Origin of the sequence: Bacteroides cellulolyticus (assembly GCF_025567135.1) — a bacterium.
GTDB lineage: Bacteria > Bacteroidota > Bacteroidia > Bacteroidales > Bacteroidaceae > Phocaeicola > Phocaeicola cellulolyticus.
Genome location: NZ_JAOQJJ010000001.1, coordinates 345,319 through 460,661 on the forward strand (window position 1 = coordinate 345,319; position 115,343 = coordinate 460,661).

Below are 115,343 nucleotides of genomic sequence, written 5' to 3' on the forward strand. Positions count from 1 at the left end.
CAGGCTGCATAAGACGCATAAGGTCCGTTGAAGGACGCAACACCTGATTGGAACATACAGAGACGCACAACTGGCATCCGGTACACTGCTTGGCGAAACTGTTCTTGCTCAATGCTCCCGGAGGAAGTATAGGTGTATTTCTATGAGGAACTTTCTTGTCTATTATTTTTGCAAGTCCGCCGTCAACCTTCATTTCCTGTGCCTTCAATGCACTTCCTGCTGTAATCACTGCAGCAGTTGTAAGAAATGCTCTTCTGGAATTGTCTGTTTCCCCCTTACTATCTGTCTTCACCTCATTTCCCTTGTCCTTACGGAAGCGAGATACATAATGTATAGCATCATGCTTACATGAATCAAGACAATTCATACATGCCACACAACGTGTGTAATCTATGTTATGATTCTTGATGTCGATACATGACGATTTGCACTGTCTGGAACAAAGACGACAGTTCTTACATTTATCTTTGTCTATCTCAATTCTGAAAATAGAGAATCGTGAAATAAAGCCCAATATTGTACCTACCGGACAGATAGTATTGCAATAAGTACGTCCGTTACGCCATGCCAGAACAAATATTGTAATGAAAGTGACTATGGCTATAATAAATGTAGGAAGAGTCTTTATCCAAACCTCTGTAGAATAAAAAGCATAACTTTCTGCACGTTCTGCAAAATATGCCAGGATATTATTGCCAAACTGCCATATCGGAGCCAACAGATTTGAGGCTATCCTTCCGTATGAGCTATATGGCGACAGCAAAGCTACCACCGAGCCTGCTCCTAGAAAAAATGCGGCGATAAATATTGCCAGAACTACATATCTCAGATAAAAGAGTGCCGGCGAATAGGTGAACCTGTTTTTCTTATTCTTACGCATCCCGCCGATACGCGAAATCACATCCTGCATAATTCCTAAAGGACAAATAACGGAACAATATACACGCCCCAGAATTAATGTGAGCAGGAATAAGAATACCAATACCACTGCATTTACAGCAAATAAAGCCGGCATAAACTGAATTTTTGCCATCCAACCAAACCAGGCATGCACTGTCCCGGTAAAATCAAGGAACAATAGTGTTATACAAAGGAAAAACACCAGTGCAAGAATCTGTCTAACTTTTCTCAACATAATATAATAATGTCATTTATATACATATTCATACAAAAGTAGAAATAATAAGAATATTTTTGAAGAATTATACATGCAATGTGTAAGCGACAGGCTCTAATTAGAATGAGTATAGATAATCCGTTCCCACCACATACACTTTGAATAATCGTTTTTTTTTATCATATTTGCCTATAATATTATAATATCAACTTTATGGAAAAGAAATACATCTTTATATTCGCTCTAATATGTCTTCTCACAAGCTGTGGTTCAGTTCCACTGACAGGCAGAAAACAATTATTACTTGTTTCCGATTCTGAGGTTCTGTCGTCAAGCCTCACACAATATAATGATTATATCAAGACTGCACAAAAATCGACATCTTCATCACAAACGGCTATGGTCAAACGTGTAGGTCAGAAGATAGCCGCAGCTACAGAAGAGTATCTCAGACAAGCAGGGATGTCGGACGAGATCAAGAACTTTTCCTGGGAATTCAATCTTGTAGCCGACAAACAGGTCAATGCGTTCTGTATGCCTGGTGGAAAAATTGTGGTTTACGAAGGACTTATGAAACTAGTAGCATCAGACGATGAACTGGCTGTTGTGATAGGTCATGAGGTGGCACATGCCGTAGCTAAACACAGCAATGAAAGAATGAGCCAGCAGATTGCGGCACAATATGGGTCGCAAATACTTTCGGCTGCATTGTCTGAAAAAAGTGCTATGGTAAAAAACGTAGCTGGAACAGTTTACGGAATAGGTGCGCAGTATGGCGTGATGCTTCCTTTCTCAAGAACGCATGAGCTGGAAGCCGACTATATGGGGCTTATACTGATGACAATTGCCGGATATAATCCTGAAGTTGCCGTTAATTTCTGGCAGAAAATGTCGGCACAGTCCGGTGGCGGTGTTCCTGAATTTATGAGCACACACCCAAGTGATGCACACAGAATAAACGAAATAAACAAGATATTGCCAGAACTGAAAAAGTATAAAAAATAAGCTAATACTACCCTGAAAATCCTCAAACCACAAAACCTGATACAATGAAAAAAAGAACAATCTCATTCTTATTGTGCCTGTCGTTCCTAGCAAACTTCAATGTTACGACAGCACAAAATGTAATTCCGCACCCCCAAGAAATGACGGTGAAGGAAGGTAGATTAGAACTGTCCTCTGATTTGGCATTTAAAACAAATCTGACTGGAAAAGAGCTTGATGATATGGTGAGCTATATCAAAACTACTCCATTGAAAATAGACTATTCTGCCGACAACCGTTCGGACAGATTTATTAAAATGGAAACAGTCTCCGACAATAATTTAGGAGACGAAGGATATATTCTCAAAATATCTCCTAATGGCATAGAAATTTCAGCGCAAACATCATCAGGTCTTTTCTACGGCCTGCAGTCTGTATTACAACTGGCAGAAGAGAACGATTACAACTTCATTACTTCTATCGAAATTCTAGACAAACCGCGATTCGAATACCGTGGATTGCATCTTGACGAATCACGACACTTCAGCAGCAAGGAATTCGTAAAGAAACAACTTGATGCGCTGGCACGTTACAAGATGAACCGATTCCACTGGCACCTGACAGACGGAGCCGGATGGAGAATTGAAATAAAAAAATATCCCCGACTTACAAATTTCGCCGCATGGCGCCCATATGAGACATGGAAGGAATGGTGGAATTCTGACAGACATTACTGCAATCAGGACGACGCCAACGCTTACGGAGGCTATTACACACAAGATGATATAAAGGAGATACTTGATTATGCAGAAAAAAGGCACATCACAATAATCCCCGAAATAGAAATGCCCGGTCACTCGGAAGAGGTACTTGCAGCTTATCCCCTATTGTCATGCTCAAACGACATGTACAAGAATTCTGATTTCTGTATAGGCAAAGAAGCCACTTTCGATTTTCTGCAAGACGTACTTGACGAAGTGATTGACCTTTTCCCTTCACATTACATACATATTGGCGGTGATGAAGCAGTAAAGAGCGGATGGAAAACATGTCCTGACTGTTTAAAGAGGATGAAGGAAGAAGGTCTTGACAACATAGATGAGTTGCAAAGCTACATGATACACCGCATAGAACAGTACGTGAACAGCAAAGGACGTGACATCATAGGATGGGATGAAATACTTGAAGGAGGACTTGCTCCAAATGCCACTGTCATGTCATGGCGTGGAGAACAGGGAGGAATTACTGCCGCAAAAGCCGGTCATAAAGTAGTTATGACACCGGGAGAATTTTGCTACCTTGACGGTTATCAGGCAAATCCTTCCACCGAGCCTGAAGCCATTGGCGGTTATCTGACTCTTGAAAAGGTATATTCGTATAACCCTATACCAGCATCATTCAATAGTGAACAGGCAGAAATGATTTTAGGCGTACAGGGTAACGTGTGGAGAGAATACATGCCTACTCTTGAGCATACGGAATATATGATTTATCCGCGTATCCTTGCAATAGCAGAAGTGGGATGGACTATGCCGGAGAATAAGAACTGGAATAATTTCAAAGAACGTGTAAACAATGAAATTCCAAGACTTATAGACAAGGGATTCAACCCTTATACCCTTTCGGCAGATATAGAAACAAGAATACGCATTGATTATGACAAAAAAGAAATAAAAGTTGCCTTGACATGCGAGAAAACCGGTGTAAACATCCATTATACCACCGATGGAACAGAACCCGATGTAAACTCACCTATATATAAAGATTCGCTGACAGTGAAAGGAACAATGAAACTGTCCGCACGCGCATTTGCCAATGGCAAACCTGTAGGTAAAGTTCTCGAAAAAGACATTGATTACCATAAGGCAATAAAGAAGAAAATAACGCTCAAAACCCAATATTCTAAAAACTATCCGGCATCCGGAGAAAGCACCCTTATAGACGGATATCATGGAGGACAAGGTTATAATGACGGGAAATGGCTGGGATTTCTCAATACCGATGTTGACGCTGTTATAGATTTAGGAGAAAAGACCGGCATATCAAATATATCTATTCTTGGAATGCAGGCCAAAGGGCCGTATGTGTGGCTGCCTAAATACATTCAGGTACAGATTTCGAATGACGGTAAGAAATTTAAGGACATGGACACTTTGACACATGATATTCCAACAGACATGGAAGGCGTAATATTCCATGATTTCACATGGGAGGGAAAGGCAACAGCCAGATTTATAAGAATATACGCTAAAGCGGTAGATATAGACGGAGGATGGATTTTCCTGGATGAAATTGTCGTTAAATAAATTCATGACATCAACATAAAAATATTTAAGCCCTAAAGATCATTGCGACCTTTAGGGCTTATTATTTAGCTGCAATACATTCAAAATAAATGAACGCACGTTTTACTAAAAACGACAGTTCATTTTATATAAAACGAACGCACGTTTTTTTCGCATGTCTATAATCAAAAAAATTACAACGTGGAATTACTTGTTTTTCTTCCAAAGTCTGGTCATATCTTCCAGAGTCTTGCCTTTTGTTTCAGGAACCATCTTCCATACAAATACAGCTGCAAGAATACAAATCACTCCATAAAGTCCGTAAACGAACATGTGGCCAAACTTCACACCCATATCACCTGCACTCATATTGTACATAGGAAGGAATGTAGAAGAAACAATGAAATTGAATATCCACTGGAATGCCACTGCTATAGCTACAGCTCCACCACGAATAGTATTAGGGAATATCTCTGCAATAAGAACCCAGCAGATAGGTCCCCAGCTGAACATGAACGAAGCACTGTAAATCATAATGCTGACAACAGGAACAATAGCAGGAAGGCCAGTAACTGCGTTACTCAATGCCACACCAAGTGCTCCTATGGCCATGCCTATAGATCCACATATAAGAAGAGGCTTTCTTCCAAGACGTTCAACTGTGAAAATAGCAAGAAGAGTGAATAATATGTTCACAACACCCATAAATACTGTCTGAACCATCGGGTTACCCATACCCATGCTTTCAAATATACGAGGAGCAAAATACAATACGGCATTGATACCTACAGCCTGCTGGAATACACTAAGCATGATACCTACGAAAATAACAGTCCATCCGTAAGTAAACAGTTTTTCTGTTTTTTCTTCGGCTGTAGCCTTGATATCCTGAAGTATTGCCTTAGCCTGAGTCAGACCATTGATTCTGCTAAGTACGAACAAAGCTTTTTCATCCTTGCCAACCATAGCAAGATATCTCGGAGTTTCAGGCACAAGCAAAACAAGCAATGTGAAAAGTCCTGCAGGAACAGCCTCGCTAACGAACATCAATCTCCAACCGGTCTCGATAGTCCAAGCGGCTTCTCCAGGGTTAATAATCTGATTTACACCTTCTACTGCCTTGATAACAGGATTTATATTGTCTCCCAAAATAAGGAAATTAACGAAATACACCACTAACTGACCGAATATAATGGCAAACTGGTTCCATGAAACCAATGTTCCACGAATATTACTTGGTGCAATCTCAGCTATATACATAGGACAAATGGCAGAAGCCAGACCGACACCAACTCCCCCTAGAACACGATAAAAATTGAAAGCTATCAATAATGAGTATGTAGGTTTTCCATAATCAAAGAAAAGGAACTCAGGCCAATATGAACCTAACGCTGATAGGAAGAACATAATGCCTGCCATGAATAGTGAGTTCTTACGTCCAAATCTTGAAGCAAAGAAACCTGATATGGCACTACCAATGATACAACCTATAAGCGCACTGGAAGAAGTAATGCCATGCCATGCATCGGTATATGTAAAATCACTTGCACCCATAAAGAATGCCTGAAGTCCTTTTTCCGCTCCAGAGATAACAGCCGTGTCGTATCCAAACAACAATCCTCCTAATACAGCTACCAGGACTATGGAAAAAAGATAAGCTTTGCTGCCTTTTTCTGTATTATTCATAATATCAAGATTATAAATTATAAAAACGAAATAAGCCGGCTCACAGCTGTCATAGGTTTAATACCGCCGACAGCCGTGCGCCGACCATGCTCTGACATTCAATCAGATATTAGCAATACATATTTACAATAGCCTCGTAAAGTTCCTGCTTACCGCTAGTCTGTTTTGGTTCGCCATTAGCCTTAGCATAAGCAACAACATCTTCAAGAGTAAGTTTACCTTCTTCGAACTCTTTACCCTTACCGCTATCGAATGAAGCGTAACGGTCAGCAAGCATCTTCTTGTATGGAGATTCTTCGAGCAAACGAGCTGCATTTTCAAGAGCGCGAGCCATAGCATCCATACCTGCGATGTGAGCGATGAAGATATCTTCAAGGTCAGTAGAGTTACGACGAGTCTTAGCATCGAAGTTAGTACCACCGTTTCCAAGACCACCGCCACGGATAATCTGCATCATAGCCTGGATCAATTCGTAGTTGTCGATTGGGAACTGGTCTGTATCCCATCCGTTCTGATAGTCACCACGGTTAGCATCGATAGAACCAAGCATACCGTTGTCAACAGCTACTGCAAGTTCGTGTTCGAATGTGTGACCGGCAAGAGTAGCATGGTTTACTTCGATATTAACTTTGAAGTCCTTGTCAAGGTTGTGAGCTTTCAAGAAACCAATAACTGTTTCAGTGTCAACATCATACTGGTGTTTAGATGGCTCCATTGGTTTTGGTTCGATAAGGAATGTACCAGTAAAGCCTTTAGAACGTGCATAGTCACGAGCAAGAGTCAACATCTGAGCCAAGTGTTCTTTTTCACGTTTCTGGTCTGTGTTAAGAAGTGACATATAACCTTCACGTCCGCCCCAGAATACATAGTTAGTACCACCAAGTTCGATAGTAGCATCGATAGCATTCTTGATCTGAACAGCAGCACGAGCTACAACGTCGAAATCAGGGTTTGTAGCAGCACCGTTCATATAACGTGCGTGTCCGAATACGTTTGCAGTACCCCACAACAGTTTAACGCCAGTTTCAGCCTGTTTCTGTTTCAGGTAAGCAACAACTTCTTTCAAGTTAGCTTCATATTCTTCGATTGTTTCTGCTTCATCACAAAGGTCAACATCATGGAAGCAATAATATTCTATACCCAATTTCTGCATGATTTCAAATCCAGCATCTGCTTTATCTTTAGCAGCCTGTACTTTGTCAGCATTTCCTTTCCAAGGGAAAGACTTAGTTCCGCCACCGAACTGGTCGCCACCTTCAGCGCACAAAGTGTGCCACCAAGCCATAGAGAACTTCAACCAGTCTTTCATCTTTTTACCCAAGATTACTTTTTCAGCATCGTAGTAACGGAAAGCCATAGGGTTTTTACTTTCTACACCTTCAAATTTGATTTTTCCAATTCCAGGAAAGTACTCTTTTGTTGCCATAATATTCAAAATTTAAAAAGTTAATATTAAAGTTGACAATTAATCTATTATATTATTTTTTATTAAAGTTTTTCCAAATATTCTACCCAACGTCCGTAAGCGTCAGCATAAGCAGCGGCATCACTCAGTTTCGGTTCGATAACTTCAAGTTTTTCAAGTGTTGCAAATGCCTCGTTATTATCCTTATAGATACCTGCTCCCATACCGGCACCTTTGGCTGCACCTACAGAACCGTCAGTATCATACAATTCAATTGTAGCACCTGTCACTCCGGCCAATGTCTCACGGAATATAGGGCTGAGGAACATATTGGCATGTCCTGCATGGATTTTCTGTACATCCATACCCATGCCCTTCATAATATCTATACCATATTTGAAAGAGAACACAATTCCTTCTTGTGCTGCACGTATAATATGGTTGCGTGTATGAAGATTAAAGTTTACACCATTGATAGAGCATCCTACTTCCTTGTTCTGAAGCATACGTTCAGCGCCATTACCGAAAGGCAATATACTAACGCCACCCGAACCTATAGGAGCCTGAGCTGCCAGATTATTCATTTCAGCGTATGAAACACCTTCAGGAACAACTGTACGCTTGATCCATGAGTTCAATATACCTGTACCGTTGATACACAGCAACACACCGAGACGTGTCTGTTCTTCTGTATGGTTGACATGAGCGAAAGTATTTACTCTTGATTTAGGATCGTAGTTCACTTTACCGTTTACACCATATACAACTCCTGAAGTACCTGCTGTAGAAGCTATTTCACCAGGATTGAATACATTAAGTGACAATGCATTGTTAGGCTGGTCTCCGGCACGATATGTAACAGGAATACCTTCTTTCAGTCCCAATTCCTGTGCTGCAGCTGCAGTAACTCTACCCTGTTCTGAGAAAGTCGGTTTGATGTCTGCAATGATTGACTTGTCGAAGCCGTAATAATCCATGAGGAAGTCAGCCACACGGTTGTTCTTGAAATCCCAGAACATTCCTTCTGACAATCCTGATACTGTAGTACAGATCTCGCCTGTCAATCGCATTGCGATGTAATCGCCCGGAAGCATTATCTTATATATCTTCTCGAATATTTCCGGTTCGTTTTCTTTTATCCATGCAAGCTTTGATGCAGTAAAGTTACCCGGAGAGTTCAGCAAATGAGACAGACATTTCTCTTCGCCTATTGTTTCGAACGCCTTTTGTCCGTATGGGACAGCTCTTGAGTCGCACCATATAATAGCAGGACGAAGAACATTCTGATTTTTATCTACACATACAAGTCCGTGCATCTGATAAGAAATACCAATCGCCTTGATATCTTCAGCCTTAACTCCGGACTCTGCCATTATTGCCTTAGTGGAAAGTTTGAGGTTTTCCCACCAGTTTGCAGGTTCCTGTTCTGCCCATCCCTGTTTAACTGCTATAATAGCCGCTTCAGTTTTAGGATAAAAAGCAGAAGCTACACACTTGCCAGTAACGGCATTTACCAAACTCGCCTTAACAGACGAACTACCAATATCATATCCTAATAAATACATGTTATTATGGTTTTAGATTATCTTCTTGTCTTATTATATATCTTCTTGTCAAATCTGTAATATCTCGCAGCCCTGTGTGAGACTCCTTGCTGGAACTCGTCCATAGGAATTACGTATTCCATCATCATAATCTTCTTATGGAAGTTTCTGACGTCAATCTGTTTGCCGAACAGAACTTCATAAAGAACTCTCAACTGCAACGCTGTAAATTTTCGTGGAAGCAGATCGAACAAACAGGATGGATTGAACTCCACATACTGACGTATGAACTTCATCGCTTCCTCTATTATAAGATTATGGTCAAACGCCAAATCCTTCACCTCATCCAAAGGAACCCATTCTGCCTGAAAATTATCCAGATTCTTGTTTAATGCTCTATCTATTTTCACAAGAGAAAGATATGCTATGGTAACAATACGTTCCACCTTTGCTTTCTCTGCCCTTTCAAGCCATCTGACGTCTTTAGGATTTTTTGTTCTGTCTTTTGAACCGAAAGCTTTGAATTGCATAAGATTCACATTCTTGAATCCTGTAAGCTCGTTTAACACACGCATAGCGGCTCCATCCAAATCTTCATCCATATATATAAGACTACCCGGTAATTTCATATCGTGAAATACTTCTCCGCTATCCTCGCCTATTCGTCTAAGCAGTAGGACCCTCAGTCGTTCGCCATCGAAACCAACCACTACGCAGTCAACTGAAATATGATTGTTAGCCAAAGGCATTTTGTGTTCCATACTATTCATGTGTTTATCGTTTTCGAGTGCAAATAAAAAGCATTATTTTTAATTAAGCAAGAAATAAAAGAAAAATTTTCGCAAGCTATACACGGTTAATTATCAGATAAATACATATCATATATATTACAATATCACCTTATAGTCTTTTCATAAAACATACAATATGTAATTTACGTAATATTGCCACTTTTAATTCCTGCCGGAACAAGTATAGCAAATTCTTTATATTACAGATATTTACAAATCCATTACATAAAGACAAATGTGTATAGTTATTGTATTTTTCAAACACAAAATATCCTTACATAAATTGACATGATTTTTTATAGCGACAAACTGAAAAAGCAGTACGTTAAAAAAGTATAACGAAATAACGCCCCGCAAAACAGACAACTGTTTTACGAGGCGTTACGGAATAAACTACCAACAATATTTTTTGTTATTTTGGAGCTTTTATATACAAATATATAGCAATAAACAGGAATAATATATTAGGTATCCAGACGGCCAGTACCGGCGGCACATTACCACTTATGGCAAATGTGGAAGATATGGTCTGGAAAAGTATATATGAAGCACTCAAACCTAAACCAACTCCAAGATTGAGTCCCATACCACCTTTCACTTTCTTGGAAGAAAGCGAGGCTCCTATAAGAGTCAGAATAAATGCCGCAAAAGGAGTTGCTATACGCTTGTAATATTCCACTTCAAACTCCTTTATATTTGCAAAACCACGACGTTTCTGATTGTCTATGTAGGTTTTCAATTCAGGACTTGTCAAGGTTTCATACTGATTTCGGGTAATAAGGAAGTCCTGCGGCTCCATCTTTATTATGGTATCAAGTCTCTCTCCTTTTGTGATAACCTCCTTCATACCTTTCATTTCCCTTATCATATAATCCCTTACTATCCATCTGTGCACCTTTGTTGTATCATACGTAGCACGTCGGGCTGTGAGATGCGAAACCAACTTGTTATCCTCAAACTTGTCAAGAGAGAACCTGTAGCCTGTCAGATTATAATTCTCATATCTTTCCATATAGGCGATAGTTCCAGTATCGACTACAAGCTGGATGTTCCTTGCATAATTTACTTTCTTTTTATTCTTGTATTTGGCTTCGAAGTCTATTCGGGTAATACTGCCTTTAGGTATATATTGCGAACTTAGGATATAGCTTCCAATTGCAATAATGGCAGCAGACAAGAAATATGGCACCAACAACCTCTTGAAACTCATACCCGTGGAAAACATAGCTATGATTTCCGAATTCTCCGCCAACTTACTGGTGAAAAATATCACAGATATAAAAATAAACAGAGGACTGAAAAGATTGGCATAATAAGGAACAAAGTTCATGTAGTAATCGAATATGATAGCCTCAACAGGAGCTTTATTATTGATAAAACTATCAATATTTTCATTTATATCGAACACTACAGATATAGACAGAATAAGAGCCAGGGCAAAAAAGAATGTGCCCAGGAATTTTTTCATTATATATCTGTCTATACGTCTTAACCAAAAACGTTTCAGATATTTATCCTTTATCTTTTCAAGTTTCTCCTTCATATTTTTATAGGGGTTCAATGGATTTTACTGTCCACAAATCACAATCTGGTAGAAAGACGCTCAACCATAGCAGGCTTCCAGGTAGAGAAATCACCGGCTATTATATGTGCTCTTGCTTCCTTGACAAGCCATAAGTAAAATGCCAGATTATGTATAGAAGCTATCTGCAATGCCAACAATTCTTCGGCATGGAACAAATGACGAAGGTAGGCACGACTGTACAAGGTATCTACATACGATGCACCATCAGTCTCAATAGGAGAATAATCTTTCTCCCATTTCTTATTGCGCATGTTCATTATTCCGTTCTTAGTGAACAGCATACCGTTTCTACCGTTGCGTGTCGGCATCACACAATCGAACATATCGACTCCTCGTTCTATACCTTCAAGTATATTAACAGGAGTACCTACTCCCATAAGATATCTAGGCTTATCCTGAGGAAGTATCTCATTTACCACCTCAATCATTTCGTACATCTTCTCTGTAGGTTCGCCCACTGCAAGTCCGCCTATTGCATTACCATCAGCCCCTTTCGAAGCTATATATTCAGCAGAACGCTTACGCAAATCAGGATAAACACATCCCTGCACTATAGGGAACAATGACTGGTTGTATCCATACTTCGGTTCAGTCTCATTAAACCTTGTAATACACCTATCCAACCATCTGTGAGTGAGTTCCATTGATTTTTTTGCATATTGATAGTCGGAAGTACCTGGAGCACATTCATCGAATGCCATCATAATGTCCGCCCCTATTGTACGCTCAATATCCATAACCTTTTCAGGCGTAAACAAATGTTTCGAACCATCAATGTGTGAACGGAATTCTACACCTTCCTCACGCATTTTTCTTATGCCTGAAAGAGAAAAAACCTGAAATCCTCCACTGTCAGTCAGCATAGGACGGTCAAATCCGTTGAACTTATGCAATCCTCCCGCACCTTCAATAACATCCAGTCCAGGTCTCAGATAAAGATGATATGTATTGCCCAGTATTATCTGAGCTTTAATATCTTCTTTAAGTTCCGGTAGCTGCACACCTTTGACCGTACCCAATGTACCTACAGGCATAAATATTGGAGTTTCTATCTGTCCATGATCTGTAGTGATAAGCCCCGCTCTTGCATTTGATTTGGGATCGGTATATTGTAATTCAAATTTCATATGATTATTCTAATATGGCAGTAATTATTTATTGTCATTATCTTTATTCGTCTCAGGTATAGTAAGCTTTGGCGCATTTGTAACTACTTCATCAGTCAATGCTATATCCAGAACTTCCCTAATATCATTTACATAATGGAATTTAAGACCCTTGAGATATATTTCAGGTATATTGTCTATATCTTTCTTATTTTCCTTACATAATATGATTTCTTCTATACCGGCACGCTTGGCTGCTAGAATTTTCTCCTTAATACCTCCTACAGGCAGGACTTTTCCACGCAATGTTATTTCTCCTGTCATAGCAAGGCGATTCTTGACTTTTCTTCTTGTAAGCGCAGAAGCCAATGAAGTCACCATAGTTATACCTGCAGACGGGCCATCCTTAGGAATTGCTCCTTCTGGTACATGTATATGGATATTCCAGTTCTCGAACACTTCTTCAGGTATATCCAGCAAATCATTATGAGCCTTAAGATACTCCAGCGCAAGCATGGCAGACTCCTTCATAACATCTCCAAGATTTCCTGTCAGAGTAAGACGACTTCCTTTTCCTCTACTGAGACTGGTTTCCACAAAAAGGATTTCACCGCCAACAGCTGTCCAAGCTAGACCTGTAACTACACCGGCATAATCATTTCCCTGATATTTATCTCTTGAATACTCTACAGGACCAAGACATGCAGGTATATCCTCCGGTTTCAGTTCCTTTGAAGCCACTTCCTTACCAAGCGCTATATTATAAGCGGTACGTCTCATCACCTTGTTTATTTTCTTTTCAAGCTCGCGCACACCGCTCTCTCTGGTATAATTCTCCACGATGAATTCTATAGCAGATTTTGAGAACTTGATATTGTCTTTTGTAAGTCCGTTAGCCTCCATCGCTTTAGGTATAAGATGTCTTCTGGCTATTTCTACTTTCTCTTCTGTTATATATCCGCTGACCTCAATCAGCTCCATTCTGTCAAGAAGAGGAGCTGGTATTCCACCAAGATTGTTAGCAGTAGCGATAAACATCACATTCGACAAATCATAATCAATATCTATATAGTTGTCATGGAATGTGCCATTCTGTTCCGGATCAAGGACTTCAAGCATAGCAGATGCAGGATCACCCTGATTACTATTACCCAATTTATCAATTTCATCAAGAATTATCACCGGATTTGAAGAACCTGCCTTGATAAGGCTCTTTATGATTCTTCCCGGCATAGCGCCTATATACGTCTTCCTATGTCCTCGTATTTCAGCTTCATCATGTACACCTCCCAGCGACATTCTGACATATTTTCTCTTCAGAGCCGTTGCAATGGAACGTCCAAGCGATGTCTTACCCACCCCCGGAGGACCATAAAGACAAAGAATAGGCGATTTCATGTCACCTTTCAGTTTCAGTACAGCAAGATGTTCCAATATACGTTCTTTTACTTTTTCAAGACCATAATGATCATGATTCAAAGTTTTTTCTGCCGATTTCAGATTGAATGTTTGCGGAGTATATACATTCCATGGCAATGCCAACAAATTCTGCAGATATGAATACTGCACATTATAATCAGGCGACTGGGGATTTATACGTTCAAGTTTTGTGACTTCCTTATCGAATATTTCAGCCACTTCCTTCGACCATTGTTTTTTCTTTCCCTGTGCGCGTAAGTTATCAATCTCGCTTTCGGCACCGTTACCTAATTCATCCTGAATATTTTTCAATTGTTGCTGCAGGAAATACTCACGCTGCTGTTTGTCCAGCTCTTCGCGAGTACGCATCTGGATATTCTGTTTCAGCTTGGCAATCTCAAGCTGCTCATTCAAATAACCGATAAGGTGAATTGCCCTGTCCTTGATATTATCATGCTTCAGCAATTCATACTTGGAGCTCACCTCTAAAGGGAAATTGGAACAGATGAAATTTATTCTTACAGAATCCCCTTCCATATCCCTCAATGCCATAAGGAAATCAGGGCCAAGTTCTTCCATACTTTCGTGTAACTTTTTCATTACATCAAAGCATGTACTCATTATAGCCTTGAATTCATTGGTTTTAGGTGATTTATTGTTTTCCACTACCGGTTCGGCAGTTCCCATAAGAAACGGATCAGTAGAAGTGATTTTCTCTATCCTGACTTTCGGACCTCCTGTATGTATCAAAGCGTTTGTTGCTCCTCCCGGCAATTCTATTATACGGACTATTCTGCCTATAACGCCAAGCGGATACAAATCATCAAATACAGGATTATCTACAGAAGCATCCTTCTGTGTAGCAAGAATTATTGGACTTTTTTTCTTATAAGCAGACTTCACCAATTCAAGTGTGCTTCTTCGGCCAATGGCTACAGGCATTACTATTTCAGGGAAGATTATCATATTTCGCAACGGCAGGACCGGCATTTCCCCATTCAATTCCTCTGTAGGCATTTCAGACTGGTCAATATCTATTTTGGCTATCAAAGCTACTTCTTCTCTTTTATTTTTATCCTCAGACATATATTAATTTTTGAATTATCTGTTTAAACAAACGGCTACAAAGTTAATGATTATACACATAATAATAAAACATTTTATACCAAATGTTATGCTTCAGCATATGCAAACCGGGCTATTTGCATATCTTTGCACAAACTTAACAAGGGCAATAATGGGAAACGAATATTTCAAATTTAAGAAATTCACGATCAATCAGGACAAGTGTGCAATGAAAGTAGGAACTGACGGAGTTTTGCTTGGAGCGTGGACTAATACAGAAGAAGCATCAAAAATAGCAGATATAGGAACAGGAACAGGACTTATAGCAATAATGCTTGCACAAAAATGCAATGCCACTATCACCGGGATAGAAATTGACGAAGAAGCTGCTGCACAAGCCGAAGAAAACATGAACAATACTTTATGGAAGGACAGGCTAAATGTAGTAAAAGCTGATATAAATGAATACTTCCAGAATCACAATGCAGAATATGACTTGATAGTATCTAATCCTCCGTTTTTCAATGAAAAGACAAAAGGATTCTCAGAAAAAAGGAATATAGCAAGACATACAGACGGACTATGTTTTAGCCATTTGGCACGGACTGTCTCATTTATGCTCAAAGACAAAGGTAGATTCTGCGTTATCTTACCTGCAACATCCGCTATGGATTTCATCAGTGAGGCTATAAAAAACAATTTAAGCCTGACAAAAAAGACAGAGGTCATAACAAAGCCTGGAGCTGCTCCCAAACGAGTACTCATGGAGTTCAAAAAAGATTGCAGAAATAATATAACGATTATATCACAACTACTTCTTTCAGAAAATGGAGTCAGGAGCAAAGAATATGATGATCTGACCTCGGATTTCTATCTGTGGTAAAAAACAGAGAAGTACTGCAATGCACATATGTAGTAGTACTTCCCTGTCTGTATCGGTAAAAGAACATCATTCTTCAGGAGGATTGTTTTTCTTTACCAGTTTTTTCATTATTGTCTTGTTCATCTCCATCAATTGCCTATGTTTCTCGGCAATAGAAGCTGAAACAGGTTTGGCCTCAATAAAATCCGTTATGTGCTGCAAAATATTATGCGGTTCATAAATGCTTTTATTAGGTTTAGGTGGGCATATTACTTTTAAAGCAGACGGTATAATCTCAACCACAAGATCTTTAGGCCCCATCATCGGATCACCGTCAAAATGGAACACTCCCTCTGTCGCCCTATGAATAGTTATCTTCTTATCCTTCATGGTTTTTATCCGGCTATTCATGTCGATAGTTTTCGTAAATAGCTGGAAAGACAAAGATGGCACATCAAGCACAGTAAAAGGTTGCAATACTGTAATGTCCATCATACCGTCGGAAAGAGAGGCTTGCGGAGTAATATATGCATTGTTTCCATACTGTGAGGCATTTCCACACGCAATAAGAAAAGCTTTATACTTAACTGTACCCTCCGAATTCTCTATTTCATATGTTTCCGGTTCATAATGAAGACTCTCCATCAATGTATTTTCAAGATAAGTTACAAGGCCTCTTCGTTTCGATCCGGCAAATTTCAGGCTCACAAAAGCATCGAAACCTACTCCACATGTACAGAAAAAAGGATGACCGGCGATTTTTCCATAATCAATGGAACGCACATTAGCTTTATTGATAACCTGAAGTGCTTTCTGATAGTTCATAGGTATATGCAAATGACGTGCAAGACCGTTGCCGGAGCCACAAGGTATAATGCCCAATGCCGTATCGGAATGTACCAATGCACTTCCTATCTCGTTTATAGTTCCATCACCTCCTATTGCAACTACAAACGACACTTTATCTTCCACAGCCTTGCGGGCTATATCATAGCCATGACCGGCATATTCTGTCTTTATAATTCTAGGATTAAATATATTCCGATTAATATTGGATTCTATATATTCAAGGATGGCTGCTTTGTCTTGAGTGCCTGAAATAGGATTCACTATGAATATAATATCCTCTCTGATGTCCATATCTAGTACATGTTGGTTGTTTATGCAAATGTAATATATAATTTGAATATAAAACTTTCTAATAATACAAAATCTTATTTACAGGTATAAAAAATGTTCCGTATTGTTACCCTTTGTTGAAATTTTACTATCTTTGCAGGCTGTTAAAACAACGAAGAAAATCTATCTAATAAAATATGGGATTATTACAAGAAAAGTTAAGTAAATTCAGACTCCCGCAAATGTATATGGAGAAGGGGGTTTATCCTTATTTCCGCGAAATAGACAGTCACCAGGATACAGAGGTGATGATGGACGGCAAAAAGGTGTTAATGTTCGGATCAAACTCATATATGGGTTTGACATACGACCAAAGAATTATTGATGCAGCAATAGCCGCAACACGTAAGTACGGAACAGGATGCGCCGGATCCAGACTGCTGAACGGCACTCTAGACATCCATGTACAGTTGGAAAAAGAACTTGCTGAATTTATCGGTAAAGACGAAGCTCTTTGTTTCTCTACAGGTTTCACCGTAAACGAGGGAGTAATACCTCAGCTTGTGGGACGTGGCGATTACATCATTTGTGACGACCGTGACCACGCATCTATCGTTGATGGACGACGTCTTACTTTCGCTACACAGCTGAAATACAAGCACAACGATATGGAAGCTTTGGAAAAAGAACTTCAGAAATGCGAACCTGACGCAATTAAACTGATCGTTGTTGACAGTGTTTTCTCTATGGAAGGTGATTTGGCGAACTTGCCTGAGATAATCCGTCTGAAGAAAAAATACAATGCAACAGTTTATGTTGACGAAGCTCATGGAGTTGGAGTATTCGGACGTAACGGACGTGGTGTTTGCGACCATTTCGGATTAACTGACGAAGTTGATATCATAATGGGTACATTCAGTAAGTCATTGGCTTCAATCGGTGGATTCGTGGCTGCAGATAAAGACATCATCAACTGGTTACGCCATAACGCACGTTCATACATATTCCAGGCCAGCAGCACTCCTGCCGCAACAGCTGCAGCGATAGAGGCACTTCACATTTTGCAGACAGAACCGGAACGTCAGGAAAATCTGTGGGAAATAACCAATTATGCATTGAAACGCTTCCGTGAATGCGGTTTTGAAATAGGTGACACTGAGAGTCCTATCATACCATTGTATGTACGCGACACAGACAAGACTTTCCTTGTAACAAAAATGGCTTTCGATGAAGGAGTATTCATAAACCCTGTAATACCTCCTGCATGTGCACCTCAAGATACTCTTGTAAGATTTGCACTTATGGCAACACATACCAAGGAACAGATTGACTATGCAATTGACAAATTGCTGAAATGTTTCAAGGAGCTTGAAATCATAAAATAAGAGAGAGACAAAAAAGCAAAAGAGGCTGTCTTAAGGTAATAACCTAAAAGACAGCCTCTTTTGCTTTTTTGTTGTATTCAATAATTTCATCTTCAAAATCTCGAATGAATATCAATTCATATACGAGACCAATTCTTCGGCAGTAACATTCTTTGCCACTATCATTCCGTCACTATCAATAAGATAGTTAGCAAAACCATCTCTAAGACCAAACTCCTTAAAGATTTCAGAAGACTTGCCGTCTGTTTCAATGCAACAAAGCGCCGATTCCAATCCGTCTTGTTCTACAGCCGCACGAAAAACAGATTCGTAACGGTCCATTGAAACAGAAATCATCTTAATGCGGTCCGTATTCTGCAATGCATGGCATAATTCTACATTCTTTACTCTCGACACTGCATCATATCCCGCCCAAAAGCTCAACAATGTATATTTGCCTTCATCGGCACGCAGGTTGAGCGACTGCTTTTCAAATTCAAGAACTGGCATCGGTGTTTTGTCACCAGGTACCAATTTCTCTGTAGGGTCTTTCTTCTCAATAAATGAGAAAGAAATTAAGGAACTGAATACTAATACAACAAAAATCGGCTTTACACTTTTAATCATGTAATGTGATTTTAGTTAATACTATCCGAGCCTGTCCTTAACAGTGATTTCATCTCGGAACATTATTTTTACATCCATATATCCGTCACGGATAATAAGTTTTGGATGCATTTATTGTTTGAAATCGACGCAAATATACGTCTTTTTTTAAGTAGCAGCATAATTTTCATAAAAATTTTTATGTTATTCAACATATTTTTATGATATACATCAATAGAAAAACTCATTATTTATGAGGTTAAAATACAAAAAAAACGTGTTTATATGGCTTATAAAGCATATTTTGATTAACTTTGCAACGTATTATCCGAAGTAATACTTTCATAACGAACACATCAGCATAAAATACAATCCAAAATGGAGTTTTCAGAATTAAATTTAGACGATAGCGTTTTAAACGCACTTGACGCCATGAACTTTAAAGAATGTACCCCAGTCCAAGAACATACCATACCTGTTCTGCTGGAAGGACATGACCTTATAGGAGTGGCACAGACCGGAACAGGTAAAACTGCAGCATATCTTTTACCTGTCCTAAGCAAATTGTGCAGTGGCAATTATCCTGAAGACTCTATAAACTGCATAATAATGTCCCCTACCCGTGAGCTCGCAATACAGATAGACAGGCAGATGGAAGCATTCTCATATTTCATGCCAGTATCAGGTGTTGCAGTATATGGAGGTAACGATGGTGTACGTTTTGAACAAGAAAAAAAAGGACTCACATTGGGAGCTGATGTCGTAATAGCTACTCCTGGACGTCTCATCAGTCATATCAGCTTAGGATATGTTGATTTATCAAAAGTGTCATTCTTCATATTAGACGAGGCCGACAGAATGCTTGACATGGGATTTTATGATGATATTATCCAGATAGTAAAGCATCTGCCTAAAGAAAGACAGACAATCATGTTCTCTGCTACTATGCCGGAAAAAATCAGACAATTGGCAGAAAACATTCTAAATAATCCTACAGAGGTAAAACTCGCAGTTTCAAAACCTGCAGAAAAAATAATCCAGGCTGCATATATCTGTTATGAATCACAGAAACTCGATATAATCAAAAGCCTCTTCTCATCACAAGAGCCGGAAAGGGTCATCATTTTTGCTTCATCCAAGATGAAAGTCAAGGAAGTAACAAAAGCACTTTTACGCATGAAGCTGAAGGTTGGTGAGATGCACTCCGACCTGGAACAGAGCCAAAGAGAGGAAATACTGCATGAATTCAGAAATGGCAGAGTCAATATCCTTGTAGCTACAGACATAGTTGCAAGAGGCATTGACATTGACGATATCAGACTTGTTATCAACTACGATGTACCACACGATTGTGAAGACTATGTACACCGTATAGGTCGTACGGCACGTGCCAACAACGACGGTTGTGCCATAACATTTGTTAGTGAAAACGAACAAACCAAATTCTATCAGATAGAAAAATTTCTGGACAAGAATATATATAAGTTACAAATGCCCGAAGGAATGGAAGATGGTCCTGAATATGCTCCTAAAACAGAAAAGAAGAAATCTTCACGGAAGCCAAGAAACGGCAAAAAGAATACTAAAAGCAGAGAAAACAAAAACAAAGACACAAAGAAAAAGGATAAATAATATATAGGAAAAGAAGTTATGATTATAGCAGTTGACTTTGATGGTACAATAGTTGAGCATAAATATCCATACATAGGTAAGGAAATTCCATTTGCTATTGATACACTCAAAAAACTAAAAGAAGAAAGACACACCCTGATTCTTTGGACTGTGAGAGAGGATAAACTTTTGGAAGAGGCCGTAGAATTTTGCCGTGAACGTGGATTGGAATTTTATGCTATAAACAGTAATTATCCAGAAGAAAAAAAATCGCATGATCATTTCTCCAGAAAGCTGAAAGCTGATTTATTCATTGACGACAGAAATCTAGGAGGACTCCCGGACTGGGGAACTATATATAGAATGATTTCTGAAAAGCTCACTTATGAAGATATTTATAATGAAAATATAAATTCATACGAAAATAAAAGCAAGAAAAAGGGTGGAATATTCAGTAAAATATTCAAATAGATTATAACTCACAAAAGTCTTATGGTTTCTATCATAAGACTTTTTTTCACACTATTCCACACTTAAGTGTAGATAAATTCCACACACCATCTATAGATATCAGACAGAAGATAACTGATTTTCAAGACATTACATCTTATTCATATTTGGCATACCATTTGAATTAAATATGGTATAAACAATAAAAACAAAACAAACAAGATATGAAAAAGATTATTGCAGTATTAATGATGACTATAGGAATAAATAATTTATTTGCTAACAGTATCGAAAAAACAAACAACTATTCTGATAACACAAAGACTTACAAATCATTTACAGAAATTGATATAAACGATTTGCCATCAAATATTCGTGAGATTTTATATTTTGATTTCAAAGATTATATCGTAAAGTCAGTAGAGGTAAAAACAGTAAACGGTACAAATATCTATCAGGTTACATTACTGGATATAGAAAATTTTGAATACTGTATTTACATAACAGAAAAAGGAACAATCATCGAATAAACTAATTTCATATTTTAAATTAAATGCCTGTCTGGACAAAAATAGATGTTCAGATGGGCATATTTTTTCTCTAAATGTGTATTTTTGCAGTAAATACTTAATATCTCCACAACATGGAAATAATATATTTGCATCATAGCGGATTTGCCATACTGGCAAACCAATTCACCATTATCATTGATTTCTTTGAAGATTCCGAATCGGAATCCTGCGGAATTATCCATGATAAATTACTCAATAAGAACGGAACAATGTATGTTCTTTCAAGTCATTTCCATGCAGACCACTTTAATAGACAAGTCCTTGAATGGAAAAAACAGAAGAACGATATTAAATACATATTCTCACATGACATTTATAAAAGAAGAAGGATTGAAAAAGATGCAGCCGTATGGTTGAAAAAAGATGAAGAATATGCAGACAATAATATTAAGATAACGGCTTTCGGTTCTACAGACGTAGGAATATCATTTATGATTGAAGCAGAAGGAAAAACATTATTCCATGCCGGCGACCTGAATAACTGGCATTGGATGGACGAAAGCCCAGAAGAAGAATGGAAAAGGGATGAGCAGAAATTTTTGAATGAACTTAAAATCATCAAAGAGAAATATGATAAAGTTGATATTGCAATGTTTCCTATAGATCCACGTCTAGGAACAGAATATATGCGTGGAGGAAAACAGTTTATAGATGCAATACAGACATCTACCTTCATCCCTATGCATTTCTGGAACGACTATACTTCTGCAAACAAATTTCAGGAATATGCAAGGTCGCGAAATATCAACTCTCCCGAAATCAATCACAGGGGACAGATTTTCAGTAATTTATAATAGTATTTTATTCAACAAATAAAAAATAACAGACATGAAAGTAAAAGGACATTTTGATCATTTCAACATCAATGTTACAAATCTAGAAAGAAGTATCAAGTTCTATGAAACAGCATTAGGGCTTACTGAAGACCATAGAAAAGAAGCTGCCGACGGTTCATTTATATTAGTTTACCTTACTGACAAATGCTCAAACTTTATGCTTGAGCTGACATGGCTAAAAGACCATACAGAAGCATACGAGTTGGGAGAAAACGAAAGCCACCTGTGCTTCAGGGTTGAAGGCGATTATGACGAAGTAAGAAAATTCCATAAAGAGATGGAATGTGTATGTTTCGAAAACGAAAGCATGGGATTATATTTCATAAACGATCCTGATGACTATTGGATAGAAATACTTCCTGTAAAATAAAAACAGATATGGGCGGCATTTACCGCCCATTTATTTTTCAAGTTTCACATACCCCAAACGTGTATATCTCACCCCTCTACTCTCATAATGGGACATGACTTTTGCAGACAAAACATGTAATGTCTCTCCATTTTCAACCAGTCTTGAATGACAACTCAATTCGTTTGGAGAAAGGCTTCTGCCGGCAGCCTTAACAAGAAAGACAAACCTGTTACCATCACGATCTGCCGCCAACACATTCTGATCCACATAAAAATCAGCCTTATATCCATCAACTTGTTTTCTCACATTAAGAACTTTGAGTAACAACCCTTTAAGTTTATCACCCTTTTCTCCGACAAAATGGCTGACCGAGGATATTCTGTTTTTATGAACTGTTAGCTCGAAATGTACCTTCGAAAAAAGTCTTGCAAGATATACCAACCTGTCAAAACGGTCTGTTTCAGGTTTAAATTTATTTGCCAACCACAACACATATGACGGTTCTACATAATATATTTCAGCCAGACGTTTTCCACGATACTTTCCAAATGGAATTATATCATCAGTACGACCATAACTATTTTCAAATTCTGAGTTATCTGAACACTCCAATAGGACGTTACAATTCTGAAGTATATCCTTAGCACGCCCTAAAGCAGCCTGAAAAGTAACTGCAAGTGTTCGTACAAATAGCGGTTGTTCACCAGGGAACAGTCTCCACAAGGCATAATAAGGTCTGAAATCGGTAGCCATACTTATTGCATAAACACCATTTGCAGATGTACGGCCATAATTAAAACTATCAATAGCGCTTGTATCAAACATAAAAGACCTCCTTCCTTTTCCTTTTATGCAATATAATATAAATATTATAAATATACAAGCGTATAATAAAAAAACCGACAAACCAATTGGTCTGCCGGTATCTTATAAAAAATATATTAGTCTATTTATCTCATCTCAATCTCTCATATGCCTTTACAAGCATCTCATCCTTTCCTATGGCACGAATAGCCAACCAGTCAAGAACAATACCTATAAATGGCAAACATACAATCCATGAAGGTACAAAAGTCGCATCACCCTTCAACATAAAGACGAATGCCACAACAGCCACATAATAACCTATAGCCAAAATGATATTAAACAAAGTGAACCGTATCTGCAACATTCTTTTCTTATAGATAAATATCGTTACCAATGAAATTATTGCAGAAATTATTTGAATAGCAAACAAAGCCCACGGTTCATAATTTTCTGTTCCATCCTGAGCTATCAAAGAAAGATTTGTAAATTCCGTAATAGAATTATCTGTTCCAACAAAACTGCCAATAGGATTTGAAATTACTATAACAGAAAGAATTGCTACAATAAGCAAATATACAGATTGAATACGTTGTATCATAAATTAAAATTCAGTTTTCAGATTAACAATAAAAAAGCCGCTCCTTTACGAAACGGCTTTAATTTCTTCTAAGGAATATTACCAGCCCTCTTTTATTTAAGCTTCTCTATTTCCTTTGCAGGATTTCTATAATAAACCTTACCTTCTATATACTCCTGAGTAGCAATCAAAGTTGGTTTTGGAAGTTTTTCATAATAACGAGAAATCTCTATTTGCTCTCTGTTCTCAAAAACTTCTTCCAAGTTATCGTTATACGATGCAAACTCCTGAAGCTTCTTTGAAAGGTCATTCTTCATTTCAACCGCGATTTGATTAGCACGCTTGCCTATTATTGCAACAGTTTCATATACATTGCCTGTGTCTTCACACAGTTCCATCATGTTACGTGTTACGGTGTTGGTAGGAGCATTTGATTTTTTGTAATCCATAATTCGATATTTAATTATAAATGTTTTTAATATTCTTCTTCTACAGAGCCAACAAACTTGCTGGCTTCTTTAAATATATTCTCTACTTCCTTGGTGTACTTACTTTCAGGGAATTCATTCTTAAATGCATAATACTCATCTATAGTCTCACGCATACGATCTTCCTTCTTCTCAAGGACACTCTCACGCGCCATATCATATTTGGCACGTAGTATAAGTATTGACAAGTCTTCGCGAAGTTTTGTATAAGGATATTCTTTAAGAATGTTCTGTGCTGTTACAACAGCAGCCAGATAATTGTTACCAGAACTAGTCATTGACGAGTTACCTGTATAAGAGCCCAGATCATAATACAACTTAGCTGAAAGATACTCCTTTTCTACCAGTTTGTCCTGCAACTCAAATATCATATTTTGAGCAATCTCATGACGTTCTGTTCCAGGGAAATATTCCATATACATCTGCAATTCCTGTATTGCCTTATATGTACTGCTCTGATCAAGTCTAGGTTCAGGTGTATCCAGATACAAGGCTTTTCCTGAATTAAAACGTGCCAGTTCAGTATATGTGCCACGAGGATAAGTAGTATAATATGTATTGAAATAATGAGATGCTGTAACGTAGTCACCTTGATTGAAATATGTCATAGCCAGCATATACAATGATTCCTCGCCAAATCTTGTTCCTTTCATTATAGGAATAAGTTCTTCCAGAATAGTTGCAGCCTTACTATTCTGTCCTTTGGCAAAATATGCTTTTGCAGCTTCATATTTATATTCGTAATCCGTACTCTTTAGTACGCTATTATACTCTCCACAGGAGCTCAGCAACCCTGCAGAAAGAAGAACCATAACAATATATTTTTTCATATTAACAAAAATAGTTTTGCAAAATTACTGTTTTATTGTGAATAATACAACATCAAAATCATTTTTAATGTTATTTTTACTTACCACATAGCTTTAAAACAAATATTTATGTACTTTTACACCATAAAAAACATATTTACATGAAATTCGAATTAATATCAGAATACAAACCTACCGGGGATCAGCCGGAAGCCATCAAACAACTGACAGAGGGCATCAAAAACGGTGTCAAGGCACAAACACTGCTTGGAGTAACAGGTTCCGGAAAGACATTTACCATAGCAAATGTAATAAAGGAAATAAATAAACCAACACTTATACTGAGCCACAACAAAACTCTTGCAGCACAGTTATACGGCGAATTCAAACATTTTTTTCCTAACAATGCTGTAGAATACTACGTATCATACTATGACTATTATCAGCCGGAAGCATACCTCCCATCTACCGATACTTATATCGAAAAGGATCTTGCTATAAACGATGAGATAGACAAATTAAGACTGGCTGCCACATCGGCACTTCTTTCAGGAAGAAAAGACGTGATAGTTGTTTCATCAGTGTCATGTATATACGGTATGGGAAATCCGTCTGACTTCTACGACAATGTAATAGAAATAAAGCGTGGAAAGCTGATAGACAGAAATGTTTTTCTCCGACGCCTCGTAGATAGCCTTTATGTCAGGAATGATATAGAACTGAACCGCGGAAACTTCAGAGTAAAAGGTGATACCATAGACATTTATCTAGCATATTCCGACAATATCCTGAGAGTAATATTCTGGGACGACGAAATAGATGCAATAGAAGAAATAGATCTTGTTTCCGGACATAAAATGGCAGACTTTGATGAATACAAAATTTATCCTGCCAATCTGTTTATGACTACCAAGGAAAGCACCTTACGAGCTATTCATCAGATAGAAGACGATCTGAGCAAACAAGTGGCTTTTTTCGAAGAGTCTGGCAAATTCCTTGAAGCAAAAAGAATATATGAAAGAGTGACGTACGACATGGAGATGATCAGAGAACTTGGACACTGCTCAGGTATAGAGAATTATTCCAGATATTTCGACGGACGTGAGGCTGGTACCCGCCCCTATTGTCTGTTGGATTTTTTCCCGAAAGATTTTCTCCTTGTTATTGACGAAAGCCATGTCAGTGTACCACAAATCAGAGCAATGTACGGAGGCGACAGAGCCAGAAAGAAAAACCTTGTAGAATATGGCTTCAGACTTCCTGCAGCCATGGACAACAGACCGCTCAAATTCGAAGAGTTTGAGGAAATGGTAAATCAGGTTATATATGTCAGCGCAACACCAGCCGATTATGAACTTGTACAGAGCGAAGGTATAGTGGTCGATCAGGTAATACGCCCTACAGGGTTGCTTGACCCAATAATAGAGGTACGCCCAAGCCTGAACCAGATAGACGACCTCATGGAAGAGATTCAGCAAAGGATTGAGGCAAACGAACGTGTACTCGTCACTACACTTACCAAACGAATGGCCGAAGAACTTTCTGAGTATCTTCTGAACAACGGAATAAAATGCAGTTATATCCACAGTGATGTTGACACACTGGAACGTGTTAAAATTATGGATGAATTAAGACAGGGTATTCATGACGTGCTTATCGGTGTAAACCTTCTTCGTGAGGGCCTTGACCTGCCCGAGGTATCACTTGTAGCCATACTTGATGCTGACAAGGAAGGTTTCCTCCGTTCACATCGTTCGCTCACACAGACAGCCGGACGTGCTGCAAGAAACGTAAACGGAAAAGTGATAATGTATGCCGACAAGATTACTGAAAGCATGCAGCTTACAATTGACGAAACGAACCGTCGCCGCGAAAAGCAGCTTGCATACAACCAGGAACATGGAATAACACCTCAACAGATAAAGAAAGTTAGAACTCAAATTCTAGGAGATAAAGATAATAGTGCAGAAAATAAAGACAATGCACCGAAAGCTTATACTGAACAGGCAGAAACATCATTTGCTGCGGCAGATCCCATTGTACAGTACATGTCGAAGGAACAACTTAAGAAAAGCATCGAACGCACAAGGAAACTCATGCAGGATGCAGCAAAAAATCTCGACTTTATCGAAGCTGCCCAATATAGGGATGAACTTATCAAATTGGAAGAAATGCTTAAAGACAAATAAGACAAGCATTATCTTTTATTCCTGAATAGACAAAAACAGCCACAAAAGATGTTTACCCAATAATGGTAAATGAAATCTTTTGTGGCTGTATATTTTTATTTTTCCTGCATAAGACTTTGCAGTTTTCCGGATAGAAGGAACAGCACTACAGCTGCAGTACCACTCATAAAAACGAACAAGAGAAAGAAGTCATACAGATTTTCCACATGATATCCTAAAAAACTTTTCGCTACTCCACCTTCAGGGTAATATCCGCTCAACATTCCTGCCATTTTATTAGCAGCAGATGTACTAAGATACCAAACACCCATCAAAAGAGAAGAAAACCGTGCAGGAGAAAGTTTATACACCAATGACAGTCCTATCGGAGCAAGACACAACTCGCCCATTGTATGGATAAGATATAATCCCGTAAGCCATATCATACTCACCTTGACTCCAGGTTCAACATCTTTAACACCGAAAGCAATGAACAGATACCCCATAGCCAAAAGGAAAAGACCTATGGCTTGTTTCTTTACAGAACTAGGTTCTAGTCCATTCTTACCAAGAAAAGACCATAGACCGGCAAACACAGGAGCCAATAGCACCAACATGATAGGATTAAACGATTGAAAATATGCTGCCGGCATCTCCCATCCTCCAATGTTACGGTCTGTCTGCTCATCAGCAAAGAATGTCAATGAAGCTCCGGCCTGTTCGTATGCAGCCCAAAAGAAAATCACAAAGAATGCAATGATATAGATAATTCCAATCTTTATCTTTTCACTGCGATTAAGACTATGATCTGTTATTATCAGTATAGGCATCACTATCACAGTGGCATATATAAGAGAGCCTATCCAGTCCGCTCCTGAGAAGACACTACCTCCTGTAGAAATCTGATTACCGGTTATCCAATCCCAATTCACAGAGAAAACGAGCGTCAGTGCAATTGTCGCGACTATCGCTGCTATGCTTCTCGCAGAAAGCCATCCTTCACCTTTCTCTAATGATTGCAAATTGTCATCTTTCTTCTGAGGCGCAATTCCTACAGGATTACCATCAGGATCGCAGATATATTTGTTCTTGAATATCTGAAAAACAACAGCTCCTAGAATCATACCGATACACGCTGCAAGAAATCCCCATTTAAAATCTTCCGGATGTCCAGTATTTCCTATCAGCCCACAAATAAGCGGGGCAAGAGTAGAACCTACATTAACCCCCATATAGAAGATAGTAAAAGCAGAGTCCTTACGCTTGTCATTGTCAGAATACAGACGGCCAACCATTGTAGATATATTAGGCTTGAAAAATCCGTTACCCATTATCAGTAGTCCTAAGCCACAGAACATCAGCCATTTTGCCACATCAACCTGATGAAAATAACATGCACTTAGAAATAAAAGGAACTGTCCTACCGCCATAACCAACGCACCAACAACAATTGACCTTCGGTTTCCCCAATATTTATCGGCAATATATCCCCCAATAAGCGGAGTCAGATAAACAAGTCCTGTGTAACTGCCATAAACCTGCGAGGCAAACTCTTTATCAAAGAGCAGTGCCTGAACCATATAAAGCATAAACAAGGCACGCATGCCATAATAACTGAAACGTTCCCACATTTCAGTCACAAAAAGAAGATACAATCCTTTGGGATGCCCTTTACTATTGTTTGTCACTTCCGTACTGTTCATCTTATTTTATTCCAAGTTTCTTCTTCAGTTCTTTACTCAAAGCATCCTTGTGCATCATTACATAAACAGTCTTGGCACGCACAAAGCTTTCAGACATATTGATATATCCACCAAAACGGTTTCTCTCAGTTCCCCATGAATTCTTTGTTATATAATATTTTGTACCGTTCTGGTCTTTTGTCAACCCAGTAATATGCATCAGATGATCGTCTGTAGTAACAAACGATTCATAACCTTCTTGCCTTATTTCAGGAGTAACATTTACTTCCGGATAAGGATGCTCGAATTTATATACTTCCTCCAGTCTTTCACCGGTTTTCATATTTTCAAAGCGTGCCCTGTCTGTCTGACTGTAATCATCCATTTTTGTTACCTCAGGATTTATGGCAACACCATTTGTAAATGAAAAACCTTTCTCGCTTACATCACCGTCCCAGCATACAGTATATCCGTTCTTCAAGGCATTGTCTGTAGCATCCATCATCTCATCAAGCGGAAGATTATACATTTTAGCATGTTCCCAGTTGTCCGGAATTTCAAGTTCAAACCTCTCATAATAAGGTTTATGCGTGAAACTTGTAAGCATAACATAATCATCCATATTCAGTCCGAGACTCTCAGCAAAACTTTTCGGAGTATATTCCTTACCATTATATGTAAATGTTTCAGGAAGTTTACCCATATAAATGTCGAACAAAGTATTCAAAAGCTCGTTATATTCAGGACTACGGTGTTTCATTTTTACAGCCTGTCCTGCTATTGCAGACATATAAGCTTCAAGCTCAGTATGATTATGAGTCTTTGAATCATAATTTATTCCACTATAAACTTCTTCTGGAACAATACCAACCTGCTGAAAAGCAGTCATCCAACTTGGCGAGATACTACCCTGTCCTATATTTCCCCTTCCACGACGAAGATAGTTATCAGCCAATTGATTCATATACTTTTGTCTGACAATAAACATTTCCGACAGATCATACTCACCTTTCCCCATTCTAAGCAACTCTGACTCCATAAAAGATGTAGTTGCAAAACACCAGCATGTTCCTGTTGCTGCCTGATTCTTTACTGAAGTAGCCTTGTTTGAAACTATGTCTGTAAACTGATACCCATTACCCTCTTGTGCCATAACGGCAGATGCAGCAGCCATTAATGCTACAAATGTCAAGTTTCTTACTCTCATCTCTCTATTTTTTAATGTCAAAAAATAATATTTATTTACATAATGAAATTTCCGTTTGCAAATATACGCAAAGCCGGGAGCAGAGTCAAGCGAAAAACACAGTTTTTCAAACTAAAATGTGTAGAGACACATAATTAGGCCCTATAAGTCATCAATCTTTTCTTGTGTTTGGACTGATAAAACCAAACTCCAATGATATCGGCCAAAGCCCAACCTATAGGAACTGACCACCATATACCCGTATAACCGATGGCAGGGACAGAAGCCAGGAAATATGCCAATGCTACACGTGTTCCTAAAGAAACAACGGTCAGCACAACAGACATTGACGGCAATGCGACAGCCCTATAATAACCGTAAAGAAGGAACAAATAGCCTATACCTACATAGAAACTTCCTTCAATGCGAAGATACTCCACACCTATATTGATAATGTCAGTCTCTTCAGGCGAAACAAAGAAAGCCATAAGCCAAGGTGACAGCAAAAAGACCAGAAACGAAACAAAAATAGAAAACGCCGTAGTAATACACACAGCAATACGAATTCCTCGGCGGATACGTTCCACACGTCCTGCCCCAAAATTCTGCGCTATAAATGTGGAAAAGGCGTTTCCAAAATCCTGTACAGGCATATATGCAAAGGAATCTATCTTTACAGCAGCTGCAAAGGCTGCCATAACGGCTGTTCCGAAACTGTTTACAAGCCCTTGTACCATAAGAATACCGAAATTCATAACGGACTGTTGTACTCCAGTTAAAAATGAATATGATGTAATCTTTGCCAGTGACTGCCTGCTGACAATGCAGTCTGTACGTTTCAGACGCAATTCCGGAAAATGCTTATAGGTATATAAACAAAGTCCTAAAGAACCTACAATCTGAGAAATCACTGTGGCAAGTGCAGCTCCTTCTACACCCATATCCAGTGTAACCATCATCAATACATCAAGAACTATATTAAGAACAACCGAAACTATCAGAAAGACCAACGGGACTACAGAATTTCCTACCGCACGAAGAAGAAAAGCATAAAAGTTATATACACAGACAGGAATCATCCCTAAGAATATAATGAGAAGATAATCATGCACCATCCGCTCCACCTCGGGAGGTGTCTGCAAGATACGTATTATAGGCGAAAGGAAAACTAAGGAACAAACATTAAGAAATAATGTTACACCCCCTACAAGCACTATCGATGAAAATATACTCCGGCGCATTTCTTTGAAATCATTCGAACCATACTGCATGGAGAACACCGCACTGCACCCCATACACAGACCTATAAAAACTGAAGTAACGAAAACTATTAGGGCGTACGATGATCCTACAGCAGCCAAAGCATCGGCACCAAGGACACGTCCTACTATCAAAGTATCAGCTATATTATAACACTGTTGTAAAAGATTTCCCAGCATCAAAGGAAAAGCAAAACGCAACATTGCTCCTGTTATGTTTCCGTTTATCAGATCTTCCTTTCCAAAATTCATATTAAACCTACTTTCCTTAAATTTTACAGGAATACAAAGTAAATATATTTTTTCCGTAAGGACAACAAAAAAGTCTCCGCAACAAAACAAATGCTGCGGAGACTTCATATAGTTTTTATCGTTAATTACTTCTTTTCGATATCGATACCTTTGTTACGAAGAGTCATACCCATAAGTTTCAAGTAATCTGAGTACTGCTTTTCATTTAAAGTATTTTTCATCAACTTCAAATTGCCATAAACAGCCTTACGAACTTTTTCGTCCTGACCTTCTTTTGCTCTATTAGCCATTTTCATTTCTGCTTCAAAGAAATCGCAAATGTCAGCAACTTCTTCACTCTGATCAGAAGAAAGTTTAAGATACTTTCCTAACTGAGCCTTGTTGATTGAACCATTCCATTTTTCTGTAGTTTTAGTCTGGTTACCGTTTGCAAATACTGTTGCAGAAAGTGCCAATGCGGCGATAAATGTTAATCCTGATTTCATAATACCTAAAGTTTAATTTTTGTTGTTACCTAAAATACAATCTTTTTATGATTGCCTTAATTTAATCTCCAATTGACAAGTCTTGTCAAATTTTCCTGTCGTTTAGCTTAAGCTTTTATCTTTTTACCGATGCAAAGATAAGCACGTTTTCGATAACGGAAAAACAAATGAAAGGAAATATTCATTTATGCCGTCATTTGTTGACATGTATCAAGAAATGCGCGACATAATGAACAATAATGTCATTTTAATATTAATGCAATATACATAAAAATAAAGCCCGATACTTTAATGTACCGGGCTTTATATATGTAGTCAGATATTATCCACCGAAATTATCATACATGATAGAAGAAGATTCAACGCCAAGGCTGTCAAGCATCTTGACAACTGCATTCGACATCGGACCAGGACCACACATGTAGTATTCAATATCTTCAGGAGCTTCGTGATTCTTCAGATATGTGTCAAGCATAACCTGATGAACAAATCCCGGAGTATATTTAACACCGGCAGCATCAGCTGCTGGATCAGGACGGTCAAGCGCAAGATGGAAGTGGAAATTCGGGAAATCTTTTTCCAGTGCCAAGAAATCCTCAAGATAGAACACTTCGTTCAAAGCACGAGCACCATAGAAGTAGTGAAGTTCGCGGTCTGTAGTATGCAGAGTACGTGTCATGTGCATAATCTGTGCACGCAAAGGAGCCATACCGGCACCACCTCCTACCCAAATCATTTCTTTCTTGGAATCGAAAATCGGGTGGAAATCACCGTAAGGACCACTCATCAACACCTTGTCGCCCGGTTTCAGAGTAAAGATGTATGAAGAGGCTATACCTGGATTTACATCCATGAAACCGCTGCGGTCCGGTTTGAACGGAGGAGTAGCGATACGTACTGTCAACATGAATACATCACCTTCAGCCGGGTAGTTAGCCATAGAGTAAGCACGGATAGTCTCCTCTTCGTTCTTACATTTCAAGCCGAACAAACCGAATTTTTCCCATGCAGGAAGATATTCGTCACCGATAAGGCTCTTGTCGATATCCTTGTTGTAATCCATTTCAAATTTAGGAATCTTAATCTGCGCATATGAACCGGGGATAAAGTCCATATGGGCTCCTGCAGGAAGCTGCACTTTGAATTCCTTTATAAATGTAGCGACGTTCTTGTTGGAGATAACCGTACATTCGTATTCCTTGACACCCATTACTGATTCAGGAACCTTTATTGACATATCACCCTTGACCTTTACCTGACAGCCAAGACGCCAGTGGTCTTTCTGCTGTTTGCGGCTGAAGTGGCTTACTTCGGAAGGAAGAATTTCGCCGCCACCTTCTACAACCTGACACTTGCACTGACCGCATGAACCCTTACCTCCACATGCCGAAGGAAGGAATACGTTGTTCACTGCCAACGTATTGAGCAGCGTAGAACCTGATTCAACCTCCAACTGATTTTCACCGTTTATTGTTACCTTAACCTTACCGGAAGCAACAAGAAAATTCTTAGCAACCAGAAGGATTACTACCAACACCAGAATAGTCACAAGGAATACTCCAATGCTTGCCAAAATAAAATTCATATCCATTGTCTTATTCCTTTCTTTATTAGATGTTCAAACCAGAGAAACACATAAATGCCATAGCCATCAGACCCACAGTGATAAAAGTGATACCAAGCCCTTTCAGCGGAGCCGGCACATCAGAGTAAGCCATTTTTTCACGGATGGCAGCCAGGCCTACGATAGCCAGCATCCAGCCCAGACCTGAACCTAATGCATAAGAGATGGCATCAGCGACGCCTCCGATGTATTTCGGGTCTGAAGGAGTAAGGTTGATACGCTGCTGCATGAACAAAGAGGCTCCCATGATGGCACAGTTCACGGCTATCAATGGCAGGAAAATACCCAGCGAGGCATACAGCGAAGGGCTGAAACGCTCCACAATCATTTCTACCAATTGTGTAATCGCCGCAATAACGGCAATAAAGAGGATAAAGCTCAAGAAGCTGAGGTCGATGCCCAAGATGCCGTCGGCAGACAATACCTTAGTCTGAAGCAAATAGTTGACAGGCAAAGTCACCACCAATACAAAAGTCACGGCTATGCCCAAGCCGACAGCTGTTTTCACATTCTTCGAAACAGCTAGGTATGAACACATACCCAAGAAGAATGCGAATATCATATTGTCCACAAAGATGGAGCGGACTAATAAACTGAAAAAATGTTCCATAATGTCTTTCCTTTACTTGTTATTCCTTATCTTGTAATTCAGGATGCTTCGCACGCTGGTACCATATCAGGCAAGCCACGATAATCAACGCCATCGGCGGCATCAGCATCAATCCGTTATTCACATAGCCTGCCTCGCTAATAGCCGGATAGTTCAGTACATTGAATCCCAACAACGTGCCAGAGCCTAAAAGCTCGCGGATGAAAGCCACAATGACCAAAATCTTGGCATAGCCCAATCCGTTGCCGAGACCATCAAGACAAGATTCCCAAGGACCGTTTGCCATCGCAAACGCTTCAAGACGTCCCATCAGGATACAGTTGGTGATAATCAGGCCGACATACACTGAAAGCTGAACGCTTACATCGTATGCAAAAGCCTTAAGCATTTCGCTTACTATAGTCACTAACGCGGCAACAACCACCAACTGGACAATGATACGGATACGGTTTGGAATTGTCTTGCGGATTAACGAAATAACCACATTCGAGAATGCGGTAATAATGGTTACCGAAAGCCCCATCACGATGGCCGGCTCTAGTTTTGAAGTTACGGCAAGTGCCGAACAAATACCCAGCACCTGCACGGTGACCGGATTATTCATGCTTATCGGGTTGGAGAACACTTCCCTATTCTTGGCTGAAAATAAATTTCCCATATTAATTTCTCCTCCTATTATTCTTTAGCGGTTAAAAACTTGGTATAGTTTCCCATGCAGTTCTTCAGCATCTGTCCTACGGCAACTGAAGTAATCGTACCTCCTGAAATACCGTCCACCTGGAATTCAGGCTTATCGACCTTTCCATTCTTTACGACATCCAGCCCGATAGCATCTCCGTCCAGCACGTTTTTATCTTTGAATTCATTCTGAAAATGCTCGGTAGCGATTTCCGCGCCCAATCCTGGAGTTTCTGATGCATGTGAGAAGTAAGTGCCGTAAACCGTATCCTTGTCATCGTTCAAAGCCACATAACCCCAGATGGCACCCCACAATCCTGTTCCGTAAACAGGAATAACGTACTTCTTCTGTCCGTCTATTTCGCAGACGAAAATATGGGCTTCTCCTTTTTCCTTATATGCTTTCTCATATCCGGTAACAAAACTGCCTTCGTACGGCTTCAGCGAACCGTCTTCAGCCACCAGCATATCTTCTTTCACTACTTCGGCAAATTTGGCTTCCGCATTTTCCACTTCACGGATACCCAAAGCCGAAAGAATTTGTTTTTTCGTATCCAGCTCTACGTTCTTTCCCTGCAGGTCGCGCAAAGAAGAATTTACGAAAGCCAGCAAGAATGCTACGATAACAACCATTACCGAAGCATAAATGATAGTATAAGAGTTACTATTCGTATTCATCGTATTTTCGGTTTTTTATTTGTTAGACATAGCACGTTTTGCACGACGCGAAATATTGTTCTGCACTACCACATAGTCAATCAGCGGCGCAAAGATATTCATCAGCAGGATAGCAAGCATCATGCCCTCAGGATAACCGGGGTTGAGCACACGTATTATGATTGCCATGGCACCAATCAGGAATCCATAAATATATTTGCCGTTCTCCGTACGTGAAGAAGTGACAGGATCGGTCGCCATAAATACGGCACCAAAACAAAAACCGCCCAAACACAAATGTTCATACCAAGGCATGTGGGCTATCGCAGTATCAGGTCCCCATTGGTTGAACACCAAACCCATCACGGCACCTCCTACAAATACAGACAGCATCGTTTTCCAGCTTGCCACACCCGACCATAACAAAATCACGGCACCGATGGCAATGGCAATCACACTGGTCTCACCAATGGAACCAGGTATCAAACCAGTCACCATGTCCCAAGAGAAGTCAGGGCATTCGGCAACTTTTGCCACACCCAACGGAGTAGCGGCAGTCAACCCATCTACAGTCTTGCCTAAACCGAAAATACTGTCACTTGCCACCCATACAGTGTCACCAGACATCTTAGTAGGATAAGCGAAGAACAGGAATGCACGTGTAATCAATGCAGGGTTGAAGATGTTCATACCTGTACCACCGAATACTTCCTTAGCGAAGATTACAGAGAATGCTGTAGCTACGGCAAGCATCCACAACGGACAGTCAACAGGAACAATCATAGGAATCAACATACCAGAAACAAGGAAACCTTCCTGAATTTCTTCCTTCTTCCACTGAGCTACAACGAACTCGATTCCAAGACCTACAACGTATGAAACGATGATTTTTGGCAATACGGCAAGAAAACCGTAACCGAATTTCTGAATGAAGCTACCTTCGATGCCTGCAAAAGCATAGTGCTGGTAACCTACGTTATACATACCGAACAGCAATGCCGGTATAAGCGCAATAACCACGATAGACATGATACGTTTGCTGTCTATAGCGTCGTGGATGTGCGTACCAGTCTTAGATGTTGTATTCGGAACGAAAAGGAATGTTTCGAAACCGTCGAATACAGAACGGAAAGCCTGGTATTTGCCGCCCTCTTCAAAGTTTGGCTTTATCTTATCGATATAATTTCTTAACGCTTTCATTATTATTTATATTCTTATATACACATTATATATATTAACACATTTCACGACGGAGCATGTCAAGACCTTCGCGAACGATACGCTGAAGTTCCATCTTCGAAGAACATACGAACTCGCAGATAGCGAAATCTTCAGGAGCCACTTCGTAGATGCCAAGCTGTTCCATGCGGTCGATATCACCGGCAATGATAGCTTTGATAAGATATTCAGGAAGAATATCCATAGGAAGTACGCGGTCGTATTCGTTTGACATAATCATATGACGTTCTCCACCTTTGATACGAGCGTCAAGAGTATATTCTTTCTTGCCCATCAACCAGCTGAAATATGAGTGGCTTGTACTGAACTCGTTGAAACGAGGCATGATCCATCCCAACATTTCGTGAACATCGTTACCTTCAGGAATTACAGTTACCTGACTGTGGAATGCGCCAAGGAAACCGTTAGCAGGAATCTGTTTTCCTGTCAAAGGATTACCGCTGATGTAGCGAAGTTCCTTATCCTTATTTACATTACCTGCAAGGATGTCTGTAAGCAGAGCACCAACTTTCAGTTTGCAGTAAGCCGGTTTCTTAACTTCAGAACCTGTGATAGCTACTGTACGAGTCATATCAACACGTCCTGTGTTCATCAGACGTCCGATGAAGATTACAGCCTGTGGGTCGATAGTCCAGACAGTTTCACCTTTGTTTACAGGAGCGATGTTGTTGATCTGAACACCAACATTACCTGCAGGATGAGGTCCGTCGAAAGCTGTTACAGTAACGTTCTTAGCCTGTGTAAGAGCTGCTGACTTCTGGTTAACACTAATACTTAAATAAGTCTTGGCCAATTTAGCCAAAGCATCAAGTCCTGTCTGGAAGTTGTTTTCTTCGCCTTTCAGAGCTACTTCAAAGTCAGGAGCAAGCGGATTTGTGTCGAAAGCAGAAACGAAGATAGCTCTTGGAGCCACTGTCGGATCTGCGATTACATCGTAAGGACGCTGCCTGAAGAAAGCGAACATACCTGAATTAAGAAGAAGTTCCTTAACAGCTTCTGCACTCATGGCAGATACATTCTGCTTACCGAATTCTTCGTAATCCTGTTCGGCTGCTGCCTCTACAGTAATACTCATTACCTTACGTCTAGCTCCGCGCTCTACGCTTGTCACTACGCCACTAACTGGCGAAACAAATTTCAGTTCAGGATGATTCTTGTCAATAAACAAGGGTCCTCCGGCCATTACATACTCTTGTTCTTTAACGACTACCTTAGGAGTTACTCCTGTAAAGTCATCCGGTACTAAAGCATAGAAACCAGGTGCCTTTACAGCCACAACTTCTGCAGCTGCCTTACCTTTCAAGTTGATGTCCAGGCCTTTACGTAATTTAATTACATTTGCCATATCGGGTTATAAAAAATGGTTTTTAAATTTTGCCGCAAAATTAAAGAAAAAATAAGTAAAAAAGAACTTTTTCGACAGATAAATAAGGAATTTTTTCCTTATTTAAAAGAACAGTTATAAACAAATACTTATTTGGTCTGCAACATGTATTTATCATTGCTTTTTGCTTCTGTCTTCATTATAGTTTTTATCTATAATACAATAGATAAAGACTGTTGTAAACCAATAATAAAATTGATATATTTGCAAAAGAAAATCATCTGATAAAATAAATCATTCACACTAAAACATTAATTTGATATGAAAAGACTATTATTTTTCTTAGCATCTGCCGTTATCATAGCTCTTTCCACTAAAGCCCAATCCGTATCATCTGACAGCAACGGCAAAGTTATACATATAGGAAAGACAGAATTCGTGGAGAAAATATACGATTATGAAAAGAATCCTGATAAATGGATTTATAACGGAAAGAAACCTGCCATCGTAGATTTCTATGCTGACTGGTGCGGACCTTGCCGCATGTTGTCTCCAACATTGGAAAGCCTTGCCCACAAATATAAAGATAAGATTATTATATATAAGGTGAACACAGACAAGGAACGCGAACTTGCTGCAGCTTTTGGCATAACCAGCCTTCCTACCCTGCTGTTTATTCCGATGGACAAAATGCCTCAGGTTGCACAAGGAGCACTACCAAAAGAGGACCTGGAAAAAGCAATCAACGATTTCCTGTTGAAATGACATAAAAAACGCTTTGACGTTTTACTTAAAATGCTTTGTTATTTTGCCTAAAATGACAAAGCATTTTATTTTTTAATTATTCCGCCATTAATAACGCTCCACAATTCGCCTAAACAGTCATGACATAATGTCAGTCATCAAACGTATGGCATTTATTTTGCTGATAGAATTCACGTCGATATTTCCAAATATCATAAAATCACGATTTATTAATAAAAAACATAACAGATATGCAAAAAGGTAATATCGGGGTAACTACAGAAAACATATTCCCCATCATTAAAAAGTTCTTATACAGTGACCATGAAATTTTCTTGCGCGAACTTGTTTCAAACGCTGTTGACGCGACACAGAAGTTGAAGACTCTTGCTTCGAAAGGAGAATTCAAGGGTGAATTGGGAGACCTTACCATTAGAGTAAAAGCTGAAAACGACACTATCGTAATTTCAGACCGCGGACTTGGTCTTACTGCTGAAGAAATAGACAAATATATCAACCAGATTGCATTTTCAGGTGCAAATGACTTCCTAGCCAAATATAAAGACGATGCAAACGCAATCATAGGCCATTTCGGTTTAGGTTTCTATTCTGCTTTCATGGTAGCAAAGAAGGTGGAAATCGTAACCAAATCATATCAGGAAGGTGCACAGGCTGTAAAATGGACTTGCGACGGAAGTCCTGAGTTCACTCTTGAGGAAACTGAAAAGGCTGACCGTGGTACAGACATCATACTTTATGTAGATGATGACTGCAAGGAATTCCTTGAAGAAAACCGCCTGAAAGGATTATTGAACAAATATTGCCGCTTCCTGGCTGTGCCTGTAGCATTCGGAAAGAAAAAAGAATGGAAAGACGGCAAGCAGGTGGATACTGACGAAGACAACATCATAAACGACACATGCCCTATATGGACAAAGAAGCCAAGCGAACTTAAGGACGAGGACTACAAGAAATTCTACAGAGACCTCTACCCTATGTCAGACGAGCCTTTGTTCTGGATACACTTGAATGTTGACTATCCGTTCAATCTGACTGGTGTGCTCTACTTCCCGAAAATAAAGAGCAACATCGACTTGCAGAAAAACAAGATACAGTTATACTGCAATCAGGTTTATGTAACAGACTCGGTAGAAGGTATCGTTCCTGACTTCCTGACATTGCTTCACGGTGTAATCGATTCTCCGGATATTCCGCTTAACGTATCACGTTCGTACCTGCAGAGCGACTCTAACGTAAAGAAGATTTCTACATACATAACAAAGAAAGTAGCAGACAGACTTCAGTCAATCTTCAAGAACGACCGTAAAGAATTTGAAAACAAATGGGATGACCTGAAGATTTTCATCAACTACGGAATGTTGACTCAAGAGGACTTCTATTCTAAAGCTGACAAATTTGCACTCTTCAAAGATACAGAAGGCAAATATTACACTCAGGAAGAATACAAGACTCTTATCAGCGGAAACCAGACCGACAAAGATGGTAACCTGATTTATCTGTACGCAAACAACCGTGACGAACAGTATGCTTATATCGATGCAGCCGTAAACAAAGGCTACAACGTACTGATGATGGACGGACAGCTTGATGTTCCGATGATAAACATGCTGGAACAGAAACTGGAAAAGAGCCGTTTCACACGTGTTGACAGCGATGTTATAGACCGTCTGATTGTAAAAGACGAACAGAAAGGCGAAGAGTTGAAAGAAGACAAGCGCAGCATACTTTCTACAGTATTCAGCGGCCAGATGCCAAAACTGCAGAAGACTGAATTCCATGTAGAAACTCAGGCTATGGGCGAAAACGGTTCTCCGATAATAATCACTCAGGCCGAATATATGCGCCGTATGAAGGAAATGGCAAACATTCAGCCGGGAATGAGCTTCTATGGAGAAATGCCTGATATGTACAGCCTTGTGCTGAACAGCGACCATAAACTGATCAAACAGGTTTTGAGCGACACAGAAACAGCATGCGCCGAGAAATTGGTTCCTGTAGAATCTGAAATAGCTATACTGTCACTCAGAGAAAGCGAACTCCGTAAAGCTCACGAAGGCAAGAAAGACGAAGAAATCCCTGTTGCCGAAAAAGACGAGCTGAAAGATGTAGAAAAGAAACTTGATGAACAGAAAAATCAGAAGAACAGCATTTTGAATGAATATGCAGCCGGAAACAAAGTTGTGCATCAGCTTATTGACCTGGCATTACTGCAGAACGGAATGCTGAAAGGTGAAGCTCTTACAAACTTCGTAAAGAGAAGCATCGAAATGATTTAATCCCAACATTATTAATATTTAGGGCTATGCCGTTATACCAAAATGGCATAGCCCTATTTTTCACCTTATAGATACAAATCGAAATGCATATTATATATGCATATTTAGCAACAAAGCACAGCGACTAACAGCCTGGGGAAACACCGGTCAGAGTAAACAAATGCGATTTTATGTCAAACAATAAAAAAATACGGATATAATTCGACTTAGATTTAAAATTTGAGTATCTTTGATAATTGACAATTACGTAACACAATCATTACTTAAAGATGGTATGAAAAAAGCATTTGCACTAATATTATTTCTAATAATCCATATAAGTGGTTCAATATTCGCACAAAAAGTCGGATTGGTTCTTAGTGGTGGCGGTGCAAAGGGAATGACACATATAGGAATAATACGTGCTTTGGAAGAAAACAACATACCTATAGACTATATTACAGGAACATCTATGGGAGCCATTGTAGGCTCATTATATGCCATGGGCTATTCTCCTGATGATATGGAAAAAATGCTCAAATCGCCTGACTTCAAGAAATGGTACTCATCCGGAGGTATAGAAGAAGACTACATGTACTATTTCAAGATGAATCCTACCACACCGGAATTTATCAATATACATCTGTCTAATATGAAAATGGCAAAAAAGGTAAAACCACGTTTTTTGCCATCAAGCGTTGTCGATCCTATGCACATGAACATTGTATTCGTTGAATTATATGCTCAGGCAACAGCAAAGTGCAAAGGCAATTTCGACAATCTTTTCATTCCATTCAGATGTGTCGCTTCGGATGTGTATAACAAAAAAGCGCTCATAATGGACAAAGGAGACCTTGGAGATGCCGTAAGGGCATCAATGAGCTTTCCGGGAATGTTCAAACCTATTGAAATAGATTCTGTATTGGCATACGACGGAGGTATATATGACAATTTCCCCGTATCTACCATGATAAAAGACTTCCATCCGGATGTAATAATAGGCAGCGTAGTCAGCTCAAATCCAAGCAAGCCCAAGGAAGGCGACATCATGGGACAGCTGGAAAACATGATTATGCAAAAGACAGACTATTCCATTCCGGATTCATTAGGTATAATGATGACCTTCAAATACACCGACGTAGGTTTAATGGATTTCGACAGATACGATGAGCTACACGATATCGGTTATAACAGAACCATACAGTTAATGGATTCCATAAAACAAAGGATATCCAGAAGAACAAGCTACAGAATGCTTGAGAAAAAACGTATTGACTTCAAACGTGAGATGCCGGAATTCAAATTCAGAAAAATAATAATAAACGGCACCAACGAGCAGCAGAAAAAATATATTATACGGGGATTTCATGCAAAAGACAATGAAATCTTCAGTCTGGAAGACTTGAGAAAAGGGTATTTCAGACTTTTATCAGACAATATGATTGAAGAAATATTGCCACATGCTCAATATGACTATAATGACAGCACATTTACACTTATACTGGATGTAAAAATAGCAGAAGATATATCATTAAGGATAGGCGGTAATGTAGGTTCAAACGGAGCGAACCAAATTTATTTGGGGGCGTCATACCATAATCTTGGAAAATACTCCAAAGAGTTTGCCATCGAAGGACAGTTGGGACAGATATATAACAATCTACAGCTTACAGGAAAAATAGACCTGCAAACAGAAATTCCGACATCGTATAGAATGATAATGTCATTATCATCATTCGACTATAAGGGACAGACACAAAACTTCTTTAACCAGATAAACAGTCCTGTTTTCAATAAGAAAGACGAAAGGTTCCTGAAAGCATATATTAGTATGCCATTCCTGAGCAAGCACAAAGCTGAATTTGGAATAGGCATAGCAAGTCTTTACGACCAATATTTCCAGACCAATGTAATAGATTTCACTAACAGCGCAAGAGATAAAAGCAAATACGAGATATTGGGAGGTTCTGTAGTAATGGAAGGAAATACCCTCGACAGCAAGCTTTATGCTGTAAACGGAAAAAGGGAAAGACTTGCGGCAAATATTTACTGGGGAACGGAAAGATTTGAACAAGGTACCGGAACCGACCCATACGACGGTAATTTCAAATATACTCAGGCATGGCTGCAGATTTCATACGAACTTGAAAAATACTTCCGTCTCGGGAAGAAAATATCATTAGGTTCTTATCTGCACGCTTATTACTCTTCACGCAACTTCAGCAATAACTATCGTGCCACCATGATGCAGGCAGGAGAATTCTCTCCTACTCCACACAGCAAGATCAGTTATAACGAAGCCTTCAGAGCCAACCAGTTTGCAGGTTTAGGAGTCATACCGGTTTATAAATTCAATAATATGGTACATGCCAGATTAGGCATATACGGCTTTGTTCCTTTCTTCCCAATATATTGCAATGAAACAAATAAGGCTACTTACGGCAAAATATTCAGCAAATTTGAATATATGGGAGATTTATCATTAGTCGTAAGATTGCCGTTCGGTTCTGTAAGTGCATATTTGAACTACTACAGCTCGCCAAATAAGAATTGGAATGCCGGAATTTCCCTAGGATGGCAGATTTTTGGAGAGAGATTCATGCAATAAACAAATATTTTTTATTTTTCTTCAAAAAAATCCGCCAAAAGCTTGCACAATTAAAAATAAAGGCATACCTTTGCACCCGTTAAAAAAAGATATGGCCGCGTAGCTCAACTGAATAGAGTAGCTGACTACGGATCAGCCGGTTACAGGTTTGAATCCTGTCGCGGTCACTCTTTAATTTTAACAAAAATATAGCATTGGCCGCGTAGCTCAACTGAATAGAGTAGCTGACTACGGATCAGCCGGTTACAGGTTTGAATCCTGTCGCGGTCACTCTATAATTCTTATAAAAATATGGCTTTGGCCGCGTAGCTCAACTGAATAGAGTAGCTGACTACGGATCAGCCGGTTACAGGTTTGAATCCTGTCGCGGTCACAAAAAAGACATCTTTAATAAGATGTCTTTTTTTGTATATCTCCATTACAATAAAGGCTTATGAAAATTCAATATTAATGAATTGCTTCATAAGCCTTTATCAATTATCAGCGTTTCATAAGTCCAATCTTAAAATTCAGTTTAAAATAATATACGCCATTTTCACGTTCAAGGTAGCCGTATTTATCTTTTTCTGTAGAACCTTTTTCCAGGCGTGTGTTATAATAAAGGAAATCGGCAAACACTTGTCTGTATGCTTTCTGATAAGACAAGACCTTACCTTCAGAAGTAACAAACATAAAACCGGAAATTGCCGATTCAGTGCCATTATACATCTTGGCAGGACGCATACCCATAGCCAGCGCCAAAAGCAACTCCTTTACCTTATATTCATAGTAGCCGTGCTTGTTTATCAGTTCATCCTTTATTTTAAGCGGATTAAGTTTCTTTATTTCTTCTGTAAGCTCGGAAACTTTTGTAATACCGTCAAGCCACATTATACGTACCATCTCCGCAAACATACGGCCTGCATGCAAGTCTATCAACGAAAGATTGCTTCTGAATATCTTGTCGGCAACATCATTATATTTTAATACACCTCCAAAGCGTTCTATCATCAACATTCGTGTTGTCACGTCGTCCTCCTCGCCTTCCGCATTTATTTTATTAATTGTAGGCACTGCAAACTTGATACCAGTCTGTTCGAACTTGAAATTGGCAGAACGGCCACCATCCAACAAAGGCAACATTTTACCTCCCAGTCTGGAGCGCACACAAAATCCTACAAGAGGAGCATTTACATCATAGAAAGCCACAGAAAAATCCGTACGATCCTCTGTCTGCGCCTCAAGATTGAAAATAGCCACTTCATCAAGGAATTCCTCTACCCCATCAGGCGACATAACATCATTGCCTGAAGTATTTTTTATAGCTTCGCGGATAAGTTCAGCCACAGTTTCAAAATCCTCTCTTGGTATCTGCTTGTCGATGTTCTCGCCCTTAATTCTTATATAATCCTTCTCAATGATGTATTGACGCGTACCATCATGTTCCTCACGCTGTACCATTGCAACCGGTATCACATTCGTTTCATCAGGTTTCGCATCAGGAGTTCCCGCAGAGACATTACCATCCGCCAGAATTCTAAAAAAAGCGTATAATTCGCCCCATTCTCTTTTTGTTGCTTCAAATGCCATATTAATCATTATTAATCCGTTACAAAGATACGGATATTTATTTAACTTTGCAGACATGAAACTAATATTCTATTCAGCGGATTTAAGTACAGAACTGGATTTGCCTTTTGCCACAGAAGGCATACGTGCAGGATTTCCCAGTCCGGCTCAGGACTATATGACAGACAGCATCGACTTAAACAAGGAACTGGTGCTACATCCTGCCACAACATTTTATGCCCGTGCCGTAGGCAATTCAATGACAGGTTTTGGAATATCAGATGGCGATCTTCTGGTAATAGACAAATCCATTGAGCCTGTTGACGGAGATATAGTAGTGGCATTTATCGATGGAGAATTCACTCTCAAAAAAATAATGAAAGATGAAAACGAATGCAATCTTTGGCTTGTTCCCGGTAATGAAGACTATCCTCCGATAAAAATTACAGAAGAAAATGATTTTATTGTATGGGGAGTACTCACATATAATATAAAGAGGCAGCTGATAAGGTCGAAAAGGAAAAGAGAATAGAAACAGGATCAATCCAGATGCACCTCAATTATATCATTTATGTTTGTTGTAAAACGTTTGGACACATGTTCCCTTTTAAGTCCCCATTTCATGTCATAACCTTGTACAGCAAGTCGCACGGTATTAAATCCATTTTTACGGTTAATCTCATCAATGGCTTTTGTCAATGAAGCCCTCTTTTCACGATCTACAACATCAAACAAATCCCCCTGTACGGCATTGTCGCTGCAAGTATTCCATACCACCACTCCGGCTTTTTTATAGTAATAGCATCTACCGTCGGTTTTCCAGTTTTCCCTCAACACTTTTACTGCCGTTGAAACAAGTTCCATCATATCATTTGTAGGGACGGGGAAATACACATTAAACTGCATATAATCACTTGGTAAGTCATTCCTGAACCTGCTTGTATATGCAAACACGCTCATAGCTCCACATACAGTACCATCTTCTTTAAGTTTTCTAGAGCATTGAGATGCAAAATTGGCAACAGCTTCTTCCATCATACCAAGGTCACTAATTCCTTCGTCAGGAAAACTGCGACTTGTACATATAGACTTTTTATTAGGCAAATCCTCTATACTGATACAACTTTCTCCTCTCAGTTCCTTCCATGTGCGTACACCTGTCACAGTCAATTCTCTTCTCACCCACGCCTCGGATTTCTGCACAAAATCCCATGCCGTCTCCACTCCTATGCTTTTCAGCCTTCTGGCTATCCTGCGTCCTATTCCCCACACATCGGCAATATCAAAAAGTTTCAGTGCCTTCTCTCTTTTTTCATCAGTATCAATCATACATACAGAATGATAGCCCTTATACTTTTTGGCAAATTTACTTGCCATTTTTGCCAAAGTCCTGGTAGGCGCAATTCCAAGAGATATAGGTATTCCTGTTCCTCTGGTAATATATTTCACTATATCATGCGCATATACAGAAAGTTCTTCCGGGTTTCCCATTCCTGACATATCCATGAAAGCCTCATCTATGGAATATATGTCCAGTTTTGGCGTACATGCCGACAGTAGCGTCATAACCCTGCGGCTCATATCTCCATACAGCACATAATTACTGCTGAATACAGCAACGCCATTATCCTCAAGCAATTGTCTGACCTGATAAAAAGGCGCTCCCATCTTTATACCTAATGCCTTTGCCTCATTACTGCGGGCTATCACACAACCGTCATTGTTTGACAGTACCACACAAGGAGTGTTCCTCAAATCAGGACGGAACACTCTCTCGCACGATACAAAGAAATTATTACAATCCACAAGGGCTATCATAGGCTACTGACAGATATATTAAATTTTAAATTCAGCGGTTACCGAACTTCCGCAACGTATTCCTTCAGGAAGAGTCACTTCATACTGTTTTCCATTTATTGTTATTGTAAGACTCTTTATGGCCGGATTCATAGTAGCCTCTGTAACAGAAATTCTATATTTCCCGTCTGTTTTCTGCACCATAACTGCAGCAGGCTCTGAAACCGACATTGACAAGCCCTTACATTTCAATCCTTTATTACCCGGATAGAAGACCGCCTGCACTACTGTTTTGTCCAGTGATCTAACAGCCTGTACCAACGTGTCATTACTCATAACCTCAAACGGCAATTTCCCTTCAGGAATTCCTTTACCGGCATATACCACATATCCGTATTTGTCATCTACTGGTTTACGTCCATGCTCTGCCCAAATTCTCAGAATATTCACGTTTTTAGGCATTAACGGTGTTATCTTATTGGAAGGATTAAGTTTCTTCCAATAAGTAGGACGTGTTTCACATGATACAAATGCTTTATTGGTGAATTCAGGTAGGACAGTATAACAGAATTTTCCGGTCTGTGACAACCATACCGGATTTTTCATGTCTGACGTCAATACCACAGCTTCACCTTCGTTTACAGGACTTCTCTTACCGTTCTTTACAATACACACATCATTCTCCCATGCAGTCTGGTCAATGGTAGTGCGCAAATCACCTTCTATTTCAGGTTCCATATTGGTAAGTCCGGCACCTAAAGCCACAAAATAATCTCCCAGAATGAAATATCCTTTATAGACCTTAAAACCATAAAGCATTTCATTTTCAGCTTTACCGGCATCACCTTTGTCATTTACGCCTTTCTTTTCGGAGCCGTTCATTTTTTCAAAAATAATTCCTGCCACTCCATTCTCACCACCGTCTGTTGCTCCTGCCGCAAAGTTATGCTTACTGCAATACCCTCTCCAGTTTGTCACAGGAACAAGTCTATCCATTCCTTCTCTTGCAGTTACACCAGGCATGGCCGTCACATCCCAGCCTCCCATAACTTTGAAATACTCATCACCATCACGCTGGAACAACGTAGCTCCATCAGTAGGATAGAAATTATAATTATCCGCAAAAGCCGCACTTTCCAGACCATCCGTTCTGAATGAAGCCATATTTATATCTATATGATAATCTGAGTTTTTCTTTATAAGGTCATCGTTATTGAAAAACCATCTCACACCTTTATACATTCCGTCAGAATATCCATCCATGAAAATTCTGTTTGTCTTCACTTCCTTCTGTAATGCCAGAAGCTCTTTCTGTTCTTCTGCACTAAAAGAAGAAAGCCAGTTTTTCACTACCCCATCCAACATTTTTGCATATGGGATACTTTTTTCATCAGGATTATAAATATACGATTTTCTATCAAGTCCTGGAAGTCTGTAACCTTTATAATAATACCAACTTCCCCCTCTGAAAAAGTTCATCAGGGCATCAGTGTTTGTTTTATCCAACTGTTGTGCCCATGGAGTACCACGCAGCATTGTAAGCATATTGAGTGCATTTGAAGCACCGTCTATAGGATACCCCCAAACCAGACACTGCATACCGTGTCCCCATCCCGCGCCATCTGCTGTAAAGCCTTCAGTCCAGAATGACTCTTCGTAAGTCACCTGCGAAGTCATACTTATACTTCTCTGGCATACTTCAGCAAGCAAATCAACCATAGGAACAGAGCTATACATGGCTGCTACAGGCAACAACGAACGGTATGCCAAAGCATTGCCTCCTACCCACCACACGTGATTACGAAATCTCTCGATAGAAACCACATTATTATCTGTAGCATCATTTCTCAATGGTTGGGTCCATGCCTGAAGACCTACTACCTTCAACATATCACAGGCATCTGTCACCAAAGGACCGGCTTCTCCTTTTTCAGCCTTGTCCATCAAGTCAACCATTGCAAAATAAATATTTACAGCAGCAGTAGGAATAGCAAAACATGAAGCATGGAAACGCGGTTTGTCATTAGGACGTGAGATTTCCAGCATACCATAATGTTTTATTGCTTTCATCACCTTATCAGACAAAGCTTCTTCAGCGGGCAGGTATCCCAATCTGCAAGCGCTGCATATCTGAAAGATTCTTTCCAGCGCATCGCCTATAAAGATTCCCACCTTATCGTCCGATGTATTTGCAAAACCTTTATTATATGCATCGTTCTCCTCAAAAGCTTTTTCCGTTGCATCCATATCAGAGAATGTACCATCCCCTGTAAGCAAAGAAACATACTCGCGTGCATTCACACCATCTTTCAAAACTTTCAATCTATAAGGATTCTCATGAAAATAGCTGCGCAATCTTTTTATAGCCTCTGTTTTATCCGAACTGGCTTCAACAGATTCTACATTATAATATTTCTTATAATTCTCAAACGCCAGATTAATTTCACTTTGCTGGGCATATACCGAACATCCCCAAAAAACCGGTAATAATAAAAGATACTTTTTCATTGTATTTATTGATTTCTTGTTTGTCAAGCAAAGATATAAAAATATTATAAAAATATATCTTCAAAAAGGCATATACAGCATTTTATTTCGTCACGAGCGCATATTTGCGTATTTTTTTAACCAAAAACCTTTACAAAGCTGACAAATTACATAAAAAGACAACTAATTATTCATTTTTTTATTTTATATTTGCGCAATAAATTCAAATTATTAATATCATGGAAATTAAAAAGAATTTAGGATTGGCACTTTTGTCTGCTGCAGTACTGGCATCATGCAGCACAAAGCCTGAAAAGACTGAAAGTTTTATTGATGCCGAAATCAGCAACATGGTAGCACAGCATACCATCCAAACCGATATTATCGAAAAGAGCGGTAAAATTCTCAACCCTCGTACTCTTGACAAGAACGGAAATATTCACTATGTACCTATCGATGATTGGACAAGCGGTTTCTTCCCTGGAAGTATGTGGTTGGACTACGACCTGACAAAAGACGAAAAATGGAAAAAACTTGCTGAGAAATATACTGAAGCCCTTGATTCAGTGAAATACCTTAAATGGCATCACGATGTAGGTTTCATGATAGGATGCAGCTACCTTACAGGATATAGAGTTGCAGACAAACCAGAATATGTTGACGTAATCGTTGAAGCAGCAAAATCACTTTCCACTCGTTTCCGTCCGGGAGCAGGTGTAATCCAGTCATGGGATGCTGACCGCGGATGGCAGGGTAAACGCGGATGGGAATGCCCGGTTATCATTGACAACATGATGAACCTTGAATTGCTTTTCGAAGCTACTAAATTATCCGGCGACTCTACATTCCACAAGATTGCGGTTTCTCACGCTGACCAGACAATGAAGAACCACTTCCGTCCTGACAACAGCTGCTACCACGTAGTTGACTACGCACTGAAAGACGGAGCTGTTCGCAGCCGTCAGACAGCACAGGGATACGCACACGAATCAGCATGGGCTCGCGGTCAGGCATGGGCTATCTACGGATACACAACCTGCTACCGTTACACTCACGACAAGAAGTATCTTGACCAGGCAGAAAATACTCTTAACTTCTACCTCAATGACAAGAACCTTCCTGAGGACCTTATCCCATACTGGGACTTCGATGCTCCTAACATTCCTAACGAACCAAGAGACGCATCTGCTGCAGCATGTATAGCATCTGCATTGTACGAAATGGATGGCTATTGCCCGGGAAAGAACTATAAGGAACTTGCAGACAAGATTCTGACAAACCTTTCTTCACCTAACTACAAAGCCAAAGTTGGTGAAAACGGTAATTTCATCCTTATGCACTCTGTAGGTAGTATTCCTCACGGACAGGAAATAGATGTTCCATTGAACTACGCCGACTACTACTATCAGGAAGCAATTGTTCGCAAACGTAATCTGGAGAACAACCAGCCATTACCATTTGTAGGAAAATAAATTACAAGAGAGAATAAGTTAATAATTAAAAATCAAATCGGGAGAATCCCGTAGAAATATCTGTATTGCTTTGGGATGAAAAAGAATCTCGACATCACTATACGCAATACAGATATTTTTTTCTTGAAACCATCAATCAAAGCTATAAAAATCATGAGAAATCTAATTCTTCCTCTTACCGGTCTGTCACTCTTTTCTGCCGGATGCGCACAAAAGCAGGAGCAGAAAACACCGGAAATGCCTAACGTAGTATATGTTTTCCCGGATCAGTACAGAAACATGGCTATGGGCTTCTGGAACGAACCGGAATTCAACAAGAACGTCAACTTCAAGGCTGACCCAGTACACACTCCAAACATAAACAGATTTGCCAAAGAATCACTCGTGCTTTCAAATGCCATGAGTAACTGTCCTTTGAGTAGTCCGCACCGTGGAAGTCTTCTCACAGGAATGTATCCTAACGAAAGTGGAGTACCTTTGAACTGTAACTCCAACCGTCCTATCAGTTCATTGCGCACAGACCTTGAATGTATAAGCGACGTTTACAGCAAGAACGGATACGACTGTGCATACTTCGGAAAACTGCATGCCGATTTTCCAACCCCTAATGATCCGGAAAACCCGGGCAAATATGTAGAAGAGAGAATACCTGCATGGGATGCCTATACTCCTAAGGAAAGACGTCACGGATTCAACTACTGGTATTCTTACGGAACTTTCGACGTACACAAGAACCCGCATTACTGGGACAACGACGGAAAGAAACACGAGCCAAAAGAATGGTCGCCTATACACGAAGCGAAAGAAGTCGTTTCATATCTGAAAAATGAAAGAAACCAGCGCGACACAAGCAAACCGTTCTTCATAATGGTAGGTATGAATCCTCCTCACAGCCCATACCGTTCGCTTGACGACTGTATGGAAGAAGATTTCAATCTCTATAAGGACCAGCCTATTGACAGTCTGCTTATCCGTCCTAATGCCGACAAGAAACGTGAGAAATCCGAATCTGCAAGATATTACTTCGCATCCGTAACAGGTGTTGACCGTGCCTTCGGTATGATACTCGACTGCCTGAAAGAAATGGGATTAGACAAGAACACAATAGTAGTATTTACTTCCGACCACGGCGAGACCATGTGCAGCCAGTTTACCGATGATCCGAAGAACTCACCGTATGCAGAGTCAATGAATGTTCCTTTCATCATCAGATACCCGGGACACCTTCGCCCAAGAGTTGACAATCTGATGATTTCAACTCCTGACATCATGCCTACAATGCTGGCAATGTGTAACCTCGAAAAGTTCATCCCAGAAGGAATACACGGACATAACTACGCTCCACTCTTCAAAGAAGAAAACACAGAGACAATAGTACGTCCTGAAGGAGCACTCTACATACAGAACATGGATGGAGAAAAAGACAAAGACGGAAAAGTAATAAGCTATTTTCCACGTTCTAGAGGTATAAAGACACACAAATATACTTTGGCACTCTACATCGACAGGGAAAACAAGCTTACAAAGACATTACTTTTCGATGATGAGAAAGACCCGTATCAGCTGAACAATCTTTCACTTGACGAGAACAAACAGGCAGTAGAAGAGCTTCTGGCACTTATGGGCAAACAACTGAAAGAAATAAACGACCCATGGTATAAGGAACAGATACTTTCCGACATGGTAAAATATTAATACCTATTATGTCCGGCTGCCTTAATCATTCTGATTATAAAGCAGTCGGATATTTTTATCATTTCTCATAATAAATTTAAAATGAAACGCATATTATCAATTCTTCCATCACTGGCCTTTGCCACCTGTGTCATGGCTGAAAACATTACAGTAGGCACAACGCAAGACCTCGTAAATGCTGCGGCAACAGTAAAACCCGGCGATACTATTCTATTGACCGACGGAACATACAGAGACCTACGTCTTACGGTAACTGCAGACGGAACAGGCGACAAGATGATAACCATAAAAGCCCAGAACCCGGGCAAAGCATATATCTCCGGCAATTCAGCAATCGAACTCCGCGGAGATTACATCCACCTGTCGGGATTGTATTTCAAGGACGGCAGCAGAAATCCTAGCGAATGGAAAACTCACGGCCCTGGTATAGTAAGCATTTATGCCGACCATTGCGAAGTGTCAGACTGCCTGTTCTACGATTTCGATAACGCTAACTCATCATATATATCTACCAATCTAGACGAAACAGGCCATGTACCTCAATATTGCCATATACACCACTGTGCATTTGTAGGCAAAACAACCCAGGATCAGGTTATAAATCTTAATAACACCAAAAAGAAAACCCTGGAAGGAGAACCTGGAAAACCGATGTATCACCGCATCAGCTATTGCTATTTCTCCAATCCCCCAAAGAAAGGCAATGCCGGAGGCGGTATCAGAGTAGGCTACTGGCGCAAAGACTACGGAAGATGTCTGATAGACCACAACCTGTTTGAAAGACAAGACTCTGAAGCCGAGATTGTGACAAGCAAATCTATGGAGAATGTATATTTCGCCAACACATTCATCAACTGTCGCGGAACACTTAATTTCCGTCATGGCGACAAGCAGGTTGCCCTGAACAACATATTCATAGGATCAGACGAAATGTACGGTTATGGCGGCATGTACATCTGGGGTAGTAACCACATTATAGGCAATAACTTCTTTTATCTTCCTAAAACGATGAAAGACAGAGGATACGCAGGTATATATTTCAACTGCGGACCGAAAGCAAGCGAACACGCTCTGGCATACGATATGGTGGTAGTGAGCAATACTTTTATAGCTGTACAAGGAACAGCATTCAACCTTGCGCCTATGTATGACAGACGTCTGAAAGCCTTTGGAGATGCAGCAGAATTGCCTCACGACATAACATTTGTCAACAATTATATATCTTCCCACAACAAGACAAAGTCTATCTGGTACGAGGAAAAAGGCAACTCAGCCAATCAGAAATGGGAAGGCAATGTGTGTTCAGGCATAAATGTTACGGGCATAAAAGGCTGGGAGAACGGTACAGCACCCAAAGGCATCACCACAGAAGAGTTAACAAAAATTCTTCCATACACATCTATCGAAGGAATAGACATGGATTTCGTAAAGGTACTCTCCACTCCTCTTCAGGACAAACCTCTGAACAAAAAGATTACCGGTCCTTCATGGTGTGACGAATACCCGGGCAATTATGCCGAAACGGGCATCTTCGCACAGTAAAATACAGTTCTGGTGGACACGGTCACTCCTTTCCTGCAAAGATATAGACAGGATGGAATTTCGAAGCAATGTTCTTCAACACACCGTTGTCCACCAGAAGTTTTATATACCTCGACGATTTTGACAGATTGAATCCCGTCAGTTTCTCGAAATCCTTACGCTGCATATATTCATTTTCGGCAAAATAGCCTTGCAGTCTTTTCATCACTTCCTCATCAGTCATTTTCTCCGAGTGTCGCGACTTGTCTGTCACTCTCTGCAAGTTCGCTGTTTCAAATTTTTCCAGAAATTCCTTTTCAGGAACAAATTTTATTCCCCTCACCCATACATCAACATCAGCCTTATTTTCCGAACCGGCTTCAGAATTACATCCAAGACTCAGACTGAAATACCCCAGCCCGTCAATATGTACTGAATAGCCGTCGCTCAAAGCATTATACAGTTCGTCGCTTAGGGCTGTCAGCACCGCAACCACATCGGCAGGTGTAGCGGTACACTTCATTGTGATATACTCACGAAGATTCTTTGTTGTAATGACGTCCTTAGTCACTACCTTGGCATGCAGTTTTTGACTGACAGTTCCTTCATTGCCGGGATTCTCATATAAATCATATTCTATTTCCATAATTTAAAAACTTTGTTTTGTTTCACATTTCCAGACGTAATTATTCGTCTGTCTCCACACGTTCGTGTCAAGATCTCCACACGCCCGTGTGGAGTACTGCGCACGCTCGTGTGGAGTACTCGACACGGCCGTGTGGAGGTAAAGATGCTTAAATTTTTCGAAACAACCAAACTTACGGATATGTTATTATTTTCCCAGACTGTATTTGTCCGCATTCGGTCTATAAAACGGAGGGAGATATAGGAATTACATTAAGTTAATATTTTCAATCTTCAAACAGTTTATTATCTTTGCATCTACAAGAAATGAAGTTTAATTGTTAATGAAAAAGATATAAATAATTCAGACATGAGAAAACTGGAAAATTACATAAATAAGGATTCCAGACATAAATTATTATTTATGCCTTTTTCTTCCATTAAAGTACCATATATTGATATTGGACAAGAATTATCCAAAGCTATAGAATCTAATATAGACAACAAAAGATTATCATTAATTGCAAATGAAGCTCTTGAAAAAATAATCAGTAGCAATATTGTAAACGATAAAGATATAGGTAAATACATAGCTATAAAGAATATTGGCATTCTTTTTGAACCAGCATTACAGTTTAATTTAAGAGCTAAAATAGATTCTTGGGCAAAATCCTTTATCCTTATAATAGATTCAAATGAAGGGACTGTTATAAACAATATCTTTTATCTGGCAGGAGATTTAAAAAGTTCATACTCAATAAACCTTACTGAAATTTCGAATAAAACAATTTACAATGAAATATAATGACCTTATACAATTCGATCCTATTGACGAGATTATCAAGTTCGGACAACTTGATAACGAAGATTATCGCGAGAAACTGGTAAAGAACTTTGTTTGTTCTCAGACATTTGAAAATTATATTATTCCACAGATTTGTGGTAAATTGGATCTGAACTCAACAACAGAGACTAAAGGAATTCAGATTGTAGGTAATTATGGTACCGGTAAATCTCATTTAATGTCTTTGTTTTCCATTATAGCCGAAAATGCAGACTATCTTGACATGGTTCAAAGCGAAAAAGCAAAAGAGTGGTTAAAGACAATTGCCGGCAAGTATAAGGTATATCGTTTTGAATTAGGCAATAATCAGGAATTATGGGAAGTAATAACATTCAAAATCGATGCTGCATTAGAAGAATGGGGCATAGATTATCGCATATCGGATGATGACACTCCCCGCACCTATTCTGAGAAACTAGAGTTAATGCTGGCAGCCTTTGAGGAAGTCTATCCAGACAAAGGCTTTATGCTGGTGGTAGATGAGATGCTGGCATACCTGAAAGGAAGAAGCGAACCTGCTAAATTAAACAGAGACCTTCAAGTACTGCAAGCTCTTGGACAGATGAGCGACCGTACCCATTTCCGTATGGTTTTCGGTGTACAGGAACTGATTTACCGTTCTCCTGAATTCCAGTTTGCCAAAGATATGCTGGGACATGTAAATGAAAGATATGTCGATTTGACTATTCAAAAGGAAGATGTACAATTCATTGTACAGCAACGACTGTTGCAGAAAAACGAACACCAGAAGGCACAGATACGTAAACATCTTTCCCAGTTCACTACTATGTTTCCACACATGAACAACAATCTGGAAACATACGTAAACCTATTCCCTGTCCATCCGTCATATTTTGAAAATTTCTCACTCATTCGAATAGGTAAAAGTCAGCGCGAAGTCCTGAAAACCCTTTCAAAAAAGTTCAGTACAATCATAAACGACGAGGTTCCGACAGATAAACCAGGTCTCATTTGTTATGATTCCTATTGGCAGGATATGCTGGGAAATGTAGATTTGAATGCCGACCCCGACGTAAGCAAAGTAAGTTCTATCACAGCACTGATTAATCAAAAGATAGAAGAAAACTTCACCAAAGGACTTGCTCCAAAGAAGGTATTGGCTCACAGAATTGTTTCAGCATCAGCCATAAAAATGTTACAGGCAGATTTAAGCCATCCAAACGGAGTTTCTGCCGAGACGTTGGCAAATGATTTATGTCATGTAGATATCACATGCGAAAATTTTGACGAACTAGTAGATTTGGCGTTCACACGAGTACTTGATTCTATCGTTTCGGCAACTATCGGACAATATTTTGTTAAAGGAGAAAACAACGAATATCATATTCGTATAGAAGGTGGTGTTAACTACGAACAGAAAGTTAAAGACTATGCTGCCCAAATGGGTGATGGCCAGAAAGATGAATATTTCTACATGTTCCTTTCAGAAGTTCTTCCGGTTGAGGGTGAAACATATCGCAGAAACTTCAGAATATGGGAACATCATATAGAATGGCAATCACATAAATGTAGTAGAACAGGGTATATTTTTATGGGTAACCCCAATGAGCGTTCTACTACTCAGCCACAACAACATTTCTACATATTCTTCATGCCGATTTTTGACACGAGCAATTCTTCAAGACCTGCAGAAAAGGATAGTGTTTATTTTCTGATGAATGATTTAAGCGAAGAGCTGAAACAAAAGATTGTGTTATATGGTTCTGCCCTCTCGCAAGAAGGTAGTGCAAGCACAGATGAAAAGCCTCGTTACAAACAGTTGCGCGAGAAATATTACAAGGAAGCCAGAAATATGTTCAACAACGAGTTTTTGGCTAAAGCCATGGTAGAATATATAGGTGACAAGCATCCTATGCAAGGTATGCCTGGCGCACAAGCTGATTCCAAAATAGATGCAGTAAGTGCCGTCACATCGTATATCATGGAAAAACAATTTGAGCTAGAAAATCCTCATTATCCTAAGTTCTCTGCTTTGCAGCAACCTCTTACCAATGAAAACAGAGAAAACCTCTTACGTTCGGCCCGTGCTAAAATTGCATCACCAACCACGATAAACAGGAATGGTGAAGCTATTTTGATGGGACTTGGATTATGGGAAAACGGAAGGCTTAGTTCCGAACATTCAGAATATGCCCGAAGTATAAAGAACAAGCTTGAAGCTAAAGGAGGACAAGTTTTGAATCGGGATGAAATTCTGGAAGTTTTCTATGCTGACACGCATGAATATATCTCGATTGACTATCATATCGAAGCTGATCTTGAAATGCTTGTGCTTGCTACTATGGCAGCACTCGGCGAGATTGAAATCGTATTACAAGGTGGAAGCCGAATTAATGCCGGCAATATATCAGACATAAGTAAACTCAATCCACAGGATTGCTATACATTCTCCAATGTATGTCCACCTAAGGGAATAAACATCCCTCTTGTAAGGGAAATATGTTTAGGCTTACTGGGTGTGGACCGTACAAACGAACTTGACAATCCCAATAGCAGCATCTTTGCTGATTTACTGGCCAAAGCTTCAGAGTTGGAGAATATTATAGTGACACTTCAGCATAAAATTCAAGGTGGATATTATTTTCTCAACGATATAGAAATCATTTCAGAAGCTGATGCCCGCAATTTTGATGTAGAATTGGTTCGTCTGAAAGGTATTTGTAATCACATGCAGCGCTACAATACCAAAGCCAAGATGCGTAACATCGACTGGCAGATAGATGTTGTAAAAACAGCCATGACCGAAACCCGCAGCAAAGTGTTTGAAACTTTGAACTTGATGAAGGAACTGGATGGATTCAGAGATTTGGTTTCATATCTGCGCATTGCTCTATCAAATGTAAATGATAATGATTTGAAAACAGAAATAATCTCTTCCATTGACGGAATCAAAGAAGTAGTAAACAAAGGGAAACAGGCAAGAGATGCTTACAAACTGAAACTGGAAGCACTCAAAGACAGGTATGCAACATGGTATATGGAAGCTTATCTGAAAGCTCATATAAGCGAAATAGATCATGGAAAGAAAAGTGCGGTAATGCTAAGCACCGAGAAACAACTATGCGACATCATAAAGAATGCTTCATTCATCAATCCTTCAAGATATGACAACTGGTTGAGGAAGATGAATCTACTGAAGGTAGTAAATTCTTCAGTCAACAAGAATGCGATTCTTTCTGTGCCTACATCTGTAGATGGCTTTAATCCAGCCATGCAAAAAGATGAATTGCCGGGACTGGAAGACTTAAAAGATGAATTGAAAGAAATCTATGCGGAATATGAGCAAGGCTTTCATGATGCCTTGGAAGACCCTACCATTCTGAGAAATAAGGAAATGCTTACTCAGGAAGAGAAATCCACCATACAACAGTTCATTGACGGAAACATTTCTCTGAATCCGCAGTATGCACGCATATTGATTGATATTATCAACAAGCTCCAGAGGAGTTTTACAAAGATAGAAATCAATCATAACGAGATGCTTAAAATATTCTCCCGTCCTATGACCAAACAGCAGGCTCTTGATGCCTTAGCTGCTTATATTGATAATCAGAGCAGAGGACACTTACAGGAGGATATTCGAATAATAGTAAAATAAATAAACAGATTTAAATGAGTTCAAAAGATATAAGCCCAAGATTGTTTCTTGATGATGAAATTGAAGAGACAAAGATTGTACCAGATAAAGTTGTTTGCTTAGGAATGGAGTTCCCAAGCGAAGATGCCCGTCGTGAGTATTTTCGTGCAGAGCTTCGCAAAAAACTGCCGGAGCTGAAACAAATCGAAGGTTTCCCCATTGGAGAGGATGATGATATTATCAATCTCTCCGATCCTCCTTATTATACGGCTTGCCCCAATCCTTGGCTAAATGATTTTATTGAAGAATGGGAAAAGGAAAAAGTTCAATTAGAAAAGGAAGGGATACGTAGGAAGGACTTTGAGGTAAAAGTTCCGTATGCAAGCGATGTTAGTGAGGGTAAGAAATCTGCTATTTATTTAGCTCATTCTTATCATACTAAAGTTCCTTATACAGCAATAATGCGATACATTCTACATTACACGCAACCTGGAGATATTATTTTTGATGGATTCTGCGGAACAGGTATGACTGGAGTTGCAGCACAAATGTGTGCATCTTCAAATGAAGTTTTAAAACTAAAAGAAGATATCAAAAAAAGTGGTATAAGACATGCTATTTGTACGGACTTATCTCCCATAGCATCGCTTATATCAAGTTCTTATAATTTGTATTTCAATCCAATAGAATTTGAAAAAAAAGCTCTTAATATTTTAGATAAAGTTGAAAAAGAGTTATCTTGGATGTATACAACCTTAGACAAAAAAGGAAATGAGTTAAGAATCAATTATACTGTTTGGAGTGATGTATATGTATGTCCTCAATGTGGAAAGGAAATAATATTATGGGATAGAATGGTTGATATGGACAATAGAATCATTAAAGATTTATTTAATTGTCCACATTGTAATATGTCTTTAACAAAAAAAACAATGCAAAAACATTGGGAAAGTACATATGATACAGTGTTAAAACAAACATGTTCTAAAGTTAAAAAAGTTCCAGTATTTTTTGATGCTATAGATCATAACAATAAACATATTCAGAAGAGTGTTGATTCATATGATATGGAAATATTCTCAAAAATCGAAAATATATCCAATATTAACACATTGAGTTATAGAATGCCAGAAGGTGATGAATCTAGACGCAACGATAGAATTGGTATTAAATATATTCATCAATTTTACTCTAAACGCAATTTTGTATATTTATCTAGGATTAAAGAATTGGTAAGTGGTAACCCTGTATTAACAACATGGTTCACTTCGACACTAGTAAATTTAACTCTAATGAATAGATTCAGATTTCAAGGGTATGGAAACATATCTGGGACTTTGTATATACCATCTTTAAATAAAGAATACAATCCATATTGTTTATTAAAAAGTAAAATTAAGGATTTTAAGGAATCATACTATGCTAATAGAAATAATTCATTAATAGGTTTATCTTCTGCAACTAAAATATTTACATTACAGTCAAACTCTATAGACTATATTTTCACAGATCCTCCATTTGGCTCAAATTTAATGTATTCAGAACTAAATTATATATGGGAGGGATGGATAAATGTTTTAACAAATAACAAAGAAGAAGCAATAGTAAATAAGACTCAACAAAAGAGTATTTTTGAGTATCAAATGCTCATGAATCGTTCATTAAAAGAATACTATAGAGTTTTAAAACCTGGCAAATGGCTTACACTTGAATTCAGTAACACATCAGCTTCTGTATGGAACTCTATTCAAAATGCCTTACAAAGTGTTGGATTTGTAATCGCAAATGTTGCAGCATTAGATAAACATGAAGGATCATTCAAAGCTGTAACTACCACAACTGCAGTAAAGCAAGACTTAGTAATTACCTGCTATAAACCTTCTGATGCCATAATAGAGAAATTTGAAAAGTCTGAAGATAAAGCCAAAACAGCTATGGACTTTATCGAAGAACTGCTTGTACATTTACCTGTACATTTAAGCAAAGGAGAATCTACAACAGCTGTAATTGAACGTAGCCCTAAGATATTATTCGACAGACTGATATCCTACTATGTACAAAAAGGCTATGCCATTCCTATGGATGCCCAAGAGTTTCAAAAGCAGCTTAGAGAACGATTTATAGAAAGAGACGGTATGTTCTTCACAGCATCACAAGCAATTGAATATGAGCGTAAAAAAGAAAAATGTTCTGGCTTTGTACCTATGGCACTATTCATCAGCAGTGAAGCAGAAGGTATAGAATGGTTAAAAAGAGAACTCCAAAATCCACAAACATATTCAGACTTGCAACCTGAATGGATGAAGAATATGCTTCCTCCTAAAAAAGGAGACGTTCTTCCAGAACTAATGTCAATCCTTGAAGAAAATTTCATCAAAGATGAAGAAGGTAATTGGCGTAATCCGGACCCTGAAAAGGCAGCCGACCTTGAAATAATCCGAAATCGCAGAATGATGAAGGAATTCAACATGTATCTGGAACAGGCCCAAAAACCGAAAGCAAAGAGAATGAAAGATACCCGTCTGGAAGTATTGCGCTATGGTTTCAAAGAATGCTACAAGCAAAAGAACTATCAGGCTATAGTAACCGTAGGTGACCATATTCTGGAATCACTTCTACAGGAAGACGAAGTTCTGTTGCAGTACTATGACATTGCATCAACAAGAATATAAAATGATATTACTTCATATATGAGAAAATATACAAAGTTAAGTGTTCAATGGTTTTATAATTTGCTCGAACGCGGAGAGTGCGATATCATGGATTTCAAGGAACAACTTGAGGATAAGACATTGTTTGGCAAATCAATGAAGAACTTTGCTCCTAAGTATGATGAGACAGCAAGAGATGTGGTGGCCTTTGCGAATAACAAGGGTGGATTCCTGTTTATAGGTATAGTTGATGGAACAAAGGAAGTAAACAATAATTTCGTATATGATGACGAAAAAGTTTATGAACTTATTCATCAGGTACAAGACCGCACAGAACCTACCATAACACTTACACCTCATAAAATAAAGGTAAAAGGAAAAGATTTGCTGGTTCTGGAAATTCCTTTCTCGTCACAGTTACATCGCACAAGCCGCGGGGAGTTCTTGATACGCAGTAACAATGGTAATCGTCCTATAGAACCATACGAAATGGCAACTATTATGTCAGAAAAAGGATTGATAGTGTACGATCAAAAAGAATGGCAGATAGCCGGTGAATGGATAGACGAAACCCGTATCCAGAACTTATTGGGACTAATAGAAGCAAGAGACCCTGACAGTCCTTATCTGGATAAGACTAGGGAAGATTTTCTCGACTCTCTTGGTATGACAAAAGAAATAGGCAACGCAACATTGCCTACAACAACAGGTATTCTTTTTGTAGGGAATCAGAGTGCATTGAAAGAATTGCCGTTTTATGAAGTAAAATATATTCATTACTTTGAAGATGGAACATATAAGCCCTACGAATATAAGGGTAATATTATAGAAGTAGCAAAAGAATGCTTTGCTCAACTAAAAGCTGAAATCAGACAGAAAGAGTATGTATTTGGACTTTTTCGCGAATATGTTGAAGATTATTCAGAAATAGTAATTCGTGAATTGTTGATAAATGCACTGGCCCACAGGAGCCTAAGCAGACAACAGATTGTAGAGATTAGGAAATATGACGATGGTGGTTATCTGGAAATAGAAAGTCCGGGATTATTTCCGGAGGGTGTGACCACAGAAAACTACTTACGAAAAACCAATCCGCGTAATCCAAATGTAATGGATATTTTAAGAGAAATTGGTATGGCGGAAAAAGCCGGAAGTGGATTTGATAAAATATTTACCGATTTACTAAAAAAAGGCAAATCATTGCCTGAACCGGAAGAAACAGAAACATCTGTTATATTCCGGATAAAGGCAGATGTAGTTTCAGAAAAACTCATAGAGTTGTCTTTATTGTATGAAAGCCAGGTAGGAAAACCTATGAAGCTTGATGAATTACTAATTCTCTCCGAGATTATTAACAATAAACAAGTTAAAGTATCAGACCTTGCTCTATCACCTAATATAAGTCCTTACAGGTTACAATCAATATTAGATAAGCTTTATGATTTGGAATTTATAGAACCTACAGGCAAAACATCTGGTCTGGCATATATTCTTCATGTAAGCAAACGAGCAAATATGGGTGATAAAATTGAATATGTCAACACAAAAAAACAGGAAAAGGCTAGACAAAAGGAGGCAATCTTAAGATATTTGGATTCTATAGAGACTATAAATAATACGGAAGCTCGCATGTTACTGAAATTACAGGAAAAAGACCGCTCAAAGGTTTCCCGTTTGTTTGCAGAATTAGTAAATGAAGGAGAAATTTTGCAAACGGAGGATAGTGTAACTAACAACGTGAGATACAGAAGAATACGAGAGCTATCATAAACAATTCCGTTTGCAGGTTCGTTTGCAGAAAACATAATTTGCAAACGGAATAGCAAACGGGAAAACGTTTCCGGAAGAGTAGTGATTTAAAGATTAAACCAGAATGAAATATAAAGGTAAGAGTGTTGAAATAATAGGCAGCAAGACTTTATTTGGAAAGGATACAGTATGGATTCATATTCTTGAGGACAACACCTTTGTACAAGTTTTGCGCTCTGATCTTGAAGATGATATAACTGATGATAAGAAAATCGGTATGTCGTACCTTCGTTATGTAGCCATAGCTGCACGAATAAAAGAGGAAATGGCACAAAAAAGATTACTTGCTCCATACGAAAGTAGTCTGATACCACTTCCTCATCAGATTTTAGTATTGGAAAAGGTAATGCAGGGTGTACAGACAAGATTTCTTCTGGCTGATGAGGTGGGTATGGGAAAGACTATCGAAGCCGGCCTTATCATAAAAGAAAAGAAATTAAGAGGTGAGCTGAAACGAATCTTGCTTGTTGTTCCCAAGTCGGCAATGCTTCAATGGCAACAAGAGCTCAAAGAGCATTTCAATGAAAGCTTTTACATATATGACAGTGAATTCATTTCCGGTATGGCCCGTACATTCGCGAGTTTTGAGGCCGAAGAAGAGTTAAACTTCTGGAAACAGCATAATCAGATTATCGTCTCTACAGATGCACTAAAGCCACTGATAGCGAGACAGGGATGGACCGAGGATAAAATAGATGAATACAATAGGTACCGTCTTGAGTCTGTGGTAAATGCAGATTTTGATATGCTTATCTTGGATGAAGCCCATCGTATGGGTGGTTCTACTGCATTAGTGTCAAGATATCAAATGGCAGAAACCTTATGTAACTCTGTTCCAAATGTCCTATTACTTTCAGCAACCCCACATCGCGGTAAAAGTGATCATTTCAGAAGAGTACTTCAATTAATTGATTCGGATACTTTTACTGGGGAAGGTACACCAAGTATTCAAGAAATTGAGCCATACATAATGCGTTCTGAAAAACGTAATGCTGTGGACTATGATGGCAAAAAGTTATTCCAACCCAGAAATACAGTAAGAATAAATGTCAATCTTGATAATGACCAACATAGATTACAGATTGCTCTTTATAAGCGTGTAACTGAATACGTACGCTATTGTTTTGGAAAAGCTAAGCACGGCAACAGGAATGCAACTGGTCTTGTAATGGTCATGATGCAAAAACTGGCCAGTAGTAGTACTGCTGCCATACTATCTGCCATGCAGACCAGATTATGGCGTTTGCAGAACGGCTGTGTAGATGACATCAGTAATTATGATGAAGAAGAAACTGTAGATTTTGAGGATTTGAACACAGAAGATTATTCTGTGGAATATCCGAATGCAAACTATATAAATGAAGAAACTGCTTTAGCAGAACTTATTACAGAAGCCCAAAACTGCCTTGCAAACGAACAGGATGCAAAAACTACAGCATTGATTCAGAACATCTATTCTCTGCAAGACAAATATAATGATTCCAATCTTAAGATTCTGGTATTTACAGAATTCATAAAAACACAAGCCTATCTTACCGAACAGCTGGAAAAAGCAGGATTTACCACAGTTGGCATAAATGGCAGCATGGACTTGCAAGAACGACAGAAAGCATTAATAAAATTCAAAAACAATGCTCAGGTCATGATTGCAACTGATGCTGCAGGCGAATCTCTGAACATGCAGTTTTGTAATATCGTGTTTAACTATGATTTACCGTGGAATCCTATGGCTATAGAACAGAGGATAGGACGTGTGGACCGTATTGGACAAAAGCATCCTGTCATTGCATATAATATGTTAACAAACAACTCTGTTGATACCCGAGTTTATGAGATTATTGTAGAAAAGCTTGATGCCATACTGAATGAACTGGGAATAGATAAAAGTGGAGATGTGCTGGATTCTACAATAAACATGAAAGATGTAAATCATCTCTACCTTCAATCATTACTCGACCCTAAAAGATTTGAATTTGCAAGTGAGAGTTGGTTATATGAGATACGGCAAAAATTACACGATTATAAGGCCACAGAAGGTTTGCTACCATCTTTCTCAGAACAAGATATTGTGAAAGAAAGTGCAGGAGAAGTAAAATACAGCCCTCTTCCAGTTTGGCTTGAAGAGCTTCTGGACCTTTACGCCATAAGTGAAAACGGAAAAATAAACAAGTTACTTACAGGTATAACTGAATATGAAATAAACGGACAGAAGATAAACGCATGTTTTGATTCTTCATCAATAGGGTTTAATCCTGAATGTGAACATTTAACCTTGCAGCATCCCTATATCAAGCGTTTGCTTGATGGTATTGACGGGAATAGCCAAAAGAAAATTCCGGTTATAAAATCACACGATGGAAATGACATTAATGGTTTCCTCACTGTTTGGAAAATATCTGCCAAGAACAATTATGAAACTAAAATAACCTACAGTGCTCAATTTGTGGCAGATAATGGCAAAGTTTACGCTCCATACGGCAATGATGTTTGGAACAGACTTGTACAAACCAAAGATGCATTTGAATATTGTGGTGAAATGCCTTATAATTTGGATTTTGACAATAATTCCATTCTACAGAATAATCTACATGCAGTGTTTCACAGGATGGAATGTGAAATAGAAAATAATCTTAAAAGCATATTTGAAAAGAAGGTTAGAGCAATAGATTATTCTGAACAAAGAATTAGCAAAATTGGTATTAGCAATATAAGAAATTCAAAACTGAAAAGGCTAAAAGAAGAAAGAAAGAATTGGCAAGCCGGATTCGAAAAATCAAAAAGTATTATCCCAGATGTAACAATGATTTTGACAGTTAGAGTAAATGGATAGTTTTATACAAAGAATAATAGATAGCATCACATCCGAAACACATCTGATTAGTGTCGTTAACAATCCGGATGGTTTCTTAAGCAGACCTGATACACAAGAGAAAATACTCAAAGAGTCAGGTTTGCTCCTACTCCCTATTGAGTCTTCTATTGAACTAAGAGTACGTTTTGAACTAAGTGATAAAAACTCCGGAAATAAGGTATGTTACATTTATGACGATGTGGAAAGTATTCTACCTGATATTATGATGCATATTTATGTAGCACCAACTTTTAAGATATCTAAATTACTTCCTGCATGTAATGAGATAGTACTACTCAAGGCAAACAACCTTACATTCAATATTGCATCTTATATATACAAAAAGAAGTTTACCAATACACTTACAGCACAGGAAACCATTAAATTATTGGAAGAAACTGATAGCATATATGGCACAGATGAAGAAACACTTAAAAAAGAGTTCAATAGAATTCAATTAAAATGGGAAAAAGTTGAAACAATAGAGAAAATATCTTACTTGTTACTTTCTGCAATCAAGAACAATTTATACGACAATATTGTTCCTGTTCTAGAAACCATTAATGAGGATTTTCAAAAGTTCATTGATAATAAATATGCTTCAATGATTAACTCTTCAGCCATTCAAAGACCTAAAATGGTACATAAAATATTGCCTAATATATTACATCAGCACTCCAGAACAGATAAAGTTGCACTTGTAATCATAGACGGAATGAGTTATTGGCAATATCTTTTGCTGAAGAGAGAACTAAGTTTTCTAGAAATAGAAACTGATGATAATCAAATCCTTTCATGGATTCCATCCATTACAAAATTATCAAGACAGGCTATATTCAGAGGTGAATCGCCTATTATTGAATATAATCAGTCGCCAAAGTCTGAAAGTAGTTTATGGATTGATTTCTGGACTTCTTCAAAACAAAAAGCATCAAACCGAATGCAGAATTATGAAGTAGGATATATTCACGGCAGTTTGTGTATGGATAACATGCAATATCGTAGAATTGCTTTAGTAGATACAGATCTTGATGAAAAAATGCATTCTTCATCCAGTAATAAAGAGTTGTATCTTCTTACTGAAAATTGGGCACACGATACAGCTAAAGATATAAAAGAATTACACGAAAATGGGTATCATATATATATAACTACAGATCATGGTAATGTATATACTTCCCCATGGAGAAATCTGACTTCACAAGAAAAAACTTTTCTTTTTGAAAAAGAGAGCAGGGGCAAACGCCACTTAATTTATTCAAAAAAAGAATATCTTGACGGATTTATATCATCCAATAATGATATTGAAAATCAACTTCTCCGCACGGATAAATGGACAAATAATAGTGCTGTATGGAGAAATCTGTATAGTTTTAATAATAATGAATGTATAACTCATGGAGGATCTCACTTTCTTGAAGTAGTAATACCTTTCATCACAATTAAAAAGAAATAATATGGGAAAAACTGTTGGAATCAATCAGCGAATAAGTACAAATGTTATTGAGATGGCTATAAAAGCAGCCTTGGAAGGGTGTTATTCATCTGAATTTGCAGCAGATTTGGCTTCAGGAGAATATGAAGGGAGCAACAGAATAAATAAAGCACGTAGTATCATAGGAAAATTATCTATACGTAATCCTTTATTCCCTTTTATTGAAGAACACAAAAATGAGTATTATGTAGCGATGAAGCATAAAAATGATAGAGCTATTATCTTTACATCTTTAATTAATGCTGCATATAGTTTTGGATATGATGCAATGGTTGTCCTTGGAAAATTCTTCCATGTTCAGGATGAAGTATCAACACAGCTCATACTAAATAAAATGTCTTCAATATACGCTAGTAATCGTTCTTTGCCCAATGCTCTATATTGCATAATGCCAATGTACATCGAAGCCGGTCTGATAAACCGTCCTAAAACAGGTATTTATACAAAAGTGGATTACGAAGGTATTTCTACATTTGCCCGTAAACTATATATTAAATCATTTTTGGTTCATAATGATTTTATAGAAGAAGAGGATATTGACTCTTTGGAACATCCTTATTTTGAGTTTATCACATATAATATATAGTATTGTTCTTTGTTCAATAGAATTTGTTCAATAGGACAAATACACACTGAATATCAACATATTATATTTGACATATATATATTTTTTACTCGTATTTTTTGTTCAATAAAAAACCAAATAATAAAGAACTGAAAATATAATAATGAAATGCAAGGTGTTCAGTGAATGAATAGCAAGATTGTGAATAGTGCTATAATTAATAAGGCTTTGCAAACCTTTTGCAAAACATTTTCAAATGCCATTTAAATACTGCTTAATCAGTGTTTAAATGGTATTTAAACAAACTATAGAAGAACACTTATCCTGTTGATGACTTTTATGTAGGCAATCTGAGTGTTTACCATAATTCCATTAAAATGTTCACCTTGATACTATATCTGTGTATCTTTATCATAAAGAAGCTAATGATACAAGCTCTTATAAATGATTTCGTAAACCGACAGCAATATGTAAATTATTATATTTCCAAATGCTGAAAGAATTATGTTCTGAAGGTTATCTTGTTTCTGACGGTATCGGAAGAGGAACTACATATCATTTGAATAAAGATAGTAATCTTAATAGTTCAGATGGAAACCTTAACAGCTCAGATGAAAACCTTAATAGTTCGGATGAAAACCTTAACAGTTCCAATGATGATTATCTTAAGACAAATACTCAAAAAACAATTAAAAAGAAGTATAGCCAAAAAGAATTATTTGGAATAATACAGAATAGTACCCAAACTTGGAAATCAGTAGAGGAAATAGCCCTTGAAATAAGGCGAAGTACACAATATCTGAAAGGGGAAATTATTCCAGTGATGGTGAATAAAGGACTTTTGGAAAGAGAACATGCTATGCCTAATCATCCGGCTCAAAGATATAAAAGGAAGTTTTGAAATTTACTCAAAAAACAGGAAAATGAGCGTACAAGAATTCATTTGCAGATTTCTAAAAACTTCACACTATGAAAGAACTGAAACAACAAGTCATTATAGAGGAACATCCTGATATAGAGATAAATTATGTAGAGGATGCAAATGTCCCTCAAGATGTCCCTCAAGATGTCCCTCAAGACGAAGATTTAGATACCTGGATTGAAGAACAGGTTGCCACTTATCCTAAAATTACAACTGAAGAATTGACTTCACAATCAGGGAAAGGCATAAGAACGATTAAACGCCATATAGCTAAGATGAAGAAGCTCTGATATTGATGCTACATCATTTGAGAAGTTTGAGAAGTTTTTAAAAGAAAATTAGGAAATAAAGAAATAAATTGTACTTTTGCATTATATAGATTATAAATCCAAATATATGAATGTGACAGTTTTTAATCCGGCTCAATTGCAAGTGCTTGAAATGATGTCGTTTGTGGACAGTCCTGAAGCATTAGCTGAACTTAAAAAGGCTATTTCTGACTATTTCGCCAAGCAAGCGCAAAAGGAGATTGACCGCTTGTGGGAGAATGGAGAATTGAATGAGGAAAAAGTCGATAAATTCCATCAACTACATGAACGTACTCCATATAAATGAATATGAGAAACATTGTATTGGATACTAACTCACTTATTATTGCTATTTCAGCGAAGAATGACTATTAGTACCCTTACGGAAGCTCAATATGATAAGGTGAATGGTGAGATGGGAGATGGAAACCTAAACAAGACCTAAAAACTTCACACTATGAAAGAACTAAAACAACAAGTCATAATAAGAAAATACCAGTTCGAAGAACTTACTGATTCAGACAAACAACTGATAGAGGCTGCAAAAGAAGCTACAAAGAGAAGCTATGCCCCATACTCACATTTCAATGTAGGAGCAGCAGCCATGCTTGATGACGGCACGATAGTGACCGGCTCAAACCAGGAGAATGCCGCCTACCCTTCCGGGCTGTGCGCGGAACGCACTACCCTGTTTCATGCAGGTTCTGAATATCCTGACAAAGCTGTAACAACACTGGCCATTGCGGCATCAAACAGCGAAGGATTCACAGAACAGCCTGTCACTCCGTGCGGAGCATGCCGACAGGTAATGCTGGAAGCCGAACAAAGACACCACCGCCCTATCCGTATGCTTATGTACGGCACTGCCTGTATATACGAAACAAGGGGAACAAAAGATTTGCTCCCCCTGTCGTTTGGTATTGAATCAATGGAATGATTATTTGTCGCCATACATACGTGCGCGCATTTCCTTGATATGGTCTGATGTGATGTATTCATCGTACTCCATCATCTTGTCGATGATACCGTTAGGTGTCAGTTCGATGATACGGTTGGCAACAGTCTGAATGAATTCGTGGTCGTGTGATGCAAACAGCACGTTACCCTTGTATTGCTTCAGATTGTTGTTGAATGCCTGAATAGACTCCAGATCGAGGTGGTTTGTAGGAGTGTCAAGGATAAGACAGTTGGCATTTCTCAACTGCATACGTGCAATCATGCATCGCATCTTCTCTCCTCCCGAAAGTACATTCACTTTCTTCAGCACTTCTTCACCGGAGAACAGCATACGTCCGAGGAATCCCTTCATCTCCACTTCATTGCCCTGTCCGTACTGGCTCAACCAGTCAACAAGATTAAGATCGCAATTGAAGAAGTCAGTATTGTCAAGTGGCAGATATGCAGTAGTGATAGTCACACCCCAGTTGAAGTGTCCTGCCTGTGGTTTGCGACGTTCATTGATGATCTCGAAGAATGCAGTCATCGCACGTGGGTCACGGCTCAGGAATACTATCTTGTCACCCTTCTCAACATTGAAGTTTACATCGTTGAAAAGAACAATTCCATCTTCAGTTTCGGCACGAAGTCCTGAAACTTCAAGAATCTGATTACCCGGCTCGCGGTCCATAGTGAAGATAATACCAGGATATTTACGTGATGAAGGCTTGATTTCGTCCACATTAAGTTTCTCAAGCATCTTCTTACGGCTGGTAGTCTGTTTTGATTTTGCCACGTTGGCAGAGAAACGGCGTATAAATTCTTCAAGTTCCTTACGCTTTTCTTCAGCCTTAGCTTTCTGGTTCTGCTGCTGACGAAGTGCGAGCTGGCTTGATTCGTACCAGAAGCTATAGTTACCGGCAAAGAGGTTAACCTTACCGAAGTCGATATCCACTGTGTGGGTACATACAGAGTCGAGGAAGTGACGGTCGTGGCTCACTACAAGTACTGTATGTTCGAAATTTGAAAGATATTCTTCCAGCCATGTCACAGTTTCCATGTCGAGGTCGTTGGTAGGCTCGTCCAGAAGCAGGTTGTCAGGATTACCGAACAATGCCTGTGCAAGCATGACACGCACCTTTTCCTTACCGCTGAGGTCACCCATCAGCATATAGTGCTTGTCTTCCTTTATACCAAGTCCGCTAAGAAGAATAGCAGCATCGCTTTCTGCGTTCCATCCTTCAAGTTCTGCAAATTTTTCTTCAAGTTCTGCAGCCTTAATTCCGTCTTCATCGGTAAAATCTTCTTTGGCGTACAGTGCTTCGCGCTGCTTCATGATGTCCCAAAGCACAGTATGTCCCATAAGGACTGTATCCAGTACAGTATGTTCGTCGAACTTGAAGTGGTCCTGACTAAGAACTGAAAGACGTTCGCCCGGTCCCAGCGTAACGCTTCCCTTAGTAGGGTCAAGTTCACCGGAAATTACCTTAAGAAATGTTGACTTACCTGCACCGTTGGCACCTATCACACCGTAAATATTACCGTTGGTGAACTTCATGTTCACATCGTTGTACAATACTCTCTTACCGAATTGAACGGCTACATTAGAAACTGTAATCATTTTATAAGTTTGTTTGTATGTATATACCTAAATTATACTGTTATTCTGAAATTTGCGTGCAAAGGTACTAAATATCCCACTAATTTACAATGCAGTGAAAGGCATATCACTCCCAGAACACGGCTTTTTATAAGTTTTTTTGTGTCAGTATGTCAGTTTTTTAGTAATTTTGCGGCTGTTTATGCATACAGAACATTACAGGCACGGTTTTTGTAGTACAGCCAACAGCCGTATGCAAGTCCGGCACTTAAATCACAGATTAATAATAAAATAACAACATAAAGACATGAATAAAAATCAGAATCAAAATCCGGAAGAAGAAATATTGAAGAACGAGGAAGCTGAAAACCAGCAGCAGGAAACTGAAACTCAGGCTGAAGAAACAAACTCTGCCGAAAATGCAGGTGAAGAGAAGGAAGCCGAACTTTCAGAAGAGGAAAAAGCAGCAAAAGAACTTGAAGAGACAAAACAGGCTCTTGAGGACTATAAAGACAAATATCTGCGTCTTTCGGCTGAATTTGACAATTACCGCAAACGTACAATGAAGGAAAAAGCCGAACTTATCAAAAACGGTGGCGAAAAGGCTATCTCGGCTATTCTGCCTATCCTTGACGACTTGGAACGTGCTTTGCAGAACATGCAGAAGGCAGACGATGTTAAGGCTATGTACGAAGGTATTGACCTGATACATCAGAAGTTCCTGAAAAACCTTGGTCACGAAGGGCTTGAAAAGATGAATCCTGTGGGAGAAGCATTCGATACTGATTTCCACGAGGCAATAGCTCTTGTTCCTGCTCAGGATGAAGCACAGAAAGGCAAGATTTTGGACTGTGTACAGACTGGTTACAAACTGAATGACAAAGTTATACGCCACGCCAAAGTGGTAGTTGCTCAATAATACAATAAAACCACATCGCAAATATGGCTACTAAAAGAGATTACTACGAAGTGCTTGGCGTGGAGAAAACAGCCACAGCAGACGAAATAAAGAAGGCATACCGTAAGAAAGCAATCCAGTATCACCCTGACAAAAATCCGGGAGACAAGGAAGCTGAAGAGAAATTCAAGGAAGCCGCAGAAGCATACGAAGTATTGAGCAATCCTGACAAGCGTTCACGCTACGACCAGTTCGGTCATGCAGGCGTAGGCGGTGCTGCAGGAGGCGGATACGGAGGTTTCGGCGGACAGGGTATGTCTATGGATGATATATTCTCTATGTTTGGTGACATCTTTGGCGGACACAGCGGTTTCGGAGGATTCGGCGGTTTCGGAGGTGGCGGAGGCCAGCCAAGACAACGCAAATTCCGCGGTGCAGACCTTAGGGTAAAGGCTAAACTTACGCTGAAGGAAATTGCTGAAGGAACTGAAAAGAAATTCAAGGTAAAGAAATACGTTCCTTGTTCACACTGTCACGGAACAGGTGCCGAAGGAAACAGCGGAACAGAGACTTGTCCTACATGTCACGGAACAGGTAGCGTGACACGTACTCAGCAGAGTATCTTCGGAATGATGCAGACTCAGTCTGTATGTCCTCAGTGTAACGGTGAAGGAAAAATCATCAAGAACAAGTGTAAGGAATGTAACGGCGAAGGCGTAGTTTACGGCGAAGAAGTAGTTACAGTAAAAATACCTGCCGGAGTAGCAGAAGGTATGCAGGTTACCATCAACGGTAAGGGTAATGCCGGAAAGCACAACGGTGTGGCAGGCGACCTGCTTGTTCTTATAGAAGAAGAAAAGCATCCTGAACTGATAAGAGACGAAAGCGACCTTATTTATAATCTGCTTCTTAGTGTTCCTCAGGCAGCGCTTGGTGGTACAGTGGAAATCCCTACAATAGACGGCAAGGCTAAAATCAAGATTGAACCGGGAACACAGCCTGGTAAGGTTCTCCGTCTGAGAGGCAAAGGTCTGCCTAACATCAACAGCTACGGCTACAGCACCGGAACAGGTGACCTGCTGGTAAACGTAAGTGTATATATCCCTGAAACTCTTACAAAAGAAGAACGTCAGGCACTCGAAAAATGGCAGGAATCCGAAAGTTTCAAGCCTAACACCAGTCTGAAGGAAAAAATCTTCAAGAAATTCAGAAGTCTTTTCGACTGATTGATACATATATAAAAATAGAGCGGTACTTTTCTTAAAGCGCCGCTCTATTTTTTTGCATTATTCAAATATTATTTCAACTCCAAAGTTACGATAGATTTGGCAGGAAGTTTCACATTCAAGACATTCTTCGAAATCTTTGCTCCCTTGAATTCTTTCGGGCAAACGACGTTTGGGTTTTCAAAGGTATTGTAGTCATCTATATTTTCAGATGTCAATATTCTTCCTGACACTGACTTGAGTGTTTCGCCGTCAAGTTTAATGGTTATTTCCTGTTCCTCGTCAAGGCTTACGTTCGACAGTGATATATGTGTCACACCATCCTTGCGTGAAGCTGTTGCACTCACCATCGGAACTTCGCGGTTATCTCTCACTACCTTGTAATTACATTCAAGGTTCAAAGGAAGATATGTGGCATCCTGATGAACATTATACATCTCGAACACGTGATATGTAGGAGTAAGCACCATCTTGTCTTCTTTTGTAAGAATCATTGACTGAAGAACGTTCGCTATCTGAGCGATGTTAGTCATCTTCACACGGTCTGTATATTTATGGAATACATCGAGTGAAAGAGAAGCTACAAATGCGTCACGCATAGTGTTCTGCTGATAAAGATGTCCAGGAATAGAGCCAGGTTCCTGATCCCACCATGTACCCCATTCGTCAACCATAAGGGCAATCTGTTTCTTAGGATCGTATTTATCCATTATGGCAATATGGCGTTTCAACACATCTTCTATTTCAAGACACTTACCCATTGTCCAGTAGTAATCATCGTCAGTGAATTCCGTAGCCGAACCTTTGCTACCTTCCCATCCTGTAACGGTGTAATAATGCAAAGAAACACCGTCCATTCTGTGACCGATATTCTTCATCAATGTTTCAGTCCAATCGTAATCATAGTCGCTTGCACCGCTGGCAATCTTGAACAGAACATTTCCGTTATAGTTTCTGCAATATGTTGAATAACGGCGATAAAGGTCTGAATAATACTCAGGACGCATGCTTCCACCGCATCCCCAGCTTTCGTTCCCTACTCCGAAATATTTAACCTTCCATGGCTTTTCACGTCCGTTTTCCTTACGCAGTTTCGCCATAGGGCTACCCTGCTCGGCTGTCATATATTCCACCCATTTTGCCATTTCCTCTACAGTTCCGCTTCCTACGTTACCGCTGATATAAGGTTCGCAACCCAGCATCTCACATAGATTGAGGAATTCATGAGTACCGAAGCTGTTGTCTTCCACTGTACCTCCCCAGTTATTGTTCACCATACGCGGACGGTTCTCCTTAGGTCCGATTCCGTCCATCCAGTGATATTCGTCGGCAAAACAACCTCCCGGCCATCTCAATACAGGAACCTTCAGTTTCTTCAATGCTTCAAGAACATCTGTTCTGTAACCGTCAACGTTAGGTATTGAGGAATTCTCGCCTACCCACAGACCACCATAAATACATGTTCCAAGATGTTCTGCAAACTGCCCGTAAATTTCTTTCGGGATAATCTGATTTCCTTTCTCAGGATAAATCTCGATACTTGCTTTCTGCTGTGCAAATGCAGGAATTCCTGCCATAAAAGCCAATGCCAATAGCGTATTTTTCATGTTTGTAAATAAAATAAATTATAAGATTATAGTTTGAGTATGGAGCAAAGATACTATAAATATGATATTAGCAAAAAAATAATTGCCAAAAATACACTTATTTTCATATCTTTGTAGCATTAACCAGTTTTTTATATGAAGAAGAAAGCATTAATTATCTCCTTATCCGTGATTTCAGCGATTATTCTGTCTGCTGCAGTCAGCACATACTTATTGTTATTTAGCAAACCTTTCAACATTAATAATCCTACGTTTATTTATATAGATGAGGACGACTCTTCCGACTCTGTTTTTGTCAAAATTGAAAGAAATCTTAACCCCAAAAGTATGTCAGGGATAAAGTTTCTGGCAAAAATCAAAGGTTATGGAGAGAATATACATACCGGAGCATACAGGATAAGCCCGCAATCATCCGTACTTGAAGCCTTCAGAAAGATTGAATCCGGAAGACAGACTCCTGTGAAACTGATAATTCCGAGTGTAAGAACTATGGACAAACTGGCATCAAGAGTAGCCAGACAGATTATGGCTGATTCAGCCAGCATATCTGCCCTGCTGAATGACAGCAGCTACATAGCCACACTTGGATATGACAAAGCTACTATTCCCGCACTTTTTATACCTAATACGTATGAGGTTTATTGGAATATGACAGCTGAAAGCTTCATTAAAAGAATGATAAAGGAAAATAAGAATTTCTGGAGCGCAGAACGTAGGGCAAAGGCAGAAGCGCTGAATATGACCACTACCGAAGTATGCACTCTGGCATCAATAGTTGATGAAGAAACTGCCAACAACGCAGAAAAGCCTCTTGTGGCAGGACTCTACATAAACAGGCTCAAAAGAGGGATGCTTCTCCAGGCCGACCCTACAGTAAAATTCAGCCTACAGGACTTCGGACTTAGAAGAATACTGTTCAAACATCTGGAAACTGACAGCCCCTATAATACCTACAAATATGCCGGGTTACCTCCCGGACCAATCAGAATTGCATCAGTAGCGGGAATAAACAGTGTTTTGAATTATTCAAAACATAATTACATTTACATGTGTGCAAAAGAGGACTTCTCCGGTACTCACAATTTTGCCTCTACTCTAAGCGAGCATAACATAAACGCAAGAAAGTATCAGCAGGCATTGAACAGAAGAAACATAAAATAAACATATGATATAGACAGAGGGATTAGTCTTGACATTTCATCAATACTAATCCCTCATGTTTTTATAAAGCCATACTGTCTTTATTTTACAGATTTCCAGAACTTGATAAAATCGGCATACTGGCCATAACAAACCAGACCGTCATCCTGTTTCAACTCGTAATCCTCAGGATAAGATACTTCTGAAACTTTCTCAACCTTTGATATTCCAAGAATATTTGAAGTATGTTTTCCCATAATCACGGATATAATACGTATCTTGAATTCTTCCTCTATGCTTAACTCATTGATTTTATATCCTATGAGTTTGGAAGGTATTGAGAATTTAAATACGTAATTGTTTTCATCAACGGAGAAATGCTCTACCTCGGCATTAAGTTCCATAAGCTGTACCAGAAGCCTTGCAGCATCTTTCTCCGGAGTCAATATTCTATCCAATGAAAATGCGTCAAGAACAGCCTTATGCACTTCATCTGCGGCACGTGCATATATATGCTTTACGTTATGTTTCTTCAATAATGATACAATCCTTACGGAAGCTCCGAAATTTTCGCCTATGGCCACAATGACTATATCCACACTGTTAAGAGGCAGAACAGACAGTGCCATCTCATCTGTAACATCGAGGACATAAGTTGTGGCAACTTTGTCTTTATAACGTTCCGCCTGAAGTTCCTCTGAGTCAACGCCGACAACTTCGTGACCTAGAGTCGTAAGCTCTTCTGCCAACACTCCACCATAATTGCCTAATCCTATAATAAGATATTTCATATCAAATGTATTTTATTGTTTTATCAGTTTATTATAATATTGTCACTTGGATATTTGTAGTTTTTCTTTTTCTCCTGTCTTATAAGTCCGCTTACCAATGTAAAAGCTCCAACACGACCAACAAACATAAGAACTATTATCAGGAGTTTGCCGGCATTGCTCAAAGTCGGTGTAAGATCAAGGCTGGAGCCTACCGTACTCAAAGCAGATACACATTCAAAGACCAATGCCATGACAGACGCATTCGGTTCTATGACAGTCATCAGGAATATTGCAAAGAAAACAATAAGAAGATAAAGAATCAAAGCCGCATTTGAACGTTTTACCGAATCGGATGAAATCTCGCGATGCAGAATATATGTTCTCTCCACCCCTCTAAGCACGGCAAAAAGGTTTATCAGAATCACAGCAAAGACATTTATCTTCACACCTCCGGCAGTTGACTGTGTTCCGCCACCTATCATCATCAGAATAATCATAAGCAGAAGAGTCTGTGTGGAAAGTGTGGTAAGTCCGACACTGGCAAAACCCGCAGTTCGTGGACATACGGAATTGAAGAAGGCGTGGACCACTTTGTCTGCCGCATCCATACCGGCAAAAGCATGATTCCATTCAAAAAGAAGAATGACAATTGTTCCCAGCAACAAAAGTGCTCCTGTCATAAACAAAACAATCTTGGTATTCAGATTGTACAAATGAATTTTCTTAATGAACCTGCGACGACGGAAAAACAGTCTGGAAAAACAATATCGGAAATAATAGAATATCGTGTCTTTCATATTCACCAATATAGGGAAACCTATACCGCCAAATACAATAAGCAATGACAATACGATATAAAGAAAATTGTGATTATGCATCACCATGTCATTACCCATTCCACCAGGAAGTGTAGAAAAACCGGCGTTACAGAATGCTGATATGGAATGAAAAGCTGCAAAATAAAGCTCCTCATAAAACGTCATTCCAAGGGTTCCGTGTATGTCAATCCATATCAGAAACATACCTATTCCCTCAATGGCAAGAGTAAATCCCAATATATATAATAATGTAGATAATAATGAGTTCAATGAATTGGTACTTATCATATCGCCTACAACCAACTGGTTGTAAAGCGACGTATTCCCCATAAAGAACATGGCGAAGAAGCTGGTTATAGTCATCACTCCCAAACCACCTATTTGAATAAGCAGCATTATTATAATCTGACCTTCCATGGTAAATGTGGAAGGTACATCGACAGATACAAGTCCGGTTACACACGTTGCACTGGTGGAGATAAACAACGCATCTATCCACGATATGCCATTATATGTAGCCCTTGGAAGCATCAGAAGTCCGGCTCCGACAATTATTATTATAAAAAAGCTTGACGCCAGAATAAGTGAAGGATTTGTTTTTCGTCCCAAAAGCCGGACAAAAAAACCGGACAGCAACGTAAAGGACATAAGCAGAAGAACAGCCCCCTTATAATAACTGCTATTGAAGAATATCCATATCCAATATGCTGCATTACCAGGTTCCGGCAGATGAAAAACAACAGGCAACAGTGTAAGATAAAGACCTATATCAAGCAACCAGGTCCACACTGTGAACTTATTGCCTTCTTCGTTTGAAAACAGATGACTTAATGCTGTATTGACCAAAAAAACAATCCAAACGGAGTTTGAGACAGCATGAAGTACGGAATGTACATTTTCCGTGACCGTGAAACCGTAACGATATACTATAGAAGCTATGAATAAAATAGCTGCAAAACATGCTAGCCATGAAAACCAGTCAACCACCTGATAAATGCGGGGCAATACAAGCTTCTTTCTATATAATATTAAACGTTCCCAATTATCCATATTCTTTTTAACTTTAAAAAGATACATGCAAACTTACACAAAAAAAATGGTGAAACAGCCAATAGCATACAAAAAGTTGAGTTTACCACTCAATTAGCACAAAACGCAATTATTAAATAGATTTCTCCTTACATTATTCTATCTATTTTTAATATTTAGTATCAAATAATCGAGTATTTCTTTGCTAAATAAACTTTTTTGTCTATTTTTGAGCAGAACTTTAAAATAAATAGCCATGAGCGAGAAACAGAAAAGATTTTTCCTAAAGGAAAACGAGATACCTACACACTGGTATAATATTCAAGCGGACATGAAGAACAAGCCAATGCCGCCACTCAATCCTGCTACAAAAGAACCGTTGAAGGCAGAAGATCTTTACCCTATCTTTGCAAAAGAACTGTGCCATCAGGAGCTGAACCAGACTGACGCATGGATAGAAATTCCGGAAGAGGTTAGAGAAATGTATAAATACTACAGAAGCACCCCACTTGTAAGAGCATATGGTCTGGAAAAAGCTTTGGGAACACCGGCACACATATATTTCAAAAATGAAAGCGTAAGCCCGATTGGTTCTCATAAACTTAATTCGGCACTGGCACAGGCATATTACTGCAAGAAGGAAGGTGTGACAAACATCACTACCGAAACCGGAGCAGGACAATGGGGAGCTGCCCTGTCATATGCGGCCCGCGTGTTCGGACTTGAAGCTGCGGTTTATCAGGTAAAAATCAGCTACGAGCAGAAACCTTACAGACGAAGCATAATGCAGACATTCGGCGCACAGGTCACTCCTTCGCCATCTATGTCAACACGTGCAGGAAAAGATATTCTTACAAAATATCCAAATCATCAGGGATCACTGGGAACAGCCATCTCAGAGGCTATAGAGCTGGCAAGAACAACTCCTAACTGTAAATACACTCTTGGGTCGGTATTAAGCCACGTTACACTGCATCAGACCGTCATCGGACTGGAAGCCGAAAAACAGATGGAAATGGCAGGAGAATATCCTGACATAATTATCGGATGCTTTGGCGGTGGTTCAAATTTCGGCGGTATCTGTTTCCCATTTATGCGCCACACTATCCTGGAAGGCAAAAAGACAAGATATATTGCAGCAGAACCTGCATCCTGCCCTAAACTGACAAGAGGTAAGTTTGAATACGATTTCGGAGACGAAGCCGGATACACTCCTCTCCTGCCAATGTACACTTTGGGGCATAATTTCGCACCTGCCAATATTCATGCTGGAGGTTTGAGATATCATGGTGCAGGTGTCATCGTGTCACAACTTCTGAAAGACGGATTAATGGAAGCTGTAGATGTGAAACAACTTGACACATTCGATGCCGGTATCATGTTTGCAAAAGCCGAAGGTATTATTCCTGCTCCGGAATCATGCCATGCAATAGCAGCTACAATCAATGAAGCCAAGAAATGTATTGAAACAGGCGAAGAGAAAGTAATTCTGTTCAATCTGTCAGGACATGGACTTATTGACATGAGTGCATACGACCAATACTTGTCCGGCAACCTTACAAACTACGAGCTTAGTGAAGAGGAAATAGAAAAAAATCTGGAAGAAGTAAAAAATCTTGGACAGAAATAAGGAATACACACAATACATATAATAATTAATACAACATCCTTAAAATAAGTATGTTAATTAATAAAGTCTGATGTTATCTTCAATTTCCATAAATGAAAGAATATCAGACTTTATCTTTTTTGAGCTGTTTTTACATCGAAAAGTTTGCATATTTAAAAAATATTCGTACCTTTGCACCCGCAATCGGAAATCATCACCGAGGCAATAAGAAAACCGGATATTCCGGAACATAGGATGGCCCGTTCGTCTATCGGTTAGGACGCAAGATTTTCATTCTTGAAAGGGGGGTTCGATTCCCCCACGGGCTACAAAAAAAACAAAGCTGCCGGATATTCCGGAGCATAAGGATGGCCCGTTCGTCTATCGGTTAGGACGCAAGATTTTCATTCTTGAAAGGGGGGTTCGATTCCCCCACGGGCTACAAAAAACAAAAGCTGCCGGATATTCCGGAGCAATAAGGATGGCCCGTTCGTCTATCGGTTAGGACGCAAGATTTTCATTCTTGAAAGGGGGGTTCGATTCCCCCACGGGCTACGAAAAAAGAGTTGGACAATGAATATCATTAATAGTGATTCATTGTCCAACTCTTTTTTTATTAGTGTCTCAATCGATACAGCTGTAAGTACAAACAAACTCCTCCGTCAGATAAAACTCGATACTCATCTCTGTTTTCAGAGAAGTTCTACACTCATACGCATTCATAGTTCCATTAAAAACTTTAGAGTGTGCATCTACAACAGCGCCATTACCGGAATGTTCAGAAAACGAGACAGAGTTTATACTAAGATGTTCCAGAAAATCCACCTCACTGGAATTTATCATCTTAAACATTGTTTCCTTTGCCGACCAGAACAACAAATACATATTGATTCTGAATTCTTCTACGGTATTATTATCCGCAATATCTGAAACTTTTCTTTCTATAAGAGACATTTCGCCTGAAGAGACAAACCTGCCAACTACCTTTTTCACTCTATCGGAATGATATTCAATATCAATTCCAATTTCCTTTTCAGGGTGAATAATCAACGCTACAAAACCTTTTGTATGAGATATAGATATCCTGCACAACGAGTTCTCAAGATAAGGCTTGCCGGATTCATGATGAAGAACACGACATTCTTTTCCTAAAAGTTCACGAAGAAGCGCCCTTACAGCCAGATATTCCAATTGGCGTGCAGGTGACTTAAAATTGAAAAAATCCTGTGTGAAAGACTTTTCCGTAAGCAAAGAACGGAGCTTCTCTGCGGTTTCAGTCACTCTCCATATTCCGCAGGCAGCTCCGTCAAATTCCCATTTTCTCAGTATAGGCATGTCTTAAATTTCAAAAATCAGTTCTTTTCTTCGCCAGTCTCAGATTCAGATTGTACTGTAACCTTCAATTTAAGAATTCTTCTGGCATCCATTTCGAGTACCTTGAAAGTATACTTCCCAAACACTATCTCCTCATTCAGCGACGGGAATTCACCCTTTACTGCAAGAATAAAGCCGGCCAGTGTTTCCGCATCATCGGAGACCTCCTCAAATTCTTCAGGATCGGCCTTCATTATCTTATAGAAATCCGAAAGAAGAGTCTTTGCCTCAAACACAAACACTCCTTCAGAAAGCTTAACGTATGTTCTTTCCTCATCATCATATTCATCGTTAATCTCCCCTACTATCTCTTCTATAATATCTTCCATGGTAACTATACCCGACGTACCTCCAAACTCGTCAACTACAATTGCCATGTGAACCTTATTTGTCTGAAAGTCCCTGAGCAAGTCATCTATCATTTTTGTTTCCGGCACAAAGAATGCAGGGCGAATAAGCTTTCTCCAGTCAAAGTCATCACCTTTCTCAAGATATGGCAGAAGATCTTTGATATAAAGTACACCCTTTACGTTATCCCTTGTATCCTGATAAACCGGAATACGGGAATATCCGTTATCGACCACACATTTCAGGACTTCTGAAAATGTTGAGTCAATATCGAGATCAACCATATCAAGACGGGAAGTCATTACCTCTTTTGCTGTTTCTTCACCAAATCGGATTATACCTTCCAACATATTGCTCTCTTCGGAAATCTCGTTTTTGTCCGTCAGTTCAAGAGCTTGCGAAAGTTCATCCACAGAAAGAGACTGCGGCTTCTTATAAGCTATTTTATTGATGAAAACTGTTGAACGCACCAACACTGAAGACAAAGGTCTGAATACATAACTCAAGACATTCAGTACAGGAGCCGCCTTACGACTAAAAGCCAAAGCGTTCTGTGCCGAATATATTTTCGGCATTATTTCCCCAAAGAGAAGTAATAGAAATGTAAGAATTACGGTTATGACAAGAAACTCAAGCAATCTTGATCCACCAAAATCGACTACTGATGCAAAAAAGAAATTACACAGCATAATTATCATCACATTGACAAAATTGTTTGAGATGAGAATTGTGGCCAAAAGTCTTTCTGAATTAGCCAATAATGACTTTATACGCTTGTCTGCACTGTGTTTTTCCTCTTCAATATCGCTTAAATCTGATGGCGTCAAAGAAAAGAACGCTATTTCAGATGCCGATACGAAGCCAGAAGCATAAAGTAATAATAATGCTAAAATCAAAGCAATAAAAGCTCCTGTATCGGGAGCTGTAACGGTCACTCCGTTAAATAAATCCGCCAAGCGGCATAAATACGAATCCGGGTCCAAAGAAATAAATTTTAGTTAGACATAAGTTATTTAGAAAGGCAAATCATCAGATGCCTCATCCTGTACGGGAGCTTGCTGTATCGGTTGAGCCGGTGTAACTGCAGGCTGCTGCTGCGAAGCAAATTGCTGCCCACCCTGTTGCGCCGAACGAGGTGTAAGCATTTCCATATTATCACCGAAAATTTCGACTATGTATCTCTTCACTCCATTCTGGTCATCATACGAACGCGAACGGATTTTTCCTTCAATATATAGTTTGTCTCCTTTATGAACATACTTTTCTGCAGTTTCGGCCAAACCTCTCCACAAAACTATATTATGCCATTCTGTACGTTCCGGAACCTGAGTGCCATTTGCCAAAGTATAAGCACGATCGGTTGTAGCTAAAGTAAAAGTAGCCACAGCCACACCACTATCCAGATATCTCACTTCGGGATCCTTCCCTACATTACCTATTAATTGAACTTTGTTTAAAGACATATTCGAAAGTTTTAATAATTCGCATCAAAAATATAGAAAAAAAATGAGAAACCAACCATTTTGCAATATTTTATTGCTACCCCATTGTATGTTAATCAATTTTTATAGAGATAATGATTTTTCAGACAATAAAATTTGTCTACCATTTCTAAGTAGTATAAATATAATGTGAAAACGTATATTAGAGAAACAATAATGCCACATACATGTCTGTACAGACCCCAAAAACAACGTTTTTCGCAATTTTATTGTAAAAATGTCGCAAATAAATTTCTTAAAGAACGAGAAAAGCTATATATTTGCAGACCAAAAATTTAGATAAAGTATAACACAATAATTATTTATTAGCGAAATGACTAAAGCAGATATTGTAAACGAAATTGCAAAAAAGACAGGTATCGACAAAAACACTGTACTGGTTACTTTGGAAGCGTTCATGGGTTCAGTAAAAGAATCGTTATCTAACGAAGAAAATGTCTACCTGAGAGGTTTCGGCAGTTTCGTAGTTAAGAAGAGAGCACAGAAAACAGCTCGTAATATATCAAAGAACACTACAATAATCATCCCGGAACACAATATTCCGGTATTCAAACCAGCAAAGACTTTTACACTTTCAGTGAAGGAATAATTAATTTTAGTATTAACCCTATAAAAATTTTAAAGCTATGCCAAGCGGAAAGAAAAGAAAAAGACATAAAATGTCTACTCACAAGCGTAAAAAAAGACTAAGAAAGAACAGACATAAAAGCAAAAAATAATTGTTAGTCTGTCCCGACTTCAATAAAGAACAAACTTGCAAAGAACTGTTTCAGTCTTTCGGGTTTGTTCTTTGTCTTAATTAAGAATTTAAACAATTTCCATTAAACCAAGAAAAAGTGACAAGCGAATTAGTTGTTGACGTACAGCCCAAAGAGATTTCTATAGCCCTGCTGGAAGACAAGAATCTGGTAGAGTTTCAGAAAGAAGAAAGAAACCTTTCTTTCTCTGTCGGGAATATGTATGTGGGCAAAGTAAAAAAACTTATGCCCGGACTTAATGCATGCTTCGTGGATGTCGGCTTCGAAAAAGACGCATTCCTTCACTATCTTGATTTGGGACCACAGTTTCATTCTTATCAAAAGTATCTAAAGCAAGTAATCAGTGACCGTAAGAAACTTTTTCCTATATCAAAGGCAAACTCTCTGCCGGATATTGACAAAGACGGTTCAATATCAAATATCCTCCAGCAAGGTCAGGAAGTAATTGTTCAGATAGTAAAAGAACCTATCTCTACAAAAGGTCCCCGCCTTACATGCGAACTTTCATTTGCAGGAAGATATCTGGTACTCATTCCGTTCAACGACAAAGTTTCTGTTTCGCAAAAAATAAAATCAAGCGAAGAGAGGACACGATTGAAGCAACTCCTTCAGAGCATCAAGCCAAAAAACTTCGGTATTATAGTAAGAACAGTAGCCGAAGGAAAAAGGGTGGCAGAACTGGATGCCGAACTGAAAGTATTGCTCAAACATTGGGAAGAAACAATAACTAAGGTGCAGTCTGCTACAAAGCTGCCCACACTGGTATATGAGGAAACAAGCCGCACTGTCGCTATGCTGCGCGACCTGTTCAATCCGTCATACGAAAATATTTATGTAAACGATGAAACCGTTTACAACGAAGTAAAAGACTATGTAGCCCTGATAGCTCCCGAACGCGGGAACATTGTAAAGCGTTACACCGGTCAGCTTCCCATTTTCGACAACTTTGCCATCACAAAGCAAATAAAATCATCATTCGGTAAGACTGTTTCGTACAAAAGCGGTGCTTATCTCATTATTGAACATACCGAAGCGCTTCACGTGGTAGATGTGAACAGCGGTAACCGCTCAAAATCCGCCAACGGCCAGGAAGCCAACGCCCTAGACGTAAACTTAGGTGCTGCCGACGAACTGGCACGCCAGCTCCGACTAAGGGATATGGGTGGTATAATAGTTGTCGATTTCATTGATATGAACCTTGCCGAGAACCGTCAGAAACTATACGAACGCATGTGTCAGAACATGCAGAAGGACAGGGCAAAGCATAACATCCTGCCGTTAAGCAAATTCGGCCTTATGCAGATAACCCGACAAAGAGTTCGTCCTGCAATGGACGTGACTACCGACGAAGAATGTCCTGTATGTTTCGGTAAAGGTAAAATCAAACCTTCGATACTTTTCACAGATTCTCTGGAAAGCAAACTGGACTATTTGGTCAACAAATTAAAAGTGAAAAAATTCACGTTGCATATACATCCGTACGTTGCTGCTTACGTAAACCAAGGTATGGTTTCACTAAAGCGTAAATGGCAAATGAAATACGGATTTGGTATCAAAGTCATTCCTAATCAGAACCTTGCAATGCTGGAATATAAATTCTATGATCCAAAAGGTGAAGAAATAGACATGAAGGAAGAGTTTGAAATCAAATAAAAAAAAGCAAAAAGAAAGAAATCAAGACTGCATGGCTGTCCATAAAACAAGTAAAGGACACCATGCAGTTTCTTTTTTATACAGCACTATGATAAAACTTGCATCATCCAACTAAAAATGCCATCTTTGCAACAGAAACAAAAACAAATAACCATAAACACATGAAAAAAACATTATTCACAGCAGCTCTAGGAGCTATTGCATTAAGTGCAGGGGCACAGCAAATCACTGAGTCAGATCTGAAGGATATACAGTCATCATTCGTGATGGATGCATCTACAAAAGCACTTCAGAACATAATCACAAACGATGCCAACCTGAGAAAACTGTCTCTAAACAGAGATATTCAAGGTGAAACAGACCACTACTTCAAATATAAAGTTGATGTGAAAGGTATAACAGACCAGCAGCAGTCTGGAAGATGCTGGATGTTTACTTCTATGAACGTACTCCGTCCGTCGGTAATGAAACAGTTCAACATCAAGGAATTCGACTTCTCACACAACTATAACTATTTCTGGGATATGTTCGAAAAGAGTAATCTTTTCCTTGAAAATGCCATTGCTACAGCTGATCATGACATGTTGGAACGTGACGTAGAGTTTTATTTCAGAACACCTGTAGGCGACGGTGGCGTTTGGAACCTGTTCTATAATATCGCTGAAAAATACGGCGTAGTTCCTCAGACTGTCATGCCGGAAACTGCACACTCAAATAACACGACACAGATGCGTTCCGTGCTCAACGAACGTCTGCGCACAGGAGGATACGAACTCCGTAATCTGGTAAACGGAAAGAAAAGCAAGAAAGAGATAGCAGAAGCCAAGAAGGCTATATTAAAAGATGTTTACAGAATCCTTTCACTCTGCCTCGGCAATCCTCCCAGCCAGTTCGAATGGAGATACGAAACCACAGCCGGTGAAATCAAGACACTGAAAACTACTCCTAAGGAATTCTATAACATGATCAAACCGGAAAACTACAATCCGGAATCATACGTCATGATAATGAACGACCCTACCCGCGAGTACTATAAGGTTTATGAGATTGCAAACTACCGCAATACATACGAAGGCGTGAACTGGATATATCTGAACCTGCCTAACGATGTCATCAAAAAAGCGGCTATATCTTCTATCAAGGGTAATGAAGCCATGTATGCATCAGTTGATGTAGCTATGTATAATTCTGCCGACGGAGTTTGTCATCCTGAAATGTTCGATTATTCCTCACTTTTCGGAATCAAGCTTGACATGGACAAGAAAGCAAGAATCCTTACAAGAGAAAGCGGTTCGGCTCATGCAATGACTCTGATGGCAGTTGATACAGATGAGAATGACCAGCCATTGAAATGGCAGTTTGAAAACAGCTGGGGCCCTACTGCTGGCCATAACGGATATATGACGTTCACCGACAAATGGTTCGATGAATATTTGTTCCGTATAGTAATAAACAAGAAATATCTTGACGAGAAATCTCTGAAGGCTGCAAAACAGAAACCTGTAGAACTTCCTGCATGGGATTATATGTTCTAAAAGTCTAAAATTATTAATATAATAAGAGCCATATCATAACCCCTATAAATGAGAGGAGCTGATATGGCTCTTTTATTTTTCTCTAAGAATAAATTTACATACCTTGCAGCCTGTTCATCAGCGAATCGCGAAGAACTGTATAAGCAGCCATATTCTGCTGGCTTACAGGTTTCTTAGGTTGCGACTTGATTGTGAGCGGATTTATAGGCTTTCCGTTCTCGAATACACGGAAATCAAGATGCGGTCCGGTAGAAAGTCCGGTGGAACCTACATAGCCTATCACTTCTTTCTGCTTGACTGAAGAACCGACTTTCAAGCCTTTAGCAAAACGTGACAGATGCATATATGTAGTGACATAAACACTGTTATGCTTAATCTTGACGTAATTACCTCCTCCCCCGGCCTGATAACCTTTTGCTATAACCTTTCCGTTACCGATGGCATACACCGGAGTTCCCGTAGGAGCTGCATAGTCCACACCATGATGCGCACGATAACGCTTCAGCACCGGATGATAACGGCTGTTGGTAAAGCGCGACGAAATACGGTAGAAATCAAGCGGAGCTTTCAGAAATGCTCCTTCAAGACTGTTTCCTTTCTCATTATAATACAGTTCCTCACCATCCTGAGTGAACGGAATAGCATAATATGTACTGTCCGAAGCACGGAAAGATGCCGCAAGCACATGAAAGTTCTGCAACGCATTTCCATCGACATATTCCTGTTCGTATATCACACGGAATTCATCTTCCTTCTGAAGTCCGAAGAAGTCGATAGTCCATCCGAATATATGCGAGAGAACTATAGCCAACTGCGGCGAAGTATTACAATCCTGCATGGCTACCCACAATGAAGAATTGATTTTCCCTTTTGCCTCTTTAGTTCTCCACTCCACAGGGTTCTGACCGCGTGTAACCTTGTATTCTCCTCTAAGGTCGAAAACTACATACGATTTCGGATCTTCCTCATAGACAAAAAACTTTGGAGTGGCAAGGCTGTCCTTCGAAGTAAACATTGCATAGGCCCTTCCGCTACGTATCTTCCTTACATCGAATACACCTTCCGTCTTAAGATTCAGATCATGAATATTCTGAGAACTCAATCCATGATCAGACAATATAAAAGACAAATTCTGGTTAGGCTTCACTATACCATACTTCACATTGTATTTATCAACCGGGATACCATATTTGTAAGTAATTTCTTCCACCTCGGCAGAGTCAGTCACCTCCACTTCATCAAGCGACTGCTCTTCGGTTTCTATAGAACGATAATTGTTTACTGTCAGTACAGCCACAAGTACCACCGCTACAGCCACCAGAGCCAATATTATTTTCTTCTGCTTATTCATACTTGTTCCAACTGCTCATAGTGTTAATGTCTTTTCTGATTTTATTTCTCGTCTCACCATCAGGATAACCCAATGTAATCAGAAGCGGAACTCTCTTGCTGCCTATACCTAGCAACTTCTTCACCTTCTTTTCATCGAACCATCCAAGGATACATGTTCCCAGACCAAGTTCTGCAGCCTGAAGACAGAAATTCTCTACCGCAATACCTACGTCAAGAAGAGAATACTCCTTATCCTTAATTACGCTACCTATACGTGCCGTAAAATTCATTTTCTCCAACACGACAGCCACAATTACCGGACTTTGCACTGCAAACTTGTTCATTCCCATACCTGCCGCAGCCGATGCCATCTCCGGAAGCAATTGCGGATCGTCCACCACAACAAACTTCCATGGCTGACTGTTGCATGCCGACGGAGCCAGTCTCGCAGCTTCAAGGCATTTGATAATCTTTTCTCTATCTACCGGAGTGTTCTTATACTTTCTGTCACTCTGACGTTTCTTTACTAAATCTAAAAAATCCATATATTATCATTTTTAATTATTACAACGTAAACGGACTTGGAGAAACTATCTCTATCTCCTTATCCAACACCGGATGTCTGAATACGAGTCTTGATGCATGAAGACACAAACGTGAAGCCGAATCGGGATTACCATAAAGTTCATCTCCCGATATATGACATCCGAGGCCTGAGACATGAGCCGAATGTACACGCAACTGATGAGTCCGACCGGTATGAGGCTTAAAGACGACTTTCGCCCGTCCATCCTTTATACATTCCACCTTATATTCAGTTATTGCCAGCTTGCCATTCTCAAAATCAACCATCTGTCGCGGTCTGTCAAGGGGATTCAGGCATATAGGCAAATCTATGATACCAAATTCCTGCGACGGAACGCCATCCAATATGGCTATGTATTCCTTTGAGATACTCCTTGTCTCGAACTGAGACTGCAACCGGGCATGCACATCCTTGTCCTTGGCAGCGAGAAGTATCCCTGACGTTGCCATATCAAGGCGGTGAACCACCAAAGGACCGGTAGCATCAGGATACATAAGTCTTAATCTCTGCTGTACAGAGTCCAGATCATTTTTTCCCGGAACAGAAAGCATGCCCGACGGCTTCTCAACAGCCACTATCCATTCATCCTCATACAAAATCTTAAGCGGAGTATCCTTAAACAAATCCTCTGCCAATGGATTAGGCTCCACATCAAACCCTACGAGCATATGTTTCAGTATAGGTTCGCATTTACCTTTGCATGAAGGATAAAAATAGCCGTCGTGACGAATCTCATCCTTGGGCGACATTCCGCACCAGAATTCACCCATAGCCAACGGCTGCAGGCCATACAGATAAGCATACTGCAAAAGTTTAGGCAAAGCGCACTCCCCTGCTCCTGCAGGTGGTAATCCCTGAGGAGTATCTTTGAATATCTCACACAGGTCTTTACGCTCACCCTTTGCATTCAGCATATCAAATTGCCTGAAAAGCCATAACTGCAATGCAGCCGAACGAGTTTTTCTCTCTCGCTTCAACTGCAATATCTCAGTATCAAAACCTTTCACTTTCTGCTCTACCTCATTCAGCCTTTCTTTCCACGAGTTCTCCAATCTCTTATATTCGGCCTTTTGAAACTGGCTCTCACGAACCAGGGCATCGAGTTCTTCAGGCGAAAGGTTGCCATTAGCACGTTTTTCATCCCTCTCCTTTTTGCTCCTCTTCAGTTTCTCCTTGGCAGACGCTAAAGAAGAAGATGCTTGAATCTTTATCTCCTCTTGTTCTTTTTTCGCCATGAGATAAGAATCACTTTTGAATATATCGCTGATACGTCTGTTCAAAGCCGAGATTTCCGATTCTTCTTTCCTGAAATAACCGTCAGGATTAAGAAGGTCATACACAGGAGGAACAAAGAAATCATGCATATTGCTACCGGCCAGATTTCCGGAAAAGGCAGCCAGATAACCGATACCGCCATCTGATGTCCTTACTATCAGTACACCAAACATCTTGCCTTTGCCGATTTCATCCTGCCAGTCAAGTCGAGTGGATAAATAAGATCGAACCTCATCCGCTGCTATTCGTGTCAGCGGATGAGGTGTATAATGAAAAGGGAATGTAAATTTCTCGGGTAGAGAAATTCCCTCAATATTCTGTTTGAAAAAATGAATCACTTCTATCTATCCTCCAAATTCAAACAAATGGTGAATTATAAATTATTAATCCAATTGGCAATATCCTTCAAAACTTCTTCAGAGCAGGTTTCTTCTATATTATAGTAATCTACCGCAGTCTCAGGCTTACAATGCTGAAACAAGTGATTAAGTCCCGGATATTCCTTTATAAGGTTCTTGGGATTCTTATTATTCAAAAGCCGTCTGATATTGCCCAAATTGCTTTCCGAAATAACCTGTGCGTCATTGCTGCCGTTTATTGCCATTACGGGTATTGTTATCTTCTTCAAGTCATTTTCTGGATTATAATCCATAAAGAATTCAAGCCATGGCTTTTTGGGCTGCACAGACATTTCCTTTCTTATAGTATTTACACTGACATTAGCCGGTATTCCCTTCAACTTCAATAAAGCATTCTGCTGCTCGGCCAGTAGAGTATCGCCTTTAATTCCCGGACCTGCCATACTTACAATGAAATCCGGTTTCTTATCTGCCGCAAGCATAAAAGCTATCATTCCGCCTTCACTATGACCAAGGACACCGATCTTTCCAAATTTTCCACTTTTTCTGAGCCATTGCAAACCGCAATCCGCATCCTCGGCAAAATCTTCGGAAGTAGCACTCGTGACATCGCCACCAACTGACTTTCCTGTTCCTCTGTCATCGTACCGCAAAGAAGCTATACCGCATTTGGCCAGATAATCAGCTATCACGAGAAACGGCTTATGTCCAAAGACCTCTTCATCGCGGTTCTGTGAGCCACTTCCGGTAACCATTATCACCACCGGCACTTTTTTATTCGGATTGTAGCCTACGGGATATGTCAGCGTTCCTGAAAGTTTTGTATTAGCGTTCACATTACTGAAAGTAACCTCCTCAGTACCATAGATATACGTCACTGTAGGTTCCTGAGGTCTGTTCGGCATATTTACATCTCCAGGTCTAAGTTCAAGCGGGAAGGACATACCGAACTGATTGAATTTTCCTTTAATCGCCCCATCGATAAGTTTTCCATTATAAGTCATGTTTATAGCAGCCACGCTCAACGAGACGGAATCCTCTGTCAAAATCTGAAGATTTACAGGAATACCGACAGCACTTTGCGCCGGAACATCCATCTTGCACGACTGTTTACCTCCTTCTTCATGCTGAAAATGAAAAACGATTTCCAATTTCTGGTTTGCCGCAGTCAACAAGCCTTTCCACGTACCGTTTATCACCTGTGAGTATGACACAGATGCAGCAGACATAAGCAACGCAAATAGAAAAGTCCTTTTCATTGTAGAAATTCCGTTTTACAGATTAAAACTTAGAACATTTCTCTCTGACGACAGAAACATCCGGCAAATTTCTCATCCACATTTTCTATAGGCTGACGGAAAAGTCCATAGACAGAGGAGCCTGATCCGGACATTGAAGTATATACAGCACCCAGATCGTACATCTTATCCTTAATGGCAGCAATCTCTGGATACAGCGCGAAAACACTGTCCTCAAAATCGTTTACCATCACGTCTTTCCAATTCTCTACAGGCATCTTTATTATCTCTTTAAGGGAAAGTTCCGGTCTGTGTGGTTTGATTTTCGAGAAAGCGTCACGTGTTGATACGAAAATATCCGGTTTCACCAATACTATATAATAATCTGCCAACGAAAGTTTGACAGGTTCAAAGATATTACCTATTCCGGTTGCAAATACAGGCTCATTGCGCACAAAGAAAGCACAGTCAGCCCCAAGCTTTGCCGCATATTCTTCCATCTTCTCCAGACTCAGCCCCAAAGCAAACTTCTGATTGAGCATCTTAATCATAAAGGCACAGTCAGAAGAACCGCCTCCAAGACCCGCCCCACTCGGTATATGCTTGAAAAGATGAATATCTACAGGAGCAAGATCGAAGTCCTGTTTCAGGAGTTTATAGGCCTTGACCACAAGGTTATCATCCGGATTGCAGTCAAGAACATTACCTTTCATACTGATTTTATAGTCCTTACCCTCCTCTTCCAAAGGTTTCACTTCAAGGGCATCCTGAAGATTGATAGGAAAAAACACTGTCTCAAGATTATGATATCCGTCCAGGCGTTTCTCGACTATATTCAAGCCCAGATTTATTTTGGCATTTGGAAATGTTATCATTGTCGTAGAATTTATAATTTCTTCAAATATAGCACTTATGTTTTAATTATTTGTTCCTGATAGCAAAAATATAATAGACCATTATTGAAAGCAACATTGCCGTTACAGATATTCCTATAGCAGGATTTGCCCAAGGAAAATTGATGGACAATGCATTGAAAACAAGCATCAGGCTGATAAAAATATTTACAACCCTCATCAACCGGAGCGCCATTATATATTGCTTTACAATATTCTGCCGCGATATTCTCACGGGAAAACGTATATATTCCACCGGAGTGTAGGGACATGTAAATACCAGCAGACAAACAATAAGATTTACCAGGAAACCTGTCAGCATATTATTGTTTTCAAATCCACTATTTACCACAAAATATACACATCCCGCTATTACCATAAGTGCCGAAATCACCTCAAACACCCGGTCTATCAAGGAAGGATGATATTTGATATTTATATCCTGCCCCTGAACAGAATATGGCCCAAGATTTATATTAAAGAAACGTATTCTAATCTTTTTCATCGTCTGTCACCCTTTCTTTTCGTGTTTTCTTCAATCGGCCACTTTTTCGCAAAGCCTCGTTGATTATCCACTGAAGCTGACCGTTGGTACTGCGAAATTCATCCGCAGCCCATTGCTCAATGGCTTCCATAGTTTCCGAATCCACACGAAGCACAAAACTCTTTATCGAACTTTCTTTTTTGGCCATAATATTGTTTATTCCAGTTTACCTGAATAATATGAATAGTAATTATTGAATACATTAAGTGATAGAAATGCGCCAAATAGAATTGAAATTGCCACCAGACGCAATATCATATCCATAAGTCCTGTTACTCCACATTTAAAATAGTAAGAAACACAAAGAATCAATACTATCATTAAAGTATAGAAAGCGAAGAGATATAAAGCACACACCACTCTATTCTTAATGTACAATCGGTCTGTAAAGTTATTCAAGACAATATATTTGAATTCTTTTACCGGCTTGAAATATCTATAAGCATAATACAATATAGAAAGGACTAAAAGCGAGAGTAATAATCCATAAACCAATATCTCGTCTTCAACCGGTTCTACAGATTGTATAAAAAATTTTACAAAGCCATTAACCGAAATAACCAAAGTCATTACTATACTCAACAGCATCGGTATGAAAGAGGATACTCTTGTAGAACAATAATATCCCTTTCTCCTATCAAAAGACTTCATCCTAAACATAGCACTGTAAATATAATTCAAAGAAAAACAAATCTATCAATGATGCAATGTACCAGTATTAACCACAGGTTGTGCAGCCTCATCAGCACAAAGGACAACCAGCAGATTGCTTACCATTGCAGCTTTACGTTCTTCGTCAAGTTCAACAATTTCTTCATCTGAAAGTTTGTCAAGAGCCATTTTAACCATCGAAACCGCACCTTCAACAATCTTTTCCCTCGCACTGATGATTGCAGATGCCTGCTGGCGACGCAACATCACAGCGGCGATTTCAGGAGCGTATGCCAGATAGTTTATCCTTGCCTCTAAAATTTCAATTCCCGCCATAGCCAGACGTTCATTCAGTTTCTGTTCCAACTGTTCATTTATCTCCTCACCACCGGAACGCAGAGTCAGTTCATCAGCTTCCGACTCATTATTATCGTATGCATACTGCCCTGCCACCTGACGCAAAGCTGCATCACTCTGTATGCGTACAAAATTCTCAAAAGCATTCATGCGGCTGCCCACAGTACTTCCAACAGTTACTTCCTTACCATTAGAAGTTGAAGTATTAGCTATTGTCTGAGAGTCAATTTCAAACATTGCCTTGTAAGTATCCTTCACCTTCCAAACAAGTACAAGACCTATCAGTACAGGATTACCAATTTTGTCGTTCACCTTTATAGGCTCAACATCCAGGTTTCTTGCACGCAAAGAAAGTTTCTTCTTATCCATAAAAGGGTTCACCCAAAAGAATCCAGTTTCCTTGAATGTTCCTTTATACTTTCCGAAGAAGACCATCACCCTGGCCTCATTAGGTTCCAACTGCATATATCCGCTCCAAAATATCAACCATACCAAAATACACAATGCACCTACTATATACAAAGCTATAAGCCCTGGAAGGAAGCAAGCAACTGCAGCTCCTGTAAGCACTACCAAATGTAAAAACAAGGCTAAAAAGCCATTCATCTTAAAACCTTTGTAAACTAATTCTCTTGTGTCCATAATTATAAGATTAAGTGATATTATTTTGATATCACAAATATATGGATTTAATTTTACTTTCAAAAGAAATTAGAGATTTTTTTATACTCCAACATGTAATTATATCCTTTTAAAAAAAGCCTCACAAAGCCTATAAAAAAAATGTGGGCAAATTTGACTTAAAACTTGCCCACGTTTTTTTATGACGCTTGAAACTAAAAAATGAATGTACATTACCTCATTAAATTCATTAAACCATAAACTTGATAGCCTGCCATTACTGACTATCCATATTCAGTCGTGACATTTCATTTTCAGCTGCACTACGGTTATTCATTGTGCGTTAGTGCGGAATCTGTAAGTAACAGTAATACCGATTTTCCGAGTATCTTCCTTACTAATACTGTTCATGATAATATCATTCAGACGTGCCCCACTGCGCACCTTGTTCTTGTTGAAGATATCATATCCATCAAGCGAAAGCTGAAGCCTGTCATTCATGAATGATTTCAAAGTGCATATTATAATTCTTCTATTATACATAATTACAAAAGCGCTAAAATTACTCATTCATTAATTCCATCTATTTCTTTTTCAGCAATTTCACAACTTGATCTAATTATGCCTAAGATGAAAGCCAAATGTAAATTAATCGACCTCATATAAAGTATTTCTGTAAAAACTCTCAAATGTAATATTATAAATAGAAATTTCGTCTATTAGTTTCAGAAAATTCACCATTCAAGACTTCTAAAGCCTTTTATTCCATTTGAAAAAATTGTTTTATATATTTCTTTTTCTAACTTTGCTTTTAGCATTTATAACAACAACATTATCCACAAAAAGGAATAGGCTGCCTGACATAATATGAAAAATAAAAAACTTGGAATAAGAATAATTATTTTCATCACAACACTGGTTTTAACAACTAGTCATATATCAATGGCAGATGAGATAACAAATTACAGACTTCACATCAACAAAATAAACCAGGAAGCCTGCAATCTACATATCAGATGCTCCTTCTCATTAAATTTCCAGGAGGCAGACAGTGTAAGCATGAATTTTGGCGGTGGTCAGGAGTTTTCAATAGACAATCTGAGGATTGACGATAAAGAGTTTGAATATGAATATAACCTCAAATCAAAGAATATTGTTTTCCACAAAAGAGAAGCACAGACAGTACAAGTTAAGATGGATTATAGTTACACTAACTTGTCAGCATTTTTCATATATGGAGAAGGGAACGCTGAACTTTGGGAAACTAGTTTCGGAGAATACTACTATCCGCATGTTCCGAACACATATATGGATGTTACTATGAATGTTGAAACACCTGATTCTATTTCACTAATATGCTCCTATCCCCTGAAATCTGATCATTCCAAAGAATATAACGGCAAACTGCAAAATATATTATCCCAATCACTAACACTGGCTTTCATCCAGAACGATGCTTATAAACAGACCAGGGAACTTATTCCTAATGAAATCTTCATTTATCAGATAAAGGATATGGAATGCAGTGATAAGCGTTACAAAGAACTGCTTCAGCTGACAAAGGCAAGCATTGATTTTTTCAGCAGAATTTATGGTGAAAATTATATCTCAAAAGAAAGAAACGTAATGGCAATACCAACCTATCTGTTCCACAATGGAAAAGGATTCAGCAACAGATACAACATCGGATTCATCTCCGCTTCACAGGAAAAATTCTCTACATATCCTGACATTTACCCGCTGGTACATGAAATCGGACACAGATGGTTAGGTGAATGGACTCTCCTTATTAACGATGGTGAGCCTGGTGCTTATTTCATCAAGGAGTCATTAAATGAGTTTATGACATTAATGTTTATCCGTCAATTCTATGGTTCTGAATCATATATGACACAAATTGAAAAATGCAGATCGGAGTATAATAAAATCAAAGGGACTCCACAAGACGAGGCAATTGTAAATATTGTAGAAAATAACAACAATACGATTGTTTACAGAAAAGGTCCCTTGGTATTAGACTACATCGCGAAAGAAATCGGATATGACGAACTTATGAAAGCCATATCCAAATTCTATCAGGAATACGCAGGAAAGTATCCTCTTAAATATACAAACTTTATAGACCTACTCAATGAAAGTTATAACAGAATTGGCGATAAGCTTAATCTTATGTTAACCAAGTGAATGCAGATATAACCTTTTTCAATTAATCATAGTACTTTATATGAAATGTTCTTAAAACTTATTGGCTTTCTACCAAACAGGATGCCAACACCTTTTGAACATCCCATAATTACGCTGACAAAAAATATTCCGTCAAATTATTTTCTATAAATACAAACTATATTTACAGAATATCTCAAACCGTTTACAAGAATTATTTACCGTGAAAAACATTTCATACCCCATACACAGAAACATCATTTTTGAAGTTTGCAAACTTGAGTAATACATATTTTTTCATTATTTTTGTTCTCATTATGGGAAAACAACAGACAAACATAAAGGAAAAAGGACGTGTCAGCCTGAAAGAGCCGAGACGTTATAAAGTAGTTATCTATAACGATGACTTCACAACCATGGATTTCGTGGTAAAGATTCTGACTACAGTATTCTTCAAATCGGAAAATGAAGCTGAGGTACTGATGATGAGTGTTCACAAAAGCGGTTCTGCAGTTGTGGGCATTTACAGCTACGACATTGCGCTGTCTAAGGTGAGAAAAGCTACGGACATGGCACGTGAAGAAGGATTTCCACTAAAACTTACAGTACTGCCTGAGGACAAGCAGGCCTAACATTCACAACAGAAAATATGGACTTGAAATATACTAAACACGTAAATAAAGCATTGGAAGTTGCACATACGGAAGCCAAGTTCAGGAGACACGAATTTGTTACTCCTGAGCACCTGTTGTATGCCCTAATGCAACAGGATGAATTCGTATATGCACTTGAGGACATGGCTTGCAACATAAACAAGCTGGAGAAAAATGTAAAGGAAGTTCTGAACACAAAATTCGAGGTCTTGCCAGAAGGTACACAATACGAGCCGGAAAACTCTACTCAAATGGCAGAGATTTTCATAAAGGCACATATGATTGTCACATTCTCTGGAGCCAACGAGATAGATGTTCCACACTTGGTACAGGGTATGCTTGAACTGACAGACTCCTGGGCAGCATATATCCTGAAAAATACCTTGAAAGATGATATTGCCGAGTTCACAAGCATGCTCATTGATGAATACAGCTATGACTACGATGACATTCTCGATCATGAACACGGCTATGAGAAGAACGAGACATGGAAGAACTTCGTAACTTGCATAAACGACAATCTGGAAAGCCACAACCCTCTTATAGGAAGAGAAGAAGAACTTGAAAAGACTATCCGCGTTCTGTGCCGAAAGGAGAAGAACAATCCTTTGCATATAGGCGAATCGGGTGTGGGAAAGACTTCTCTCATTTATGGTCTTGCAGAAAGAATAGAGAAAGGTAACGTCCCTGAAAAACTTCAAGGTTATCGCATATATGAGCTCGACCTTGGCGGTATCATAGCCGGAACACAGTACCGTGGTGAGTTTGAGAAAAGACTGAAAGGTATTATGCTTGGTGCCGAAAAAGAGGGAAATGCTATAATTTACATTGACGAAATACATAATCTTATTGGTGCAGGAAGAACCAGCGACGGATCGTTGGACGCATCGAATATGCTTAAACCATACCTTGAAGGAGGTAAAATAAAATTCATCGGTTCTACTACTTATGAAGAGTATAACAAATACTTTGCCGGTAGTAAGGGAATGGTAAGACGTTTCCAGCAGATAGATATTCTCGAACCAAGCATCGACGATACAGTCAAGATTATAAAGGGACTTATAAAGGGATACGAAACTTTCCACAACGTGAAGTATCGTAAGGGAGTGATTGAGTATGCCGTAAGCATGAGTGACAAATACATCAAAGATAAGTTCCTACCCGATAAGGCTATCGACCTGATAGACGAGGCTGGTGCATACAGGGAAATACACAACGACGGGAAAGATAAAAATATCGTTACAAAAGAACTTATTTCAGACATCCTTGCAAGAATGTGCAAGATAGAATCCATCACTGCCAAGGAAGATAATACAGAGCTTGAGCATCTGCCAGCCAAGATGAAAGCGCTTATCTACGGACAGGATCAGGCTATCACTCAAGTGACGGAAGCAGTTATGATGTCGAAGGCCGGACTAAACGATGACAACAAGCCTATAGCAAGTCTGCTGTTTGTAGGTCCTACAGGCGTTGGTAAGACAGAAATTGCAAAAGTCCTTGCTGCCGAACTTGGTATAGGTCTGGTACGTTTCGATATGAGTGAATATTCGGAGAAACATACTGTGGCGAAACTTATCGGCTCGCCTGCCGGATATGTGGGTTATGAGGAAGGCGGACTTCTGACAGATGCCATACGCAAGACTCCAAACTGTGTTCTGCTGCTTGACGAAATAGAAAAAGCTCATCCGGACATATTCAACATACTGTTGCAGGTGATGGACTATGCCGTGCTTACCGACAACAAGGGGCGCAAGTCGGACTGCCGACATTTGATTCTGATTATGACATCGAATGCAGGAGCACAGTATGCACATCAAGCTTCGATTGGATTCAAGGGACAGGCCACTGCAGGAGATTCCATGCTGAAACAGGTTAAGAAGACATTCAAACCAGAGTTCCTGAACAGACTCTCTGCCACTGTGGTGTTCAACGATATGGACAGCAACATGGCTCAGCTCATCCTCGAAAAGAAACTGAGGGAATTCAGCGTAAAACTTGAGGCAAACAAGGTAACTATGGAAATAGGTGCTGATGCCAAGGAATGGTTGCTGAAGAAGAGTATAACCAAGGAATACGGTGCACGCGAAATGGACAGAGTTATAGGTCATCACCTGAAACCGCTGTTCGTCAAGGAAATGCTTTTCGGCAAACTGAAGAACGGTGGTCATGCTCTTGTCGGCATAGAGAATAATATTCCTGCCATAACCCTGAAAAAGTGATAAGGCATGGTATTCAAGTTAAGTAAAAGACTAGCCTTTCCGGACCCTCATTTGGGAGAGCCGGACGGACTGCTTGCCATAGGCGGTGATTTATCAATCGACAGACTGCTGCTGGCATACTCTTACGGAATATTCCCGTGGTATGCCTTCAAGAGACAGGTTATAGAATGGTGGTGTCCGATGCAGAGATTTGTCATCTTCCCTTCGGAGATACATGTGTCGCACTCCATGCGTACATTGATAAACAAAGACAAATACAGAATAAGCATTAACGAGGCTTTTGAGGATGTGATACGCCACTGCGGAAAGCTGCGTGAGGATGAAGAAGGTGCATGGCTTGGTCCGGAAATGACGGAAGCGTACATCAGACTGCATGAACAGCAGTTTGCAGCCAGTGTTGAGGTATGGGAGAATGACAGGCTTGTAGGCGGACTTTATGGTGTGGCATTAGGTAAATGCTTTTTCGGTGAGAGTATGTTCTCGCTCGTTCCAAGTGCCTCAAAACTTGCTCTTATACATCTGGCATGGTTCCTTGAAGAGAGAGGCGGACTGATGATAGACTGTCAGTTCGAGACTCCACACCTGAAATCGATGGGTGGCAGATACATTTCGTATGAGGAGTATATGAATATTCTTTCACAAGAATAAAACCATAAAAAGAAAATCCGTCAGCATTTTCACAAACACTGACGGACTTTTAATCAATGAGGAATTAAAAACATAACTCCAACATAAAACCAAACAAGAATATTAAGCTTTTGTATAACTTTCAAAATATATAACAGAGGAACTATAGCTTTTGTTCGATCATAAACAAAAAAAATTATGAAAACAGGGAAAAAAATTCTCATAGCGATACCTATTGCCATAATTATAGCGTATCTGTGCCTGCCTTTCTATGCCAAAAAGGCACTGATCCACTGGTTTCCCACTATTGACGACCTAGGTATTTTCGAACATGCCACTGTTCATGCACCCGATTCCTGTTGGGAATGGGCTGTCTCGGAGGATTACAATTCTTTCCAGCTCTCAAAGGAGGATTCGGCGTACATAGACGATATGAAAACGGTGTCTTTCTTGGTAATAAAAAATGACAGTATTCTGTACGAGACTTATCGCGGAGGATGGAACGACACTCTGACTTCAAACCTGTTTTCTGCCACTAAAAGCATAGTGGGACTACTTGTTGGAATAGCCATAGACGAGGGCAAAATAGGCAGTGTGGACGATAAGGTAGTGAAATATATACCTGAATACAGCCGTGGAAGGCAAAAGGATATCACTATCAGAAACCTGCTTACAATGAGCGCCGGAATGGACTGGGACGAAGCCTACGCTTCACTTTTCTCTGTAACCACGCACGGATATTACGGCAACGACCTCTACGAACTAATCATGGGCCTTGATATAGTAGATACTCCGGGAGTTCAGTATTCCTACAGAAGCGGTGAGACACAACTGCTGTCATTTGTACTTGAAGCGGCAACTGGCGAAACCATCAGCCAATATGCAGAGAAGAAGCTCTGGCAACCGATGATGGCGGGACAGGATGCTTTTTGGTTACTCGACAAAAAAGGCGGCGATGAGAAATCGTTCTGTTGCTTCCACACTACAGCAAGGGATGCTGCAAGATTCGGACGTCTGATGCTGAACAAAGGAAACTGGAACGGAAGGCAACTGGTCAGCAAGGAATATATTGAAGAGGCCATGACACCGGCATCATATCTGAAAGACCAGTGGGGCAAAGACCCGCTTTCATATTATGGGTACCAGACATGGATTATGGACTACATAGGAGAGAAATGTCCGTACTTCAGAGGTATGCTGGGACAATATATCATAGCCATACCTTCGAAGAATGCCATAGTGGTTCGCCTCGGACATAAACGTTCGAGAGAGTATGTCAAGGAACTCACTACGGACATAATAAGATATATGGAAATAGCTGAAAAAATTTTACAACAATAACCATTCTATATGGAACAGGACCCAAGACTATTAGTATATAAGGCTTCGGCAGGCTCGGGAAAGACTTTCACCCTGGCAGTGCAATATATCAGGCAACTGATAGAAGACCCATACTCATACAGACGTATTCTGGCAGTAACTTTCACCAACAAGGCTACTACAGAGATGAAGGAAAGAATCCTCAGTCAGCTGTACGGTATCGCTACTTCGCTTAAATCCTCGGACGGCTATCTGAAAGAGATAATGAAGACCTCAAATAAAAGCGTTGACGAAATAAGGAAAGCTGCTGACACTGCACTGAAGAATATAATCCACGATTACAGCCGTTTCAGAATAGAGACTATCGACTCGTTCTTCCAGTCGGTGATGAGGAATCTTGCACGCGAGCTTGAGCTCGGCGCCAATATGACCATAGAACTGAATAACGGCGATGTGTTGAGTGATGCCGTAGATAGTATGATTGAGAAACTGGACCGCATGTCGCCTACCCTCTACTGGCTGCTTGAATATATAGAAGAAAGAATAGCCGACGACAAAAGATGGAATGTATCTTCCGAAATTAAAGGTTTCGGTCGCAATATCTTTGACGAGGCATATATAGAAAAAGGCGTGGCATTACGTGAGAAGCTGAAGGACACTAAGTTTATTCCGCAATACAGGAAAAAACTCCAGGAGAAACGTGAATCCATACTCGATACAATGAAGGGATTCAACGAACACTTTCAGGAAATTCTGAATGCCAACGGGCTTACACCTGCCGACTTGAAAAACGGCGCCAGGGGCATAGGAAGCTATTTCAACAAGATTGCATCCGGGAAACTGAGTAATGATGTACGAAATTCCACAGTAGAAAAATGTCTGGAAGGTGCGGAAAACTGGACTACCAAGATCTCGCCATACAAGGATACCATTATCTCACTTGCAAACCAAGTGCTGATACAGGTACTTAATGACGCGGAGAGTACAAGAATGTCAAGCAACAAGGTTCTGAACTCGTGCGACATGTCGCTCCGATATCTCAACAATCTGCAATTGCTCATGCGTATAGACAGCGAGGTAAGGGAACAGAACCTTAGTCATAACCGTTTTCTGCTTTCGGATACCAACGCGCTGCTCCACAGTATCATCAGAGAAGGTGACGCCTCTTTCGTATATGAGAAAATAGGTACTACAATAGACACCGTGATGATAGACGAGTTTCAGGACACATCGCGTATGCAATGGGAAAACTTCCATCTTCTGCTTGAGGAAAGTCTCGCACAGAAGGAAGGCAGTATGATAGTGGGCGACATAAAGCAAAGTATCTACCGTTGGAGAAACGGCGACTGGAAGATTCTTGCCGGACTGGACAAGGACAGAAGTTTCCGCCTGAACTCGAAAACTCTGGATACAAACTGGCGAAGTGAAGCCAATATAATAGCATTCAACAATGATATATTTACATCTGCCTGTAAGGTTCTGAACGAAAGATACAAGGCTGATGAGGGCGAAGACTGTACACAACTGCTTGACGCGTACAGCGATGTCCGCCAGAAAACATCAAAGGATACGAAGGAAGGATATATCAAACTATCATTCCTGAAAAACAGCGAGGAACATCCATACACCGATACCACTATGGAACTGCTGGCAGAGGAGGTTGACTCACTAGTCAAGAGAGGTGTCAGAGTGAATGACATTGCCATCCTGGTAAGAAAGAACAAAAGCATACCTGCCATAGCCGATTACTTCGACAAGAATACTCCATACCGCGTTGTTTCGGACGAGGCTTTCCGGCTTGACGCTTCGCTTGCGGTGTGTATGCTCATCGACGGACTGAGGTATATATCCGAACCTACTGACAGAATAGCCTGTGCAAGACTGGCTGTAGCTTATCAGAAGGAAATCCTCAAAAAAGATGTTGACTATAATACTGTGCTCCTAAATAGCGTTGAGGATTATCTTCCTGCCGAGTTCCGTCTTATGCTGCCGGAGATGAGTCTTATGCCGTTGTATGAGCTTCTTGAGAAACTGTTCGTGATTTTCCGTATGGATATGATAGAAGAGCAGGATGCCTATCTCTGTGCCTTCTATGATGCGGTGACTGAATATATGCAGAACAATTCTTCGGAACTGACCTCATTCCTGACATACTGGAACGATACTCTTTATGCAAAGACTATCCCGTCCGGTGAAATATCAGGTATCAGAATCCTTTCAATCCACAAATCGAAAGGTCTGGAGTATCACACCGTGCTGCTACCGTTCTGCGACTGGAAGATGGAGAATGAAACTTTCAACCACATGTTATGGTGCAAGATAAACGAAGCGGATGCCGACAAGAAACCGTTCTGCGAACTTGACCTTACTCCTGTGAACTATTCGTCTGCCATGGCTGAGTCTTATTTCAGCGATAGCTACAGAGAAGAACGTCTGCAACTGTGGGTAGATAATCTGAACCTGCTGTACGTGGCATTCACCCGAGCATGCAAGAACCTGATAGTGTGGTGCAAGGACGAGCAGAAAGATACCGTATCAAAACTGCTAAGAGAATCAATAGACTGCATGAAAGAAATAAAAATGACATGCAACATGCCTGAACTTAATGAAGAATACGAAGAGGATAAGGAAGAAAACGACGAACCTATCGTATATGAATACGGAGAAATCTGCATAAGCAGTGAGAAGAAGAAATCTGATTCAACTAACAGACTTGTAGCCATTCCTGAGGCTGTAAACATAAAGATTGAATCACTTGAAACGGAGATTGACTTCAAGCAGTCCAACCGCTCGGCCGACTTCATCAGAGGCGATGAGGATGAAGAAGAAAATCTTCGTTCGCAATATATCAGACAGGGACAGCTGCTACATACTCTTTTTGCATCTATCGATACGAAGGAAGATTTGACTGCCGCCATAGAAAGACTTCTGTTTGAAGGTGTAATAGAATCGGCAGAGAAAGCCCAAGAGATATATGAGATAGCAGAAAGAGCTTTGAACCTTGATGAAGTGAAGGACTGGTATAGTGGAGAATGGACATTGTATAACGAATGTTCCATAATCTATAATGATGAACAGGGAAAGATGCAGACCCGACGTCCGGACCGAGTTATGATGAAGGGAAACGAGGTAGTTGTGGTAGATTTCAAGTTCGGAAAGAAAAAGCCGGAATACTCCACACAAGTCAGAGAGTATATGTCCTTGCTATCGGAAATGGGATATACCGACATTAAAGGCTATATATGGTATGTTTACTCCGGCGAACTGGAGAATGTGTAACGATTTATTTAAAAAGAAATGGAAACTTTTCTAAAGCTTGTAGCTCACGATTTATATACGAAGACAAACGGCGACTTTGCCCGTACGGCCATTGTCTTCCCTAACAAGAGAGCCGGCCTGTTCTTCAACGAATATCTGGCATCGGAAACAGACAGACCGATATGGTCGCCGGCATACATAAGTATAGGCGAACTGTTCCGCAAGGTATCAGACCTTCAGATTGGTGATCCCGTAAAACTTGTATGCGAACTCTATAAAGTGTTTGTCAATATAACAGGCAGCAAGGAATCGCTTGATGATTTCTACTTTTGGGGTGAACTTCTTATAAGTGACTTTGACGATGCGGACAAGAATATGGTGGACACTGAAGCCATGTTCCGCAATATCAAGGACCTGAACGAACTTAGCGACAACGGGTACGAATTTCTGGAAGAAGGACAGAAGGAAGCATTAAGCCAGTTCTTCAAGAATTTCTCCATCGACAAGGTTACCGAACTGAAACAGCGATTCATCAACATCTGGGACGTATTGGGAGAAATATATACTGAATTCAGAGCCGTACTCAGCGAACAGGGTATAGCTTACGAAGGTATGATGTACAGGGAAGTAACGGAGTCTATGGATATTGACAAACTCCCTTACGACAGATATGTCTTCGTAGGATTCAACGTGCTGAATAAGGTGGAACATACTCTGTTCAGCAAACTGAATAAGGCTGGAAAGGCTATGTTCTATTGGGATTACGACAATTTCTATCTCAACAAGCATCCTCACGAGGCAGGCGAATTCATAAAGCGCAACCTAAGGGATTTCCCATCGGAACTTCCACCATCTGTATTCAACAATCTGAACTCCCCGAAAGATATTACATATATTGAATCGCCTACCGAAAACGGACAGGCAAGGTATCTTCCGCAATGGATAAGAACAAACCTGACAGAGGAAGAAAAGGAAACAGCGGTAGTATTGTGTAACGAATCTTTACTACAGCCGGTGCTGCATTCTCTGCCAGAAAATATACGTCATATCAATATCACAATGGGATTTCCATTGTCACAGACTCCTGCGTGCAGCTTTATCAACTCACTTGTTGAGCTTCACACCTCAGGCTACAATCCGTCAAACGGCAGATTCCTTTTTGCCGAAGTTTTGAGTGTGCTTAAACATCCATACACACAACTCCTGAGCGAGGAAGCAGAGAAGCTGGAGAAATCTCTTATCCACGACAACCGCTTCTACCCCCTTCCTTCGGAACTGAAAAAGGACGAAACTACAGAAACCATATTCACGCCTTGCAACAGTAACCATGCTATCTGTCAGATGATTTCTACAGTACTGAAACAGGTAGCAGCCGTATATCAGAAGAAATCAGCTACTATGGATACAGCTCTTGACCAGCTGTATCGCGAAGCGTTGTTCAAAGCATATACCATGGTAAACCGTTTTAACTCTCTTATAGAAGAGGGCGACCTTGATGTGAACCAAAGTACATTCAAGCGTCTGCTCTCACGCGTCATACAGTCGGCCAACATTCCGTTCCACGGCGAGCCGGCAATCGGTATGCAGGTGATGGGAGTACTTGAAACACGAAATCTTGACTTCAGAAACGTAGTAATGCTTTCGGTGAACGAAGGACAACTGCCTAAAAGCGGAAGCGATGCCTCGTTCATCCCATATAATATCAGAAAGGCTTTCGGTATGACTACTATAGACCATAAGATAGCCGTTTTTGCATATTACTTCTACAGACTGCTGCAAAGAGCTGAAAAGGTAACCCTTCTTTTCAACACATCAAGCGACGGAATAAACCGAGGAGAGATGTCACGCTTCATGCTCCAGTTCCTCATCGAATGGGGATTCGACATCAAACGTGAAAGGCTGGAGGCCGCCCAATCACCACAGGGTACCGAAAAGATTGAAATCAAGAAGACTCCGGAGATAATGAAGCGAATGCAGAGCAATTTTGATATTAGAGTAAATAAAAAGGCCCTTCTGTCACCTTCTGCACTCAATACATATATAGACTGCAATCTGAAATTCTATTACAAATACGTAGCATTGCTGACCGCACCTGACGAAGTAAGTGCAGAGATAGATTCTGCAAAATTCGGAAGCATATTCCACTATGCTGCCGAGCATATATACAAAGACCTCACGACGCACGGCAAAGTGATAGATTGCAACTCTCTTGAAAAGCTTTTGCAAAACGATGTAAAACTTCAGGAATATGTTGACAACGGTTTTAAGGAACTGTTCTTCAATATACCTTTGACAGAACGTCCCGAGTACAACGGATTACAGCTCATAAATTCTGCAGTAATTCTGAGATACATAAAACAGCTGTTAAGAAATGACCTGAGATATGCTCCTTTCACATTTACTGCTTCAGAGAAATTCGTAGATGAAGAAATTGATATCAAAACTCCGAAAGGCGTAATCAAATCCAGAATTGGTGGTATAATAGACCGTATGGATACTAAAGACAATACTTTGCGAATAGTGGACTACAAAACTGGCGGTGACGCACAGTGTCCACCTGACGTAAAGTCACTGTTCATCCAAGACAAGAAAAGATCTAACTACATATTCCAGACATTTATGTACGCATCAATCGTCTGCAAGAAACTGAGAGAGAAAAACAATCCGTTAAAGGTTGCTCCTTCTCTGCTATATATACACAAGGCGGCATCGGAAAACTACTCACCGGTGGTTCAAATGGGAGAAGCCCGAAAAAAAGAAGATGTAGATGATTTCAGCATCCACGAAGATGAATTCCGTAATGGTCTTAACATTCTTTTAGAGGAGATTTTCAATCCTGAAACAAGTTTCTCTCAAACAGAAATTGAAGAAAAATGTCAGTACTGTGATTATAAAGATTTGTGTAAGAAATAACATTTTGATATAATTACTGTTAATTTAAGGCAGTTTTCCGAGCTTTTATAATGCATATATCACGGAATATGGTTATATTCGCATGTTTTTCATAGTAATAGATTTATATATCCTGACTTCAAGCTTGTGAAAGCAAGTAAGTCAGAGAGACAAAAGAGTTTGTCCCTAAAGAACAAGAGACTGCAATTTTCCCCGGCAGTCTCTTTTTTTGTTCATATATATAACTTAATTTTGTATCATGATAACAGTTAAAAACACAAATCTTATGAAAACAAGAACATTAATCGAATCAATCAAAAGCAGAGCTTTTTATTTAGTGTTATGTTTGGCCATGGCAGCAGGCTTTGTAGGTTGTAGCACAGAAGAAGTAACAGAAGACGATGATATAACAGGTTTATATATCGGTGGTTCAGAAGATACAGGAGAAACAAAAATAACAATATCAAAGAATAGTTCCGGATATACCTTTAATTGTACGTATGAAGATTGGGCAGCAGCAAATTCAAGATTAAATGTTCCAATCGTAGAATGGAACGGAACATTCACTAAAATTCCATCAGATGTTATAAAAAATAGCAAAGGAGAAAAAATTGGTGAAATTGAATTCACGAAGACCAGTGAATATATACAAGTTGAGTTTACATCATTTATAGAACCTAAAGATACATACAGAGCGAAAAAAGGAGGCGAGATGGCTGACGTTAATTTATAAAAACAACAAAGCCATGGCATAATCAGACATTGATTCAGCCATGGCTTTTATTATATCTTATAGTGTATCACTTTATAACCCTGTAGTAATCCACTTTACGGGGCTTAGGAGCATCAGCCGATTTTGCAGGATATCCTAAGGCAAGAGCTCCAATTCCAACAAGTCCTTCAGGCAATCCGAAACTTTCCATCAGTTTCTTTCCTTCATCCGTAGAAAACATTTCCCTTTCCCTATGAATCCAACAACTTGCAAGCCCTATTGCGTGGGCAGCAAGCATCATATTCTCCAATACGCAACTACCATCCTGTATAGGATTATTGGCATTTGCAGGAGTAAATACTAGGACGTATGTAGGTGCATCATAATATGGGTTAGTGGTAACCCCCATCACACGGGCATTCATTCCAGCCAATTTCTTTCTTATATCATCATTCTGCACAGCTACAATGTAAGGCGACTGCATGCCTCTTGATGTAGGCGCGTATGTACCGGCTTCCAACACTGCTTTCAATTCTTCGTCAGTAATCTGCTCAGCCTTATACTGACGGCAACTGCGACGAGTCTTTATAATCTCCAAAAATTCGTTATTCATATCCGTATAATTTTTATGTTAATACCAAGATTGAAATCATCGTCAACAAAATTAGTCAAAAGCACGACATATTATACATTCAGACAATAATAAAATTTATTTTCTATAAAAAATCCTCTCCATGACGGAAAAACCGCAACAGAGAGGAATTGAAAAGATAGAAATCGAGGCTTTGTTACCGCTCTTTACACCTTAATACTATTCCTGAACTACAGGTTTGATTATATCGAGGGAAATGAATTGGCTTTCATAATCAGAACACATAGACAAATCCTAACGAAGCTCCCCTCAGCAAATTAATGGAGAAGGATTTCTGTCCGGAGTTATATCCCAATGCCCCAAGTGACGTAGTAAGATATGTCTTACTGGAAAGGGAAATAAGCAGTCCAGGTGTATATCCAAATGAGAAAGCAAATGCATTTTCGGCTACTCCGAACCCCATACTTAGAGTATTCATCATTCCAATCGTCTTGTTGAACGGAACGTAATAACCTCCACAAGGCCCTATGGCAAATATGCTTGCTCCACCAGGTGCAACTGACAATCCTAATTCTCCACCTACATACCAATTGTCAGTAAGCATATAGTTGACACCCGGAGAAAGAGAAAATGTCACATCTACGTCCGTACTGCTTCTAACTACTCCCCATCCGCTTACAACTTCCGTACTACCGATGTCCAACGTCAAACCGATGTTTCCTCCTACGATGAGGTCTCCCTTTTTTAACTGGGCATTGGCTGCCGATACCATCACTAACAGGCCGATGGCCCACATAATCATTCGTCTCATAATTCGTTATTATTTAAGGGTTAAACAAGTGTCATCCGGTTCCATGCCGTCAGCGCAGCAGTTGCATCTGCTGGTACTCAATGGTTGACCCGATGTTGGGATTGAAGAAGTAGCTGTCCGACGAGAGGATAGTACCCGCGTCCGAAGTGCTCCACACCTGCGTGCCGCTGCCGATGGGAATGTCCACCACCGTGCCGTCGCTGCTCACGTAAGGGTTCACGCCCCGTATGGCCTCGCTGTGCAGTTGCGTCACGCGGTCCTGCATGGCACTGGTGCTCTCGTACATGGACATCTGTATGTCGCTGATTTCGGCGGCATTCTGCCGGAGCTGCTCGCTGATGCGGGCGGCCTGCTGCTGATTGCGGATGATGCCCGCCCGCACATTCTGCTTGATTTGCTCGATGCCCGCCTGCTGCATGGAAACGATGGCTTGCGAATACTGGGGATTGAGCTGAATTGACCCTTTCATGCGCGAGGCTTCGGTGCCGGCCACGTCCAGGCTCTTTTCGTCGGCAGCCGTGAAGGTGGTCAGTTCAAGTACGTTCCATAGACGGCGGTCGATGGTGCGCATTGTGCCGTAAGGCATCCTCACGTCGAGGATGAAGAAGCAGGCCGTCGCCACGTGGTACACCTCCTTGCCATCTTCCAGCTTAATGACACAGACAATGGCCGCCGCATCTGCTTTGGCACCGCGTATCTGGGTAAAGCTGCTGCCCATTGCCGAGTTGGCCAGACCCTGTTGGAAATTCCGCAGGAGTATTTGGCCGTATTTGTCAGCGTATTGTCTCATCGCGTCCGGCAGTTTGTCGTAAGTCTGCACATCCTTCAGTTCGATGGACCGTGCATCGGGGAACTGCGTCTTCACCACGTATTGCAGGTAGTCCTCGGCGGTGGTATATGGCCACTTCATGCTGCGCAGCAGGGGGTGGCGTTGTCCGGTAGCCACACCGTCGTTCTCGTCGTAGTAGGAACGGGCCATTTCGGTGTAGAAGCCCAGTTGCCTGGCTCCGTCGCTTCCTTTGATTTGGGCGTTGGGAGTGCCGTTGGCCTGCTGGAAGTCCTCCAAGTCCACCTTGCCCACCAGTTGCCAGCCGGGCAGACACTCGATGGTAAGCACTTGGGCGTTCTGCATGTAGGGGTCCTTCAGGCTGACCGTCCTTGTCTCATTGCACACGGTAGCGGTGGGCTTGCGCTCGTCCGTACCGGAAAGGTTTGTCCCCTCGGCAGCGTTTCCGCTTACTCCTGTCCCTCCGCATCCGGCGGAGAGACAGGCTGTCAACAATAGTATAGGATACATCTTCATATTTTTAGCATTTGCGATATTTTTGAACAACCATTATCAGAAAGCCAGAACAGGACGTACATAGTAGCCCGCAGTATTAGTATATCCAAAATAGCGCGGGATGGGATTCCCATTATTGTCCACTTTATCAGATGAGGTGTGAAGGTAACGTCTATCAAAATCGTCATATTCATTAGGAATATCTTCACCAACCACACGTATATGTTCTTTCAATTCTTCTCGTGTGGTCGTATTCTTGACTTTCTCGAATTGTCCCTCCATAAATCTTGATTTAGCGGGTTCAAAACGGGGTACGCCGACGCAAGACATTTGTCCGTAAGATGGCAGGAACCATCCGCTGCTATTCTGAGGAGCCGCGAGCGAAAGTTGCCAGTTGTAAATGTCACCGACTTCTATTCTAGTCCAAACCCATGCACTGCCATCCAGACTTTGTTCCCAGCCACAGTTCTTTTTACCATAGTTGATGGCAGCTTCCAAGGCTGGGTGTAAACAACAAGGACGGCGTGTGGCTTCATGCTTCAGCATAGCCATGCAGTTGTAATAACCGTTGAAATCTTCCTCGCTATCGATGGTACCCATATGCGTATAGCGATGCTCCGTTCTCGTATCCACGTCTGTATTACCATCGTCTGTCACAGCGTTGCACATCCTGGATTTTATTCCAAATTCATTTACCCCGTATCCACCGGGGTTGTCGAAGTTCGTCTGGTTCGGTACATGCGTCAGCGATACGACATAGCCGTGGACGGTGCTGCCCAGCACGGGACCGCCTTCGGTGAGCGGTTGGGTATAGTCGGAGCGGTCGGTCTCATGCCTTCCGGCGTAGAACACGATGCCGATGCAGGCATCCGCCAGTTCCTTACTCAGCTCGCTGTCGCCACGCAGCAGGGAGCCGTCGTTGAGGTAGAAGTCGCCCAAGCGTGCATGGTCGAGCGGCTTGTTGCCCAGCATGCCGGGCAGCGGCTCGTCGGTGATGGTGAAGGTGTACACCTCGCTCCAGTCTGACGATGCCACCGCTGTCACCGCCTTGACGCTTGCGCTGCGTCCGGTCGGAGCGTCTCCTTCAGCCAGTGCCTTGACGCTCACACTGTGCTCGCCCGGAGCGTAGTCGAAGAGGCTGAAGCTGATTTCGGGTTCGTCAACGGGCACTTCCTCCCCGTCGTCTATCTTGTAGAGGTAGGAAACGGCATTCGCGACGGGTGCCCACGTGACGGTCACGGTGCAGCTCTCCTTATTCACATCGGCATTCAGTGCTTCGGGTGCCTGCAGCTTCGTGCTTTCCACGGTGAAGTCTGCCTTGCCCCACTCCGAAGGGCTGAACAAATCGGGCTGGGCGTTGCTGACCGCCTGCACCGTGATGGAGTGGCTGCCTCCCTCGAATTTACTGTACGGCTGGAGTTCGAGGCGCGTCTCCCCGGTTTTGTACAGGGTTTCGTCGCCGGAAATCTTGTAGTGGTAGTTGTCAGCATTCTCCACCGCCTGCCATGACACCACGATGGTCTTTGCGTGAACATCAATTTTAACCGTAACCACCGGAGCCGCAAGCTGTGTCTGACCGATGGATGGCTGGTCTTCCTTATCGCAAGCCGTCATCAGAAAGAGGACTGCGAAGATGCACATTGCCAAGTAGAAGAATCTCGTTTTCATAACATATAATATTAGGTTAATACAATAAAATAATGTTCGGAAACATACTTCGTTTTTCTTTAAAG

At 39.9% G+C, this 115,343-nt stretch carries 92 protein-coding genes and 6 tRNA genes (1 of these 98 running past the window's edge); 49 read left to right on the top strand and 49 right to left on the bottom strand.

All coding sequences use genetic code 11. The features are described 5' to 3' along the window. Positions 1-1,135: the 5' portion of a 4Fe-4S binding protein gene (locus tag OCV82_RS01505; protein ID WP_154042768.1), read on the bottom strand. The gene continues 365 nt to the left of window position 1, outside the view; only the first 1,135 of its 1,500 coding nucleotides appear in the window; the start codon lies at positions 1,133-1,135; its stop codon lies beyond the left edge, outside the window. 195 nt (positions 1,136-1,330) lie between these two features. Here OCV82_RS01505 and OCV82_RS01510 point away from each other — a divergent pair, with 195 nt between their 5' ends. Both OCV82_RS01510 and OCV82_RS01515 read left to right on the top strand, forming a co-directional pair. Further along, on the top strand, positions 1,331-2,122 hold the full coding sequence (locus OCV82_RS01510; RefSeq protein ID WP_154042769.1) for a M48 family metallopeptidase: 792 nt from the start codon (positions 1,331-1,333) through the stop codon (positions 2,120-2,122). Between the two features lie 44 nt (positions 2,123-2,166). Further along, positions 2,167-4,407, top strand: a complete 2,241-nt coding sequence (locus OCV82_RS01515; RefSeq protein ID WP_154042770.1) for a glycoside hydrolase family 20 protein — start codon at positions 2,167-2,169, stop codon at positions 4,405-4,407. A 186-nt stretch (positions 4,408-4,593) separates the two neighbouring features. Here the strand turns inward: OCV82_RS01515 and xylE are convergent, their stop codons facing one another. The 7 genes from xylE to lon all read right to left on the bottom strand — a co-directional run bounded on the left by xylE (position 4,594) and on the right by lon (position 15,008). After that, positions 4,594-6,072 carry a D-xylose transporter XylE gene (gene xylE, locus OCV82_RS01520; RefSeq protein ID WP_154042771.1) on the bottom strand — a complete coding sequence of 493 codons (1,479 nt, stop codon included), beginning with the start codon at positions 6,070-6,072 and terminating at the stop codon, positions 4,594-4,596. Positions 6,073-6,181: 109 nt separating this feature from the next. Beyond that, complete coding sequence (gene xylA, locus OCV82_RS01525) at positions 6,182-7,498, bottom strand: xylose isomerase (protein WP_154042772.1); 1,317 nt, start codon at positions 7,496-7,498, stop codon at positions 6,182-6,184. Positions 7,499-7,560: 62 nt separating this feature from the next. Beyond that, on the bottom strand, positions 7,561-9,042 hold the full coding sequence (locus OCV82_RS01530) for a xylulokinase (RefSeq protein ID WP_154042773.1): 1,482 nt from the start codon (positions 9,040-9,042) through the stop codon (positions 7,561-7,563). A gap of 17 nt (positions 9,043-9,059) precedes the next feature. Further along, on the bottom strand, positions 9,060-9,791 hold the full coding sequence (locus tag OCV82_RS01535) for an NUDIX hydrolase (RefSeq protein ID WP_154042774.1): 732 nt from the start codon (positions 9,789-9,791) through the stop codon (positions 9,060-9,062). Between the two features lie 433 nt (positions 9,792-10,224). Further along, positions 10,225-11,355 carry an LptF/LptG family permease gene (locus tag OCV82_RS01540; RefSeq protein WP_154042775.1) on the bottom strand — a complete coding sequence of 377 codons (1,131 nt, stop codon included), beginning with the start codon at positions 11,353-11,355 and terminating at the stop codon, positions 10,225-10,227. Between the two features lie 38 nt (positions 11,356-11,393). Continuing rightward, positions 11,394-12,524, bottom strand: a complete 1,131-nt coding sequence (tgt, locus tag OCV82_RS01545; RefSeq protein WP_154042776.1) for a tRNA guanosine(34) transglycosylase Tgt — start codon at positions 12,522-12,524, stop codon at positions 11,394-11,396. A 24-nt stretch (positions 12,525-12,548) separates the two neighbouring features. Further along, on the bottom strand, positions 12,549-15,008 hold the full coding sequence (gene lon / locus OCV82_RS01550) for an endopeptidase La (protein ID WP_154042777.1): 2,460 nt from the start codon (positions 15,006-15,008) through the stop codon (positions 12,549-12,551). A 151-nt stretch (positions 15,009-15,159) separates the two neighbouring features. On the opposite strand from lon, the gene OCV82_RS01555 reads away from it, so the two are divergent. Beyond that, entirely contained in the window at positions 15,160-15,870 is a 711-nt protein-coding gene (locus OCV82_RS01555; protein WP_154042778.1) for a tRNA1(Val) (adenine(37)-N6)-methyltransferase, read from the top strand. Between the two features lie 66 nt (positions 15,871-15,936). Here OCV82_RS01555 and OCV82_RS01560 read toward each other — a convergent pair whose 3' ends face one another. Further along, a complete protein-coding gene (locus OCV82_RS01560; RefSeq protein ID WP_154042779.1) occupies positions 15,937-16,989 on the bottom strand; it encodes a diacylglycerol/lipid kinase family protein in 1,053 nt (350 codons plus the stop codon). 176 nt (positions 16,990-17,165) lie between these two features. Between OCV82_RS01560 and spt the strand changes: the two genes are divergently transcribed. After that, the gene (gene spt / locus OCV82_RS01565; protein ID WP_154042780.1) at positions 17,166-18,353 is read left to right on the top strand and encodes a serine palmitoyltransferase; all 1,188 of its coding nucleotides are present in this window, start codon (positions 17,166-17,168) and stop codon (positions 18,351-18,353) included. A gap of 111 nt (positions 18,354-18,464) precedes the next feature. Here spt and OCV82_RS01570 read toward each other — a convergent pair whose 3' ends face one another. Further along, a complete protein-coding gene (locus OCV82_RS01570; RefSeq protein WP_154042781.1) occupies positions 18,465-18,959 on the bottom strand; it encodes a thioredoxin family protein in 495 nt (164 codons plus the stop codon). A 357-nt stretch (positions 18,960-19,316) separates the two neighbouring features. Here OCV82_RS01570 and OCV82_RS01575 point away from each other — a divergent pair, with 357 nt between their 5' ends. The 5 genes from OCV82_RS01575 to OCV82_RS01595 all read left to right on the top strand — a co-directional run bounded on the left by OCV82_RS01575 (position 19,317) and on the right by OCV82_RS01595 (position 22,777). Next, entirely contained in the window at positions 19,317-20,570 is a 1,254-nt protein-coding gene (locus OCV82_RS01575) for a DEAD/DEAH box helicase (RefSeq protein WP_154042782.1), read from the top strand. An 18-nt stretch (positions 20,571-20,588) separates the two neighbouring features. After that, a complete protein-coding gene (locus OCV82_RS01580; RefSeq protein WP_154042783.1) occupies positions 20,589-21,020 on the top strand; it encodes a BT0820 family HAD-type phosphatase in 432 nt (143 codons plus the stop codon). Between the two features lie 203 nt (positions 21,021-21,223). Next, positions 21,224-21,529: a hypothetical protein gene (locus tag OCV82_RS01585; protein ID WP_154042784.1), complete on the top strand. Its 306-nt coding sequence runs from the start codon at positions 21,224-21,226 to the stop codon at positions 21,527-21,529. Between the two features lie 113 nt (positions 21,530-21,642). Next, on the top strand, positions 21,643-22,365 hold the full coding sequence (locus OCV82_RS01590) for an MBL fold metallo-hydrolase (RefSeq protein WP_154042785.1): 723 nt from the start codon (positions 21,643-21,645) through the stop codon (positions 22,363-22,365). A gap of 34 nt (positions 22,366-22,399) precedes the next feature. Further along, on the top strand, positions 22,400-22,777 hold the full coding sequence (locus OCV82_RS01595) for a VOC family protein (protein ID WP_154042786.1): 378 nt from the start codon (positions 22,400-22,402) through the stop codon (positions 22,775-22,777). Positions 22,778-22,807: 30 nt separating this feature from the next. Here the strand turns inward: OCV82_RS01595 and OCV82_RS01600 are convergent, their stop codons facing one another. The 4 genes from OCV82_RS01600 to OCV82_RS01615 form a co-directional block, all read right to left on the bottom strand. Beyond that, entirely contained in the window at positions 22,808-23,584 is a 777-nt protein-coding gene (locus OCV82_RS01600; RefSeq protein ID WP_154042787.1) for a hypothetical protein, read from the bottom strand. Between the two features lie 130 nt (positions 23,585-23,714). Beyond that, the gene (locus OCV82_RS01605) at positions 23,715-24,164 is read right to left on the bottom strand and encodes a DUF4293 domain-containing protein (protein WP_154042788.1); all 450 of its coding nucleotides are present in this window, start codon (positions 24,162-24,164) and stop codon (positions 23,715-23,717) included. A gap of 92 nt (positions 24,165-24,256) precedes the next feature. Beyond that, entirely contained in the window at positions 24,257-24,592 is a 336-nt protein-coding gene (locus OCV82_RS01610) for a DNA-directed RNA polymerase subunit omega (RefSeq protein ID WP_154042789.1), read from the bottom strand. Positions 24,593-24,618: 26 nt separating this feature from the next. Continuing rightward, positions 24,619-25,461, bottom strand: a complete 843-nt coding sequence (locus tag OCV82_RS01615; protein ID WP_154042790.1) for an outer membrane protein assembly factor BamD — start codon at positions 25,459-25,461, stop codon at positions 24,619-24,621. Positions 25,462-25,601: 140 nt separating this feature from the next. Here OCV82_RS01615 and uvrB point away from each other — a divergent pair, with 140 nt between their 5' ends. Next, the gene (gene uvrB / locus OCV82_RS01620) at positions 25,602-27,629 is read left to right on the top strand and encodes an excinuclease ABC subunit UvrB (protein ID WP_154042791.1); all 2,028 of its coding nucleotides are present in this window, start codon (positions 25,602-25,604) and stop codon (positions 27,627-27,629) included. Between the two features lie 95 nt (positions 27,630-27,724). Here the strand turns inward: uvrB and OCV82_RS01625 are convergent, their stop codons facing one another. From OCV82_RS01625 to OCV82_RS01670, 10 genes are all read right to left on the bottom strand, one after another. Continuing rightward, complete coding sequence (locus OCV82_RS01625) at positions 27,725-29,311, bottom strand: peptide MFS transporter (RefSeq protein ID WP_154042792.1); 1,587 nt, start codon at positions 29,309-29,311, stop codon at positions 27,725-27,727. Position 29,312: 1 nt separating this feature from the next. After that, positions 29,313-30,464, bottom strand: a complete 1,152-nt coding sequence (locus tag OCV82_RS01630; protein ID WP_375338150.1) for a C1 family peptidase — start codon at positions 30,462-30,464, stop codon at positions 29,313-29,315. 167 nt (positions 30,465-30,631) lie between these two features. Beyond that, on the bottom strand, positions 30,632-31,987 hold the full coding sequence (locus OCV82_RS01635) for an MATE family efflux transporter (protein ID WP_258323063.1): 1,356 nt from the start codon (positions 31,985-31,987) through the stop codon (positions 30,632-30,634). Between the two features lie 125 nt (positions 31,988-32,112). Next, on the bottom strand, positions 32,113-32,475 hold the full coding sequence (locus OCV82_RS01640) for a hypothetical protein (RefSeq protein ID WP_154042794.1): 363 nt from the start codon (positions 32,473-32,475) through the stop codon (positions 32,113-32,115). A gap of 319 nt (positions 32,476-32,794) precedes the next feature. Next, complete coding sequence (gene nqrF, locus OCV82_RS01645; protein ID WP_154042795.1) at positions 32,795-34,063, bottom strand: NADH:ubiquinone reductase (Na(+)-transporting) subunit F; 1,269 nt, start codon at positions 34,061-34,063, stop codon at positions 32,795-32,797. A gap of 19 nt (positions 34,064-34,082) precedes the next feature. Next, the gene (gene nqrE / locus OCV82_RS01650) at positions 34,083-34,706 is read right to left on the bottom strand and encodes an NADH:ubiquinone reductase (Na(+)-transporting) subunit E (protein WP_154042796.1); all 624 of its coding nucleotides are present in this window, start codon (positions 34,704-34,706) and stop codon (positions 34,083-34,085) included. 19 nt (positions 34,707-34,725) lie between these two features. After that, positions 34,726-35,364 carry an NADH:ubiquinone reductase (Na(+)-transporting) subunit D gene (locus OCV82_RS01655; RefSeq protein WP_154042797.1) on the bottom strand — a complete coding sequence of 213 codons (639 nt, stop codon included), beginning with the start codon at positions 35,362-35,364 and terminating at the stop codon, positions 34,726-34,728. Positions 35,365-35,381: 17 nt separating this feature from the next. Further along, the gene (gene nqrC / locus OCV82_RS01660) at positions 35,382-36,062 is read right to left on the bottom strand and encodes an NADH:ubiquinone reductase (Na(+)-transporting) subunit C (protein ID WP_154042798.1); all 681 of its coding nucleotides are present in this window, start codon (positions 36,060-36,062) and stop codon (positions 35,382-35,384) included. Between the two features lie 15 nt (positions 36,063-36,077). Then, entirely contained in the window at positions 36,078-37,241 is a 1,164-nt protein-coding gene (locus OCV82_RS01665; protein ID WP_154042799.1) for an NADH:ubiquinone reductase (Na(+)-transporting) subunit B, read from the bottom strand. A gap of 34 nt (positions 37,242-37,275) precedes the next feature. Further along, positions 37,276-38,625 carry a Na(+)-translocating NADH-quinone reductase subunit A gene (locus tag OCV82_RS01670; RefSeq protein ID WP_154042800.1) on the bottom strand — a complete coding sequence of 450 codons (1,350 nt, stop codon included), beginning with the start codon at positions 38,623-38,625 and terminating at the stop codon, positions 37,276-37,278. A 300-nt stretch (positions 38,626-38,925) separates the two neighbouring features. On the opposite strand from OCV82_RS01670, the gene trxA reads away from it, so the two are divergent. The 6 genes from trxA (at position 38,926) to OCV82_RS01700 (ending at position 44,605) form a co-directional block, all read left to right on the top strand. Then, positions 38,926-39,369, top strand: a complete 444-nt coding sequence (gene trxA, locus OCV82_RS01675; protein ID WP_154042801.1) for a thioredoxin — start codon at positions 38,926-38,928, stop codon at positions 39,367-39,369. Positions 39,370-39,599: 230 nt separating this feature from the next. Then, positions 39,600-41,645: a molecular chaperone HtpG gene (gene htpG, locus OCV82_RS01680; RefSeq protein WP_154042802.1), complete on the top strand. Its 2,046-nt coding sequence runs from the start codon at positions 39,600-39,602 to the stop codon at positions 41,643-41,645. Positions 41,646-41,919: 274 nt separating this feature from the next. Beyond that, positions 41,920-44,232: a patatin-like phospholipase family protein gene (locus tag OCV82_RS01685; RefSeq protein ID WP_154042803.1), complete on the top strand. Its 2,313-nt coding sequence runs from the start codon at positions 41,920-41,922 to the stop codon at positions 44,230-44,232. A 93-nt stretch (positions 44,233-44,325) separates the two neighbouring features. Beyond that, a tRNA-Arg gene (locus OCV82_RS01690) sits at positions 44,326-44,399 on the top strand. A 29-nt stretch (positions 44,400-44,428) separates the two neighbouring features. Further along, positions 44,429-44,502: transfer RNA gene (locus tag OCV82_RS01695), tRNA-Arg, on the top strand. A 29-nt stretch (positions 44,503-44,531) separates the two neighbouring features. Beyond that, positions 44,532-44,605 (top strand) — tRNA-Arg (locus OCV82_RS01700). A 107-nt stretch (positions 44,606-44,712) separates the two neighbouring features. Here the strand turns inward: OCV82_RS01700 and OCV82_RS01705 are convergent. Beyond that, positions 44,713-45,801 carry an HpaII family restriction endonuclease gene (locus OCV82_RS01705; protein WP_154042804.1) on the bottom strand — a complete coding sequence of 363 codons (1,089 nt, stop codon included), beginning with the start codon at positions 45,799-45,801 and terminating at the stop codon, positions 44,713-44,715. A gap of 55 nt (positions 45,802-45,856) precedes the next feature. Here OCV82_RS01705 and OCV82_RS01710 point away from each other — a divergent pair, with 55 nt between their 5' ends. After that, positions 45,857-46,312 carry a LexA family protein gene (locus OCV82_RS01710; RefSeq protein ID WP_154042805.1) on the top strand — a complete coding sequence of 152 codons (456 nt, stop codon included), beginning with the start codon at positions 45,857-45,859 and terminating at the stop codon, positions 46,310-46,312. 8 nt (positions 46,313-46,320) lie between these two features. Here the strand turns inward: OCV82_RS01710 and OCV82_RS01715 are convergent, their stop codons facing one another. Together OCV82_RS01715 and OCV82_RS01720 are read right to left on the bottom strand one after the other, a co-directional pair. Further along, positions 46,321-47,598: a Y-family DNA polymerase gene (locus OCV82_RS01715; protein ID WP_154042806.1), complete on the bottom strand. Its 1,278-nt coding sequence runs from the start codon at positions 47,596-47,598 to the stop codon at positions 46,321-46,323. Positions 47,599-47,616: 18 nt separating this feature from the next. Further along, positions 47,617-50,085 carry a polysaccharide lyase family 8 super-sandwich domain-containing protein gene (locus OCV82_RS01720; protein ID WP_154042807.1) on the bottom strand — a complete coding sequence of 823 codons (2,469 nt, stop codon included), beginning with the start codon at positions 50,083-50,085 and terminating at the stop codon, positions 47,617-47,619. Positions 50,086-50,303: 218 nt separating this feature from the next. Here OCV82_RS01720 and OCV82_RS01725 point away from each other — a divergent pair, with 218 nt between their 5' ends. The 3 genes from OCV82_RS01725 to OCV82_RS01735 all read left to right on the top strand — a co-directional run bounded on the left by OCV82_RS01725 (position 50,304) and on the right by OCV82_RS01735 (position 54,773). Further along, positions 50,304-51,536: a glycoside hydrolase family 88 protein gene (locus OCV82_RS01725; RefSeq protein WP_154042808.1), complete on the top strand. Its 1,233-nt coding sequence runs from the start codon at positions 50,304-50,306 to the stop codon at positions 51,534-51,536. A 153-nt stretch (positions 51,537-51,689) separates the two neighbouring features. Then, positions 51,690-53,231 carry a sulfatase family protein gene (locus OCV82_RS01730; RefSeq protein WP_154042809.1) on the top strand — a complete coding sequence of 514 codons (1,542 nt, stop codon included), beginning with the start codon at positions 51,690-51,692 and terminating at the stop codon, positions 53,229-53,231. 81 nt (positions 53,232-53,312) lie between these two features. Then, complete coding sequence (locus tag OCV82_RS01735; RefSeq protein ID WP_154042810.1) at positions 53,313-54,773, top strand: chondroitinase-B domain-containing protein; 1,461 nt, start codon at positions 53,313-53,315, stop codon at positions 54,771-54,773. A gap of 22 nt (positions 54,774-54,795) precedes the next feature. Here OCV82_RS01735 and OCV82_RS01740 read toward each other — a convergent pair whose 3' ends face one another. After that, positions 54,796-55,398, bottom strand: a complete 603-nt coding sequence (locus OCV82_RS01740; RefSeq protein ID WP_154042811.1) for an HU family DNA-binding protein — start codon at positions 55,396-55,398, stop codon at positions 54,796-54,798. A gap of 348 nt (positions 55,399-55,746) precedes the next feature. Here OCV82_RS01740 and OCV82_RS01745 point away from each other — a divergent pair, with 348 nt between their 5' ends. The 11 genes from OCV82_RS01745 to cdd all read left to right on the top strand — a co-directional run bounded on the left by OCV82_RS01745 (position 55,747) and on the right by cdd (position 71,356). Continuing rightward, a complete protein-coding gene (locus OCV82_RS01745; protein ID WP_154042812.1) occupies positions 55,747-56,181 on the top strand; it encodes a hypothetical protein in 435 nt (144 codons plus the stop codon). Next, positions 56,171-59,839 carry a DUF6079 family protein gene (locus tag OCV82_RS01750; RefSeq protein ID WP_154042813.1) on the top strand — a complete coding sequence of 1,223 codons (3,669 nt, stop codon included), beginning with the start codon at positions 56,171-56,173 and terminating at the stop codon, positions 59,837-59,839. Before OCV82_RS01745 ends, OCV82_RS01750 begins: the two co-directional genes overlap by 11 nt. A 14-nt stretch (positions 59,840-59,853) precedes the next feature. Beyond that, positions 59,854-62,490: a site-specific DNA-methyltransferase gene (locus OCV82_RS01755; RefSeq protein ID WP_262542768.1), complete on the top strand. Its 2,637-nt coding sequence runs from the start codon at positions 59,854-59,856 to the stop codon at positions 62,488-62,490. 18 nt (positions 62,491-62,508) lie between these two features. Next, entirely contained in the window at positions 62,509-64,239 is a 1,731-nt protein-coding gene (locus OCV82_RS01760; RefSeq protein WP_154042814.1) for an RNA-binding domain-containing protein, read from the top strand. Between the two features lie 103 nt (positions 64,240-64,342). Continuing rightward, positions 64,343-67,108, top strand: coding sequence for a DEAD/DEAH box helicase (locus OCV82_RS01765; RefSeq protein ID WP_154042815.1), 2,766 nt, complete (start codon positions 64,343-64,345; stop codon positions 67,106-67,108). Further along, on the top strand, positions 67,101-68,585 hold the full coding sequence (locus OCV82_RS01770; protein WP_154042816.1) for a PglZ domain-containing protein: 1,485 nt from the start codon (positions 67,101-67,103) through the stop codon (positions 68,583-68,585). The genes OCV82_RS01765 and OCV82_RS01770 overlap by 8 nt, the downstream gene beginning before the upstream one ends. 1 nt (position 68,586) lies before the next feature. After that, positions 68,587-69,210, top strand: coding sequence for a hypothetical protein (locus OCV82_RS01775; protein ID WP_154042817.1), 624 nt, complete (start codon positions 68,587-68,589; stop codon positions 69,208-69,210). 469 nt (positions 69,211-69,679) lie between these two features. Further along, entirely contained in the window at positions 69,680-70,090 is a 411-nt protein-coding gene (locus tag OCV82_RS01780) for a hypothetical protein (RefSeq protein WP_154042818.1), read from the top strand. Between the two features lie 68 nt (positions 70,091-70,158). After that, entirely contained in the window at positions 70,159-70,401 is a 243-nt protein-coding gene (locus OCV82_RS01785; protein ID WP_262542774.1) for a hypothetical protein, read from the top strand. A 106-nt stretch (positions 70,402-70,507) separates the two neighbouring features. Continuing rightward, positions 70,508-70,726, top strand: coding sequence for a dephospho-CoA kinase (locus OCV82_RS01790; RefSeq protein ID WP_154042819.1), 219 nt, complete (start codon positions 70,508-70,510; stop codon positions 70,724-70,726). A gap of 150 nt (positions 70,727-70,876) precedes the next feature. Beyond that, positions 70,877-71,356 carry a cytidine deaminase gene (gene cdd / locus OCV82_RS01795; protein WP_154042820.1) on the top strand — a complete coding sequence of 160 codons (480 nt, stop codon included), beginning with the start codon at positions 70,877-70,879 and terminating at the stop codon, positions 71,354-71,356. On the opposite strand, the gene OCV82_RS01800 is transcribed toward cdd, so the two are convergent. Further along, positions 71,357-72,976: an ABC-F family ATP-binding cassette domain-containing protein gene (locus OCV82_RS01800; RefSeq protein WP_154042821.1), complete on the bottom strand. Its 1,620-nt coding sequence runs from the start codon at positions 72,974-72,976 to the stop codon at positions 71,357-71,359. Between the two features lie 286 nt (positions 72,977-73,262). Between OCV82_RS01800 and OCV82_RS01805 the strand changes: the two genes are divergently transcribed. Together OCV82_RS01805 and dnaJ are read left to right on the top strand one after the other, a co-directional pair. Further along, on the top strand, positions 73,263-73,874 hold the full coding sequence (locus OCV82_RS01805; protein WP_154042822.1) for a nucleotide exchange factor GrpE: 612 nt from the start codon (positions 73,263-73,265) through the stop codon (positions 73,872-73,874). A 23-nt stretch (positions 73,875-73,897) separates the two neighbouring features. After that, complete coding sequence (dnaJ, locus tag OCV82_RS01810; protein WP_154042823.1) at positions 73,898-75,079, top strand: molecular chaperone DnaJ; 1,182 nt, start codon at positions 73,898-73,900, stop codon at positions 75,077-75,079. Between the two features lie 71 nt (positions 75,080-75,150). On the opposite strand, the gene OCV82_RS01815 is transcribed toward dnaJ, so the two are convergent. Further along, positions 75,151-76,686 carry an alpha-N-arabinofuranosidase gene (locus OCV82_RS01815; RefSeq protein ID WP_154042824.1) on the bottom strand — a complete coding sequence of 512 codons (1,536 nt, stop codon included), beginning with the start codon at positions 76,684-76,686 and terminating at the stop codon, positions 75,151-75,153. A 135-nt stretch (positions 76,687-76,821) separates the two neighbouring features. Between OCV82_RS01815 and mltG the strand changes: the two genes are divergently transcribed. Continuing rightward, positions 76,822-77,847 (top strand): endolytic transglycosylase MltG, encoded by a 1,026-nt coding sequence (gene mltG, locus OCV82_RS01820; protein ID WP_154042825.1) that lies wholly within the window; start codon positions 76,822-76,824, stop codon positions 77,845-77,847. An 80-nt stretch (positions 77,848-77,927) separates the two neighbouring features. On the opposite strand, the gene OCV82_RS01825 is transcribed toward mltG, so the two are convergent. Together OCV82_RS01825 and OCV82_RS01830 are read right to left on the bottom strand one after the other, a co-directional pair. After that, on the bottom strand, positions 77,928-78,617 hold the full coding sequence (locus OCV82_RS01825; RefSeq protein ID WP_154042826.1) for a potassium channel family protein: 690 nt from the start codon (positions 78,615-78,617) through the stop codon (positions 77,928-77,930). Between the two features lie 23 nt (positions 78,618-78,640). Continuing rightward, positions 78,641-80,467, bottom strand: a complete 1,827-nt coding sequence (locus OCV82_RS01830; protein ID WP_154042827.1) for a TrkH family potassium uptake protein — start codon at positions 80,465-80,467, stop codon at positions 78,641-78,643. A 235-nt stretch (positions 80,468-80,702) separates the two neighbouring features. On the opposite strand from OCV82_RS01830, the gene OCV82_RS01835 reads away from it, so the two are divergent. From OCV82_RS01835 to OCV82_RS01850, 4 genes are all read left to right on the top strand, one after another. Next, positions 80,703-82,076 carry a TrpB-like pyridoxal phosphate-dependent enzyme gene (locus OCV82_RS01835; protein ID WP_154042828.1) on the top strand — a complete coding sequence of 458 codons (1,374 nt, stop codon included), beginning with the start codon at positions 80,703-80,705 and terminating at the stop codon, positions 82,074-82,076. Positions 82,077-82,312: 236 nt separating this feature from the next. Further along, positions 82,313-82,384: transfer RNA gene (locus OCV82_RS01840), tRNA-Glu, on the top strand. A gap of 41 nt (positions 82,385-82,425) precedes the next feature. Then, a tRNA-Glu gene (locus OCV82_RS01845) sits at positions 82,426-82,497 on the top strand. Between the two features lie 41 nt (positions 82,498-82,538). Next, a tRNA-Glu gene (locus OCV82_RS01850) sits at positions 82,539-82,610 on the top strand. A 69-nt stretch (positions 82,611-82,679) separates the two neighbouring features. Here OCV82_RS01850 and OCV82_RS01855 read toward each other — a convergent pair. Genes OCV82_RS01855 through OCV82_RS01865 form a run of 3 tightly spaced genes read right to left on the bottom strand, consistent with a single transcriptional unit; the run spans position 82,680 to position 85,240 of the window. After that, on the bottom strand, positions 82,680-83,390 hold the full coding sequence (locus OCV82_RS01855) for a 4'-phosphopantetheinyl transferase family protein (RefSeq protein WP_154042829.1): 711 nt from the start codon (positions 83,388-83,390) through the stop codon (positions 82,680-82,682). Between the two features lie 17 nt (positions 83,391-83,407). After that, on the bottom strand, positions 83,408-84,760 hold the full coding sequence (gene gldE / locus OCV82_RS01860; protein WP_154042830.1) for a gliding motility-associated protein GldE: 1,353 nt from the start codon (positions 84,758-84,760) through the stop codon (positions 83,408-83,410). A gap of 30 nt (positions 84,761-84,790) precedes the next feature. Then, positions 84,791-85,240: a single-stranded DNA-binding protein gene (locus tag OCV82_RS01865; RefSeq protein WP_154042831.1), complete on the bottom strand. Its 450-nt coding sequence runs from the start codon at positions 85,238-85,240 to the stop codon at positions 84,791-84,793. A 352-nt stretch (positions 85,241-85,592) separates the two neighbouring features. Between OCV82_RS01865 and OCV82_RS01870 the strand changes: the two genes are divergently transcribed. The 3 genes from OCV82_RS01870 to OCV82_RS01880 all read left to right on the top strand — a co-directional run bounded on the left by OCV82_RS01870 (position 85,593) and on the right by OCV82_RS01880 (position 89,225). Further along, positions 85,593-85,868, top strand: coding sequence for an HU family DNA-binding protein (locus OCV82_RS01870; protein WP_154042832.1), 276 nt, complete (start codon positions 85,593-85,595; stop codon positions 85,866-85,868). A gap of 247 nt (positions 85,869-86,115) precedes the next feature. Next, entirely contained in the window at positions 86,116-87,690 is a 1,575-nt protein-coding gene (locus OCV82_RS01875) for an Rne/Rng family ribonuclease (RefSeq protein WP_154042833.1), read from the top strand. 161 nt (positions 87,691-87,851) lie between these two features. Then, positions 87,852-89,225: a C1 family peptidase gene (locus tag OCV82_RS01880; protein WP_154042834.1), complete on the top strand. Its 1,374-nt coding sequence runs from the start codon at positions 87,852-87,854 to the stop codon at positions 89,223-89,225. A 94-nt stretch (positions 89,226-89,319) separates the two neighbouring features. On the opposite strand, the gene OCV82_RS01885 is transcribed toward OCV82_RS01880, so the two are convergent. The 10 genes from OCV82_RS01885 to OCV82_RS01930 all read right to left on the bottom strand — a co-directional run bounded on the left by OCV82_RS01885 (position 89,320) and on the right by OCV82_RS01930 (position 97,651). Continuing rightward, entirely contained in the window at positions 89,320-90,576 is a 1,257-nt protein-coding gene (locus OCV82_RS01885; RefSeq protein ID WP_154042835.1) for a peptidoglycan DD-metalloendopeptidase family protein, read from the bottom strand. Further along, positions 90,569-91,102: a nitroreductase family protein gene (locus OCV82_RS01890; RefSeq protein WP_154042836.1), complete on the bottom strand. Its 534-nt coding sequence runs from the start codon at positions 91,100-91,102 to the stop codon at positions 90,569-90,571. The genes OCV82_RS01885 and OCV82_RS01890 overlap by 8 nt, the downstream gene beginning before the upstream one ends. Positions 91,103-91,121: 19 nt before the next feature. Continuing rightward, positions 91,122-92,756 (bottom strand): RluA family pseudouridine synthase, encoded by a 1,635-nt coding sequence (locus OCV82_RS01895; protein WP_154042837.1) that lies wholly within the window; start codon positions 92,754-92,756, stop codon positions 91,122-91,124. A gap of 35 nt (positions 92,757-92,791) precedes the next feature. Further along, a complete protein-coding gene (locus tag OCV82_RS01900) occupies positions 92,792-94,036 on the bottom strand; it encodes an alpha/beta hydrolase family protein (protein ID WP_154042838.1) in 1,245 nt (414 codons plus the stop codon). Positions 94,037-94,065: 29 nt separating this feature from the next. Next, positions 94,066-94,890 carry a 4-(cytidine 5'-diphospho)-2-C-methyl-D-erythritol kinase gene (gene ispE / locus OCV82_RS01905; RefSeq protein WP_154042839.1) on the bottom strand — a complete coding sequence of 275 codons (825 nt, stop codon included), beginning with the start codon at positions 94,888-94,890 and terminating at the stop codon, positions 94,066-94,068. A 46-nt stretch (positions 94,891-94,936) separates the two neighbouring features. Beyond that, on the bottom strand, positions 94,937-95,413 hold the full coding sequence (locus OCV82_RS01910) for a hypothetical protein (protein WP_154042840.1): 477 nt from the start codon (positions 95,411-95,413) through the stop codon (positions 94,937-94,939). Beyond that, positions 95,400-95,600: an Arc family DNA-binding protein gene (locus tag OCV82_RS01915; RefSeq protein ID WP_154042841.1), complete on the bottom strand. Its 201-nt coding sequence runs from the start codon at positions 95,598-95,600 to the stop codon at positions 95,400-95,402. Before OCV82_RS01915 ends, OCV82_RS01910 begins: the two co-directional genes overlap by 14 nt. Before the next feature lie 8 nt (positions 95,601-95,608). Beyond that, entirely contained in the window at positions 95,609-96,112 is a 504-nt protein-coding gene (locus tag OCV82_RS01920) for a hypothetical protein (RefSeq protein WP_154042842.1), read from the bottom strand. A gap of 36 nt (positions 96,113-96,148) precedes the next feature. Continuing rightward, positions 96,149-97,102 carry an SPFH domain-containing protein gene (locus OCV82_RS01925; protein WP_154042843.1) on the bottom strand — a complete coding sequence of 318 codons (954 nt, stop codon included), beginning with the start codon at positions 97,100-97,102 and terminating at the stop codon, positions 96,149-96,151. A gap of 312 nt (positions 97,103-97,414) precedes the next feature. Next, positions 97,415-97,651, bottom strand: a complete 237-nt coding sequence (locus OCV82_RS01930) for an outer membrane beta-barrel family protein (RefSeq protein WP_262542786.1) — start codon at positions 97,649-97,651, stop codon at positions 97,415-97,417. Between the two features lie 297 nt (positions 97,652-97,948). On the opposite strand from OCV82_RS01930, the gene OCV82_RS01935 reads away from it, so the two are divergent. The 8 genes from OCV82_RS01935 (at position 97,949) to OCV82_RS01970 (ending at position 110,946) form a co-directional block, all read left to right on the top strand. Continuing rightward, positions 97,949-99,265, top strand: coding sequence for a M1 family aminopeptidase (locus OCV82_RS01935; RefSeq protein WP_154042844.1), 1,317 nt, complete (start codon positions 97,949-97,951; stop codon positions 99,263-99,265). A 296-nt stretch (positions 99,266-99,561) separates the two neighbouring features. Then, entirely contained in the window at positions 99,562-99,876 is a 315-nt protein-coding gene (locus tag OCV82_RS01940) for an ATP-dependent Clp protease adaptor ClpS (protein WP_154042845.1), read from the top strand. Positions 99,877-99,893: 17 nt separating this feature from the next. Next, the gene (locus OCV82_RS01945) at positions 99,894-102,116 is read left to right on the top strand and encodes an AAA family ATPase (protein WP_154042846.1); all 2,223 of its coding nucleotides are present in this window, start codon (positions 99,894-99,896) and stop codon (positions 102,114-102,116) included. Between the two features lie 6 nt (positions 102,117-102,122). Beyond that, on the top strand, positions 102,123-102,764 hold the full coding sequence (gene aat / locus OCV82_RS01950; RefSeq protein WP_154042847.1) for a leucyl/phenylalanyl-tRNA--protein transferase: 642 nt from the start codon (positions 102,123-102,125) through the stop codon (positions 102,762-102,764). A gap of 177 nt (positions 102,765-102,941) precedes the next feature. Beyond that, positions 102,942-104,084 (top strand): serine hydrolase domain-containing protein, encoded by a 1,143-nt coding sequence (locus OCV82_RS01955; protein ID WP_154042848.1) that lies wholly within the window; start codon positions 102,942-102,944, stop codon positions 104,082-104,084. A gap of 9 nt (positions 104,085-104,093) precedes the next feature. Next, positions 104,094-107,342, top strand: a complete 3,249-nt coding sequence (locus OCV82_RS01960) for a UvrD-helicase domain-containing protein (protein WP_154042849.1) — start codon at positions 104,094-104,096, stop codon at positions 107,340-107,342. An 18-nt stretch (positions 107,343-107,360) separates the two neighbouring features. Continuing rightward, entirely contained in the window at positions 107,361-110,234 is a 2,874-nt protein-coding gene (locus OCV82_RS01965; RefSeq protein ID WP_154042850.1) for a PD-(D/E)XK nuclease family protein, read from the top strand. 265 nt (positions 110,235-110,499) lie between these two features. Next, entirely contained in the window at positions 110,500-110,946 is a 447-nt protein-coding gene (locus tag OCV82_RS01970; protein WP_154042851.1) for a hypothetical protein, read from the top strand. Positions 110,947-111,013: 67 nt separating this feature from the next. Here OCV82_RS01970 and OCV82_RS01975 read toward each other — a convergent pair whose 3' ends face one another. The 4 genes from OCV82_RS01975 to OCV82_RS01990 form a co-directional block, all read right to left on the bottom strand. After that, the gene (locus OCV82_RS01975) at positions 111,014-111,538 is read right to left on the bottom strand and encodes a nitroreductase family protein (RefSeq protein WP_154042852.1); all 525 of its coding nucleotides are present in this window, start codon (positions 111,536-111,538) and stop codon (positions 111,014-111,016) included. A gap of 253 nt (positions 111,539-111,791) precedes the next feature. Next, on the bottom strand, positions 111,792-112,328 hold the full coding sequence (locus OCV82_RS01980; RefSeq protein WP_154042853.1) for a hypothetical protein: 537 nt from the start codon (positions 112,326-112,328) through the stop codon (positions 111,792-111,794). 49 nt (positions 112,329-112,377) lie between these two features. After that, the gene (locus OCV82_RS01985) at positions 112,378-113,631 is read right to left on the bottom strand and encodes a hypothetical protein (RefSeq protein ID WP_154042854.1); all 1,254 of its coding nucleotides are present in this window, start codon (positions 113,629-113,631) and stop codon (positions 112,378-112,380) included. 36 nt (positions 113,632-113,667) lie between these two features. After that, positions 113,668-115,278, bottom strand: a complete 1,611-nt coding sequence (locus tag OCV82_RS01990; protein WP_154042855.1) for a hypothetical protein — start codon at positions 115,276-115,278, stop codon at positions 113,668-113,670. Positions 115,279-115,343 lie beyond the last annotated feature (65 nt).

Coding starts and splice junctions, on each gene's coding strand:
- OCV82_RS01670 (WP_154042800.1), bottom strand. CDS start 38,625: ATGGCAAATGTAATTAAATTACGTAAAGGCCTGGACATCAACTTGAAA.
- OCV82_RS01610 (WP_154042789.1), bottom strand. CDS start 24,592: ATGGATTACAAAAAATCAAATGCTCCTACCAACACCGTAACACGTAAC.
- OCV82_RS01755 (WP_262542768.1), top strand. CDS start 59,854: ATGAGTTCAAAAGATATAAGCCCAAGATTGTTTCTTGATGATGAAATT.
- tgt (WP_154042776.1), bottom strand. CDS start 12,524: ATGAAATTTGAATTACAATATACCGATCCCAAATCAAATGCAAGAGCG.
- OCV82_RS01615 (WP_154042790.1), bottom strand. CDS start 25,461: ATGAAAAAATATATTGTTATGGTTCTTCTTTCTGCAGGGTTGCTGAGC.
- OCV82_RS01510 (WP_154042769.1), top strand. CDS start 1,331: ATGGAAAAGAAATACATCTTTATATTCGCTCTAATATGTCTTCTCACA.
- nqrE (WP_154042796.1), bottom strand. CDS start 34,706: ATGGAACATTTTTTCAGTTTATTAGTCCGCTCCATCTTTGTGGACAAT.
- OCV82_RS01555 (WP_154042778.1), top strand. CDS start 15,160: ATGGGAAACGAATATTTCAAATTTAAGAAATTCACGATCAATCAGGAC.
- OCV82_RS01600 (WP_154042787.1), bottom strand. CDS start 23,584: ATGTTTGATACAAGCGCTATTGATAGTTTTAATTATGGCCGTACATCT.
- OCV82_RS01785 (WP_262542774.1), top strand. CDS start 70,159: ATGAAAGAACTGAAACAACAAGTCATTATAGAGGAACATCCTGATATA.
- OCV82_RS01815 (WP_154042824.1), bottom strand. CDS start 76,686: ATGAAAAATACGCTATTGGCATTGGCTTTTATGGCAGGAATTCCTGCA.
- OCV82_RS01945 (WP_154042846.1), top strand. CDS start 99,894: ATGGACTTGAAATATACTAAACACGTAAATAAAGCATTGGAAGTTGCA.
- OCV82_RS01830 (WP_154042827.1), bottom strand. CDS start 80,467: ATGGATAATTGGGAACGTTTAATATTATATAGAAAGAAGCTTGTATTG.
- OCV82_RS01705 (WP_154042804.1), bottom strand. CDS start 45,801: ATGGCATTTGAAGCAACAAAAAGAGAATGGGGCGAATTATACGCTTTT.
- OCV82_RS01960 (WP_154042849.1), top strand. CDS start 104,094: ATGGAACAGGACCCAAGACTATTAGTATATAAGGCTTCGGCAGGCTCG.
- OCV82_RS01730 (WP_154042809.1), top strand. CDS start 51,690: ATGAGAAATCTAATTCTTCCTCTTACCGGTCTGTCACTCTTTTCTGCC.
- OCV82_RS01915 (WP_154042841.1), bottom strand. CDS start 95,600: ATGGCCAAAAAAGAAAGTTCGATAAAGAGTTTTGTGCTTCGTGTGGAT.
- OCV82_RS01920 (WP_154042842.1), bottom strand. CDS start 96,112: ATGTTTAGGATGAAGTCTTTTGATAGGAGAAAGGGATATTATTGTTCT.
- OCV82_RS01910 (WP_154042840.1), bottom strand. CDS start 95,413: ATGAAAAAGATTAGAATACGTTTCTTTAATATAAATCTTGGGCCATAT.
- OCV82_RS01955 (WP_154042848.1), top strand. CDS start 102,942: ATGAAAACAGGGAAAAAAATTCTCATAGCGATACCTATTGCCATAATT.
- xylE (WP_154042771.1), bottom strand. CDS start 6,072: ATGAATAATACAGAAAAAGGCAGCAAAGCTTATCTTTTTTCCATAGTC.
- OCV82_RS01770 (WP_154042816.1), top strand. CDS start 67,101: ATGGATAGTTTTATACAAAGAATAATAGATAGCATCACATCCGAAACA.
- OCV82_RS01975 (WP_154042852.1), bottom strand. CDS start 111,538: ATGAATAACGAATTTTTGGAGATTATAAAGACTCGTCGCAGTTGCCGT.
- OCV82_RS01775 (WP_154042817.1), top strand. CDS start 68,587: ATGGGAAAAACTGTTGGAATCAATCAGCGAATAAGTACAAATGTTATT.
- mltG (WP_154042825.1), top strand. CDS start 76,822: ATGAAGAAGAAAGCATTAATTATCTCCTTATCCGTGATTTCAGCGATT.
- OCV82_RS01720 (WP_154042807.1), bottom strand. CDS start 50,085: ATGAAAAAGTATCTTTTATTATTACCGGTTTTTTGGGGATGTTCGGTA.
- OCV82_RS01970 (WP_154042851.1), top strand. CDS start 110,500: ATGAAAACAAGAACATTAATCGAATCAATCAAAAGCAGAGCTTTTTAT.
- OCV82_RS01870 (WP_154042832.1), top strand. CDS start 85,593: ATGACTAAAGCAGATATTGTAAACGAAATTGCAAAAAAGACAGGTATC.
- OCV82_RS01605 (WP_154042788.1), bottom strand. CDS start 24,164: ATGATACAACGTATTCAATCTGTATATTTGCTTATTGTAGCAATTCTT.
- OCV82_RS01630 (WP_375338150.1), bottom strand. CDS start 30,464: ATGGCTGCTGCATCTGCCGTTATGGCACAAGAGGGTAATGGGTATCAG.
- dnaJ (WP_154042823.1), top strand. CDS start 73,898: ATGGCTACTAAAAGAGATTACTACGAAGTGCTTGGCGTGGAGAAAACA.
- ispE (WP_154042839.1), bottom strand. CDS start 94,890: ATGATAACATTTCCAAATGCCAAAATAAATCTGGGCTTGAATATAGTC.
- OCV82_RS01750 (WP_154042813.1), top strand. CDS start 56,171: ATGAAATATAATGACCTTATACAATTCGATCCTATTGACGAGATTATC.
- OCV82_RS01900 (WP_154042838.1), bottom strand. CDS start 94,036: ATGAAAAGGACTTTTCTATTTGCGTTGCTTATGTCTGCTGCATCTGTG.
- OCV82_RS01575 (WP_154042782.1), top strand. CDS start 19,317: ATGGAGTTTTCAGAATTAAATTTAGACGATAGCGTTTTAAACGCACTT.
- OCV82_RS01735 (WP_154042810.1), top strand. CDS start 53,313: ATGAAACGCATATTATCAATTCTTCCATCACTGGCCTTTGCCACCTGT.
- spt (WP_154042780.1), top strand. CDS start 17,166: ATGGGATTATTACAAGAAAAGTTAAGTAAATTCAGACTCCCGCAAATG.
- OCV82_RS01535 (WP_154042774.1), bottom strand. CDS start 9,791: ATGAATAGTATGGAACACAAAATGCCTTTGGCTAACAATCATATTTCA.
- OCV82_RS01725 (WP_154042808.1), top strand. CDS start 50,304: ATGGAAATTAAAAAGAATTTAGGATTGGCACTTTTGTCTGCTGCAGTA.
- OCV82_RS01625 (WP_154042792.1), bottom strand. CDS start 29,311: ATGAACAGTACGGAAGTGACAAACAATAGTAAAGGGCATCCCAAAGGA.
- OCV82_RS01515 (WP_154042770.1), top strand. CDS start 2,167: ATGAAAAAAAGAACAATCTCATTCTTATTGTGCCTGTCGTTCCTAGCA.
- OCV82_RS01980 (WP_154042853.1), bottom strand. CDS start 112,328: ATGAGACGAATGATTATGTGGGCCATCGGCCTGTTAGTGATGGTATCG.
- OCV82_RS01890 (WP_154042836.1), bottom strand. CDS start 91,102: ATGGATTTTTTAGATTTAGTAAAGAAACGTCAGAGTGACAGAAAGTAT.
- uvrB (WP_154042791.1), top strand. CDS start 25,602: ATGAAATTCGAATTAATATCAGAATACAAACCTACCGGGGATCAGCCG.
- OCV82_RS01635 (WP_258323063.1), bottom strand. CDS start 31,987: ATGAATTTTGGAAAGGAAGATCTGATAAACGGAAACATAACAGGAGCA.
- OCV82_RS01885 (WP_154042835.1), bottom strand. CDS start 90,576: ATGAATAAGCAGAAGAAAATAATATTGGCTCTGGTGGCTGTAGCGGTG.
- OCV82_RS01580 (WP_154042783.1), top strand. CDS start 20,589: ATGATTATAGCAGTTGACTTTGATGGTACAATAGTTGAGCATAAATAT.
- OCV82_RS01790 (WP_154042819.1), top strand. CDS start 70,508: ATGAATGTGACAGTTTTTAATCCGGCTCAATTGCAAGTGCTTGAAATG.
- OCV82_RS01760 (WP_154042814.1), top strand. CDS start 62,509: ATGAGAAAATATACAAAGTTAAGTGTTCAATGGTTTTATAATTTGCTC.
- OCV82_RS01540 (WP_154042775.1), bottom strand. CDS start 11,355: ATGAAGGAGAAACTTGAAAAGATAAAGGATAAATATCTGAAACGTTTT.
- nqrC (WP_154042798.1), bottom strand. CDS start 36,062: ATGAATACGAATAGTAACTCTTATACTATCATTTATGCTTCGGTAATG.
- OCV82_RS01595 (WP_154042786.1), top strand. CDS start 22,400: ATGAAAGTAAAAGGACATTTTGATCATTTCAACATCAATGTTACAAAT.
- OCV82_RS01805 (WP_154042822.1), top strand. CDS start 73,263: ATGAATAAAAATCAGAATCAAAATCCGGAAGAAGAAATATTGAAGAAC.
- lon (WP_154042777.1), bottom strand. CDS start 15,008: ATGTCTGAGGATAAAAATAAAAGAGAAGAAGTAGCTTTGATAGCCAAA.
- OCV82_RS01865 (WP_154042831.1), bottom strand. CDS start 85,240: ATGTCTTTAAACAAAGTTCAATTAATAGGTAATGTAGGGAAGGATCCC.
- OCV82_RS01590 (WP_154042785.1), top strand. CDS start 21,643: ATGGAAATAATATATTTGCATCATAGCGGATTTGCCATACTGGCAAAC.
- OCV82_RS01930 (WP_262542786.1), bottom strand. CDS start 97,651: ATGAGTAATTTTAGCGCTTTTGTAATTATGTATAATAGAAGAATTATA.
- OCV82_RS01570 (WP_154042781.1), bottom strand. CDS start 18,959: ATGATTAAAAGTGTAAAGCCGATTTTTGTTGTATTAGTATTCAGTTCC.
- trxA (WP_154042801.1), top strand. CDS start 38,926: ATGAAAAGACTATTATTTTTCTTAGCATCTGCCGTTATCATAGCTCTT.
- OCV82_RS01965 (WP_154042850.1), top strand. CDS start 107,361: ATGGAAACTTTTCTAAAGCTTGTAGCTCACGATTTATATACGAAGACA.
- OCV82_RS01835 (WP_154042828.1), top strand. CDS start 80,703: ATGAGCGAGAAACAGAAAAGATTTTTCCTAAAGGAAAACGAGATACCT.
- htpG (WP_154042802.1), top strand. CDS start 39,600: ATGCAAAAAGGTAATATCGGGGTAACTACAGAAAACATATTCCCCATC.
- OCV82_RS01855 (WP_154042829.1), bottom strand. CDS start 83,390: ATGCCTATACTGAGAAAATGGGAATTTGACGGAGCTGCCTGCGGAATA.
- OCV82_RS01990 (WP_154042855.1), bottom strand. CDS start 115,278: ATGAAAACGAGATTCTTCTACTTGGCAATGTGCATCTTCGCAGTCCTC.
- OCV82_RS01925 (WP_154042843.1), bottom strand. CDS start 97,102: ATGGACACAAGAGAATTAGTTTACAAAGGTTTTAAGATGAATGGCTTT.
- OCV82_RS01800 (WP_154042821.1), bottom strand. CDS start 72,976: ATGATTACAGTTTCTAATGTAGCCGTTCAATTCGGTAAGAGAGTATTG.
- OCV82_RS01940 (WP_154042845.1), top strand. CDS start 99,562: ATGGGAAAACAACAGACAAACATAAAGGAAAAAGGACGTGTCAGCCTG.
- OCV82_RS01935 (WP_154042844.1), top strand. CDS start 97,949: ATGAAAAATAAAAAACTTGGAATAAGAATAATTATTTTCATCACAACA.
- OCV82_RS01665 (WP_154042799.1), bottom strand. CDS start 37,241: ATGAAAGCGTTAAGAAATTATATCGATAAGATAAAGCCAAACTTTGAA.
- OCV82_RS01825 (WP_154042826.1), bottom strand. CDS start 78,617: ATGAAATATCTTATTATAGGATTAGGCAATTATGGTGGAGTGTTGGCA.
- nqrF (WP_154042795.1), bottom strand. CDS start 34,063: ATGGATATGAATTTTATTTTGGCAAGCATTGGAGTATTCCTTGTGACT.
- OCV82_RS01780 (WP_154042818.1), top strand. CDS start 69,680: ATGCTGAAAGAATTATGTTCTGAAGGTTATCTTGTTTCTGACGGTATC.
- OCV82_RS01880 (WP_154042834.1), top strand. CDS start 87,852: ATGAAAAAAACATTATTCACAGCAGCTCTAGGAGCTATTGCATTAAGT.
- OCV82_RS01560 (WP_154042779.1), bottom strand. CDS start 16,989: ATGGACATCAGAGAGGATATTATATTCATAGTGAATCCTATTTCAGGC.
- xylA (WP_154042772.1), bottom strand. CDS start 7,498: ATGGCAACAAAAGAGTACTTTCCTGGAATTGGAAAAATCAAATTTGAA.
- OCV82_RS01985 (WP_154042854.1), bottom strand. CDS start 113,631: ATGAAGATGTATCCTATACTATTGTTGACAGCCTGTCTCTCCGCCGGA.
- OCV82_RS01585 (WP_154042784.1), top strand. CDS start 21,224: ATGAAAAAGATTATTGCAGTATTAATGATGACTATAGGAATAAATAAT.
- OCV82_RS01655 (WP_154042797.1), bottom strand. CDS start 35,364: ATGGGAAATTTATTTTCAGCCAAGAATAGGGAAGTGTTCTCCAACCCG.
- OCV82_RS01765 (WP_154042815.1), top strand. CDS start 64,343: ATGAAATATAAAGGTAAGAGTGTTGAAATAATAGGCAGCAAGACTTTA.
- OCV82_RS01530 (WP_154042773.1), bottom strand. CDS start 9,042: ATGTATTTATTAGGATATGATATTGGTAGTTCGTCTGTTAAGGCGAGT.
- aat (WP_154042847.1), top strand. CDS start 102,123: ATGGTATTCAAGTTAAGTAAAAGACTAGCCTTTCCGGACCCTCATTTG.
- OCV82_RS01685 (WP_154042803.1), top strand. CDS start 41,920: ATGAAAAAAGCATTTGCACTAATATTATTTCTAATAATCCATATAAGT.
- OCV82_RS01745 (WP_154042812.1), top strand. CDS start 55,747: ATGAGAAAACTGGAAAATTACATAAATAAGGATTCCAGACATAAATTA.
- OCV82_RS01710 (WP_154042805.1), top strand. CDS start 45,857: ATGAAACTAATATTCTATTCAGCGGATTTAAGTACAGAACTGGATTTG.
- cdd (WP_154042820.1), top strand. CDS start 70,877: ATGAAAGAACTAAAACAACAAGTCATAATAAGAAAATACCAGTTCGAA.
- OCV82_RS01740 (WP_154042811.1), bottom strand. CDS start 55,398: ATGGAAATAGAATATGATTTATATGAGAATCCCGGCAATGAAGGAACT.
- OCV82_RS01715 (WP_154042806.1), bottom strand. CDS start 47,598: ATGATAGCCCTTGTGGATTGTAATAATTTCTTTGTATCGTGCGAGAGA.